Origin of the sequence: Listeria sp. LM90SB2 (genome assembly GCF_028867355.1) — a bacterium.
GTDB classification, from domain to species: domain Bacteria; phylum Bacillota; class Bacilli; order Lactobacillales; family Listeriaceae; genus Listeria; species Listeria monocytogenes_B.
The window spans coordinates 288,357-403,699 of the sequence record NZ_CP046449.1 but is presented as its reverse complement, the minus strand read 5'-3'; the positions used below and the strand labels follow the sequence as shown (position 1 = coordinate 403,699).

Below are 115,343 nucleotides of genomic sequence, written 5' to 3'. Positions count from 1 at the left end.
ACCAAATAGCGCAGCAAAAGCGCAAACCGGACTTGCAAAAGGTGCTTACATCTTAGCCGATTCCCCGCTTGATAAACTAGATATTATCTTACTCGCTTCTGGATCCGAAGTACACCTAATGACAGCTGTCAGAGATAATCTCGCTAAAAAAGGCTTCGGAGCACGCGTAGTCAGCATGCCAAGCTTTGATTTATTCGACAAACAAAGCCCTGAATATAAAGAGTCCGTTTTACCAAAAGCAGTGAAAAATCGCTTCGCCGCAGAAATGGGCGCATCATACGGCTGGCACAAATACCTCGGCGACACAGGCCAAATCCTCGCGATTGATTCGTTTGGTATGTCTGGCCCGGGAGATGAGCTAGCAAGACGATTTGGCTTTACTGTAGAGAACTTGACGGAGCTTGCGTTGAAGCAGTTGTAGGTATGGAATAAACTTTTTAACAGTAACCAATCAAGTACTCGGGCATAAAAAAGCAGGCATTCTCTATTTAGAAAGAAGAGAATGCCTGTATTTATTTGACTAGAAATCAATTTCCCACTTTACTCAGCGCCATTAAGCTTAGATAAATCAGCAAGTAGCGGTTTCCCATCTGCATCCAAAAGTGGTGACATTCCACCCGCATAACCAGACAAATGGTAAACATATTGCACACCGGTTTCTTTATCAACCCAAATTTCCATAATGTTGAGTTTTCCTTAGGTATAAATTTTTTCAAATCTTTCTTCCATTGTTTTCCGCCTCCTGTTTTAAGGTTGCACGCTTTATTCCACCCTAAATCAATTTAATTTCCGAATCAAAATATTGCTCAATAAAATGTACTTTCTCTCTAATTTCCTCTATGGTGAAATCCTCATTCGGGGCTGCGACCACCCATTTATCTTCCACGTCATCATTTCGGGTAATCACCGCAATTAAATCTCCTTGAAACGTATCAATTGGCTCAGAGATCTCTCTCGATAAAACATACACATCCTGTTCTTCCCCGTCACCACCAACGACACCTTCCACAAACCCATAATTCAGCGGATAGACATTGCCGAATTTGTCGACATAACCTATAGGGCGATCTATGGTTACTTTTAGAGTCTGTTTTTTTGTTTTAGAAAGTTGAGTTTTATGGATTAATTGTTTACGTGAAACCATATGATTTTCTCCTTTCTAAGTTTTTTATTTCAAAATTTGAATGAAGTCTCTTTTTATATGCCTTCTTTCCCCTGCTCCAAACGATTTTGCAAAACTTTATCTAGCCTACGCTCGAAAAGAAGATGCTATATAATCAGTTATATTTACATTCAATTTCTTCTGTTATTGGGATTGGTATAACTCAACTCTTCAAAGCTATCCTGTTTTAATTATAATTCAAGCTAAAGCTTCTAAAGAACGAGTCACTTCTTCTCTAATTTGCTTTTCACTGTAGTAAACATTAGGTAATTTCAAATCTTCTTCGCTATCAGAGAATCTAGCAGCCATATCAGACACATTCCCTAAAATTGTGTATTCATCCTTGGACAATTCATCATAATCTATTTCTAAATCAAAAATTTTTATAAACTGATTTATAAAGGTATTAATCTCTATTTATCCATTCCATTTAATAAAAAGTATAGTTGTTCTTTTTTTGTCATAATAATTCTCTTCCAATATTTGATATTAACAGTTTCTAATATTTATGCAATTATAGAAATTCCTTTTTGACAATTAAATCTATTGATTAAAGAAATCACCAAATTTTATGATTCGCAGTATATCTGCAACCTGTCTACTTCAAAAGAAATATAATGCCCTACTAAATGTTCATAGTCTTCCAATAAGTCATTGTAATGAAAAAACCTACATCCAATACGTTATCCTCTAATAACTCCCCCCAAAGCATGTAACTAAAATTGTTAAGGTGCTCAATTCTTTTTATTTGTTCATTTTTCTGTTCTGTAATTTCTAAAAAATCATTAGTAAATATATCTATTTCTGCTTTATATTCTTCGCCTATCTCTAATTCTTGAGGCGAGGCATTAAAAGCAACTACTTTTTGATTATTAATCAAAAGTTCTACCTTCTCTTCAACAAGAGAATCAATTTTATTTACTGCTACTAAATTATCCATAAATTCCTCCTACTTAATTGGATTGATAACAGGGATATTTTCCCCTTTATTCATCATTTTCCAAAAACGTTTTACCACTTTCAACATGATAAGTGGTAATTTCACCTAAATTATTAGTCCCAATTGTTTTCTTCTCGTTTGATCGACATTCGTTTCTGCCGTCATCTTTGTTTTTTTGATTTGTTGGAGTTGTTGTTCAAGTTGGCTGTGTGCGCTATCCAATTAACGCACCTCCAACTGATTGATTTTTTGTCCCATCAATTGGTCTTGTTTGGCATAGGCAATACCCATTTTCTTTAGCCGGCTCGCATCTTGCTTGGTCACGTGTTGAAAATCTTCCACGACATCCACCAACTCAATCAAAGCCGAGCGCAATTGATCAATTGAATTGGCTCTGGAATAAGCCATGTTCCCGTTTTTTAATGGTAAGTATCTTCCCGAACTTTTACTTGCCAATTTGGTTGCGTGTTGTTGGAAGGTTACTTCGTTGACTTTTATTTCTCTCACATTCGTGCTTCCTCTCTGTCTAATGGGATTTAGTTTCATACTCTCCCATTATAACATCGCTTGAACACGGCTTTTGTGAGCGTTTTGTGAAGCTATTCGCTAAAAAACGGCTTTACAATGGCTTTTTAAGTGAATAATTTAACATTTCGTTTTATTGCTGCTATTTATATTGATGTGCCACCAACTATCTCTGATTACTCTGATAATGCCATGTTGGCCGCTGATTATTGTATTATCGTACTAAAAACACAGGAATTATCCCTTGACCTAGCTCAGACATACATAGCATACATGCAATATCTTGCAGATACCTATAATTCAGAATTAGATGTTCTTGGATTAATACCTATAATGCTTAGAAAAGGTCGTCGGATTGACCAGAAAGTTTTGGATCAAGCAAAAGAAATGTATGGTAGTAATGTATTAAATACAATTGTTAAATATTAAGAACGTCTTAAAGTCTATGATGTTGAAGGTATAACTGTTAGTTACAATGCTAATGGTAAGGTAGATATGTGGGACACTAGAGCTCACCAAGTGTTTATTGATGTATTAGATGAATTAGACGAGCATGAAATAATGCTTCAAAATATTTGAAAAGGGGTGATGTTAAATGACTAATGATGAAAAATCATCTCTAATAATTTCTAGAAAAAGAAAATCTACATTAAATTCAAAAAAAGTAGATACTGCCGGGATAGGGGACTTCGGTAGAGATACTACACCAGTATCGTCTGTTATCAGTCAACCTAACAGCGCAAGTAAAGATAATGCGATTCCTGCTGAATATCAAAGTACTATCCCTGAAGAAACTGTCAACGTTGTCCGACAGGCAGTACCTAATGAAGTTGATTTTCGCAGAAAAGCAACTAAAACACAAAAGATGTCTTCAGACGTTATACTTAAATTAAATACTCTAAAACCATATATTAAAGATTTAGAAGAGATGGGGAGTGATGGTAATCCATCTATTAATGACATAGTAAATATGTTGTTAGATAATTATATCAATACAAAGTTATCTACACGTCAACTTCAAGGATACAAGGCAGTTTATCAAAACTTATTTGAACATCTTTAAATTATAAAAATTCTGAATTTATTATTTTATAACCTTAAAAACAGCCTAAATACTCATCTTAAAAGCACAGGAATTTTTTAACGAAAAAAATCACAGGGAGACAGAGTATACTGGTATACTCTGTCTCCCTGTGATTAGGTGATTAATATCTATCACAATTACAAATCAACTTCCGACCATAAAAGATATGAATATATTTTTATAACCTCAAAGAAGTAGACGGATATACATATAGATTTGTAGATTTCTTTTGCTTTTGAATTCTATTAAACGAACTAAAAAAATAATTTATTTACACATTTAAACCTGTGTAAATGTGTAAATAAAAATTGTTAGCCCTTATGCCCCCCAACTACTAACAGCTTGGTCTTTATCCTCATGCTTGATACCGAAGTTTAGCCTTTCGTGAGATATAACTTATACGCTTCTAAGAATCAAAAATAGCATATATACTTATATATATGCTTACACGGATAAATATATTTATATGTAGGTGAAAACGACAAGAATTATGTTATTACAACGTTTCTTGTCATTTTTTATCCTTTATGACCTCCAACTATTTCAGATTTACTTATTAAAAACGATAGGCATTCTCTTGATAAATTTATCTTGCATGCTTTCCTCTACAATAAAATTCGCGATGTTATAGCGAGATATGCTTAACTTTCCATTCTTATCTCCAAAAACGTAGTCATATCCGTTACCATTAGTTTTTAGATTAGGGTTAATGAAGCGAACTACTGTCCAATCGATGTTGGACACATAAATAATTTTCTCCATTTTTTTCATTTCTCTATATGCATTGGGATAAAGTATTTTTGCCATCACTTTTGGCAATATTGTAGTAATATGATTTTTATCTTCTTTACTAGTTAGAGTTGGTGTTCCAATTATAATCAATCGTTTTCGGTTCTGTTTATTCATTGCTGAAATTATATTTTGTAAACCATCTGCAATTGGAGTTCCCTTTAATTTACGACTCATATCCAAGCTTGGTCCTATGGCGTTAATGATAACATCAGCATTTTCAATAGCTTTATTTATTTGATCCTGTTGATGTAGCTCAGCGTATATAACATCCATCCTCATTTTCTCTATCATTTTTGAGTTTGGTCTTAGAACAGCTGTTACATTATGCCCTTTATCTATAGCGAGTTTTGTGACAAACTTACCTATGCCACCGTTTGCTCCAAAGATTGTAATATTCATTTTTCTGCCTCTCTTTCACTTTATACTATCCAACAAATGTTGTATAGTATAAGTATATGAAATTAGTATGGTGAAAACAACCAACAATATATTCGTTTTGTTGGATAGGAGTGATAAAATGAAGATGCATGATCCTCGGTATAGACGTGCAGAAGATACTATTGTTGATACTTTTTTGCATTTGCTTCGTCAAAATTCTTTTGATTCAATTTCAATTAATGAGCTTACCAAGAAAGCGAATATTAATAGAAGTACATTCTATTCTCATTACGAAGATAAAAATCATCTGTTGAAGACTGTTATCAAGACGAGCTTACATAATTATTTGGAAATTCACACGATTAATAACTTCTTGTTTGGCGAAGAGTTCATTTGGTCTATTCTAGTGCAAACTCGTGATTTTGTTGAATCGATTTCAAAGGAATGGGGCAAAGGTTTTTTATCCATAATTATGCAAATAGATATGTATATACGAGAATATCTTTATGACATTATTTATGACAAATTAATGCTAAGTTCTTACGCGAAAGAAAATCCTGAACGGAGATATCTCGCAGTTAGTTTGAGTGCTAGTATTTTTTCTGTTATTCGAGAAACACACATTAAACAGGTGAAACTAGATGATATGAAATTTAACCTGTTGCCAATGATTTATACCTTTTAAAAAAATCTCGGCTATTAAGGGCTTTTTTTGTATCGCTAATGAAGACGGGTGAGTGATAGCAGCACTTAACACGCTCTCAATGCATTCTGACGACATAGCTTCTCGCCATTTTAACCTGCTTGACTCTTGTTGCTGATCCATTTGTTCATTATGTTCGCTCAAGAAAAATACTTGCCATTTTTTATCCCTCGATCTTGATAGGTCATCAAAATCACAACCTTTCAATCGAGATTATTTCCGTATCTCGTACAATAATTCCGGATACAAGAATCGTCTTCAATGATTCATTAAATAAATAACATTTGCCCGAAACGTGATGTTCGTAACCACCACTATACGTGGTAAAAAGGAGAGAATAATCATTGTCTATAGAATCATGTATTAACTTCAAATATTGCTCCCAGCGTTCTTTAGTGACAATAGGTTGATTGACTCTCTCATAATACTTTTTCCCAATTAACATCATTTCCATGGCCAAAACCCCCAAAAATAATAAGAACATACGTTTGTATATATTATACAAACGTATGTTCTTATTTACAATGTGTCTTTTTTATCATTTTTTAGTGTTATAAGTTAATTTTTACTATTTGTTCACTAACGTTCATTCTTTTAAATCTGAATCTAGCAAAATAGAATGATAGATAAGATAGCTTAATTACTTTATAACACACACAGCTTTTTTTGCTTGTCACTAACTAGATTATTCAACTATCACTTTAAAAGGTGCATGCCCTGTTTCAACATTTTGCAGTAATGTAGGTTTCCTAAATCTCAGACTTGTATCTAATTTGAAAATCGCCGTTTCATCAATTATTCCTAAAAACGAAACATTTATCCATAAAGGTGCTTTAGGAAAAACACCTCCTAGAACATCAACTGTATCATTTATTCCCAGTTGTTTTCCTCCAATATTTTCTTCAGTTAATACCATTCTTTTCATCATTTCATCTGTACTATCTAATATTTTTCCAGATTCTTCTATGGGAACAATCACGAATCTATCTTTCAAGCTGTTTATATTTTTAGATTGTTTAATTTCATCTACTGTTTTTTGTAAATTGTTTTTAAATATTTGTTTATTCATTTGTGTAAGTTTAGACATGGTACTGAACCTCCCCAATTATTTTAATTTTGTACTTGTATGACCCAGCTTCCCTAAATCAACATATCCAGATTCAGTCAAATTCATACTATAATTTTCTAGCCAAGCATTTTTGGTATTTATTCCCGAATTCTCAAAAATTTGTTGATAATTATTTGCATGATTTGTAGTAGGAGTATAGTGTCCTGACTGATTATCAATGCGTCGAACATTTCCATTTTTATCAAGTTTTAATTTCCCTGCTGCCTGAACATCTGCACCACCTGCTAAATAAGAATGCCCTTTTCCAACTTTTAGATTACCTTCCATATCAATGATAAAATCTACCTCATGAATTCCGTCTCTTATTTTAATTTGCCCATTTTCAATTATATAATCAAATGTTTTTCCTGCCTGTTTTTCGTTTGGGTATTTATTTTTTATTAACTGGACTGGGTTTATACCACCACTTGTACGTTCTGAAATTTTTCCAACTTCTGGTTTTTTTACTTTCTTTACCATTATTGTTTTATTTCTAGCTGCTGCAATCCCAAACCCTAAACTTAATGTCATTTCTGTCAGTCCGGCATCATCCATCGCATCTTTTACGCTGGCCACATAGGCAGAAGACTTCAACACACCTCCGGAAAATCCGGATACTTTTTGACCATTTAAGTAATTCACGCCTTCTTTCCAACTGTCATTTACTTTCCGTTCTAGTTCTTCTCCGGAAAGATTGGTATAAAGAAGAGGATTTAATTCTTGGCCATGTTCTTCTAGGAAGTCTTGCAGTTCTTGGTTGGTTGCTCGTTTGCCATCTCTTTCCAGCAGCCACATCGTCACCGTTTCGCCTTGGTCATTCACATAAGTATAGGCAAACAAAGTATAATCTTCAAATGCTTTTGGAAAAGGATCTTTACCATTTTCTTTTCGGGCTGCTTGGAGCGCTTTATTCATTAGTAATAAGCTATTGTTGGCACTGGTTGGTACGGAGTAAGTACCCGTTTTCTCATTAAACGTAACCTGTTGTAACAATTCTTGCACCGCACGTCCGGTCGCTTGAATGAGTTCGTCTAACGCACTAAAAAACTGGCCATGACTTTGTTCAAAAGCTAAATATCTTTCTAGGATGTTCTCTTTTTCGATTGCCTTCAATAATTGTGTATGAACACTTCTTGATTTCACTGCATAGACTTGTTGCATATCCGGCTTCGTATTGGGCGCCGTCAATTGTCGATGCAAGTCTTCTTCTTTTCGCTGTAACTGGCTAACTTTGGCCATTGCTTCTTGTAAGATTTCTGCATCAATTCTAGCGGAAGGCGAACTATCCACTTGGCTCCCGAACTCGCGAATATATTGCGATAGTCGCTCTTCGCTTTCATCCAATGCCTCAATGATGCTCTGGCAAATACTTGTATAGGTACTCGTAAAATATCGTTTGGAGGTACTAACTGCTTCCCCTTTTAAACGATTGTCCTGGGCGTAATCCATCGCTTCTTCTTTAATTTTTCTAATCATCGCTTTGGCTTCCGCATTACTACTTCGCAAACCGTGGAGAAAGTCATTCAATTCCGCAATATCTATCCGGCTCACTTGCTCCACTCCTTTTGTAAGGTGGCTTGTTTGGTTTCTAGTGTGTGGAGCTTGTTCTTATTTTCTTGTAATTCCGTGTCTAAATCGCTTCTTTTATCCTGGAGATCACGCCTCCAAGCCTGAGATTCTTCGTGTTGCTGCTCTTCTAAAAAACGATGAAAACCACTGGCTTCTTCGCCTTGCCAGCCACTGCGTAAAAAGTCTAATAACACCAGTTTTTCTTGTGTTAATTGGTGGCTGTCCTCTTCTAACCAATCTTGTTCATTTTGTTTTCTTCTCGTTTGGTCGACATTCGTTTCTGCCGTTAGCTTTGCTTTTTTGATTTGTTGGAGTTGTTGTTCTAGTTGGCGGTGTGCGCTATCCAATTAACGCACCTCCAACTGATTGATTTTTTGTCCTATGACCTGGTCTTGCTTGGCATAGGCAATACCCATTTTCTTTAATCGGCCCGCATCTTGCTTGGTCACGTGTTGAAAATCCTCCACTACGCCTACCAAATCAATCAATGCCGACCGCAATTGATCAATTGAATTGGCTCTGGAATAAGCCATGTTACCGTTTTTCAGTGGCAAATAACTTCCCGTACTTTCACTTGCCAATTTGGTTGCGTGTTGTTGGAAGGTTACTTCGCTAACTTTTATTTCTCTCATCTGCATGCTTCCTCTCTATGTAAATCCTTCCCCCTCATTATATCACCGGTAGCACACCTCTTTTGTGAGCATTCTGTGAAACAATTCATTGAAAAACAGCTTAAAATCAGCTTTTTAAGTGAAAAAATTAACATTTCATCTTCTAACTAAGTCAATACCAAAAAGCCTCTCTTTAAAGACAGGCTTTTGGGCTATTTTCTTTTGGTTGTCAGCTACACTCTATCTAAAATACCATCTAACTTATTCAAATCAATCTGCGAATCGTCTTCATAAGCACGCACTATATCTCTTTCATTATCATTTAAGTCACTCTCTTTTTTTCTTTTTGCACTCTTATATAAAGCATTGACTAACATTTTATGTTTCAAGAGGAGTTGCTGTGTATCTAGTCTCCCTTTTAAACAAAATATGTCTTTTAATAAAAAATTAGTTTTTTGAAGGTTTTCTTTGACCGTTAATTCGATGTTATCCGTATTTTCCTTGCGTGTTGGATCATACATTCCAGCTGAAATAACGATTAATTTACTTGACAAAGTTTTATAATTTTTAGAAAACTTATCAAATCCGAGTACTTTTCCCATATAGATCGCACCAACATAAATGATTTCATCGGCTTCAACGATTGATTCAGGAATAGATTCCACAGAATACATTGGAATTTCTTTCTTCTGACTAAGCTCTGTTGCATATTTCTTACTGGTGCCGTATTGACTTGAATAAATAATCATTTTATTCATCATCTTCCTGCTCCCTTCTTTATAAGCTTCCATATTATTATAACATTCAAAAACAAATTGTTTGTGTGCATTTCATGAACGTTTTATAGTTCACATTAGAAATTAGAAGGAAGCTTTTCATCATTACTTCCTGTTAGATTTGGTTCAATAAGTAATAAAAGCCTTATTAAATATCATTATTTAATGAATTCTATAAGGCTTCTATTATTTAAAGATTATCCATTTATTGGTTCGTTTTTGGTTTTCTAAAAAGGAATATACTAGCAACGAGTAGCATATTAAAACCGATTAAAACTGCTAATGCCATATTTTCAGTATCTCCGGTGGCAGGCAACGTATTATTGTCTACTTTTAGCTTCGTATCAGCACTTGGTGGTTGGTTTGTTTTCCCTTTAACTTTAGGCTCATCTTTACTAACTTGTGTATTTTTCTTGTATTTAAAAGTAACTGTTTGCGATTTTTCGGTAAAAACACCTTTAGCAGAATCATCGCCAACTACGCTATAGCCATCAATTGCCTTGGCTTCTACACTATAACTATCATCAATATCCCCTGTAACCTTTTTAGAATCAGCCAATTTCTTACCTGACTCATCTACATACTGAACTGTTATTTCGCCTGATTTTTTGGAAGGCGTTGCTGTAGTGTATGTGAAAGTAATAGTTTGCGGTTCTTCTGTTATCTTACCACTTGCAATTGCTCGGCATGAATAACCACTCACCGTTTGCGCCTCAGCTTCAAAATCATCTCCTACTTCGCCAGTTATTTGTTTATCTTCGGCAACTGCTTTTCCATTTGCATCTTCGTATTTAATCGTTACAACACCAGGCTTGATTGCTTTATAATGAAACACAACTGTCTGCTCAACTGTTGAAAATACGCCGCTTAAAGTGGCATCACATTTGTATCCAGCTATAGATTTCGCGTCAATAGAAAATGCATCATCTAGATTACCAGTTAAGGTCTCCGCTGCACTAATTTCTGCTCCATTTTCATCTACATATTTTACATTTACTTTTTCAGCAGCAGCATCACTTACAATGACGCTTACTTCTACTGGATTGGCAGCTTGGCCATCTTCATTCGTAGCAGTCAGTGTGACCGTATAAGTTCCAACTTTATTAATATCTACTTTTTCTGCAAAATCGGTTTTAATTTCCACGTTAGCTTCATCGATTTTTGCATCACTATCATATAAAAATCTTCTTTCATCTGTTTGTTCATGTTTGTTATATTTTACTTCTGCATTCGCTGTAATTACTGGTGCACTTTCTGCTCCAATGTGAACAATTACTTCAATTGGTGTAGAGACAGCCCCATCTTCGTTTGTAGCATTTATCGTAACAGTATAATCTCCTGTTTTACTTCTATCTACTACGGAATCAAAATTACTTGTTGCTTTTGCTGTACTTGGGGCTTCCGTTCCTTCTAAATGAACATCTTTGAAGAAATCAGATTCGGTTACAGCTTCATTTTTCGCATAGCTTACTTCTGCATCAGCTTTTAACGTCGCGGCTGGTTCTTTATTTATTGTAACGGTCACTGCTACTGGTTCTGCGCTAATGCCGTCTTCATTTACAGCATTAAGCGTAACTGTGTAGCTCATGGCTGTTTTGAAGTTTGTCGCGGTCTCGAAATTAGAGGTGATTACAGTTGAGCTTTGACCATCACTACTTGTTGCATGAATATCTTCTAAGAACTTCGCTTCCGCTATGTTAGCGAACTTGTCATAGGAAATAGTTGCATCGGCTGTTATAACAGGACGTTCTCCTTGTTGAACATGTACAATTACTTCAACCGGTGTAGCCTTTACGCCGTCTTCATTCGTAGCATTTAATGTTACCGTGTAATCGCCAGCTTTATTTAAATTCACATCGGCACTGAAGTTACTTGTAATCGTTACATTTTTTTCATTAATAGTTGCATGAATATCACTTAAAAATTCTGCTTCACTTACTTCATCAAATTTCGGATAGGTTATTTCCTTATCAGCAGTGATTTCTGGCGCTGGAAGTTTTTTTACTATGACAGAAACTTCTTTTGGTGCCGATACTCCGCCATCTTCATTTGTAGCAGTAATCGTTACTGTGTACGTTCCTGGGACGTCTAGTTTAACTACTGTTTCAAAATCACTTTCCAAAACTGCGGTTGTTGGGCTCGCGTTAATACTAGCATGAACATCTTTTAGAAATTGCGTTTCATTAATCTCTGCATATTTTTCATATTGTTGTGCCGTATTTGCGCTAATCGTTGCTATTTTCTCTTTCTCCACATGGACAATAATCGCAGTTGGCGTAGACGCTACACCATCACTATTAATAGAATTCAGAGTAACAGTATAATCACCTGCTTTATCTAAATTAACTGCTGTAGCAAAGTTAGAAGTTATTATAGAGCCATCATTTGTATCTGCGTCTATATCATCTAAGAAAGCTGCTTCGGTTTTTTTAGAGAATTTGTCATAAGTGATGTCAGTTTTCGCACTTATAATCGGCGCCGGATCTTTGTCTACAGTAACAGTGACATAGACCGTTTCAGCTTTCACGCCGTCCTCATTTTCAGAATTTAGCGCAACGGTATAATCTCCGCCTTTATTCAAGTTAACTGCTGTACTAAAATTAGTTGTAATAGCTGTATTTAAATCCGTACTCGCATGAACATCTTCTAAAAATTGTTTCTCTGTAATAGTCGCATGTTTATCATAATTAATTGTTTGGTCTGCCGAAATGACAGGCGCTCCGTGAAGAACTTTGACAATTACTTTGCAACTATCCCCTTGGATTCCATCTTTTTCAGAAGTTAGAGTAACTTCATATTCACCAAAAGTGTTTAAATCCACCACTGTAGCAAAATCACTTGTAACAGGAGCCCCGTCCGATGATTTTGCATTAACATCTTTTAAAAACTGCTCCTCTGAAATAGTATCACCAATTGTATAAGTTTGCTCTGCATTTGCAGTTACTTTAACTGCAGATTTATAAGGTTGGGTGATTGTTCCTGAGAAGGTTAAACCATCTTTTAGCCTATTAAAGTTAAATTCAGTGGAACTGGAGGCTGCGGTCATGTTAGTCCAAGTTATTTCCCCATCCTTGTAAGTACCAGAGTGCGCTATAGATGATGGCGCTAGTGGTGTGCCGTCATACCAAACAACCGGATTATCTATGGTAAATGAGCTTTGATATGATAATACAGTTGGCAATGTATATGTTTGATTACTCGCAGTAACACTCGCCCCCCGATTAACCATATTAGCGGCAGGACTAATATCAATAATTTTATTTTTTGATAGAGCTAGCTTGTTTAAATTATCCAGATCACTAAGTGCTGAAATATCTTCAATCTGGTTGTTTTCAAGTGTTAATTCTTGAAGAGTCGTCAAATTAGATAAGGCAGAAATATCTTTAATTTTATTGGAATCTAAATTTAAGTAGATTAGTCTTGATAGGGTGGAAAGCCCACTTATATCACTAATATAACCATTATCTCGCAAATTTAATTCCGTTAGATTTGTTAGATCACTTAATGCACTTAAGTTCCCTTCTGTTCCAGTGTAATTAAGGTAATTGTTTTGTAATTCTAAATTTCTCAGCTTAGAAACACCGTCCATCGTTCCTAGGCTTCTTAAATAAGAATAATTGTCTGTAACTTTTAATATTTCTAACTTGGGTAAGTCGCCAATTGGAGCAAGTGATGGTATTCTGTTGAAAGATAAATCTACATAAGTTAATTCTGGTAAATTATCCATCGTACCAATATTGGTAATCAAATTATTTTGCGCATAAAACGTCTCCAAACTTGGTAAATCATGTATAACGGATGTATTTGTAATTCTATTTGAATGCACATCTAGGTTTTGCAATTTTGGTAAATTATCAAAGGTACCTATATTTGTAATTAAGTTATTACTCGCATCCACTTTTCTTAAATTCGGCATATCGTGAATCATCGAAATATCTGATACATTGTTGTTTTGAGCGTAAAATTCCTTCAGTGAAGGTAATTCAGTCATTTTACCGACTGTCCTAATGACATTATTTGATACATTAATATAATTTAAACTCGGGAAATTTGTTAGTGTACTCACATCTGATAACCTATTCGAACTAACATTCAACCATTCTAATAGTGGTAATTTTTTTAATTCCCCTATTGTTGTAAGATAATTTACACTTACATCTAAATAGCTTAATCGAGGTAAGTCGTTTATTTCACTTATACTAGTTAGTTGATTTTCCTTGAGATCTAATTTTTCTAATTTAGGAAGGTTATCAAGCGTTCCAATAGATGTAATTCCGCAGCCATCCAAGGCTAATGTTTTTAATTGTGGCATATCGGTAATTGCATTAATATTGGTTAAATCTTTATTATCTGAGAGAATTAATGTCTGTAATTTCGGTAAATTATTCAGTGTTCCTAAATCTTCAATCGCACAGCTATCTGCCGTAATATTCACCAAATTAGGCAAGTCCTTCAAGCTTGTGATTTCTTTCAGTTTACTACAACCACTTAATTGAATCATTTCGAGTTCCGAAAGCCCGCTAATATCTCCAAGCGTTTCTAAATCGGTACAGTTACTCGCATCAATCAATTGAAGCTTCGTCGCCCCTTTTAATGTCGCTAAACTTTTTAAAGAAGCATTCCCTTTAATATAGAGATTCTTTAGTTTTGGAAGTTTTGCTAATGAAGTTAAGTCGGTTAAATCATTTTCTTGCAAGTAAAATGTTTCTAGTTCTGGCAAAATAGCGCCAGCTGGATTATCTAATTCCAATGTTTTAATATTACAGCCTTGCGCACTAATTTCTTTTAACACTGGTAATGCTGCAACTTGTGAAATATCTTCTAACGCCTTATTTGCAGAGACATTAAGTTCTTGCAAATTAACTAAACCCTCCACCCCTGAAAGATTTACTAATGTTCGATTGGAAGAAAGGTTAAGTGAAACCAGGTTCACCAAATCTTTAATTGGGGCCAAGTCAGATATATTATTCTCACTTAAATTCAGGCTCGTTAAATTCTCTAAATATTGTAATCCTTCAATATTGGAAATATCCGTTGGGTCATTGCCCGTTTCCCCACTCAAATCAAGTTGGCTTATTGCTAAAAGAGCTGCACTATCCACTGATTCATTACCTGTTGCAGCCGCATTTCCTGTGATAATCACGGCTAATTTTTTAGCAAGATTGTCGTCTGGAAACAAAGAATTATATGTGCTTCCTGCTGGTACTACTGCTTTTAAATTAGTTTGTTTCAACTGACTTTTGTCTGTATTAATTTCTGTTTTAATATTAGAAGCCGGTTCTTTTGTTTTCGCTTTTTCCTCTTTTTCTGTCGTTTCTTTGCTTGCTTCTGCTTCTTTTGGCTCTTCTGCCTTTTCATTGTCTGAACCAGATTCGCTTTCTGTAGCTTCAGTAGCAGTTTCTGTTTCTGCCGTTTTCACTGTCGTATCTTCGGTGACAGTGGTTTCATCTGCACCTACTAATAGAGTATCAAAAGGCGCTAAATAACCAAGTAACAATACGCTGATAATAACTATACTAAATTTCTTTTTCAAGACTTTCCCTCTATTCTATCTTTTAATTTATTTTGAATAAAATTGACACTAATTAATTATAAGATGTTAGAAATAGTTAGATAGTTCGAGTCAGTACTAAATCGTCCGGAAAATGTGTCTATTTTTGGGTTTCACTTATTAAATCGCAGAGGAAGTTCTATTATTAGACTATCCTTCGTCTTTGAGGGAATAATAGGCAAAAAAACTATCACCCCTTTTCATAAAGTTAAAAGTTGTTTTGGGACATGTTACTCGTTTTTTCTGCTATCTTTTAGTACTCCAGTATCAAAAAAAGAGGAGACAGCTCTCTGTCTCCTCTCCTTGTGAGTTGCAACTATTTATCTCCTAGAAGCAACCAATTACACTATTTTTTAAATTTCTATGAGCTTTTATTTAGCACGCTTTTTTTGAGTAAGGCGAATGAAAAGCCCCAACATTAGTAATCCAAAGCCCACTAATAAAACAGTTGCATTATCATCGCCTGTAGCTGGTAATTTAATATTAGATCTATTTTCCAAGTTTCCACTCTCGGACTGACCTGTTGGACTTACTTTTATAGAAGAGGGTGTTGAGGGCTTATCTCCACCGGCCGCTTCTGCTTTATTTGTATCTTTACTAAACTGAGCATAAAGAATAATATTATATGCTGGCATTTTATCTGTTGTAAAATCCCATTTATTACCACCAGTTTTCGAGTCATACCAACCAATAAAAGTATAGCCTTCTTTTGTTGGGCTCAATGGTTCAGAAATTAGCTCTCCAGCTTCAAGAGATTCTGTCGTTTGTACATCATCCACATCAAATGTCACATTCGAAATCGTTGGTGCTAGTGGCTCTACGATATGCACCTTTACTTCTACAGGGATTGCTTCTACTCCATCTTCATTTGTAGATTTTAACGTTACGGTATAATCTCCTGCAGTGCTCCATATTACAGCCGTAGCGAAATCACTTTCAATTGGTGAACCATCACTCGTTTTAGCATGAATCGCTGCAAGAAATTCCGTGATGCTGACTTCCGCGTTTTTAGCGTACGTAATTTCTTTATCTGCGGTAATTACTGGCGCTGGCGACTTGGCGATGTGCACAGTTACTTCTACAGGGATTGCTTCAACTCCATCTTCATTTGTAGACCTTAGCGTTACGGTATAATCTCCTGCAGTGCCCCATGTTACAGCCGTATCTAAATCAGCTTCAATTGATGAACCATCACTCGTTTTAGCATGAATCGCTGCAAGAAATTCCGTGATGCTGACTTCCGCGTTTTTAGCGTACGTAATTTCTTTATCTGCGGTAATTACTGGCGCTGGCGACTTGGCGATGTGCACAGTTACTTCTACAGGGATTGCTTCAACTCCATCTTCATTTGTAGACCTTAGCGTTACGGTATAATCTCCTGCAGTGCCCCAATTTACAGCCGTAGCGAAATCACTTTCAATTGGTGAACCATCATTCGTTTTAGCATGAATCGCTGCAAGATATTCCGTGATGCTGACTTCCGCGTTTTTAGTGTATGTGATTTCTTTATCTGCGGTAATTACTGGCGCTGGCGACTTAGCGATATGCACTAATACAGTCACCGAAGCCGCTTTTACTCCATCCTCATTCACTGCATTTAATGTCACTTCATACGTTCCCGCTTTTGCAAAGTCCACAACACTTTCAAAATCAGAAGTTAGTGTTGCATCATCCGTTACGCTTGCAGAAATATCTTTGAAAAAGGCAGCTTCTGATACCGTTTCGTTTTTCGGGTAATTCATCTCTGCATCTGCGCTAATAACTGGTACTTTAGATGCTTTGATTGGTTGTGTCACTTTCCCCGAAAAAGTTCCTTGAATAGTTGCCTCTTGAACAGGTTCACTAAATTGATAATCAACGGCATTCACGCTTTTTATATCTTCAAAAAGCCACTTGATTTGGTTATTTTGATAGGTTCCCTTATTAGAGATGGATTTGGCAGTGGTTATTTGACCGAAATTCTTCACTTCATTATCAAGAACTAGGTCTGACACGATAACTTTTTGCTTTAGAGTGATTGTTTGATTCATCGCACTTAGCGTTGTTAATACGGGATTTTCCGTTTTCAAACTTGTTGGCAATACACTGATATGGTTATTGTCTACGGTGAGTGTCTGTAATTTAGGGAACGCATGTAGGTTCTCTATTTCAGTCACTAAATTCTCGTACGCGTCAATTTTGCTTACTGCGGATAAATTTTCAAGTCCTTCTAGTGTAGTAATTTTGTTGTAACTTATAATTACCACTGATACTTTTGGCAGGTTATTAATTACTAACTCTTCTATCGCGCAATGATCTAACTTTACCTCAGAGCTGGTTGATGGTAAATTTTCTAAAATCACCTTACTTAATCCTGGTGTACTCGAAAAAACAATATCATCTTGATAAGCGCTAGAGCCATTACCTACAGCTATCAAAATTGGAAGATTTTTTAGCGTAACTTCTGTCAACTCTGAACTACTACCTGTGTCGCACTCAAAGGTCCATAATTTTGGCTGGTCTTGAATATTTATCTTAATTAAATTATTACCACGAACATTCATTGTTCTTAATAACGGGAATTTTTCCGCTGTTACTTGATCCATTACCACATTAGTAAGTGCATTCCATCCCAGCTCTAACTTCTGTAATTTAGGGAAGGCATGCATACTTTCTATTTCAGTCACTAAATTCTCAGATACGTATAAAGTGTTTACTGCAGATAAATTTTCAAGTCCTTCTAGTGTAGTAATTTTGTTGTTACTTATATTTACCATTGATACTTTTGGAAGGTTATTAATTACTAACTCTTCTATCGCGCAACGATCTAATCGTACTGAAGAGCTTATTGATGGTAAATTTTCTAGAATCACCTTACTTAATCCTGGTGTACTAGAAAAAACAATATCATTTTGATAAGCACTAGAGCCATTACCTGCAACTATTAAAGTTGGAAGATTTTTTAGCGTAACTTCTGTCAACTCTGAACTACTACCTGTGTCGCACTCAAAGGTCCATAATTTTGGCTGGTCTTGAATATTTATCTTAATTAAATTATTACCACGAACATTCATTGTTCTTAATAACGGGAATTTTTCCGCTGTTACTTGATCCATTACCACATTAGTAAGTGCATTCCATCCCAGCTCTAACTTCTGTAATTTAGGGAAGGCATGCATACTTTCTATTTCAGTCACTAAATTCTCAGATACGTATAAAGTGTTTACTGCAGATAAATTTTCAAGTCCTTCTAGTGTAGTAATTTTGTTGTTACTTATATTTACCATTGATACTTTTGGAAGGTTATTAATTACTAACTCTTCTATCGCGCAACGATCTAATCGTACTGAAGAGCTTATTGATGGTAAATTTTCTAGAATCACCTTACTTAATCCTGGTGTACTAGAAAAAACAATATCATTTTGATAAGCACTAGAGCCATTACCTGCAACTATTAAAGTTGGAAGATTTTTTAGCGTAACTTCTGTCAACTCTGAACTACTACCTGTGTCACACTTAAAGGTCCATAATTTAGGTTGGTCTTGAACATTTATATTTTTTAAGTTATTACTACGAATATCAACAGCGCTTAACATAGGTAAATTACTATTCGCGTTTAGGTTGAAACTTGTTATTTTATTATTAGATACATTTAGATTGGACAAATTCACGAGACCATTGAGTGCAGAAATATCAGTGATTTGGTTCCCGCTTATACTTAAAGAGGTTAATTTTGAAAGTAAATCTATTCCTGTTAAATCAACTATCCCTTTAGATGTAGCAGTTAGTGAAGTGATTTTATTCAAGTCTGTTTGCGATACTTCTTGCGTGATATCCTCTGAACCAGTTGCTGCTTTTGCAATTACAGTAGCTAAAGCTGCATCAGGAAAAACAGTTTCATATGTTTCGCCTGCTTGAAGGACAGTTTTTTCTTGCTTCAGATTATTGGTAAGGGTAGGTTTCTGAGGCGTTTTTTCTTCGAGAGCTACTTTAGGCTCTAACGTGGTTTCTGTATTTACTGATTTCGATTCATTTTCTTCCGCCATGGTGATTAACGGGTATGCGAAGAGTGATTGAAAAAGGACCACTCCAATCATGATAATCTGTTTTGTTTTGCTTTTCATAATCTATCTCCTTCTCGTTGTTGTTAGCATCTTCAGTAATAATAGAATGAATGAGCAAGTTAAAAATACCTACTATTTCATTGAAAAGTATTATTTAAGTATATATCCCATAAACTCCTCCACACATAACAATTAGTCTTTTTTCATCTAATTCGTTAAAGCCCTAAAATTCGCGTAAAATTATGAGGAGATGGAGTTGCTTTATATATAATATATCAAATTCACAACGAGTTTGTACTATTATTATTACTTTTTCATATAGTATCAAGAGGGATTTTTATCTATCTTCGGTAAATTTATACTATAAACAGACAAATTCACAGAATAGTTTTTAAAATAAAAACAGCTGAAACAAAGGCGTAGTAGCCATTGTTAGGGAATTTAATATCTTAAGTATTGTTCCAATATTATAATCGACCGCAACTCGTAACATTTTCGACACAAAATAGCCGATATTTTGTATCTTCTGGTAGTTTCTATATAAAATCTCATCTTCACGTGCTAATATATATTTTGTTTGAACACTGCTGACTATACTAAACAACAGCAACTGAAGGAGCAACTAACTATGAAACTGTCCAAATTTTTTACAATAATTGCATTAAGTGCCACCGTTACAAGTAGCCTACCGATACCAATGGTAAAAGCAGAGAGCACAACCGCAAATGAAACTAAAATCGAAAATCAATTACCAAAAACAGATTTAAAAGAAACACCGAAAGAAAAAACAACGAATAACAACCTGAAAAATCAACTTGTCCAAGCAGGAACCAAAACTTATAATGATTACTTTCCAGATGATAATTTAGCTAAAGCGGTAGCAGAAAAAATGAACAAAAACGTGGATGAATCTGTAACTGTCGAGGAATTAGCTAAAATAACTAAACTAGATGCACGGAGCCAAGGCATAGAAGATAGCACTGGAATCGAATATTTGACTGGATTAGAGATACTTTATCTTGAGGATAATCAACTAAAAAGTATAGATGTCAGTAAAAATCTAAATCTAAAAGACTTGGCTTGCTCTAACAACCCGTTAGCGAATTTAGATGTTAGTAAAAATCTTGCTTTAGAAGAATTGACTTGTGAAAACAATGAATTAACACAACTAGATGTTAGCAAAAATACAGCTTTAGAGTATTTGTATTGCCCTAGAAATCAGTTAACAAAGCTAGATGTTAGTAAAAACTCCGCTTTACGTTATTTGGCTTGCGATGTCAATCAGTTAACCAGTTTAGATGTTAGTCAAAATCCAGCTTTAACAAATCTTGGTTGTACTAAAAACCAACTTACAGATTTAGATGTTAGCCAAAATCCGAATTTAAGCACTTTGGTTTGTTCTGATAACCAGTTAACCAACTTAGACGTTAGCCAAAATCAAGCTCTAGCATATTTGACTTGTGATAACAATGGGTTGAAGAATATAGATATTGATCAAAATCTAGCTTTAATAGAGTTATCTTGTGAAAACAATCAACTAACGAATTTAGATACTACCCAAAATCTAGCTTTAGAGATTTTATATTGCGATGACAATCAGCTAACGAATTTAGATGTTAGAAAAAACGTAAATTTATTAATTTTATCTTGTAATAACAATCAACTAACGAATCTAGCTGTTGGAGAGACAATATTGGATGTAAGCTGTAATAATAACCAGCTAAAAGATATTAGTTCCTTACCAGATTATCTTACTGCTGAGAATGGCGAGTACCAAGCAATGGATCAAACATTAGTAGGTCCAATCCAAACGACACAAAATAATACACTTGTATACGCTGTTCCTACAGACCTGTTAGATAAGGATGGTAACATTGTTTCCATCATAAAACCAGAAAATGGTGGGGTTTATGATGCAGCTACTAGAACTATTACGTGGGAAAATTTACCAGATAGCGGAGAAGTGAGTTACACATTTGAAAGCAATGACTATGGTGTGTTTTCTGGAAGAGTTACTGTGCCATATACAGGAAAAGAAACTGTCAGCATTTCTAGTGATGATGAGATTAGTTACAAAGAAGGCACTACAAAAACAGAGGAAGCCTTCCTCACAGATATCCATGCAAGCGTAACTCCAGCAACAGAAACCATCACTAGCAATTTTGCTGACGTAGTAGACTTACAAACACCAGGTAAATATGTTGTAAAACTAAGCGTGGCAGAATCAGATATTACGAAAGACGTCATTGTGTATGTGACAGAGGAACCAAGTAAAGATAATCCTGTCGCTCCTGTTCCACCAAAAGATCCAGATAACAAAGTAGCAGACAATGACCAAAATACGGAAAAACCCCAAGTAAAAGTAGACGAAAAGACGTTGCCAAAAACAGGTGATATTACTAGCTTAAGTTTGTCATTGGCTGGAATTATTTGCTTAAGCTTTGGTATTCTATTTTTCATCAAACGAAAGAAAAAAACAGTTTAATAATGAGTAATAGCCTTATCATAAGTGATAAGGCTATTTTTTATTCTATCAATATCTACTTTTCAGATTACTTATTGGCAAAAAAATACAGTCAAAAAGCTCCCTCAGGCTTCTTGAGTGATAGAATAAACAGAGCTCGGCTATAATTCTTCCGCTACGCATTCTCAAATTGTACGTGGACCTTTTTATGCATCAAAGACTTCGTAATAAAATCTTTCTCCTTCACCTCGACTACGAATTTCAATTTTTTATGTGTTGCCCAATATTCCCAAAAATCGATGAACATGTGCAAATCGATAATATTTTCTTCCATTCGTGCTTGCTGACTCATCGTGTATTTTATTTCATGTAGACACGGGGTAAAAGCAAGGGTTTGTTCCACTGAGCAGCCTTCGATATGTTTAGAAATAATGAATTTCCATTTTTTTAGCATTCTTAGTTTCCCTATAAAAAACGCTTCTTGTTCTTGGATGGAAAAGTGTTTTTTAATTTCTGGTGTGTCTTCACCGATAAATTCAATCGTTATCCGTTTACTAAAATCTTTTAAATGCTCTAAAAAGAGAATGGTTTCGCGGAAATGCAATTGGGATAATGTTAGTTTGATAATAAAATGTTGATTCCAAAGTTCTTTCACGATTTTTTGGACTTCTTTTTCAAACCATAACATAAATCTTGAATATTCCATCGTGCTTTCTAAACAAATTTGATATGGAAAAACTTCCCCATTTAATAAATTATTGTGTTTTTTTAAGACTTTTATTTCTTTCTTTTGCACTTGTCTACTCGTTGCATCGTAATGATTTTGTAAATGGATTTGATACTTTTTCTCTAACAAAGAATCGCCTCTTCCTTTGTGAAATTCTTTACAATAAATATCATACATCTTTTCCAAAATGGGTATTTCTAATGTCGGATATATTAGTTAAAACACCACCACAACAATCTGCGGCGGTGTTTTAATCTACGTTATGCTTATCTTAATTTTTTACTTCCGACTGCCAAAAATACGCCTAAAATTAAAACGAGTCCTATAAGTCTTAGCAGGTTTAATAGTCCGGCATCGTCATCCCCTGTTTTAGGAAGAGTTTGCTTAACTACTTTAGTCTTAACTACTTTGCTTTCAGGTGTTTTTATTGTAAGAATAGTTGGTTTCGCTGGAGTAATAGGTTTTATAATAGCATCTTTTTTATACACATAATTGACTGTTACATCACTTGTTCCAAAAGCACCTATTTGGTTCTTTGGTGCAGCTACTAGGCTATATCCTGGAATCAAGTGAGCTTTCGTTGTATAAGCGTCATGAATGTGATAAGTTTTTGCATCAACTGTTGGTAATGCTATTTCGTTGCCTTGTTGATCTTTAAAAGTAGAAGTAAGTTGATAATCATTTGCTTTATACACATAATTTACTTGAATATCACTTGCATTAAAAGTACCCGTTTCGTTCGTTGGTGTTTTTTCTAAACTGTAACCCGGAATCACGGCTGCTTTAGATGTGTAAGTGTCATGAATATGGTATTTTTGTGCGTCTACTTCTGCTGCTTTTAATTCGTTTCCTTGAGCATCTTTAAATGTCGAAGTTAGCGTGTAATCATTTGTTTGGTACACGTAATTCACAGTTACATTGCTCGCTCCAAAAGTACCTTGGTCATTCTTAGGTGTTGCCACTAATGTATAGCCCGGAATGATTGCTGCAGTTGTTTTGTATGTGTCTTGGATATGATAAGTTTTCGCGTCTACTTTAGGTGCTTGTAGTTCTTTGCCGTTTGCGTCTTTGTAGGTAGTTGTTAACGTATAATCATTTGCTTTATATACGTAATTAACTGTTTCATCACTTGCGCCAAATACACCTTTTTCATTGGCTGGTGTAGTTGTTAATGTGTAACCTGAAATGTTTAGCGCCGTTGCAGTGTATGGGTCGTTAATATTGTATGTTTTTGTATCAATGGCTAGTGGTTTTAAGTCTTTACCTTGTGTGTCTTTATATGTTGTGATTAATGCATAACCATTCGCTTTATATACATAATTAACTGTTACATTACTGGCACCAAATGTTCCTTTTTTGTTCGATGGTGTTGCCACTAATGTATAGCCCGGAATTGTTACGCCGCTAGTCGCATAGCCATCCTTAATAATAAATCCTTTTTTCACGATAGCTGGTTTTAGTTCTGTTCCTTGTACATTTTTGAAAGTGGAAGTTAAGGTATATTCATTCGCTTTGTAAACATAATTGACTGTCACATTGCTCGTATTAAATGTACCTGTTTGATTTGTTGGTGCTGCCACTAATGTGTAGCCTGGAATGGTTGCTGCGCTAGTAGAATAGTTATCTTTTGTATGGTAAGTTTTGCTGTCTACGACTGGCGCTTTTAATTCTTTGCCGTTTGCATCTTTGTAGGTCGAAGTTAATGTGTAATCATCTGCTTTGTATACATAGTTGACTGTTACATTCGCCGCGCCAAATGTACCTGATTGATTCGCTGGTGCTGCGACTAATGTATAACCTGGAATAGTAGCTCCTGTCGTAGTATAAGTGTCTCTAATGTGATATTTTTGACTGTCTATGACTGGCGTTTTTAATTCCTTACCTTGCGCATCTTTATATGTTGAAGTTAGTGTGTAGTCATTGGCTTTGTAGACATAATTCACGGTTACATCACTCGCGCCAAATGTACCTGTTTGATTCGTTGGAGCCGCGACTAATGTATAACCTGGAATAGCAATATCACTCGTCGTGTAACCATCCTGAATATGGTACGTTTTCGAATCTACTTTTGGTAAAGCTAAATCATTCCCTTGTTGATCTTTATACGTCGAAGTTAGTTTATAAGCAACTGCTTGGTACACATAGTTCACTTGGATATCCGTGCTACCAAAAGTACCTGATTGGTTCGCTGGTGTTGCGACTAATGTATAGCCAGGAATGACAGCTGCAGTTGTAGCATAGTTATCTTGAATATGATACGTTTTGCTATCTACAACGGGTGGTTTTAACTCCGTTCCTTGCGCATCTTTATATGTCGAAGTTAATTTTAAGTCTGTTAATTTATACACATAATTAACCGTGACATCGCTCGTATGGAAGGTTCCTGTTTCGTTCGCAGGTGTCGCTACTAGCGTATAACCCGGAATGGTTGCTGCACTTGTAGAATAGTTGTCTTGAATATGATATTTTTTACTATCTACAACGGGTTGTTTTAATTCTTTACCTTGCGCATCTTTGTACGTCGAAGTTAATGTATAATCTTCTGCTTTATAAACGTAATCAACCGTAATATCGCTTGTTCCAAAATTACCTTGGTTGTTTGTAGGGGTCGTCACTAATGTGTAGCCTGGGATCGTTTTGGCAGTTGTTGTATAGGGATCGTTCACGTGATAGGTTTTAGTATCGACATCATCTGGTGCGATTGTCTTCCCTTGTTGATCTTTAAATGTAGAAGTTAATTGATAGCCATTTGCTTGATATACGTAATGAACAGTGATGTTTGACGAACCAAATGTCCCAGTAGCGTTGGTTGGTGTTGCTACTAACGTATAACCTGGGAAAACTGCGGCTGTTGTTGTATACGTGTCTTGATAATGATACGTTGTCGCATCTACCACTGGTGCTTTTAGTTCTTGACCGTTCGTATCTTTGTAAGTGGAAGTGAGCGTATAATCGTCTTTTTTGTATACATAATTAACCGTGACATTCCCAGCTCCAAAAGTTCCGTTCTGATTAGCAGGTGTTGCAACTAAAGAATAGCCCGGAATGGTTGCTGCTGTTGTAGTATAGTTGTCTTGGATATGGTAATCTTTTGTATCCACAACTGGCGCTTTCAGTTCTTGACCTTGGGCATCTTTGAAAGTAGATGTTAGTTTATAATCATTTGCGCTGTATACATAGTTGACTGTAGCCGGGTTCATGGTGAATGTACCATTTTGATTGGCTGGTGTTGCAACTAAAGTATAGCCTGGGAAAGTTTTTTGTGTCGTTGTATAAGGGTCCCCGTCTTTACCATTTAAAATGACAGGTGGCGCAAGTTCTTGTCCTTTTGTATCTTCATGTTTCACTGTAATAGGTCCGCCGTTTAGCGCAGTGATGTTTACTGTAACTTGTGTTCTGGCAAATTTGTTCGATTGCGTGGAAAACTTGCTCTTGATGAAAATGGTCGCTTGACCCGGTGCTGCTGCTACGCCATTGTGGATTAGTGAACTTGAACCATCATCATAATACTCGAATTCGTGTTGCGCGAGTAAAGTTCGTCCAGATGTTAGTGCGAGTTTCGTTTTGTCTGGTGTTAATTGATTAAAATCAGTTCCAACAGGTACATCAATGGTATATCCAGGTGTTGTAGTTAGTTGGTCTTGTTTTTGATAGTTGTTATCGTAAAATTCTAATAGGTTATCCCCATTATTAAACTGGCTTATATAGTTAGCAGGAATATTGGTTACAATCTGGTTCCCTGCAGCCATTAAGTCTAAGTCTCCCCCAGTAGCATTTGTCCAGTTCGTAGTGAAAATTGCGTCTGGAACCTTCACTAAATGGTTATTTAATATCCCTAAGAATTTCAAATGACTCGCCATATTTGTTATTGTGGCAGGGATTTCTTCTATTGTTCCCCCAGAAACTTGTAATTCTTCTAACTTAGGTAGTTGGAAAGCAATCATTGGAAAGGTGCTTAAATTATTATCATTCAGAACTAAGATTTTTAACTCCTTTAAATTCCCCACTGAGTTAGATACGGAAGATAATGTTCCATTCTTAACTTCTAACGTAGTTAAATGAGTTAACATATCGATATTAGTCGGAATATCACTTGCCCCTGTTACTCGCAAGGCAGTTATAGCTTCTAAATCTGTCTGTGTAATATTCGCTCTCGTCTTACCAGTTTCTTTTTCAATCTCTTTTATAAACGGTTCATTACTATTCATGGTTTGTTCTAACCATGTAGGTGTGCTTGCAGAAACAGCCGTAAAACTAACTGTATTGATAATAACTACAAGCGCAATTAATGCAATAAATATTTTCTTTAAAATAACAATCTTCCTCCTTTTAACGCTAAATTTGCAGTGTCAGTTGGCAATTTATTCCTTTGCCAAAGCCCCTCCCTTCACTGTCAATATGGCTTTAAGCCGTACTTCAGTCTATATAATACTATGCGGAGTCTTAAAATTTTCTAATGTCGCATATATACTACTCAAAAAAAGAAAACCAAAAAGAATAGTCCTTTTTAGCTTTCATTCCATCGTTTTTATATCGTTGTTTTCCCTCGCAAATTGCCGGTACATGGTTTCATACTCTATCGCTTTATTCTCATAACCTAATGCCCGCAAAATAGCTACTGCCTGCTCGATTTCTTCGCCACCCTCGCGCTCTTCGCCTTCTCCCCACCGTACAATTCCACGATAATACATACAAAGAATTTTGAAATAAGTACCATCACAGTCCTCACTAATTTTTTCTAAGCTTTTTATCATTAGCTCCATATGCTCTATTTCATTTCTCTCTATAAAATCATCCATGATACTAGCCAGCGCCGATTGTAAAATGCTTCTTCCTCGTTCAAAATGGCGGTATCTATCCAGCGTGTTTAACAATTTATAATAGAACGGTACTCGGCTTTTCAGTGGCAAATAGTGCATCATCCGCGTAAATAAAAAGATATCCTGCAATGTCCAAAAAACCGCTTCAATCAAATAATTCTCCAAAATTTGAACCGCTTTTTTGTCCACCACTTGTTTGCCTTTTATATGATCTAACTCCAGTTTTATCGCCGCGCTTTTCACTTGATTAACTTTTCCTTTTTCTAATGATATTTTTTGGTAAAGGGATTCCCAAGCGCTTGCTTCATCCGTTTTACATGTCCGCGCGTAAGTTTCCCAAAAATCTTCCTTCTCCGGCAACTCCTCTTGATGATACATTAAGAAAAATTCCTCCATACTCACCATTAACTTAGCGACAATTTTCTCGAGTAATAGGCTTGATATTGCATGTGTCCCCTTTTCAAATTCAATTGCATAAGATTTACTAATAACCCCTGTGTACACTTCTTTTTGGGAGATTTTTTTAGACTGTCTTATTTGCCGAATCAGCTCACCATAACTTATCATCCGAAGACCTCCTCTTAGCTCAATTCTTGCCTTTATTTTACATTCCTTTCTTTTCTCTCTGTAAATAGTGCTATATATAGTACATAAAACATCTTTACCACAAACAAAAAAACACTAAAACGACTCCATTTTAGTGTTTTTTAAATAGAAATTCTTCGGATAGTTAATCTTCTACTTGGATATTTTCTTTTTCTAAAAATTGTTTTAATACCACGCTATACAAATCTGCTATTGCTTCATAATGCAGTTCTTTCCATGTTTGAATGGCTCTTTTGGCTTGGCGATAGCCCTTTTCCACTTCGCCTTCTTTCATCCAAATAGCCCCTTGATAATAATTGGCTACTATTCGATAAAAAGCACTGTTAAAACTACCACTTGTTTCAGATGCTTCTTTTAATTTTTCGAGTACTAGATTCGCATAATTGATTTTATTCTGTATGATGAGTTCATCTGTCAGATTAGCAAATAGATGGCAAAATAGCAGTCTTCCTCTATCATAGTACCTATACTTTTCATACGATTTCAACATAATTTGATAAAAGTGAATTTGTACTTCTTCCTCAAAAAATGATATGCCGTTGGAAAAAATACGAACCTCTTCTAAAGTCCACGTCTGCATTTTCCAAAGATAGTCATGAATAATTTTTTTATATTCATCAGAAATATTCGATTCATCAAACACATTCGTACGCAAATAATGATTAATCGTTTGAATTCTCGTATGAAGTATCGCTTTTCTAACTTCTGTCTGCTCCGTTCGCTCTAAAGTTATTTTATCTAGCAACGCCTGCATCCCTACAACATCATTTTTACCTGATAGCTCGACGAAATCAATCCAAAAACTATCATCCTCTGTCGAAGAAAAGTCTCTGTAAATAAAAAAGAATTCATCTAAAGGAACCATGATCCGCTTTAAAATTTCTTCAAACAAACTCAAAGTAATCTCGTGTTTTCCTTTTTCAAATCCGATTGCATAAGACCTAGATATAATTCCTGTGTATACCTCTTTTTGAGTCAAACCTTTAGATAGCCGTATTTCCCGAATCAATTCGCCATATGAACCCATATGATATCCCCCTAATTAAGTTCTTCCATTTCAAAAAGTCGGAATGCAGTATCTATGTCTATGCTTTAATTTCTCTACTCCAAACAATTTAGGAATCATTGCTCTTAAAATATATACCCTAAACACTAGTATTTTAATTCTTTTAAAAGCGAAAAGCTACTTACAATATCGTCATCTTTCTTTTGTAAGTATTAATAGCACAAAAAAAGAATGTCATTTTTCACATTCTCTTTAAAAATATGGTTATGAATTGTTTATTAGTCTTTTTTATTTCACTTCATAATTAGCACGTTTTAAAAGCTCCACTTTGTTTGTATCAGGATTATTTTCTTGATATTGCACGGCCGTTAATTCGTGAATTCCTCTTTTTAATTCTGCTTTACTTAATTGAATTTGAAAGGAAAGTTCGCCGCCACCTTGTTCCATTTGGACGATGTAGCCATCAATATAAACATAGGTCAAACTCACCGTACTTAATTCTTTCATATGAACTTCCAATTTTTCTACAGATTCCGCCTCTTCATAAACACAAGGCAGATCACCTTGACTTGAAATTCCATCCGTGGCAAGAAGTTCTATCCATCCTTTTTTCGTATCAGTTGGAGGGAAATGCTGTTTTCCCCTTTTAGCCGGCACACCGGAAACATCTCCATTCCCGCTGTCCACGCATGCTAATAATGCCACTAATACTATCAATAGTAATAATATGAGCAACCATCGACTTTTTCGCAACATAGTGACACTCCCTTTTTACAACAATACAATGGTTTTATTTTTCCAGAAAAAATGTAGAATATATACTACATAAAACCCAAATCAGTGAAACGTTTTCATAAATATGCTAAACTCTCTTTGTAAAACATTCCAATGAAAAGAAGGATGTGGAAAAATGTTCAGTGTAACTACTTTTAACATTCGTTTTGATGATACCTCTGAGCGGAAAAAGAGCTGGGAATTGCGTAAAACACTAACAAAATCATTACTTGATAAATATCAATGGGATTTCATGGGAGTGGAGGAACCCCTTCTGCCACAAATGCGCGACATGAAAGAAATGCAAAATTGGGATTATTTTGGTGTAGGACGAGATGATGGTTTTGAAAAAGGAGAATTTACTGCTGTTTTTTATAATTCTACTCGTTTCACCTTGTTGCAAGAAGGGCATTTTTGGCTTTCCGAAACGCCTGAGGTTCCTTCCATTCACTCAACAGCCATGTTTCCACGAATTTGCGTTTGGGGAAAACTAGAAGATTCAACGGATGGAAAGCAATTTTATATTTTCAATACACATTTAGATCATATCTCTGAAGAAGCTCGGCTATTCGCAAGCCAACTTTTACTACATAAAGCGAGCTTGATTCAAGAAGATTTACCGGTAATTTTACTTGGAGATTTCAATACAGAGCCTAGTACACCGACGTACAACTTAATAACTCAAAGATATCAGGATGCGCAGTTACTTTCTAAAACTCCTGTTAAAGGACCCCTTGGTAGTTTTCATGATTTTCAACCACTCCGACCTGAAAGCGAGCTAGAAAAAATTGATTACATCTTTGTGTCTAATGAGTTCCACATCTGCTCTTACGAAACTAGCACAGACGAAATAGACGGCTGTTCTGCTTCTGATCATTTTCCTGTGATGGCAGTAGTAGGATGGACATAAAAAAAGAGAAGACGATATTCGTCTTCTCTTCTACTCATAACATTTCTTTAATCATTTTATAAAGCGCAAAGCCCATTTCCGTATCATTTTTATGTACTTTTAAGGAAATTGGTGCAGAGAAAGATGTATTTTGTGTCACGACTGTATTGCCGTCAACGCCAATTTTTAAGTCAAAATCACGGTCCAAAGTTCCAGCTGTCTCAATAGAAACATATTTTAATGCTTTCTTCGGGAAAAACTTATATTCTACTTTCTTTCCAGTTATTCCTTGAGCATCCACATTAAAAATCCCTTTAGAAGTAATAATAACTTCATCTCTTACAAACTTAAAAATCTGAATAATTGTTTCATCTTCTCCTAAAAATCTCTCAATGCCATAAGAAGATTCGGTAACTACGGCAGCTTTTCCCAACAACTTGTCTAACATTTAACCCATCCTTTTTATTTACATTATTTTATTCTACAAAAAGCCTCTTTCAATCAAAAGTCTATAACATTAGAAAAAAATAACTCCCCCGCTTAATTTCTTCCCAGTGAGTAAAATTTTAATAGTTAGAGGATGAATATAATCTTATTATATTCGCTAGTTCGGCTTTAGTCTAGTGTCATTTTCGAACAACTAATTATTTAGAAAGTATTATCAAAAATAGAACAGATTTCTTTTAATTTATTAAAAAAATAAAGCTGTCTTTCTCCTATGTTCCAGGAAAAAACAGCTTTATTTTTAAAACGCCTTACTAATAACACTCAAACCAATAAATAAGAAAAGAACCGCCATAATCACTGAATTGTTTTGGATAAGCCATTTACGCGTGCTATCCAATGCGTTGTTAAGTTTGCTCCCAGCTAATAAAAAAGCAATGGTAGGAATATAAATCGAACAACAAGCGATAATGCCAAAAATAATCGTTGCCGTTGTTTCTTGCCCACCAGATAAATTCAGCGCCCCAACGCTCACTCCCGCTGTAAGTGAAAGCAACATATTTTTTGGATTCACTGCTGAAAGCACAAACGCAAACATCATCGCGCCTCCCGGTTTAATATTGCTCATTTTTTCAAACCATTTTGGTGTTGCAGCCTGCTCCCCGTTTTTAGGACGTTTTGTAAAGTCATGTGCGCCTAGAAGTATAAGTAAAGCCCCCAGCACAATAAGTACCACTTTGACCAAGGTTGACTGATCTCCGGACGAACTAACCGCTGAACTCATTAAGAATAACCCAATAAAGAAAATAGCTATATTCCCAACAATCCAACCTACCGTATAAAAAATACTGTTAATCCGAGCCTTGTTGCTAAGTAAAATCAAAATAAGTCCTACAATTGGAAATGGGCTAATCAAAATCCCCACTGCCGGTGACAAAATAGCTGAAAACGCTGATCCCACGCTGACTCCTCCTCTGTATATATCTTTACTAATGAAAAAATCATCTTCATTAGACCGTTCCTTTTACCTAGTTCCCTCTAATCCCGGCTAACAAACAATTGTCGGTATATCTTTTTCTCAGAAGAACAAAAATGCTTTTATCGGAGCGTTTGACTAAAAAAAGACTTTTTTCAAGGGATACAATGTAGTTATTAGCCAATTGTGGCGAATTAGACATAATTTCACTTCATAAACCGGAAATACAACTCATTTCACTACTATTTTTAGCATCCTGATAATAGTATGCTAAGCTCACAAGATTATTTCTATTGGAGGAAAGACCACTTAATGAATAAATATTTTAAGAACTTAGCAACTGTATTATTTACTGTCTCCCTTTTAACTACTTCTATTACTGCCTTACCTGCGATGGCATCCGCATATGAAGAAACACATTATGCCTCAACTATTTATATTAGCCCTTTAGATGCGCCCCATGTTGGTGACACGAAAATCACTGGAAAAACCACAGCATTATCATCTTTTGCCATAGCAATTTATACCCCAGAAGGCAGGCTCACTGGAACATTCTTTGGCACTACCAATGCAGCTGGTACCTACGCTGTTGATTTATCCGATTTCACTTATTATGATCCTCTTGGCTACGAAGCTAGTGGCAATGTAATTTTAGAGAAAGGGGCCATGGTTCGTTCAATGACAGAAACTAATAGCGATTTAATCAAAACAGTAACCATCAACTACAACTATATCCAAACAGCCATTAATGAGCTGTTTCTAAATAATGATCCAACAGGAACTATTTTAGCTGCAACAGATCAAAACGCTATTAACGCTGTGCAGGAACAAATTAATACTGTAACTAGTTCAGAAAAAGAAACTTTCCAAGAACAACTTAATAATGCTCAACAACAACTGGATGCGCGCATAGCACAAGAACAGGCAGCCATACAAGCTGTCAACCAACTTTTCCTAGAGGATAATCCAGCAAACTCGATTAAAGCTGAAACTACGCAAGACTTGATTGACCAAGCTCAAACGCTTGTCGATGTTCTTCCTGCTTCCGAGTTAAAAGATACGCTTCAGGCCAACATTGTAAAAGCTCAAACAGAACTAGACGAACGTTCCAAACCTGTAACACCACCAAAAAACGATCCAGAAACTGATAACCCAGAAGAGCCAGTCACACCAGTAGATCCAGCAACTCCAACACCTGACGAACCATCTACACCAACAGATCCAGCAACCCCAACACCTGACGAACCATCTACACCAACAGATCCAGCAACACCTGAAAAACCAGAAATCACCACTCCAGAAAATCCAGAATCAACGGTAGTAGAATCTGATTCTAGCGAAAATGAACCAGAAAAATCCGCCGATTCAAAAATAGTAAACAACCCGATTCAAATTACTAGTCAAGCAACAAAAACAGCAACAAAACAAGCAACAAAACAAGCAAAATCCAGCGTAACAAAAACAACTACTTTGCCAATTCCTAAAACAGGGGACACTGAAACCACATCTAGCATTTTATTCGGTACACTTATGCTCGCTTCCCTTGCCCTTTTTAGACGTAAAAAATAGTCAAAACACCGGCTCAAAATAGAGTCGGTGTTATTTGTTTTCGTTGACTATCTTCCTTATTTTTGCTATATTTTAACTATAAATCGGAATGTTACCGACGAAAGCCGGGCATAACCAAATATTTTTCTAAGTACCGTGTTTTTTTTGCATGTATTTAGAAAAGTATTTGGTTTTTTTCATAGATACTTTAAAATGTAGAAAAGGAGTTTTTAACATGCATACAAATACAGGATTTCCAGCCAACTTTTTATGGGGTGGAGCTGCTGCTGCAAACCAATTCGAAGGCGCTTACAACGTCGATGGAAAAGGACTTTCCGTTCAAGATGTTACTCCAAAAGGCGGATTTGGTCACATTACTGACGGTCCAACACCAGATAACTTAAAATTAGAAGGAATTGACTTCTATCATCGCTACAAAGATGACGTGAAACTTTTTGCCGAAATGGGCTTCAAGGTTTTCCGTACTTCCATCGCTTGGTCCCGTATCTTCCCAAATGGTGACGAAACTGAGCCAAACGAAGCAGGATTACAATTTTACGATGATTTATTCGATGAACTTCTAGCACATAATATCGAACCACTGATTACTTTATCTCACTATGAAACACCACTTCACTTATCGAAAACTTACGACGGCTGGGTAAATAGAAAAATGATCGACTTCTATGAAAACTATGTCCGCACCGTGTTTAATCGCTACAAAGGCAAAGTAAAATATTGGCTCACTTTCAATGAAATCAACTCCATTTTACACGCACCATTCATGAGCGGCGGTATTTCTACAAGCCCAGATAAATTATCTCAAAAAGACTTATATCAAGCTGTCCACCACGAACTTGTGGCGAGCGCGCTGGCTACAAAAATTGGTCACGAAATCATGCCCGAAGCCCAAATCGGCTGCATGGTCCTAGCAATGCCAACTTATCCGCTAACTTCCAACCCAGATGATATTATCGCTGTTATGGAAGCAGAGCGCAAAAACTACTTCTTCTCCGATGTTCATGTCCGCGGAACTTATCCGGGCTACATGAAACGCTATTTCAGAGAAAATAATATTGAATTAGACGTAACAGAAGAAGACCTAGAAATCCTTAAAAACACAGTAGATTTCATTTCCTTCAGCTATTACATGAGCACAACCGAAACAGCTGACGAGTCAAAACGCAAAGCTGGCGCAGGAAACATCCTAGGCGGCGTACAAAACCCTTACCTAGAAGCATCCGAATGGGGCTGGCAAATCGACCCTCAAGGCTTGCGCGTTGTCCTAAACGAATTCTGGGATAGATACCAAAAACCACTTTTCATCGTAGAAAACGGTCTTGGCGCTATCGATCAACTAGAAAAAGACGAAAACGGCAACTACACAGTAAATGATGACTACCGTATTAATTATTTGAGCGCTCATTTATCGCAAGTGAAAGAAGCGATTAAAGATGGCGTTGACTTGATGGGTTACACTTCATGGGGCTGTATTGACCTTGTAAGTGCCTCCACTGCTGAAATGAAAAAACGTTACGGCTTTATCTATGTCGATCGCAACAACGACGGCACAGGTACGCTAAACCGTTATAAGAAGAAAAGTTTTGGTTGGTACAAGAACGTTATTGCTACCAATGGTGAAGATTTATAAAAATGAGAAACCCAGGTTTGCCTTTTTTAAGAGGGGTAACCTGGGTTTTTTAATTGCTTGATAACGGAGTAGCAATCATCCGACCGAGTTATCGCTGAAATAACCGATACCCCGTCCGCACCTGCTGTGAGAACCTCAGCTGAATTTGTTTCATTAATTCCGCCAATCCCGACAATTGGTAGCTTAATTCCAGCCCGGCGAATTTCTTCCAAAATTGCCGTTCCACTCACTGACTCTGCATCCGCTTTTGAAATCGTGGGAAAAATGGGCCCAACGCCGATATAATCCACCGCTCCAAGTCGTTCTGCTTCCTCCGCTTCACTAACCGAATGAACCGAAAGTCCGATTTTCATTTTTCCAGCGCAACTCGCGATAACTTGGCGAATTTCCTCGTCGTTTTGCCCGACATGGATGCCGTCCGCGCCGATTTCGAGGGCTAGGGCGACATCATCGTTAATAATGAATGGCACTTGATATTTTGTGCATAATTGTTGGCATTCTAGCGCCATTTCTTTTCTTTCGGAAGCAGTTTGGAGTGAGCCTGCTCCTTTTTCGCGATATTGGAAACAAGTAATTCCGGCTTTCAGTGCTTCTTCTAACACACCTGGCAACGTTCCACGAACAATATCTTGCGTTCCAGCGATAAAATATACAGCTAGTTCAGCTCTCATTTCCCATCCTCCAATCGGTAGGCAAAATGGTTGGTTGGACCATGACCGTGACCAATTCCAAGCGGATATTTAATCGCACTTGTGATAAATTCTTTCGCAACCATGACACTATCCAAAAGCGAATTCCCTTTCGCAAGTTCAGCTGCAATACATGCCGAAAAAGTGCAACCAGTCCCGTGCGTATGCGGCGTATCAAAGCGCTCGCTCGTCAGCCATTTTGTCGTTTCGCCATCATAGTAAAAATCAGCCGCCTCACTCATTTCGCTATGCCCACCTTTAATAACAACCGCTTTTACACCTAAATCAAAAATTTTCTTAGCGGCTTGTTCAATTTCCGCCTTGGTTGTGATTTTTTCACCAAGAATTTCTTCCGCTTCTGGAATATTCGGCGTAATGATCGTACCAAGTGGCAAAAGCTCGTCTTTCAACACTTGGGTCGCCTCGTTTTCAAGCAAAGCAGTTCCACCTTTTGCAATCATCACAGGATCAATGACGATATTTGGGAAGTTGTGCAAACGGATATTCCGCGCCACTTCCCGGATAATTTCTGCATCTGCTAGCATTCCAGTTTTCACGGCGCTCACTTGAAAATCCTCTGCAATCGCGTCGCACTGTTCGCGGATCATTTCTACCGGGATTTTATGCACTGCTTTTACACCTAGCGTGTTTTGTGCCGTGATTGCCGTGATGACGGACATGCCAAAGGTTTTACGCTCTTGAAATGTCTTGATATCCGCTTGTATCCCCGCGCCGCCGCCAGAATCTGAACCAGCTATCGTTAATACTTGTTTGAAAATCATTTGTGTTCACCACTTTCTTGGATTTTAGCTTTGGCACGCGTTTTTTCGACCGACCAACTAGCAAGAGCATCTAAAAATTGTGGTCGAAATGAACCTGGAAGTTTTCTTTCTAATTCGATTTCCGCGTACTCAGAAGCCACCGCATAACTCGCGCATGCTTCGACACTAGCTCGAAAAGCATCATCCTGAACGGCCATAAAACTACCGCAAACTGCACTGAGCAAACAACCAGAACCAGTAATTCTTGGAAGCAGTGCGCTACCATTAGCCACTTTTGCAAAACGCGTTCCGTCTGAAATCACATCTACTTCGCCGCTAATAATAACAACCGTGCTCCATTCATTCGCCACTTTTTCAGCAATGCTCAGCACATCCGCCGAACCAACACCCGCATCCACGCCTTTCGCTTCCCAAGCTTCACCAGCAATCGCCGCAAGCTCTCCCGCATTTCCACGAATCGCCGTAAACTGGATTTCAGCCAATAATTCTTGCACCACTTTACGACGGTATGAAGTCGCACCAACACCGACCGGGTCAAGCACAACCGGCGTTCCAGCAACATTTGCCGCACGTCCAGCAATTTTCATCGCTGTAACAAGCTCCCCGTCTAGCGTCCCAATATTAATCACGAGCACATCCGCCATTTTCGCAAGTTCATCCATTTCCTCTTTCGCAGAAGCCATAATCGGTGACGCACCAATCGCAAGCAACCCGTTCGCCGAGTCATTCGCAACCACGATATTCGTAATATTATGTACCAACGGCCCTTTTTCCCACACCTTTTCCAACGTCATAAAATCAAACATAATTCACACTCCCACGCCAATTTTGTTTTTTATAAGCCATATCAAAAAATGCCCATTCCATTTCCACACTAATTTGAAAAGCCTGCTTCATGAGGGCAAGCTCCCGCGCATCCGCCATACTCGCCGCCTGTTCCACCAACCGCTTCTGCTGCAACACCACTTTTTGATAATTTTCATCCACATAACTATCCAACAACTCTTGATAAAATGGCTCCGAACTCCGCGCCCCTTCGTACATTTTCCCCATATCCGCATAAAGCGCATAACATGGCAAAAGCGCCGCAATCGTTACCCCAAAACTGCCAAAATCTGCCATCCGGTAAAGGTGAGAAGTATAATGATAAGCAGTTGGCGCTGGTTTGCGCTCGGAAAAATCACGCTCCGCTAGCCCAACCCGTGGATAAAACTGTTCGCGCATCAACAACTCTGATTGCTGAAGCCGCCTTTGTACTTCCCTCATTTCCGCAGCAAGTTCCGCCGTCCCCGCCTGTTCCACACTTTTCTCAATCACCTTCTCAAAATGTGACAAGTAATAATCATCCTGGAGCAAATAATAGTAAAACGCCTCCTTCTCAAGCGTCCCATCCGCCAAACTCTGCACAAATGGATGCTGCAACGTTTCTTGCCATAAATCCCCTACTTCTTCTTGAAAACCGTGAACAAACACTCAAACTCCTCCTTTTGAACAATAAAAAAAGCGCCCACTGTCCCTTAGCATAAGCAAAGAAACAGCAGCCGCGATAAATTTTCCGGTCACTTTCACATTCACTTCCCTACGCTTGCACTAACAAACAGGTTCAAAGGGTCAGAAAGCATTACCTTCCTATCTCAGCCAGAATCGGCCCCCCTAGTTTTTCTTATTAAGTTGCGTTCATCATAACATAGAGTTTTACCGCTGTAAATCCCCAAATGTAATAAGCTCAAACCCATTTTCAAGAAGCCAATCCCGCACCCGCGCGTCACAAATCGTCGCAAGCTCGCGGCACCGCATCAACGTATAAGAAGAATTATCCAGCACAAATTGATCCAAAAAACCGACATCAAAATGCATCTCAGCGATTTCGTTTGGCGCCAATTTTAATAATCCGAAATCATCGTTAAGGAAGTTCTCAATCGAGACACCGCCGTTTGTGTATGGGAGTGCGCCCGATTCCAATAGTTTAGTAATTGGTAAATAACCTTCCTGATCTGGCCATTTTTTATCACCGCTGTATTTTAAAGTGGTGTGAATCCCGAACTCACGCGCAATATCAAAGAAAGCTTGGTCAACCGTTTCATCACCGATTGAGTGGCAGTCAATGTGTTCTGGGTAGTGACCAGTTAGCGCTTTGAATCGTTCCATTTGAGCGATGGTTTCCGTGCGCACATCTTCGTATTGGAATTTCAGTTCAGGGTTAGCCCGGTAATATTTGGAACGATGGAATTCCCCGTTTTCGTCGACAAGTGACGGGATTTCCGCCGGGTCCGTGCATGGTTTTCCGAGTAAGAAATTTGTGTGTTGCCCGATGAATAGGTCTGGGTGGTCTTTTGCGAGAGCGATTGCGTGCTCGGCAGTTTCTAGGTTTGGCATGAGTAAAGTGGATGTTGTGATGCCGGTTTTGTAGCTTTCGATGATGCCGTGGTTTATGGCTTTGGATAGACCGAAATCGTCTGCGTCGATGATTAGTTTTGGCATGGGGAACCTCCTTATTATAATTAAAAAAACAGACTACAAATTTATTAATTTCTTAACAAAAGATTGCCTCTTATCAACTAGCATAACTATAAGCTAATCTTTCCAAATCTCTTTAACAATTAATCCATAGTTCCAATCTTTCAATATACTATTAAGAAATACCTTAATTTACTCTAATTCCCTTAATTAATTTTATCAATATCTTTTTGAAATAATAGTCTTTTAAAATTAGAGAAAACTATCTTTTCAAATCCTGGAATAACTTCCTCAAAATCCGCATAAATCTGTTTAAAATTGCTTGGATAAACAATACTTTTCTCTTTTCTCGCAAAAGGACCATCCGTTTCAAATAATAATTGGGACTTAGGAATGCTTTTAATAATATCAATACCATTTTTCGAAGTAAGCATTTTATGATTTACAGAAAAAAAATATCCTGAATCTGAAATATCTTTTAGCATGTGTTTTCCCCCAGTATACCAATGAAAGATTGCACTTTTAACATTGTTGCTTTTAAGAATTTGCAGTACTTCTACCTCAGCTTTTCTGGAGTGGATCGAATACACATTTCCTTTGTTATATTTTGGGCTAGTTATTTGTTGAAATATTTCTATTTGTTGTTCTTTAAATTGTTGATTCGATTTAGAAAAATCCAGCCCTACTTCTCCAATATATCTAGTGTACTGTAGCCCTCTTTCAAACGCATTCTTATCAAAATCATATTCCCCTACCATATCTGGATGAAATCCTACTCCTAATCTTACATATTTATAATTATCATATTCATATCGAGTTTTCAAAAATATTTCTGGCAAATAAGTAACAAAAATAACATATATCTTCAACCGTTCGTATTCTCTTGCAATCTTTATTGGCTCTGAATAAAAATCTATATGCACATGAAGATCAATGTATCCCATATTTCGCAATAAACCTTTCGTATTCAGATGCAAATTTATCAAACATTACTTTTTTATATCTCAAGTAATTATTTTCCTTATGGAATTTATGCTGGTTATTTGATATTTCACCAAAAATCTCTTCATTTTTAATTGCTTCAACATAAGCATCGAAATACCCTATATTGTTAATGTAATCCTTTAAATATTTTTCCGACGCAGAAGCTACGTTTTTATAACCCACAAAATATTTAGCGTCAAAATGCTCATTATCATATGCTGCCAAAGATATTTTCCTTAATATACATGGAATACACGCACCACATTGTCCTGTGTGGTTATACTCTTTTCCGACCCTACTTTTTCCACATGTAAAAGTATTTTTTATTTGTGATTTAAATTCCAGATTCATATTTTCAACAATTTCACCTTTCGTTTCGTATTCAAATTTATTTACTATTCGAATATCATATCCAAGAGTATCTAAAAGTTTATTGTAGAGAAAAATTGTCTTAGGATGTGTAGTTTTTGTTGTGTATCTGCCAAATTCAGGGTTTAAAGATAGTATACCATTTTCATACATTCTAATTTCTTTGACAGAATTAGAAATAGCTTTTGATATTGCTAGGGATAAATATAGTAAAGATCTAGTTGATTGAAAGTAGAAAATTTTAGGCTTTTGATATTTATTCCTGATATCAACCTCACTACCACCTGCAGAAAAAATCTTTCTATAAAAAGACTGTAAGCGCTTTTGGTATGTTCTTTCCTCGGCTTTATTAACATATCCTACATAATCACTTGAAATATTATTTAAGAAGTTGTAATAGGAGCCTGCAAAAGAATCTAATCCACCTGAAAATAGTGTGATACACTCTTTTCGAGGACTTGGGAGTTCTAATGGAAAGGCGTCAAATAGTTCTTCATTTTTCTCAAAAGACATCTCAAATAGGTCTCCTGATACCCAATTAAGTAATTCTATTAATTCCTCTCTAGATTGATTCCAACGATCCACATCATATACTTTTGCAGATACAGATATCCTCCGAGGAATTTTATTACTTTGGTTACCTGGTGTAGAAATATCTCCATCGAACACTGTTAACATAACGTTAACCATATCACATGCATTACAGCGATCAAATTTATTCTCATACCAATAATTTGTAGCCCCATCTATAAACTCTGAAAAATGTTGGATTTCACTCATTAAAAGCCACCAAAATTTTTTAACTTATCAGCGATTTTATTATTTATTACAGCTAAAGTTGTTTTACCTAATACTAAAGCTGGAATTTCTGTCTTTATATCTTCCTCAAATAGCTTATCAGCAAGAGGTTTTATAAACTCTTTTCGAATTTGTGGAATAGTTATCCCTTCCTCCAAAGTTTCCAAAGCTCCTTGCATAGTGTTTTCTAAAGATAAAAAAATGATTTCATACAATAGTTTCTCTACAAAGTAAGTTTCATTTTGTTCAGCTTTAACAGTTTCTCCTAGCGCTATTTTTAAGGCCTTCAACAAAACATCTGATATTCCAGTTACATTATCCTGTTCAACCAACTCCATTATCTCATTTATCCATTGTTCTCTTTTAATAAAATCACTTGTAATCTCTTTACACTTATCTTCATCTAGGTCATAAATCTTTGAAAGCTTCCCGCTTACAACACCTATAATACTTTGATAGACTTGTTCCGAAATTTCTTTTTCAATAAAACCAGTTTTTATTGTGCTTGTTATTTCCGGCAAGTGTAGTTTAGCTTCTTCAATATTCTTTCCTTTAAGAATATTTTCAATAGACTTATCAATTCTAGCTCTATTAGTTCCCATAAAATCACTCCGTTCTTATAAGTTCATAATTTTATTCTTAGCATCGAGATATTAAATATTCAAAAACGACCTTAATTTTTGATCACAAATTTCACATAAAAAAATATCACTATTTTATTTGAATCGGATCTTATCTTTCCAGAAAGTTTTTATTGGATGATCTTTATACTCTTTCATTTTTACTAATTCAAAATTCAATGCTGACACTTTTTTTATCAGGTTTTCATTTTCAATTTTACATATTTTCAATAATTCCTTATTAGCTTCAACTTCCATCTTATTCTTACTCAATTTCTCTATTACAGTATGTTTATTTTTTATTTCTAAATCCAGATTATAATTTTCACTTATTAGCTCCTTATTTTTCTTCTCCAGTTCTAATTTTTGTTTTTCTAGTTTTCTGAAGTGCAGTTCCATTCTTTTTTTTTCATTATGATAGTTTTTAAATTCCAAGTACTTCTCTCCCCACACTGAAGTTTCATCGATTTTTGCATCAGAAATAAATCTTCCGTATAAATGAAATTTTATATCTGAGTAACGATTAATTACCTTTTGAACATTCTTTAAGTATTCCTTATCGCTTTGGATATCCTCATTTAATAACAACTTTTTAGATATCTTACATTCTATAGTTGGAATACCCTTCCTGTTTAGCGCTTCAATCTTCTTTTGCTCTGTTTTATGGCTTACCCAGATTTCTATAGCTAATATTCCCTCCCACTTATAAAAATAATAGAATGGATATGTACTTTTCAATACTATAAGAATATCAACTAAATAATACTGACCTTCATCATTAATATAATATTCCAGTTTAGCCTCTTCTACTTCAAGTATAATTACTTCACCATCTAATGTTTCTATACAAAAAATTTTCAAAGTAGATATAGCCTCTTGGTATGCCTTATGTGTAACAGTCATTTCCTTTCCTACTCCATCATGAGACGAATTTGGATAATATGCAAAATGAGGACTTCTTCCATTTTTGCTTCCACTTTTCGGTGCAATCTTTTGCTTTATTTTACTTGTTCCATCATAAAAAATTAACTTCTCTTTATTCTTTAAACTATACCTATTTCTATAAACTAATGCTTCGTATATATTAAATCTTCTGGTTCCTATATATCCAAAAAATTTCCTTACCATATACATCTCACCACTTCTTAGTGTTTGTTTTAAATTATTTGCCATTCAAACTCTGCTTATCAAGAAAACAAGAAGCATAACAAACGTTCGCCTCTTCCTATCTTTTTAAATAAACTTACTCTTCTAAAATCCATTAATTATGATACCTTCCACTTTTTTATGAAATATCAAATCTAATGCTAGAATTTATATAAATTTATTACACTTTCCAAATATTAACAGCAAGTTCAGCTAACTCAACTTGCCTTTCTTTAATTACATCTATATTCCATTCATCATAATCTAACAACTTCCTTGTCAACTGAACTTCCGAATATTCATAAATATCTTTCTTATCATTAAATATTTTATTGGTCGATTTTTTATTATATTCGCTTCCCAATAGAGTAAGATTTCCAATCTTCCACAAATATTCTTCATGTTCTTCTTTAATGATATCCCATCCATCTGCTTTTATAGGCATTATGTGTTCAAGGTGGATTTTATTATTATCGTTTAAAACAGCAATTTCTTTAGAGTAACTGTCATTAATTTTTTTTAATATGTATCTTAATCTAAGTTTATTTGTAGTTTTAAAGCTAGAAAAGTTATTCAAAAAAACATCATCTGCTATAATATTAGTTCTAATCAGATTAATAATTTCTGTAACACTCTCAACCTCTTCTTGATAAATTTTAAAAGCTATTTTTGAAAATTCTGTTTCATATTTATTTGCTACCAATCCGGATATAACAAAATTTCTTACAACCAGAACTTCAATAGCAGAAAGAACCTCATAAATCTCATTAGGGCCATAATCTTTCTTTACCATAGCTAGAATAATTGGATAAAATGATTTTGCTCCTAATCGCTTTAAATCATTTAAAACTTGCTGAGAATCCGTCTCAAAAAAATTATCTTCTGCAGGATTTTTCATTCCTCCATAAACTTCTGATAATCTAACTAGATCATCTATAAAAATAATTGCTTCAAATTGAGTTGTTATCTTTTTTCTAATTTCTTTATATAAATCCTTTTCTCTAATAAATACATTTTGAGAATTCCAAAAATGTCGAATATACTTCGTGGTATCAACCGTCCCTATAAATTCCAACATTTGTTTCCAATTTTTTTTAACTTCTCCAACCTTTTTATTGGCAATTTTAAATAAGTGATTTTTTAATAAATCAGCAGTCTCCAAATCTTTTCCCCTTGCATTTAATGTTTCAAAAATAATAAATGCCTCATTAAAATCATCTGTTTCTACAAACATAACTGAGCATTTTTCTGTAAAAGTACTGAAAAATGTTTTTAAAAGACCATATTTATCCTCAAGAAAATCAGAAGAATTTATTTCTTCTTCTAATTTTTTATAAAAGTAGTTATAAGCAAAATTTATTCTTTTTTGAGATTTAGTTGCTTTTTGAAGACCTAGTTGTTCGGAAGAAACCGATTGTATTCTATTTGAAAAATAGCTTTTATCATTTTCACCAAGTATTAATTTCCTCTCATCCCTAGTTTGTGTATACCTACCGATAAATTTCGTAGTAATGTCCTGCGCATCAAATTGTGCATCATCCCAGCCTGCATTATACATCTCTGTGAACAACTCTCTCATCGCAGCTAAAAAGATGACTGCTGTACTCGTTCTTTGCTGACCATCGATTATTAGTTTCGCTTTTTCTTTTTTATCTACATGTATTACAATTTGTCCAAAAAAATGACTTTCAGTTTCACCATTTATGATTTGACTTAAGTCCATCCATAAGTCTTCTAACTCTGTTTCTTCCCATGAATATTCTCTTTGATAATTAGGTATTTTATAAATATTCTCCATTATGTATGAACCTAGACTTCTAAAATTACTATTAATAATGCTCATATTTTCATCCCCATAAATTCTTTATTTAAAATTCATCTTCCTACTTCTATTATAGTTGAAATAACGCTTCCAAATGTGAATATTTAATTACATTTATTCATTAAAAACAGGGGTAAAAAGATATAAAAATATACTTTTTATTAATTTAAGTGAAATAATACACAAATGAACCAAAAAACTACTTTTGATACTTAAAAAACAATACACATTTGTATAGGTGGGTTATATGACTAGATCTTTTTAAATTTTTATTATGCTAGTTTTCAAAATCCTTAATAGCATATTATTAATAAATGCATCTTTTTCGATTTCTCACACAAAAACTAAGAAATTTCTATCAATATCTTCAATATTTTTATTTTACGTGATATATCCTTCAAATATAACCTTCACCGCTATATTAATCCATTCTGATACTTTCTTTACAAATAACAAGAACCTCTTTTTGCTCTTCCAATTCTTCTTCCCGGATATGCTTCATCCAACTTTGAACAGCTTTTGCAGTTCTGGATTCAAATGCATCCGCTAATTTATCTTGAATAAATTTTAATTCATCTCCAATTTTTTCATTTCCTTTTTGAATCATAGCTATTTCTTCTCTAGCTTGCTGAGTTAGTATTCCTACTGATTTTTTTGCATCTAGCTTTAAGATTTTCAATCGAACTTGTTTTTTCAAAGTACTTTCTGCTACAAGTAAATTCGAACGTTCTTTGGCAGTTAAATTTTTTTCTTGAGTTCTCGCTCAATAATTTGAAGTGATAGCTCAAATCATAAGATGTATCCCCAATTGCACGTGCGTATTCGCGTTGATAAGTATTGCTATACATATAATCTCACTTCCTTTTAATTGTTATTAGAAATCCATTCTCCTAAACTTGTATTTGTTTCTCGAAAAGACTGCGCTGCATCAACAAGCTCTATTTGAAAATTTTTCAATAGTCTACGTGTCTGATGATTCATTTCATAATATTTTTCAAACTCATTCGGATTATAAAAACAATAAACTCCATTTTTATATTTTGTACATAGTTCTGTTAAAACATCATCTATATCCCAGGTAGTCAATTCACTATAAACTCCACCAATTCTTATTTCTTCCTCTAATTGATTTTGTATTTTCTTGGAACCTATTTGTAGTTTTTCTTCAAGGTTCTCTAAGTCATCATTATTCGTTTGTAGTGACTGAATAATATTATCAATGTCTTGAGCATGTTTAATAATAGAATCTACATCTACTTTTAACTTCATCGTTCCATCGCTAGAAAAACAGCCTTCAAATGTTTCATTGTAGTGCCCTGGAATAGCTCCAAAAACTCCTTTGACTCCAACTTTGACGTTATTTCGTTCCGCTATATATTGGGAACCTACAATAGGTGAACTAAATTGATCAAAAGTTCTAATCATGTCATCATCATGAGTGAAATCAATAATTGAATTATTATAAAAGCCATCACGAACTTTCTTTTGCTTATCTTCAGGTAATAATTGATAAATATTAGGAGCTGCGTATGTAGTCGCATTAAAATCGTATAAAATTGAATTATAATGCGATAGCGCTCCGCCTAAACTATGTCCAGTAGAAGTAGGATTTTTAGGATTAAATTCTTTTAATACCTCTTCTGTCCATTCTTTAGAGACTTGGAAAGGATTTTTTGATTTTCTATCTAAGCTAGTTCTAGAATTTTTCCCTGCAAATACATTAATAATATCACTGCCAAAATCTTTTGACTCTTTTGTTCCGCGATAGACAAAAATCATGTTATTATGGTTATAATAGATTTTACCATCTTTTCCTTTTTCTTCTGGAATAACTGCAAAAGCTTGTGTGTTAGTAGCTCTATCATTTAATTTTGACACTACTTTCCAATTACTTTTTGTTCTATAACTTAGTTCAATGTTAATTTTTTTACTATTTAATGTGCCATCTTGATAAACAGCCTCGGAAAGCTTGAAATATTCTTCATCAGTGAAAGCTTTTTTAGTAGTCAACTCAATCATCCTTTCATCTCTGGAGGTCTTTTATGTCAAAACGAACTAAAATTATTATACTAGTTATTGTGCTAATTATCACAATGTTATCCATTCTAGGAGGTTACTTTTATATGCAACATCAAGAGCAAGAAAAAAAAGACCTAGCTTTCTTTAATGACCAAAAAGAAAAAATAACGATATATCTTAAATATAATATTCCAGACTTTAATACAGTTACTTTCACCAATGAAGAATTTAATCCTATTGGTATAAGTATTGATGGATACATAAATAATGATAAAAATCTGAGTTTTACTGCGGGGAAAGACGTCAAACTTTTTAGTTGCTCTGATGAACTTGATAAAATGTTTAAAGACCCTAGAAAAGGTTACGATGAAATTATAGAAAAAGAAGAGACGTCCTTAGAAATGCCAAAAGAAAAAACTAAGACAATTAATGAAATTCTATCCGATTTAAAATCTTATGAAGACCAAATAATCAGTCGAAATAAAATATAATTCATACTAAAAAAGACAAGCTACTATAGAAAATAGCTTGTCTTTTTATATCCAAATTTATAGTCTAAGTTCCTTTTCCAAACATTCAAAAACTAGTTCTAAATTTTTTGCCGGTATCTCTGCAAACGCATCCCCAACCGAAACCTCAAACGCACAAACATCCGCCGATTTCTCCTGCAAATACCCCGAAATTCCAACTCCAGTTTCATCCTGAATCTTCGTCAAAATCGCCCCAATCTCATCAGCCGACTTCTCAAAATAAACATGAAACATATTAGAAACCGGCACTTCCGGCACAGTCTTCACGCCCGAACACGAATTAAATCGCTCAGCCAATCCTTTCGCCGCTTCAAAATATTCCGCCATTTTCCCAATCCGTTTTTCAAAATAGTAATCCGCGGACAAAATATACGGATACAGACTAATCAAATCTCCGCCATACCGTCGTTTCCAGATTTTCGCCTCTTGCACAAAATCATCATTCCCAGCCAGAATCGCCCCAGCAATCCCGCCAATTCCTTTGTAAAACGACACATACACACTATCAAACAGCGCACAAATTTCTTCCGCAGACTTCTGATAAAACGGCGTGATTTCCCATAACCGTGCCCCGTCAAGATGCAACGAAATACCCTGTTCATGGCAATACTCCGAAATCTCCTCAAGCTCTTCAAAAGAAGGCAGCTGTCCACCAATTTCTCGTTGAGGAAGTTCGATAAGCACACTAGAAACTGGCTCGCGAAGGCTTTTAATATCGTCAATTGTCAAAAGCCGATTCGCCGTACCAAGTAATATTGGCGTGATTTGCTGCAATTCTTTTAGCCCATCTTGCTCGTGAATCTCCAAATGCGAAAGCGGATGATATGCCACGCGCCGATTCTCTTTCCGGTCAGCCCAAATCCTTAACGCTATTTGCTGAGCCATCGTCCCACTTGGGAAAAACACCGCAGATTGTTTCCCGAGAATTTTCGCGATTTTTGTTTCAAAGTTTGCAATAACTGCGCCATTTCCGTAAATATCGCTTTCTAGGTTATCATCAATATTTTGAAGTGCTTCTGTCAGAACACCTACATTGCGCGGACCGTTCCCGCCTAGTTTATAAGGTGTTTTTTGGTAGCTGGTTTTTAGTGTTGTTGTCATTTTGGTTCACTCCTTTTACGATATAATTGATTGGTTTTATTTCTAGGGTCTCATCGAATAAATTATCAATAATCTTCAGTTTTGGCGCTGTATTATAATCATATACCCGATAAATTTTATAAAGCTCACCTTTTATTCTCGCAACATTTAATTCATTATCTGATAAATAAAATGGAGCATCTCTATTTCCTGTCGTTGTTTTAACTTCGATATAAATCTCAATCACTTCATTTGATGCATCTGGATTTATGTCATAGGAAATAATATCATATCCATGCCCATCACCACTTTCAGAAACATGAGTGATTTTATCTGCATAAGATTTTGTAATAGTATTCTTCATTAACCTTTCTCTTTCATAATTAATTACCAAATACTCTCCTTGCAATCCTTTTTCCGTATTTCTAATAGCTTCTTTCGCATAATCTCTTTTAGTGATGTAAGGTGCTTTTTCTTCCTTAACTACCGAATTTCTTGAATGCGTTTCTTCTTTACCTAAAACTAATTTACGCTTTTTTTCTATTTCAAAGATTTTCTCTGATTTTGCTTTTTCGCTTAATTCATTGAAAGTTCCATTATTAATTATGAAATCAATTGTAGCTTCTATACCTTTTTTGTCATCCAACATTAAATGACCTTTTAATTCTTTAAATACAGTGAGCATTTGCAGCAAATCTTGTGATAATAAATCATTATCAGTTTCTTCCAAATCTTTAATATCATAATATTTACTATAAATATTACAAGATTCATAACCTTTCACAAGATTAGTATAACGAGATTCCTCCCGGCCGAGGTTAATTGGGGCAATTGTAAAACCATTTTCAGATTTTAACGTGGATAAATTTTCCTGCCAAAAACGAGCAATTTTCCCTAAAGTCAATTTAGTATTTTTATAATTTTTATTTACATATGTGTATCCTTGATTTAAAGATAAATATACACCTTGGTAATCATTTGTAAACAAATAAACTATATTAACTCCCTCTTGTACACTTGTGCTAATTTCTTTATCATGCACAGCAATCCAAGGTACATTTGCCCAGCCTCCTGTGCCAATGGATGCAGATATATTATAGTCATTTCCTAACAAGAAGGTTTCAAAGACTGTTTTCGCACCTTTCTTAAAATTTTTCGCTACTTCATTCCCAGCCATTGGATGATTAGTTATCTGTTCCCCGTAGTTTTCTTGCATGTATTTTAATAATCTCACTAAGTTCATCACAAACATCCTTTTTACAATATGTATTTTCATCTTCTCACACATATTATACCTAAGAATGTAAGATTATTGTGAATTTAACTATAAAAGCATCTTTTTAACAAAAAAACTACCCTCCTGAGGAATCCTCAAAAGAATAGTCTTCACAAATAAATCTTTAAACATAGGTGGTTACAACGGACTTCCGATTCCCGCTTAATATAGTTTAATTTTTCTTATATGTTTCCTGAATCAAACTGTTCTCTTTGTCATCCACTTTTTTCAAAACTAATTTCTCACTTTCAAGCTCCATAGAAAGTACATAATCTCTTTTTTCTTTAGTATCCACACGGTATTCATTTCCTTTTTGCTCACTTTTCGTTATCTCAATACCATCCTGTGCTTCAAGCATTTTAAGGACTTTTTGCACGTTCTCTTTTTCACTTTCTGTTTCATAACCATACACTTTTTTACTAACTACCGGACCATCATATTGGTATTTATCGCCATCTTTTTGTTTTAATTTATAAGAATTCGTTATGGCAACTTCATCATCAATATACAATTCTGTTACATTACCATCTGCATCCATGTCCAGATCCACACTCATCTTACTTGCCATACCCGTATCTTTTAAATTCGTCCCGTCACTCGCACCTACACTAACCGATTCCAACTTCCACTTCCCAGTAAATTTGCTATCAACAACCTCTTTACCACATCCTACTAACAAAAGACAAATCCCTAAAAATATAATACTTACTAACTTTTTGCTCATCTTGTTGCTCTCCTTTTTTTAAATTTTTTCTTATTAAGATTCTTCAATATGATTTGTACAATTATTCTATAGCTACTGAGTATTTTCAAAATAAACATCATAATAAAAAATCAGCGTCTAAGAACAATACTAATTTATAACAATGCCTATATATTGAGCATTACATAAATCTTTACTTCTAATTTAACTCTCTGTCATTCAAGAAACTTTACTCTAAAATATCTGATTAATATAAGTAAAAAACTAAAAAATATTCCTATCCCCCAAATTATTGCACTTAGTTCACCCCAACCTTTGAGATTGATATTAGCATCGATTAAATTGAACAAACCTACAATAAACATCATGATTATTGGGATTGTTAATAAAGACACTTGTATTGCTTCTAACCAATCCTTAATATTTTTATTTTTGTAGTCGTTGAGAATATAAATTATTAGCCCAAAAACAAATCTATATAAAATAATAATAATAAAGACAAAAGGGGCTATATCAATTAACAATGGAAAAATAATACCTTCCATTATCTTAAAAAAGGGCCCTTTCGACACTTCTTTCTCAATTATATAATAGAAGCTTATAGCCATAAAGCTAACTATTACTATATTCGAGATAAATAGTTTCAAAGTAAAATTATTCTTACGTAAAAACCAATTTACCTCATAAAAAATGAAGTCTATAGTCTCCGGCATTTTTGTAACTTGAACAAGTTCTGCTTTTAAAGCCTTCAAAAATTGCTTTTGCCTTTTTCTAGCAACCTTTTTCTTTTTAGCATACTCTTTTAAAATATAATAGGGTATTTCATAACTTATTATAGAATAAGTTAAAAAATCTGTTAACGTAAATAATAACAGGGCTATTGCTATCATCCAAGAAAGTACCGATAATGTTATTTCATTAATGGTCATTGTTTTTTGCACTGTGTAATACGTATTAAAAGACAGTACTACATTTGTTCCTATCATTACTATTAGGTTAATACTTTTTTTCCTAAATTTCCTTGTTTTTTCTCGTTGTGGAAAATGAACATAAAAAGCATATAAAGTTGTTATTAGTAAAACTAAAGTTGTCCCTTCTATTATTGCTGGATTAGTAATAGACAAACTAAAAAAAGCTTTTTTTGTTAACCAATGTACAAAAAATCCCCATATAAATGTTAGTACTACATTGATAAGCAAGTTTGCCAAATTTTCTTTCTCAAATTTTTGCCATCTATAGTTTAAATGTAGAAAGTAACAGCTCAATATTTTCAACAAATTATAAGTTTCCTTTCTCCTAATTACAAAGAAAATACTACAAAAGGAACACATAAAGAGTAATAAATAATAAATAAACTTAATGTTTATTCCAAATAGCATATAGAAGAAAACAAATATTATCATTAAAAAAATGCTACAAACTACTAATGCTGCTATATTTTTAATCAAACCTTTTCCTCGTTTACCTAGTTGAAGAAAATCTATGGCATTTTCAAAATAAATTAAAGGCCCTACAAAAATATTAATAAAAGAAATTACCCTATTTGATATTTTCATGTTGTTCTCCTATATTATGAATTTAAAAATATAATGAATACTGCTTTACTTATGTTTAATAAGTTTATTTCTCCTAGACCAGAAACAAAATAATTAGCTGATACCAAAGATATCATTATCTATATACACTCTCAAAAGGTTCATTCCATCTTTCGCATCAGCCTCCCCTTCACCCAAAATCACGTATTCACTATTTCCTGTTTAGCAGCTCGCATTATTTCCAACCTATTTTGCACAACAAGCAATGAAGGATTCTTCTCCAAATCTCTGCATCTCCAATAACATATAATCGATACTTAGCTCTTGTAACAGCAACATTCACAATATTTTCATTCACCCAATTTACTGCTCCAGACGCACTAGCATCGCAACCTAATAAAAAGACTACCTCTCCTGATTCTTTACCTTGAAATTTATGGACAGTTCCACAATGAGTATCAAGCCACGCATCCAATAATGATTTGCCATAACGTTTTAGCGTAGAAGATTTTTTAGCTTCTTGTACAAATCCTCTTATTACTGATGTGAAAGGAGAAATAATGTAAATATCAGCTTTACCTTTCTGTTTTTCAAATGCTCGTTCAACAACTGTTACAGCTTTTCTTGCTTGGTCAGGAACATGATGATTTTTATTGCCAATTTCACTACCATCAACAGAAATCCAAACTGACTTTTGAAAGACTAAACTTTTTTCAACTGATTCTTTAGGGGCAGCGGTTTGATAAAGCATCGTGTTATCATAAGACAATTCATTCGAGATAGCAAACATTGGATTTAAACATCGCCGATGAATAACTAACGGGCAACCCACCCACTGTTTTTCACTTCGATCATTTGAAGAAAGAAAACTCCCAATATAATTTAAACTGTCGGCAAAACTTTGAACGGAAATCATCTTTCCCTTATACCATGAAAACTCTTCTCTAGCGAATAGCTCCATTAAAAGACTCACATCATCTGTCACCACTGGCTCTACTTGCTTAGGATCACCAACAACAATAGCTTTCTTAAACCGCCAAAGTGCGCCAACTGCCATTTGAGGAGTAGCCTGTCCAGCCTCATCAATAATTAATTGACCTAAACTTTCCGGCTGCTCTATATCAACCAAAAATTTACTAACAGAAGCAAATGTAGTTGAAATAACCGGTGTCACAAGAAAAATTGTATTTAGTAGTGCTTTAAAACAATGCCTCCTGTCATTATCTGTAAAACGACAAAACTCATTATCTCTATTCTTCTTAAATTTCCACAAGTAACCCAAATTAACTAGATTCGACTTCACTTTTTTTGAAGTTAAAATAAAATACTTATTCACCTGTAAAGCTAAATAGAATAATTTCTCTCTTTCTCGGTCATATTCTTTTGTCACCCATGGATTTGCGAGTTGCGCTTCTAATTGAGTTTCCGTATTTTTATCATGTAGTTTAGCAAAAAATGCTTCTCCAAGAGCTATCGTCCCACTTTGCTCTAAAACTTTTATTTCTTTTTGACTCTCTAATTCTACATTCTTTGCATCTTCTCTAAGTTCTCTCAATCTTACCCTATTTTTTTGAATTTCCTTTTCATATATAAAGATTTCCTGATGTGCTTTTTTGAATTTATTTTCCAACTTATCTTTATACATTTTTTGTTCGAAAAGTATGTTTTTTTGTTTAGAAATTACTTCTTGTTGTTTTTGCTCAACCAAAATCGCAAACTTTTCATCCTTTTGTAAAGATAACAGTCCACTCTTTAGTTCTTCTAGACTTAGTAAACGTTGTGTTTTAAAAAAACGCTTTAATACTATCTCATGAATCTTTCTCTGGTCTTCTAATTCCATTATTTCTTTCGCTATTTCTGTAATTTGTTCTCTTATAATACTAGTTTTCTTTTTTAAAAGAAGAAGCTTATTCTCTTCTACCTCAAGCTGAAAATAAGTTTGTTTTATTGTTGGAGAATATTGATTCAATTCATTCTCATGTCTCATCTTCTCTTTATTAAAGTAATCAATTTGGTTCAAAAACTTTTTACTTTCAGTATAAATATGTTGAATTTTACGATCAATTGCTTCTAATTTAAACCTCTTTTTTTCATTGATTCTTGTACTTTCATGTAAAAATCGTTGAAAATTAACAACGTTTTGATATTGGTTTTTAAATTCCTTCTTACATTTTTCAAACTCTTTATAGTTCACTTCTTCAACCTTAGTTATACTCTGAATTATAGGCTCAATTACCTGATAATAATAATTTGATAAATTTGCTCGTTTTCCTAAAGGAGCAGATATCAATCCCCACTCATCCAGTAATTCTTTGTTTCCGATGTTGTCATAATTATGTTTTAATAGATGAGCAAGTACGGTAAAATAGACATCGTTTCTTTCTACAAGCCTTTTTTTCATTTTGTTCATATCATCACATGTTTTAACATAGAAAGAAAGTTTTGTTTGCTGTTTTCGTTGATCAAATAATTGTTTAATTTCTGCAGTTTCTTGAGAATTAATTCCACCCATTAGACCATCATAACCTGGTAATTCCCTGGTAATATTTTCAACTGCAGCATTGTTAGATGATGCAACTAACATACTAAAATCATTAATACTGCTATCTTTAAAATCATAAAAACGTCTATTATAATTATCGTAGCCCCTGTCTTTCTTTCCACCATCATTAAAGGCCTTTGTATCAAATGCATCGTCAGCGTATTTATATTCTGCTAAAAGGGCCGCTCTTTCTACTACATTATGTGCAATCAATTCCTTAAGTAAAGTTGTCTTACCTGTTCCTGGAGGGCCATTTACGGAAAAGACTTTTTCTTCATTCTGTAAATACGCATTAATTGCTACTTGTTGCATTAACACTGGCGAATACTTAGAAGGCCATTTTCCTTTTGGTCCATTCAAAGGGTCTAGAATTTCTTTTAATAAATCATCATTTTGTCTAATATCTTTACGTTGCTTTTCAAGCTTGGTTTGATTGCTTTCCTCATGAAGTGAGGTAACATAATTAACGAAGTCATAATTACCTTCTTCTGTGTTTAAATTATTTAATACTAACTCAAAATCATTTTGAAAAAAGCTCGTCATTAATTCACTATAATCTTCCAAAATATCATTATGTTTATCATATTCCGCTTGATCTTTAAAGCGAGTATAGATCATTTTATTATAGTAGTTTTCATAATTTTCGCTTGAAGTAGAAACATACTTCTTTATAAATACATTTACAATATAATAAAATATTTCTTTTAACTTGTCGGCAGTGACCTCATTATCATCTTCATCCTCAGGAAAAAATTTTGCTTCAATGATAGCCATCGTTCTATAGTATTCTTCTAACCTCAGCTTTGTTTTAAGTTTATCAGGATAGTGACAACAAATCGTCATTCCCCACAACAGTGGCGATAAACGCAGTGACTCTTTAATGTACAGTCCCTCTGAATTAACTTTTAATGCAAACATAGCAATATTTTCCGCATTATTTTCAACAGTTTCTTTACCTTTGAATTCTTGATAAAGTGTATCAATAATAATTTTCCTTTGCATCCGACCAACTACAATATGAAAATCACTACTAGTAATTGGTAATTGTTCATTAAGTTTTTCATTATCTTTAATCTTCTCTTTAATGGTTTGTTGATCTGTTACTTCCTCAAAAATAGTTAGTTTGTTTTGATTTAGCTCTTCCATTTTTGATAACTGTACTTTTCTATCTTCCATGTTTTGTATTGGAAACGCTTTTTGGTTCAAAAATTCTATTAATCGCCAAAATTCAATAATTTCCATGGCTTTTAGTTGTTTTGTTTTCATAACTGCCCCCGCCTTATGCTATGTCTTCATCTCACGAAAATTTCTTTTTATATATTATTCAACTCAAAATAATCATTATCAATCCGGAATATCGTATACTGATTTTCAGCTTCCACTCCAACTTTGTACTTCAACATCAATTCTGTTAATTGAATCCCGTCAATTAACACAATACCCTGATTAACAGCAAATTCTTTTGCTCCACTTGTATAACTAGAGGTCGTAATAAAAACTCCTCTATCAGCTCGCACACTTGCTAATGCACCATAAAATGATTGTATATCCGATCGATTTATTCTATTATCTTCTTTGTATCTTTTAGCTTGGAGATATACTGTACTCGTGCCAAGTGGGTCCTGATTAATAATACCATCAATCCCCCCGTCATTGGATCGACTAGTTACTTTGGCACTTCCACCTTCTCCGCTATATCCCATTCTGCTAAGTAAATCAACAACAAGTTGCTCGAAAAAATATGGATCACTATTTCGAATTTTATCTAATAATTCAATAGAAACTTCATTATTCATATTATCAATAATGCTGCCAACTTCTTTTTTAGGATTTTCTTTTTCAATATCTTCACTAACACTTGTCGAAATTCCTTTGCGCTGGTTTCGGATAGCTAATTCTTTGATGTAATTAATATAATCTGGCTCTTCTTCTAACATTTTTTTTGTGAGTTTATCTCCGTTTATTTTTAATAATTGTTTGCCAGATGTGGTTATTTGGTATATCCCTCTTTTGGGACGACATAATGCCCCTGCTTTATATAGTTCGCTTAACGCAAAACTAAAGCGATTAGCAAGGATAAAATCATTTGTTTCTGGATAAGTGACCAATTTAATATCTTCTGGAATATTTAAATGTTTATATACTCTATTTCTAATAGTATGAATTGTTGCCTCTTCATCATTTTTTAGCACTTCTAAAATATATGGAATGATGGAGTCAAATGTAGGTAGCCCGTTTGCTGATTGTTTTAATTTTGTCCAGTCTTTATTCATATGAGGTCCCGCTTTCTCTATTTTTGTTGTTAGTTATTGTAACCACATTTCAAATCAATTATACCTCTGCCTAGTCTCCGCAATCCATTCAGGCATTTTTTCCCGTAGCTTCATCTTATGCTCTAATTGGTTTCCCGCAGCCTTATTTTCTGCAATTTCATATTCAACGCTACCTATTACATCCTCAAAATAAGGGATAACATCTGGTTGCATTTCAGAATAAGCACTAACAGATTTAGCTAATATATCATCTTGATCTACAATACCCCATTCTTTAGCAAAAGCTTGGATAACCACCTGCTCTTGTTCTTTTTTCCAAGCTTCGAAAGCATCATCAAAAGTGATATTACTAGTTATTTTACCTGGCACTAGCTCTTGTTCGACAAAATCTTTTAATAGCATTGCCTGAATGTGTTCCCCTCTATTACTAAGCTCCTGAATATCTTCATAAATAAGGCGTAATGTTTCTTTATCAGCAAACTGCATTGCTCCACTTGAATCAACTTTCGAATCGATTAAACTTAAAATATGCGCTGCGTCAATTCTTTGGTTACGAGATAATTTCGTTTTTCCAGGAAGCGGAGTACTAATAGATTCTTCATATACGATTTGCTCTTCATTCAGTAAGTTATTATAAGCACCAACATAGAGTAACCATGTATGTTCATCCATACCAAATGTCTCTTCATTCCAAGCATACTCATAATATTGCTCTACAGTTCTCCACTGAACTGCAGCATCCTTAAACGCTTTGATAAACTCTATTCGCTCCAAATCATCATTCTCAAGGCTTGCCCAAGCAGTTGGATCTGGTAATGTGAGAACCATTTCATCAATTTTTATCCTCAACTTTTTAACAGCTGTATCATATAAATCCACAATGGCTAAACTACTTTTCCCGCCACTTCCGTATAATTTCAAAGCATTATTTACATCGTCCTCTGTCATTCTAGGGTATTGGAAATTGACAATACTTCCAAACTCTTTTCTTTTATCAAGAACTCTATTAGTACGTGAATAAGCTTGGATTAAACCTTGAAGTTTTAAATATCGATCCACATACAATGTATTAAGATACCTAGAGTCGTAACCAGTTAACAACTGATCTGCGACAATGATTAAATCAATATTTTTCTCGTTTCGACCACTACCGCCGCGAGTTGCTCGTTCTACAATATCTTCAAAATAAGCCGTTTCCCCATATTTTTTATCACCTGCTACAAACTCAATACCTGTAAAAGCAGCATAATCGCTAAACATTCCCTTAATAATTTCTGGAGCTACATTCTCAGGATCATTTTCATTACCAAAACTGAAGGTCATCGCTATATTTAGTTTTTGCCCGCTTGATTGTAGTTGCTTTTTGAATTCATTATAATAGTCAATCACTCGTTTTTTATATGCAACTGTGAGTATTGCATTAAATGTCTTCTCTTGTGATTGCATATCCCAATTAGCAAGTATTTCTTCAACAACCCTTGGGATATGCGTATCATCGTTATAAACTAGCAGACCTTTATTTGCTGCTATTCTTTCTACTTCTAATTCTGAGTATCTATATACTAATTTAGTAGTTTCTTTGACACCTAATTCTGGTTTTTCTAAGAGTAATTGCTCAACAAGTTTATCTCGTAGCGCATCATAATTTTCAAACTCACCCGTATTAATATAATCGACGTTGAATCCTAATACATTTCCATCAGCAATCGCTTCATCAATCGTATATTTATGTAATTCTCTTCCAAATAATTTTTCCGTCGTGTTAATTACTTCACTTTTATGATTAACTTTTCCTCTAACTTCATTTTCATCAAAAAGTGGTGTCCCTGTAAAGCCATAAAACAAGCCTTTTTTCTTAAAGTGTTTTTTTATATCCCCCATCATCTGCCCCATTGTTGTCCGATGAGCTTCATCGATAATAAATACAATTTTCTTATCAGCTAAACTAGAATCATGTGTCTCTTCTAATTCCTTTATTAAACTATTTAATTTAAATGTTGTAGTCACGATGATACCAGCTTTAGAGGACTTAAGTTCTTTTTTCAAATGATAGGTGTGTTTCGTATCATCTACTGAAACAGACTCAAAAGCTGCATAAGCTTTAAAATTTGCGCTTGTCCTACTATCTAGCTCGCGTCTATCAACTAAAAAGACAACTTTATCAAAACCAGCGCGAGTGGACAGAAATAGCGCTGTTTTAAAACTAGTAATCGTTTTTCCAGAACCCGTGGTATGCCAAACAAACCCGCCATGTGGGATTTTATCTTCTTGATCCCAACCAAATGCCGCGCCCTCAACTGCTTGAAGCGCATACACTTGGTACGGCCGCATAAGCATGTGTCGTTTATTTTCTTCTTCTTTTGCTTCATCAATAATCAAATAATCCCCGACCATTTGATGTGCCATAGGAATCATAAGAAAATTAGCAACAATTTGCTTCCAGTTATTCATCGGTTTATTATTTTTATCTGACCAATGAAAAACAAAACTCTGATTAAAATCTTTTATTGATTTTGGAGTAGCAAAATAGCGCGTTTCAATCTCCGTTGTCATTACCATCATCTGAGAAAACGCCATAAAATTATTTGTATATTCGCCGTTACGATAATAACGTTTAAATTGTTCAAATGCTTCATCTAAGGGCTTATCGGCACGTTTTTGTTCTACATTAATTAAAGGCAAGCCATTAATGAGTAAGACAATATCAAATCTACTTGTCTTACCTTTTTCATCTGTCATCGGCGCTTCTACTTCACGCGCAATTTTATAACTAGATTCTCCACCACGAACCTCTGCTTTTTTGAAGATAGTTAGGGTTATTTGTTTCCTTGTAACTTTCGGATTATCATCTCGATAAATTCCATCAATTTTTCCTTTACCATCTTCAATCGCTAAGAGTTTTGCCGCCTCGTAACTATTATTTATCTTCCTTACTTTTGTCATTACTTGGCTAAATTCACCGTCTGTTAGAGGAATTCCTTCTAGCTGGTCTGCGTTAAGTCGGTTGAGTTCTTCTCGCCAGTGGTTAATTAAATCATTCACGGTTACTTTTTGTTTGTTTCCATCTAAAAAATCTGGTGCATCCCATTGATAATTTTGAAGTTCTTTCACAAAATTATCTTGAAAAGCTTTTTCGGACGCTTTTTTTGTTGTGTTCCCCATGATTCATCCCCCGTTCTAAATGAACATTTCGTTTAAGTATGCTTTTTTGATGTTTTGTAGTTTTTGTAGTTTGCGTTGGTGAAGAGTGATGGTTTTGTCAAGTTGTTTGAAGAAGACCCCTATTTTCATTTGTTCTTGTTTCTCAGGGGCCGAAACTATAGCTTCTTTAATTTCGTTAGAGTTAATAGATTCAAATGTTGATCCAGTACTGTATTTAAACCAATAATTCTCCGCTTTCATTTTTGATAGCAGTTGAAAAATAAATTCATTACCTTCAAGCGCTGAAACACCACGGCCTAAAACCACATCATAATTAGTTTTACCTACATCTCCAACTGGTGCTCGTACACTGAGAATAATATCACCCTTTTTTGCAGTTTTGGTTATCTGCTTTGTCCAAACTCGCGGAACCACATGTCCGTTTTGCATATCTGCGTTTCCCTGAACTAATACATAATCTCTTGGATTATCAGTATAGTTTACACCTTCTGGTGATTGTCCCATGGTTATCTTTGCAAGTTCACATAATTTACGCTGTTCCCAATCATCAGTAAATCCTGCAAATCGGCGTTTTGGTTTGGTTTCTCCTTCTGCTGCAAACATTTCTGAGAGATAGGCAGTTTTTAAAGCTTTTATTTTTTCTAGCTTACGTTGATGAAGAGCGATAGTGTCATCTAGTTGTTTGAGGAAGGTACCAATTTTCATTTGTTCTTGTTTCTCGGGAACAGAAGCTATAGCTGCTTTAATTTCATTAGATTTAATAGATTCAAATGTTGATCCAGCACTGTATTTACCCCAATAATTCTCTAGTTTCATTTTAGAAAGCAGTTGAAAAACAAATTCATTACCTTCAACTCCCGAAACACCACGACCTAAAACCACATTATACTTAGTTTTTCCTACCTCCCCAACAGGTGCTCGTACACTAAGAATAATATCACCTTTTTTTGCTGTTTTGGTTATCTGCTTTGTCCAAACTCGTGGAACTACTTGTCCGTTTTTCATATCTGCGTTGCCCTGAACTAAAATATTATATTTTGGATTATCAGTATAATTTATACCATCTGGTGATTGTCCCATAGTTATCTTTGCGATTTCACCTAACTTACGCTGTTCCCAAGCGACAGCATTATTGAATTCCATAAATCTTCTTTTAGGAACTCTCTTGTTAATATGTGACACCTATCTCACCACCAGTTCACTCATCAATTTTTCTAATTCATTTTCTAACTTTTTACTCTCTTCATCTATATCATCAAGTGTTTCGGCATAGCGTTCATGCAACTGTTTTATAATATCTAGTTCCTTCTTAAGCGGTAATTCAATAAGCTTCACTAAATCATCCACCATTGTGCCAAACCATTTCTCGAATACTAACTCATCAATTTCTTCATCAGTTAAAACAAGAATCCGCTCATAAACAGCTTCTTTGAGTTCATTCTCTTTAGCTTTAATTTCTTTACCTAGCGAAGACTTTTCAGCTATTAATCCATCTGCTTTTTTCAACAACTCATAAGAAGAGCTTTCTTTTGTTACTCTCTTTAGTTCTGCTTTCACTGTCTTACTTTCAAATGAATCTTGTGGTTCACCTTCTGCATTTTTCTTTATTGATTCAAATAGTACGATATTCTCTTCACTATCTTCAATTTTAGCCACTTCTACTAGTTCACTAAGTTCCGCTTCCACGGCAGTCAGACGAGCTTTTTTATCCTCAATTATTTGAAGTTCTTCACTATAGAAACGTTTTGCAATTAATTCATTAGGAACAATCGCGCCAACCCATCCATCTTGTTCTTCGCGCTTCTTATTTCCGCTACCTTTAGTCACCATATTTGGTTCACGTGTCCGACCAATTGTATAGAAACCACCACCTGCTATTAGCTCAGCATCATGTGTTAAACTATTTTTCCAGACTTCCGCAATAACTTGATAGCCATCATACACATCTATTCCGTCGAAAGAGGAAAGTAATTCTTTAATATTAACGAGCATTTCTTCCATCAATGGATTTACATCTACAATATTATTAATTTCATGTAATTTCTTCCAATATAGTTCAATAAAAGCTTCAGATTTTTCTCGGATAATATCTGATTTAGTAGTAATATTTTTATCAGTTAGTACTTCATTCGTTAGTTCATCAATAGTTTTTTCCAATTGAACATATCCGTCACGAATCGGCTTAAGCGCACTATCCAACACATTTTTTACCGTTGTCTGTAATGTTTTTAGTTCGTCGATGTTTGCTTGCGGAATGCCGCCATAAAGATGAGCATCTACATCATGAGGAATTTCTTTATCAATTGACTCCACATATCTGGGAATATTCATATTATAATCGTTTTCCACAATTTCTTCTCTACTAGCTAAATGACTATACCCAGCCTTTTCAGCTCGTTCCACATAAGTATCTACAATTCTCGCAATATCTTTTTCTTGTAGTTCATTTTGTTTGCCTACTTTAATAAAATTCCGCGAAGCATCAATAACAAGAACTGGCTCACTAATTGCTCGATTCTTTTTCAAAATCAAAACACATACTGGAATTCCTGTATTTGTAAATAAATTCCCGGGTAGCCCAATAATTGTATCAATATAGTTTTTGGTCAATAGTCGTTTACGAATTTCGCCTTCAGTTCCGCCGCGGAATAACACCCCATGAGGCAACACAATTGCCATCGTTCCAGTTTGACCTAAATGATATAAACCATGCAAAAGAAAAGCAAAGTCTCCCTTTGAATCTGGTGGTAATACACCTGCTATTTCAAAACGAGGATCACTTACTTTTAAATTAGATTTATTCCAGTTTGCTAATGAATAGGGCGGATTCATTACAACTGCATCAAATAACACTCCCTCAGCCGGACGACTTGGATCTTCAGGCCAGTCTTCTGATAACGTGTCACCATTTTTAACGCTCATTTTCTCAGGGCGTACATCATGAAGTAATAGATTCATTCGCGTTAAGTTATATGTAGCAGTGTTTTTTTCTTGTCCATAATAGTTTAAATCTCTTTGGACATCTTCTTTTAAATGTTTTTTCACCGTTAGTAATAATGAGCCAGAGCCAACTGTTGGATCATAAATAGAAGTAATATTGGAAGTTTTAGCTGCAATTTGTGCCATAACTTCACTTACCTGTCTAGGCGTATAGAATTCCCCAGCTTTTTTTCCAGATTCCATAGCAAATTGACCAATCAAATACTCATAAGCATCCCCGAGAACATCACTTTTTTGCAAAGCAACCATGTTTAAATCTTGGAACAACTCAATTAAAGCTTTTATATTCTTACTACGTTCATTTAAATTGCTACCTAATGCAGTATCTGTTAAGTCAATGGTAGAACTGGAAAATAAACCTTGGAAATCATCAGAATCACCTGATACAGCAATTGTTCGCTCAAAATTATTCAAGCTATCAATTACTTTTTGGACCTCAAACTCACCGATAGCAATATCTTTTAACCATGTTTGATATAGATGTTCTGGTAGCACAAAATAGCCTAAAACACTTTGAATCATTTTATCTAAATTTTCGCCATGATACGCTCTATCTTTGGCATATTCTTCTACTAGTTCCGCTTCAGATAACTGTCCTTTATCCGCCATTGATTTATATTTTTCTAATGTCTTATCACTTAGAAATTTGTAAAACATTAGTCCTAGCATGTAATCTTTATAACGACTCGCATCCATGGAACCACGGAGTTCATTTGCTCCATCCCACAGCCTACGTTTAATTTCTTCTGATGTAATCATTATTTATCCCCCACTACCTTAATATCTAGTTTATATAAAATATTTTTCTGTTTTTTATTTTCAATTTACATAATTATATTTTACCATCTTTATACCTTTAAGAGCCACTTTATTTATATAATGCTCCTAAACCAATTTCCACTTCCAAAGTGGCAAATAATAATTTCACCTCCCCCATTTTTCCAGCTATAGTAAAGACAAATCAAAAGGAGGTCTTTACGTGACAGATAGCAACGAACTAACAACAGAACTTGATTCCATGGCGATTATCTTACACGCCGGGAATGCGAAAAGTTGTGCTTTTGAGGCACTGAAAGAAGTAAAACAGCAAAACATCGACGCTTTCACGCAGAAAATTACTGAAGCGAAAGATGAGATTAAACTGGCGCACCGAGCGCACGCGGAACTTTTACGAAAACTATCTTCAGAGAATCGAATGAGAGAGGTGGATTTACTGCTTGTTCATGCGGAAGGTCACTTGTCTTCTACGGATATTGCCGTAGAAATGATTCGGGAACTGGGAGAAATTTATCAATGGAAATGGAGTTTGTCTAATGAATAATAACTTTTTATGGGGAGGTGCAACGGCCTCTTATCAATGTGAAGGTGCTTGGAATGTGGATGGCAAGGCGGAATCGATGTGGGACTACTACTTGCACGAAGCAGGTCTTGAGAATGGCGATGTGGCGAGCGATCACTACCACCGCTACGAGGAAGACATTCGGATGATGAAAGAAGGCGGACAAAATTCCTATCGTTTTTCCTTATCTTGGCCGCGAATTATTAAAAATAGGCAAGGTGACATCAACTTAAAAGGGATCGAATTTTACCAAAACTTGCTAGATACGTGTAAAAAATATGATATTGAGCCGTTTGTGACACTTTATCATTGGGATTTACCACAATATTGGGAAGAAACTGGTGGCTGGTTGGATCACGACGTTTGTGCTGCATTCGAGCATTATGCCAAGGTTTGTTATGACCACTTTGGCGATAAAATAACGAATTGGACCACTTTTAATGAGCCAAAATGGTTTGTTGCTAATGGATATAAAATCGGCAACTATCCGCCCGGTTATCAAGATACGCAAAAAACGATGATTGCGGCTTATAATGTGATGTACGCGAGTGCTTTAGGCGTGAAGGCTTTTAAAGAAGGTGGCTACCCAGGGCAAATTGGTATTGTTCACAGCTACACGCCGGTGAACGGTGTCGATGAAAGTATCGAAACGAAAATCGCGATGCGCTACGCTGATAACTATTGCAACAACTGGATTCTCGACACAGCCGCACTTGGCGAATTCCCGGTCGACCTCATTGCCGAACTAGCAAAATCGCACGACATCAGCTTTATGAAAACAGACGAACTACAAACAATTAAACAAAACACTGTCGACTTCATCGGCTTAAATTACTATTCGCGCACGCTCGTTAAACCATACACTGGCGGCGAAACCCAACTACAATTCAACCACAGCGGTAAAAAAGGCGAAAGTAAAGTTCTCATCAAAAACTGGTTCGAACAAGTGAAAGATCCCGCCAACGAAACAACCGAATGGGACACAGAAATTTATCCAAAAGGCTTACAAGATGGCTTAATCGAGGCTTACGAACGCTATCAATTACCACTTTATGTGACAGAAAACGGCATTGGTGTTCGCGAAGATGTTTCAGTGGCAAAAGTAGATGATGCCTACCGAATCGCCTTTATGAACGACCATATTAACGCCATTTTCAACGCAATCGATGCTGGTTGTGACGTTCGCGGCTACTACGCTTGGTCCCCGTTCGACCTTTACTCTTGGAAAAATGGTGTCGAAAAGCGTTACGGACTTGTAGCAGTTGATTTCGAAAACAACCAAATCAGAAAACCAAAAGCTTCCTACTACTGGTTCAAAGAAATGATTGAAAGTCAGGGAAAACTCATCAAACGAAGAGAATTTTAAAAAAAGGAGCAGGAAAATGAAAAATATCATGTTAGTTTGTAATGCCGGTATGTCTACAGGAATGCTTGCGAAAAAAATAGAAGCCGCTTCTGGCAACACATTAAACGTCACTGCTTATAGCGAATCCGAGTATACCGATTATTTGGACGGTGTCGACCTTGTGCTTATCGGCCCTCAAATCCGTTTCCTTATGCCACAAATAAAACAGGCCGTCAGCGTCCCAGTCCATGCCATTTCACCCGTAAAATACGGCATCATGGACGGCAAAGGGGTTTACGAAGACATCCAGAAATTAATAGGAGGATAAAAACATGCGATTTAATACCATTAGCGAAAAAATGGATCAATATATTTCCCCGCTGGCTAACAAACTTAGCCAGCAACGCCATTTGAAAGCAACCAGAGATGCCTTTATGTCCATGCTGCCAATTACATTGTTTGGTTCAATTCCGATTATTTTGAAAGCGGCTCCAGTCACAGATGATACGAAAAATGGTTTCCTGCTTGCTTGGGCTAACTTTGCTGAAAAATATGATTTAATCCTAAATTGGATTAGCGGAATCACACTTGGCGCCATGTCGTTATATATTTGCGTCGGTATCACGTATTATTTATGCAAACACTACCACGAAGATTTCTTACGTCCACTCATGTTTTCTATCGCCGGTTTCTTTATGCTCGTACTTAACCCAATCAAAATGGGTTGGGACGGCAAAGAAGTCGACATTAGTTTCCTTGATGGACGCGGAATATTACTCTCGATTTTCGTCGCCATCGTTACCGTAGAAGGTTATCACTGGATGCGCAAGAAAAATGTCGGTCGAATAACCATGCCCGATAGCGTTCCAGCCTCACTATCCGAGACATTCGCAGCCTTAGTTCCTGGTATTATTTTAATGACCTTTTTCTCGATTATCTTTATCATTTTCAACCTGCTAGACACAACTGCCATCCAATTCTTATATGAAAAAATGGCGCCGAGCTTCAAAGCAGCCGATAGCTTACCATTCACGATTCTAAGTATTTTCCTAGTTCACTTATTCTGGTTCTTCGGTGTCCACGATGCCGCACTTGCCGGAATTCTAGGCCCAATTCGTGACGGAAACCTTTCAATCAACGCCGCTGAAAAAATGGCTGGTCAAGATTTGACGAATATTTTCACGACACCATTCTGGACATATTTCGTTATCATCGGTGGTTCTGGTTCCGTTCTCGCACTTGCCTTTTTAATGATGCGATCCAAGTCCAAACAACTAAGCACCGTCGGGAAAGTCGGCTTCTTACCTTCCATATTCGGAATTTCTGAGCCGCTAATTTTCGGAACACCACTAATGCTGAATCCGATCTTCTTCTTCCCGTTCATTTTCACATCCGTATTCAATGGTGTCATCACGTATCTTTGTATGTATTTCGGGATTGTCGGAAAAACGTTCGCCGTCTTCTCCTGGCAAATGCCCGCACCAATTGGAGCATTTCTATCCACCATGGACTGGCGAGCCATCGTTCTCGTATTCATCCTGATTTTCTTAAACGGCCTAATGTACTACCCATTCCTAAAAGTGTATGAGAAAAATCTTGTCGCTTTAGAAAAAGAAGCCGAAGAAGAAAACATCGCTGCTAATTAATAGCCACTTAAATAGAGATTGGGACAAAAAAACTCGTCTCTTTCTCTATTTGGTGTTGTATAATAACAATAGGTTAAGGGAGAATTAGGGGGGATATAATGACTATTTCAGAAAGGCAACGTTCATTGTTAGAAAAGCTTAACGACAGCCAAAAGACAGTAACAGCAAAAGCACTTTCAGAAATGTTAGGCGTTTCTTCCAAAACTGTGCGAAATGACATTGTGCAAATTAACCAGTCATTTAGTTCCACAATCATCGCATCAAAAGCTGGAAAAGGCTACTTTCTAACGCCAAACGAGCAGCTTTCACAAATAAATCTAACCAAAAATAGCGAAAATCTACATTTTGAATTATTACGCCATATTATCGAACAAGATCATACCAATTTCTATGATTTAGCGGATCAATTTTTCATTAGCGAATCGACGTTAGCTCGTATTATTAAAGAACTCAACGCGGTTATCGCTGAAAAAGATGAGTCGCTTTGTATTATTCGAAAAAACAACGAACTACTAACCGAGGGCGGCGAAGAAGAAAAACGGCGCATCTTCAATCTATTCCTCAATCAAGAAATCGAAAACCATCAATTAAGCCTAGATAAATACGCCGATTACTTTGATTACTGCAATCTAAAGCAACTTTCCGAGCTTATTATTGCCTACCACAAAAAGAACGATTTTTTTATGAATGATTTCTCAACGATTTCGTTCATCTTGCATATCGCCGTTTTAATTGAGCGCATTAGTATGGGCAGCTATATAGAGCGAACCGCTTTACTCGAGCAAGATAAAACTAGCCTTGAAATGGCGGAGCACCTAACCGAAACGTTAGAAGAAGAACTGCACATCGATATTCCAACCCAAGAACTAAGCTATATCGCCCGGCTTTATTCCGGCAAACTAACGACAACTTCAACCATTGACGCACAAGTTTTTGGCAGCGTTGTCACTCGGCTCCTTGAAGCAGTGGACCAAAATTTCCATATTGACTTTTCAGCTGACGAAAAAATAGCCACCTATCTAGTGGCTCACATTTCAGCCCTTTATAAAAGAGCCAATCACAAACAATATTTAACCAACCCACTCACTGAAGAATTAAAAAACAAGTTCCCATTTATTTATAATGTCAGTGTTTATGCCTCTGCCTTTATTCAAAAAGAGCTTGCGATCACTTTCCCAGATGACGAAATCGCTTATATCGCGCTACATTTTTTATCCGCTTCGGAAACGATTAATCACGGTAAAAAAAGAAAAATCCTCTTGGTTTCACCGTACGGCGCAGGTAGCCAACGTTTAATTCATAATCAACTTAAGAAAATTGCCGATTTTTCGATTGACTTGCTCGTTTCTCAATCTATTTTTGATATAAAGCAGTTCACCTTAGACAAAGAAATCCATTTAATTATCACCGCCGAACCATTAAACCTAACAACTGACATCCCAGTCTATCATTACGATTTACTTTTAACAGAAACAGATTTGCAGAAAATCAAGCACATTTTAGAAACTAAGCCCAAAGCCGATTCGATTTCCAGAAAATTTTTCAAAAAAGAGCTGTTCTTCCCAAAACAAAACTTCAAATCAAAAGAAGAAGTAATTACGTTTCTTTGCGAACAGTTAACTGCATTCGACTACTGCGACTCCGACTATGTTTCAAAAGTGTTTGAGCGCGAACAATTATCTAGCACCTGTTACGGCAACTACTACGCCATCCCGCACGCCATCCAGCGAAGCGCGAAGAAAAATGCCGTCGCCGTATGCGCACTTGATAAACCAATCGACTGGGGAGGAAATCGCGTCAAACTCGTCCTATTACTCACTATGAAAGAAGAACGCGACAACTCTTTTGAAGAATTATTCGGCCAACTCGTAACCATCTTAAACGAACGCAGCTTCGTCAAAAAACTAGCAAAACAAGAAGACTTCCAGCAATTTATCGAACTTTGCGAACAAAAAACCCTAGATTCCTGAAAATCTAGGGTTTTCTAATCCGATCAATTCCAAAAACAACAATCGGTAAGTAATTAAAAAAGAAACTAATCCGCTGACAAAAACCAATTTTATCTAAAACCGGCAAGTCATTCACAGCAGGAATCCGCGCAAGCCCATAAACACCAGCCGACAGCAAACTAACAATGAGTAAAACTAGATAGATATTGCTGCGGGTTTTATCGCCAGTTTTCCGGTAAAGAATGACCAGAAACAACGGAAAAATCAAAAATCCCGCATAACCGAGCCCCGAGCCAATATTATGCACCCAAGTCGAAAACGTCCAACTCGCCTGCTCCGTATCAATACTAAACAACCCGGTAAAAATACAATCGCCAATCCCATACAAACCAATCGCAGAAGCAAGCAAAATCGCCAAAGTCCGCGAAGTTTTAACAACGCTCTGATAAATCGCCGGCAAAGCGAGCACAAAAAACACCCCAGACACCACCGACCAAACCAAAAACGCTCCCCGCACCGGACTAGCCACATCCCCAAACACACTCATAACCCGCGTCATTTGATTTAATTCTGGGTAAAAAATTCCAAGTATGTAAGGCGTTAGAAAATCACTCAAAACGCCGAGTAATAAAAAGTAAAAGCCGTATTTTTTTAGAAATTTCATTTGGATCCTCCTTTTATGAAATTTATTTTGGATATATTAGTGTAATTTTAACTCCATATTAATTATACAAATCTATCCCCATCTAATCTAGTTTAAGCTTTCTATGACAAAATAATAGCCCCAATCAAATAAAAAGCCGGAAAAAATACTCTTCCAGCCTCTCATAAATTTAATACTATTATTTTTTATACGCCCTACAACGAAAATTAATTAATCCAATGTAAACCCTTGTTTTTTCAAAAAGCCAGCTATTTCTGGTCTTCGTATTTCTTCAAAAAACGCTACATTCTTGTCTCCCCATGAAGTTTGATGCTGATTTTTTTCACGTAAAGCATAATAATCTTTGGTCAATTCCTCATACGCTTTTAAATCCGTAAATTGTTCATGTGGATATTGATTTTCTCCTACTTGATTTTCTAGTAATAGCCGTGGTTTTACTTGATTTTTATATTCTGGAACGCCTACAGTTAATCCGAAAACAGGTATCGTAAATGGTGGTAAGTTTAGCAATTCAGCTACTTTTTCAATATCATTTCTTATTCCACCGATATAACAGATTCCTAAATCAAGAGATTCAGCAGCAATAACCATATTTTGAGCTGCAATTGTAGCATCTATCACCGAGACGAGTAATGATTCCATATTTCTCAACCCATCTAAAGTTCTATTATTCTCCAGTAAAAGTTTTGATTGTCGGTATAAATCCCCTACAAACACATAAAAGGTCCCCGTTTGATTTACATAAGAAGCACTATTTGTAATTTCAGCTAGTTCCTTTCTTAGTTTTTCATCTGTGATTTCTAAAATAGAAAAAGATTGCACAAAATGCGAACTAGATGCACTTCTCGCAGCTGTTAATAAATGTTGTTTGATTTCATCTGATAATCTTTCATTTTTAAATTCTCTTACTGAAACATGTTTAACCAATTGTTGAATGGTTGTATTCATAACATAACCCCCAAATTGAATTTATATTGTAAATAAAGTATAATCTATCTGCGCTATCATTTGAAATGCGAAAATCATATGCCGGTATCATTATTTTTGATACCAAAAGGAGAAAATTATGGATATTGAAAACATGAAAGCATTTAATAAAGTAGCTGAACTAAAGAGTATTTCTGCAGCAGCGAATGAACTGCATCATTTACAGTCTAATATGTCCAATAAAATAAAAAATATCGAAAAACAGTTCCAAACTCAACTTTTCTTCCGGCACTCGAATGGTGTGGAACTAACTAAAGAGGGCGAAAAAATCTATCAACAATTCAAAAAAATGATTTTATTATGGGAGGAAACGATTGATATTATCAATAATGAAGAAGAAACTATCTCAATCGGTATTACGCAATCTTCTTTGCCTATGGAATTTAACACAATCATTAAAGAGTTCTATCAACAGTTTCCAAATAAAAAATTATCTATCGTTAGCGGAAGTACAAGTGAATTAATACCAAAAATAGCTAACAGAGAACTAACCATCGCATATGTCGCTGAACTCGAAAAAGAAAATTTATTTCAAGATAGCCAAATCATCTCACAAACGCTCTCATGGGATAAACTAGTTTTCGCAGGCAACACAGCTGGAAAATCAGTCCAAAAAATATTAGCGGAAGAACGATTATACGTCTTCAGCAAACAATGTTATTCATACCGCGCCCTGGCTGCTCTCATTAACGATATTAATATCCCAAATGTTTCCATATCAGAGATCAATATTCCCGAAACACTTGTTGAAATCTGCAATAATGAACTTGGTATTGGAATTATCCCCGAAAGCATCGCACTAAACTATCATTTTCTAAACTATGAAACATTACCCACAGAATACGCATCACTTCGAAAAACATTAATTTATCATGCAGATCATACAATTTCAAATGGTGAAAAATGGCTTATCGAAAAAAGTAAACCAGCATTCAAAAGTTAAGTTGTTGATTACAACCCTTTCAACCAGCTAGCTATTTATGATAAGGCTCCCCCCGAACAATTCGAAACGCCCGGTAAACCTGCTCCACCAGCACCAATCTCATCAACTGGTGTGGCAGCGTTAACCTCCCAAACGAAATCCGCTCATTACTCCGCTTCAACACCGCCTCACTAAGTCCCAGCGATCCACCAATCACAAACGTCACCTTACTCTTACCATAAGTCGCCAGCTTATCCAAATCCGCCGCAAATTCTTCACTCGACTTCATTTTCCCATCAATCGCCAGCGCAATCACATGGGCATCGTCCGGAATCTTTGCTAAAATCCGCGCACCCTCTTTATCTTTTACTTGCTTCATTTCGGCATCACTCAGCACTTCCGGAGCTTTCTCATCCGGAACTTCCACGATCGTCACTTTCGCATAGGCGCTAAGTCGTTTTAAATATTCGGCGATTCCTTGCACTAAATATTTTTCTTTTAATTTCCCGACCGTTACAATTTGAATATTCATTTATGCCACCCTTATCTTTTTTAATACTTTTATCATACATCAAAAATCCCTCATTGCACTAGTCAAAATAAAATAAGAGCAGCTTTCCATAAAAAGTTATTCCACAGGTTATCCCGCCCTTATACACAAGTTATCCCCAAAAATTATCCACATATCCACAAGCCCCTTCTCTATTTTGTGTCCGAACGTATATTCTCCACAATATATATGATAGCCAAATTTCACTATCCACAGCTTATCCACAGGTAAAATCGTCGCCTAACTATTCAAAACTCAAACTCCACCAAACAGCGGAACCCCTTCTCCTACAATCAATCTCGCGAATCAAATCTCTATGTAAAGTTATTTTCCTTGTCACATATCCAGCTTATAAAAAGTAAAAATGTGGATAAATGGCTTTCTATCCACATTTTTCTTTTTTGACCTATATTTTCGCAAAAAATGTGTTTTTTTCAAAAATAAATCTGTGTTTATTGATTAAATTATCAAAATTGTTCTTTTCCACAAGATATTCACTGCTTACACACAGGTTATCCACAGAAGTTATCCACATATCCACAAACCAGTTCTATATTTAGTAGGAGAATTCTTGTTCTCTACCATATCTATATCCGAAAAAAATCGCTATCCACAAGTTTTCCACAGAAAAAAAGCCACCCTCTTTTTCAAGAGAATGGCTTTTTGTTATCATGTGGTTGTTTTTGCTGCTTCTAATTTAATATCTGTGGATTTTTCTTTACCGTCACGATAGTATTTCACTTTGACTTTATCGCCAATTTTCACGTCGTTACCGTATAGAATTTTGCGTAATGTCATGGAGTTTGTTACTTTTTGGCCGTTTAGTTCAACAATAACATCGTATTGTTTCAAGCCTGCTTTGTCTGCTGCAGAACCGGATACTACTTGTTGTACCATTGCGCCGTAATCTACGCTATCAGGTAATTTCAAGATATTTTTTTGTTGTGTTTCTGGAATTGTATCAACATCACGTAAGGATACGCCTAGAGATGGACGTTCTACTTCGCCTTTTGTTTCTAGTTGTTCGATGATTGGTTCTACTGTGTTACTTGGAATTGCAAAGCTAATACCTTCTACATTTTCCATCGAAATTTTCATTGAGTTAATACCAATTACTTGGCCTTCAATATTAATTAAAGCTCCACCACTGTTACCAGGGTTAATTGCTGCATCTGTTTGGATAACATCTGCTTCCCAGTCTTCTGTTCCGTCGCCATTTGTATCAACTGGTACTGCACGGTTTAGACCAGAAATAATACCTTGTGTTACAGAACCGGAAAATTCTGTTCCTAGCGGGCTACCAATTGCAATTGCTGGTTCACCAAGTTTTAATGAATCTGAATCGCCGAATGCAGCGACTGTAGTAACATTTTTATCATCAATTTCAAGAACAGCTAAATCGTTCCATTCGTCTGTCCCTAGTAATTTTGCTTCGGATTTTTTACCGTTTGTAAAAGTTACTTCTAATTTATTTGCATCAGCAACAACGTGATTATTTGTTACGATGTAGGCTTTTCCATTTGCCTTTTTATAAATAACACCAGATCCTGAGGAAGCTTCTTGTTCAGAAGTCGTTGTTCCATCAAGGGATGAAGATGATTGGTAATTTAGAACACTCACTACCGCATCTTGTACTTTGTCTACTGCTTTTGTTACATCTGATGTTGTATCTACTGAAACTTTTTCTACTTTGGTAGCTTTATTATTTGAGTTTGAAGTTGTATCTGCATTGTCACCATTATCCCAAGCGACAAAGAAAATAATAAGTCCTCCGATAATAACACCAATAAGTGCTGTTAAAAAGTAACCGATAAAGTGTTTGCCGCGTTTCGGTGGTTCACCATTCCCGTTACCACTTCCGCCATTATTCACTCTATTAGGTGGAACTGCCCCGCCACCAGTTGTACCAGCGCGTCTTGGCCCTGGAGCCGGTCTAGCAGGTTCTGGTTCTTTATTACTTGCTTCTTCAAAAAATGCATTTGTAGAACTCGCCTCGGCTGCATCTTCTGTCGCTCCGGCAAATTTCTCCCCTTCTGGGGTCACGCCTTCTACAATAGGAGTTTCTTGGACTGGTTGCGCGCTCTCCGGTGTATGTAAAGTATCCTCGACCTCTCTTTTTGGCGTGCTTTCATTCTCGCTGTTTTCATTTAAATTCTTTTCTTTCTCGTCCATGTCTTCCTTCCTCTCTGCAAATTTCGCATTTATATACTTCCATAATAAACCCCAAATATGAAAAAACGATGAAAAAGCTTTAAAAAAACGGTGAAACTTAAATAGTAAAGATAGATGTAGCATTATCAGGGTCTGTGTCAAAAATTTCTAGTTTACCCCCAACATCAATACCTTCTGCCATAAGTGTTTGTGTTACGCTCATTCTCGCAAGTTCTTTCATATTGTTGTCTTTACTAAGGTGTCCCAAATAAATTCGTTTTGTTTGATCGGTAATGACTTCGCTCATTGCTATTGCAGCGTCCTCATTGCTCACGTGTCCCTCGTCACCAAGAATTCTGCGTTTTACATTCCACGGATAGCGTCCCATTCGAAGCATTTCTACATCATGATTACTTTCAAAAAGATAAGCATCAGCCCCCGCAATATGACCTTTCATTCGGTCGCTTACATAACCAGTGTCCGTTATCATTACAAATTTTTTATTCCCTTTATGAAATATGTAAAACATCGGCTCAATTGCATCATGAGAGACTCCAAAGGATTCCACTTGCATGCTACCAAAGGTTTTTACTGTTTCCATATCAAATTGGAATTTTTGATCTGAAGACACTTCGCCAATCATATTATCCATTGCTTTCCACGTTTTCGCGTTAGCATAAATAGGGAGTTTGTATTTCCGAGCAAGCACACCAAGACCTTTAATATGATCTGAATGTTCATGAGTAATTAGAATCGCGTCTAAATCGTTCATATCACGACCAACTTGCGCGAATAATCCTTCCATTTTCTTTCCACTCAAACCACAATCGATCAGAATTTTTTGGTCTCCTGTTTCGACAAGTGTGGCATTCCCTGAGCTTCCACTGGCTAATATACTAAATCGGATTTGATCCGTATCTTTTTCCGTTAAAATTTTATTTGCGAACATTTTTTATCCCCCTAAAGGCTTATATATCTTTCATTGTAACGCTAATTCGGCAAAATTGCATGCCCTATCGTTTGAAAAAGCCAACCTAATTTTTCATGATAATTAGGTTGACTCATTTTTTATTTGGTTTTCTGACGGCTCGATAATTCTGTACCTGGCTCGGTGGTTGATTTGTTGTCTGATTGATTAATTACTTGTTCGTCTTTGGCATTTACGAGGACATAATTAGTTTCACCAGAATGTTTTACTTCAAAACACCAAACGGGGAAGTATACATTTCCAGAGGGTAGCTGTACTGTCGTGTAATAGCCAAATGTTGCAGAAACCACGTCGCTGTCTTGCTTCAATTCTCCGTGCTGATAAACCGCTTCTAATGCATCTGTTGCGGACATTAAATTGGTTTTATCTTTTAAATCATCTTGCTTGGACATCCAAGTTTGCTCGTATGAGATCACTCGGTCATCTTGATCTAAATAAAAAGTAATTTGGCCCGCTTCATCAAATAAAACCATATTATTATTAATTAATTGATTAAAAGTGAGGGTCCGAGCATCTTTGTCATAATTCCAAAATTGATAGGATTCCCCGCGATAAACATCTGATTCCATAAATTTTTGAAATTCTGGGTTACTACCTTTTTTGCCAGCTTTTACGGGAGTTTGTAAGACAGAATAGATTTGTTTATTGTTATCTTTAAGCGTAATGGCTTGCCCTGTAAGATCGCTCACATCTTTTGTTGTAAAAGCTGCTCGCTCTGTAGTGAAAATAGAGCCGCTAGTAGGTTTGGTCGATAAATCAGGATGAGAGATATTATCTGCTTTTAATCGTTCTTCTAGCGTTTCATTTCCGAGTGTATCTGGGTCATCTGATAACTGCTTGTTGAAAAATATTACCGCTAAAAAAACATTAAGAATGAGGAGAGTCACAATAAAAATCATTTGTGTTTTACGCCAATCCATTTTTATTCACCCGCCTTTTCTGCGTCTGGTTGGAAGATGAACCATTTGTCATGATACTTATACAACCACGTCGGCTCTAATGTTACAAGACGATTCATGCCCGAAGATTCGCTTCTAGTCATATGATAGCCAGGAACAATATCTTCAATTTCTTCTGCTTTGACGTTAGGATTTTGGGCAAGAGCACTATAGACAGAATAAGAGGATGGTAACGTAACTTCTTTTTTCTCTCCGGGAACATCTGTATCTAAGCGGAAAAATGGTCTCATGTATTTATAAACAGCTTCAAGTCCTTCTGTTACAGAAATATCCGCCATGCCATTCTCATTGTATACTTGTAAATTATCGATGAATAAACTGAAATTAGTCGTCGCACTTTCCGCGGCATAACCTGTGAAATAGTAAGCGCCGTCGCCAGTCCAACCAGCATGGTCGTTCACAAAGTTAAAACTATCTTGAATAAGTCCAGCTCGTTTGACACTACTGAGATCTTCTGGATTAGTACGTTCTTGTGATGGATTTACATACTCCAACACTTTATTATCTGTATCCATTTCAATGACACTTGAACCATCTGTGTATGTGTTTCCTTCACTTTTAACAGTACCAGAATCTTGGAATAGTGCGGACGTGAATAAATTAATTTCAAGCGAATCGATGATATATTTTTTGCGATTTAGTTTCGTTTTTTCAGAGCTTAGAAAAAGATTGCGTTTGTTTGAAATTAGCTTATCATTTTGAGTCAGCTTGCTTTCGTTCTTTTTAACAATTTTTTCGATTTTATCAATGTCTTTATTTTGCAAAGAACTTTGGTAAATATTTTCTTGATCGTCATTTGTGAAATAAACCGAATGTAGCCCAGTATCCGTTTTGTTAATATCAAAAACAATTCGATTAAAGAACGCTGACTCAAGCCCTTCCCCTTCTACTTGAAAAATTTGAGCAAAGATAGAGAACGGAATATTATTGGGGAAAATAATCTCGATAGTTCCGTTTTTATGGATTAATTTCTCATAGTCTTCACTACTTTTTTTACTAGCTAATACTACTTCCGAGAAACTAAAGGCTTTACCTTGTGCCATTAGTTCGTTTAATAAATCAGCATCTAAACTTTGGTAATTATTTTCATTTGCATTTACAGCCAGCTTGTATGGTTTGAATACTTGCGATGTTGTCATTGTCTTGTCAATGGTTGTTTTTTCCACTTCTTTTACGTTAATTGCTTCGTAATCAGGTTGTCCCTTCCAAATAAAGTAGCTTAGGACAATACTGAGTACGACTAAAATGGTTAGTATAAATGAGCGAAATCCTGTTTTTTTCATCATTCCCAATCATCCTCCGGTAAGTCACTGTATGGCAGGGTAAATTTAATTATGGTTCCTTTGGTTTTATTACGTTCGGCCCAAATTCGACCACCATGTGCTTCGATAACTTCTCGAGCAATAGCGAGTCCTAACCCTGTTCCTCCCATTTCTCGCGAGCGTGCTTTGTCTACACGGAAGAATCGGTCGAACACATTTGCTAAATCCTCGTCTGGTACGCCTAAACCTTCATCGGCAATGCTTACTTCAATTTCATCTTCAAATTTTTTCAGATAGAAGGAAATGCGGCCACCATCCGGTGAATATTTATTGGCGTTAGAAATAATATTATCAAGCACTTGCATTACTTTATCTTCATCAATTTCGATGATGACTGGCTCTCTTGGAATATGGCGTTTGAACATGATTGTTTCTTTTTTCATCATTTCAAAACGGTCAATAATATGGTTAAAGAAATCCGTAAAGTTCACGAAGCTTTTTTCGAGTTGTTCTCTGCCGCCATCCATTCTGGAAAGTTTGAGGAGATCGTTAACGAGACGAATCATTCGTTCGGTCTCATTTTGCGTTACTTCAAGGAAACGTGGAGCGATTTCTTTATCTTCCCACGCGCCGTCGCTTAATGCTTCTAAATAGCTATGCATACTGGTAAGTGGGGTTCTTAGTTCATGTGATACATTGGATACGAAATCGCGACGTTCTTGGTCGACTTTTTCTTGATCGGTAATATCGTGAAGTACCGCGATAACCCCATTATTAAAGCCTGTTTCCCTTTGAATGACCGAGAAATTGGCACGAAGCACGTACGGTTTGTCGAGAGTACTACGGTCCATTGTTAGTGACCCATCTACTTCCATTAAATCTTCAAATTGGTACGTGTCTCCGATGTCTAAAACATCAATAATCGAGCGCCCATTCGCACTTTCATGTTTCACGCGAAGCATTTTTTCTGCTGGCGTATTAATGAGAATTACTTTCCCGCGGCGGTCTGTTGCAATTACGCCATCAGTCATATATGCGAGTACAGAGGATAACTTGCGCCGCTCCCCTTCAGTCATTGCTTGGGCTTCTTGGACTCGTTTTGTTAGTGTATTAAAAGAATCAGCCAGTTCACCAATTTCATCGACACCGTATACTTTAACTTTGCGGCTATAGTTGCCGCGAGCCATCGCATAAGCTTGACGTTTCATTTCGATAATTGGTTTAGTAATGGTTCTTGATAATAGAATTCCAAGGACGGCTGTAATAATCATCGCAATCAAAGTCCCTGTGATGAAAATGTTTGTAATATCATCAACTTGTTTATAGACACTTTCGATATCGGCGACAAGATAAATAGCCCCTATCACTTGGCCTTTATTTTTGATGGAGGATACGTTCACCCAAACGCGGTTATTTTTATTCGATTCGTCTTTATAGATTTTGTCCTCAGAAGTCGTTCCAAGTGATAATGTTCGTTTTACAAGTGGATCGTTGCTTTTTTGTCCAACAATTCCTTGGTTATTTAAATTAGATGTGCCGAGAATTTTCCCCTTGTCATCTACAATTCTTACTTCGATTAAATTGCTACTTGCGCGAGAATAATCGACTAAGAGTTCTCTAATATCATTTTGTAACTTGACGGAGTTGTCGCTATTTTTAATAATTTCTTCTCTAGCGTTATAATCTAAAAGCGTAATACTATTCGTAATAGAATCTTGAAAATTTTTCTCCAGTTGCCCTTCCAGCTCACGTACAAAATACGCGCCGATTACTTGCATTGCAACGATAATTAGTAGCAAATACATAATAACTAACTTAAATTGTACGGACTGAAAAAATCTCATTTTATGCATAAGTCTTTCTACTCCTATTCGGGGTAATATATTTAAATTAGTATACCATATGTTATGGTGTAGACGTATTGTTTTTCCTGTTAATTGGGTCGATTTATTTATAAAAATAGTACCTAAGTAAGCGAAAATACCCAAAAAAAGTGGTCACCGAATTTTTTTCACTTCGGCGACCACTTCTTGTTATTTATTCTTGTTCTGGATTGCGTAAATAATAGCCAACTCCACGTCTAGTTACTAACCATGCTGGGTGACTTGGGTTATCTTCAATTTTCTCACGTAAACGACGAACGGTAACATCCACCGTACGAACATCGCCGAAGTAGTCATAGCCCCAAACGGTTTGAAGTAAATGTTCACGTGTCATGACTTGTCCCATATGTTTTGCTAAATAATGTAGTAATTCGAATTCACGATGTGTTAGTTCGATTGTTTCTCCACGTTTAGAAGCCACATATGCATCCGGATGAATAATCAAAGAACCAATTTCTAGTTCGCTGTTTTCTTCTTCCTCGGCTGCATTTGAGCTGACTTGGCTGTGACGGCGCAAATTGGCTTTCACTCGAGCAATTAACTCGCGATTACTAAATGGTTTCGTTACGTAGTCATCTGCACCAAGTTCTAGTCCGATAACTTTGTCAATCTCTGAATCTTTCGCTGTTACCATAATTATTGGCATATCATATTTTTTACGTACTTCACGACATACCTCAATACCATCACGACCTGGAAGCATAATATCCAGTAAAATTAAATCTGGCTGAACTTCTTCTACAAGTTCTAACGCTTCATCGCCATCATAGGCGCAATATACATCAAAGCCTTCTTTATTTAGATTAAACTTAACTATATCCGCAATCGGTTTTTCGTCATCTACTACAAGAATTTTCTTTTCTGCCATTTTTTTACAGTCCTCTCATTCCTGGATTTCGCCGGCTTTAACCGGGACAGATACTTTTTATTTAATGCATAAAAATCTCACTAAACATTTTAAATTCTGGCCTGCCTTCATAAAACAACATGCTAAGAATAGACTTACTAACCAATTATAACACATCCCATTAATTATCTGAATTATTACAAGCGATTTTCTCTTAAAATTGGATAAATTGGCTACTGCTGTGTAACTTTATCGAACAAATGCAATTTGGAAACTCGCGTTACTGCTTCTTCCAAGCGCTCTTCATCCATTAAAAGACCTACGCGGACGTAACCTTCACCAAACTCCCCAAAGCCACTACCATCCGCAACGGCAACACTGACCTCTTCTAGCAGATAATCAGCAAATTCGCTACTTGTAAAATTTTCCGGGACTGGCATCCAAGCAAAGAACGAACCCGCCGGCGCAACTGCCTCCCAACCAATTTTCTTACAAGCAGAAATAAAGGCATCCCTGCGACTTTCATAACGAGCGGTTAATTCACCCACACAAGTCTGATCTCCTGTTAAAGCTTCGATTGCAGCATCTTGAATCCCTGGAAAAAGACTTACATACATATGATCTTGAATAAGATTAATAGCTTCAATAACTTCGCTGTTCCCAACTGCAAAACCAACGCGCCAGCCAGCCATATTATATGTTTTCGAAAGTGTATAAAGTTCAATTCCAACTTCTTTTGCACCGTTTGTTTCTAAAAAACTAATTGGTTTTTTACCGTCAAAGCCAATACCTCCATATGCGAAATCGTGCGCAACAACGATATTATGATTCTTGGCAAAAGCGACTGTTTCTTCAAAGAAATCTGCCGTAGCCACAGCGCCAGTTGGATTATTAGGATAATTTAAATACATTAATTCAGCTTTTTCAGCTATGTCTTCTGGAATTTTAGTGAAATCTGGTAAAAAATTATTTGCGGCAATAAGCGGCATTTTTTCAAATTGAACTTCACCTAACACTACTCCTGACAAATAATCAGGATAGCCCGGATCAGGTAAAAGCATCGTATCACCTGGATCCATCAAACACATCGGCAGCTCCACTAAACCTGTTTTTGTCCCAAACAAAATAGCTACTTCCGTGTTTGGATCAATTGTTACATTATATTCACGCGCGTAAAAATCCGCAGCGGCTTGTTTTAGTTCGTGTTTTCCTCGAAATAAAGAATATTTGTGGTTAAGTGGTTTTTCTGAAGCTGTTTTCATTGCTTCCACAATATGTTTGGGTGTTGGCTGGTCTGGGTTTCCTTGTCCTAAATTAATGACATCATGCCCTTCTGCCACCTTTTTTCCAACTTTTTCAACAAGGCTAGAGAAAAACTGATCTGGTAAATTTTGCAAGCGTTTGGAAATTTTCATTTTACACCCGTCCTTTTCAAGTTTCATTGATTAAAATAGTAAAGTTTTCTGAAGTATTTGTCCAGTATGATTTTTTTAAAACTTAAAAAAGCATTGACAAATTAAGGTAATGTGCGTATATTTTTAACTAACAGGTTTTTCTAAAATATTTTCTCTTATCGAGAGCGGCAGAGGGACTGGCCCGATGAAGCCCGGCAACCTAACTTTATTTAAGCGTAAAGTGAAGGTGCTAATTCCAGCAAAATGGTGTATTCCATTTTGGTAGATAAGAGGAGCTGGATATGTTCGACTTTCCACTTCTCTATTCTAAATAGAGAAGTTTTTTATTGTTTTCATGAATAAATCTGGATAATCACACAACATACTAGGGAGGAAAAAAGATGAGAAAATTAACAAAAGGGTTAGGAATTTTACTTGCATCAAGTCTTGTTTTAGGATTAGCAGCATGTGGAGGAGGCAGTGACGACAAAGCCTTAAGCACAGAAAAAATTACAATTGGAACAACAGCAGGACCTCACCAACAAATCGCTGAAGAAGTTCAAAAATTAGCGAAAAAAGACGGTCTTGAAATCAAAATCAAAACATTTGATGATTATAACACGCCAAATACAGCTTTAAATGATGGTGATTTGGATGCGAATAACTACCAAACAATTCCATTTTTAGAGCAACAAAAGAAAGATAAAGGCTACAAATTAGACGTTGCTTTTAAAACAGTAGCATTCCCAATGGGCATTTACTCCAACGATATTAAAGACTTGAAAAATCTTAAAAAAGGCGACAAAATTGCCGTTCCAAATGATCCAAGTAACGAATACCGTGGTTTAAAACTGTTTGAAGATGCTGGCGTTATTAAATTAAAAGATGGTGTGGAAGAAAAAGCAACGAAAAAAGACATTGCTGAAAACCCGCTTGACCTTGAAATCGTTGAACTTGAAGCTTCTCAAATACCTGCACAATTAGATGAAGTTGCAGCCGCAGCTATCAATACTAACTTTGCAATGGGCGCTGGACTTTCTATTAATAAAGATGCCATTTACCACGAACCTACAAAAGACAATCCATATCCAAACGTTTTCGTTGTTCGTAGTGCCAACAAAGACGATGAAGTCGTAAAAACATTAGAAAAATATTACCATTCAGATGAAGTAAAAGCATTTATTGAAAAAGAATTTAATGGGTCTGTAGTACCTGCATTCTAGGGAGTTGTTTTATTTTGATCGAATTACATCAAGTTTCAAAATCATTTAACGTAAATGGAAAAACCGTAGAAGCCGTCAAAAATGTTTCTATTACAGTAGAAAAAGGAGAAATTTTCGGTGTCGTTGGTTACAGTGGCGCCGGGAAAAGTACCCTTGTTCGTTGCATCAACCTGCTTGAACGTCCAGATGCCGGCCAAGTTGTGATTGATGGGAAGAACTTATCTACCCTATCAAGCAAAGAACTTCGTGTCGCTCGCCGGAAAATCGGCATGATTTTCCAAGGATATAACCTACTAAAAACCGCAACTGTCTATGATAACATTGCCAAACCATTAAAATTAGAAGGCGTTTCAAAAGACGAAATCGAGACGCGCGTAAATAAATACTTGTCAATTGTTGGCTTAGAGGATAAACGAAACAACTATCCAAGCCAACTTTCTGGCGGTCAAAAACAGCGTGTGGCGATTGCTCGTGCTCTTGCGCATGAGCCAGAAATTCTCTTAAGCGATGAAGCAACAAGCGCCTTGGACCCTGAAACAACAGAAGCAATTTTGCAACTGTTACTTAAAATTAATGCGGAACTCGGCATTACGATTTTCTTAATTACACATGAACTTGATGTCATTCAACGTATTTGTGACCGGGTTGCTGTAATGGAAAATGGTCATTTAGTGGAACAAGGTACGGTTCTTGATATTTTCACGAAAGCAAAACACGCGACAACCAAGCGCTTTGTGGGATCGGAAGCTAGTTTCGATATCCCGCAAGATTTGCTTGAAAAATATGTTGCGACTGGGAAATTGGTTTCTCTTCATTTTATTGGAGACGAAGCGGATGAACCTGCGCTCGCTCTTGTATCACGTAAATTCGACGTTCTTCCAAGCATTTTAGCTGGGGGAATTGATCATTTGAAAAACGGAACACTTGGAAAACTGCTCGTTCATTTAAAAGGGGACGAAGTTGAATACAGTAAAGCTATTTCTTATTTGAAAGAATCTGGAGTCGTTGTTGAGGAGGTCGAGTTACTATGAGTTTGTTTTTTGAAGAATGGGGCCCGATACTTTGGCAAGGATTTCTAGAAACGCTTACGATGACTGGGATTACACTCGTGATTTCACTTGCGATTGGTTTACCACTTGGCGTATTTTTAACATTAACGCGTAAAGGTGGTCAATCAGAAAACCTGGTTGCCTACAGTATTCTAAACTGGGTTATTAATATTTTACGTTCATTACCGTTTATTATTTTGTTATTCTTAATGATTCCCGTAACACGGTTTGTTGTTGGGACTACTATTGGGATTCAAGGGGTTATTATGCCACTTGTGGTATTTACGGCACCTTATATTGCCCGTTTAATGGAGTCCGCCCTTTTGGAAGTGGACCGTGGAGTTGTGGAAGCCTATCAAGCTATGGGAATTTCTACACCAAAAATCATTTGGAGTGTCGTTATTCGCGAAGCTCGGTCTGGTATCGTTCTTGGCTTAACTATCGCTACAATCGGTCTAATCGGCGCGACTGCAATGGCTGGACTTGTTGGTGCTGGCGGACTCGGAACAATTGCTTACCAATATGGTTTCCAACGTTTCGAACCAACTGTCATGTATACAACCATTATTATTTTAATTATCATGGTACAAGCACTACAATCATTCGGTAATTTCTTATCTAGACGTCTTAAAAAAGATTAATTCACTACTTAGAGCTTGGTGCGAAGTGTTCCAATATGGACTCGTCACCAAGCTTGTGTTATTTTTAAAAGAAAAAGGGAGCGAAGAACATGTGGAAGTTGGCATTATGTCAAACTGATGTAGTTTTTAAATATCCTGATGCAAACTATGCACGGATTGAAAAAGCTATAGTTGAAGCTGCAAAAAATGGGGCAGATATCGCAGTTTTACCAGAAATGTGGAATACAGGTTATGCTTTAAATGAATTAGCTGGGGTTGCTGATTTAAATGGGGAGAGAACGAAAGAATTTTTAGCAACACTTTCTGAAAAACACCAAATTGCTATTATCGGTGGCTCGGTCTCTATTTCGGAAGGAACCAAATTTTCTAATACAATGTATGCTTTCGACAAATATGGTGGACTACTTTCTTCATATAAGAAGGTTCACTTATTTCAGCTTATGAATGAGCATCTCTATTTAGAGGCTGGGAATGATAAAAATCTATTTCGACTGGACGGTGTTTCTTGCGCTGGTTTCATTTGCTATGATATTAGATTTCCAGAATGGATTCGCAAACACACTTCAGAAGGATCGGAAGTCATTTTTGTTTCAGCTCAGTGGCCAGCCGAACGTGTTACTCAGTGGGAGCAACTACTTATTGCACGCGCTATTGAAAATCAAGCTTTTGTCGTTGCAGTCAATCGAGTTGGCGATGATCCTAATAATCATTTCAATGGGCACTCACTTGTGATTGATCCACTTGGAAATATTGTCGCTCATGGCGGTGAAGACGAAGGAAATATTTATGCTGAGATTGACTTAAAACTTGTTGCTGAAACGCGAGGCATCATTCCAGTTTTCACAGATAGACGACCTGAGCTTTACTAAATAGCTAAAAGATGCAAAATAATATTTTTTGCATCTTTTTCTCATTAAATGTTCATATTATCGGCAAAAAAGTGGCAATTTGGTATAATTAATATAGATTAATTTTTTGTTAATTTTGATATTATGTATTATAGTTAACAAAAAAAGTAAAGGGGCTGCTAATAATGGATGCATTATTTAATTATAAAGAGTTTGTTCGGCTTTCTCATGAAGGCAATATTAAATATGAAAAATTAAAAGTTCCAAAACATACAGATTTAGTAAATACTGCCTCGCAAAGAAATAACCATGTCTATTTAATTGTAGAAGGCTTCGTGTCTATTTCTATGAATCCGCAATCTAGTAGTATTTATACAGTCTTAGGTAAAGGCTCTTTTGTAAATTACTATAGTTTGTTCCAAGGAAATGTAGATGACTTTCTGTTTACAACCATTTCCCCGTGCACTATTTACAAATATTCTTTTAAAGATTTAGAGTACTTTCTTTCGATGTTTCCAGAGAATTTTGGTTTTCAATTTTTCATTATGCGAGACTTGGCGCGACATGCATTCTTCAAAAGCCTTTTCGCCGAGACTAGTTCTTCTGATAAATTAGAGCTTTCTTTTTCTAATATGGGCAAATTACACGGAACGCTTTATGAAAAAGATAGTGTTATTTTACCGAAAGAAATGCGAACTAGTACTATCGCTGCTTATAGCAATCTATCGAAAAGCAGTTTTTACAAACAATTAACCCTTTTAAAAGAACAAGGTAAGATTTGGAAAAATGGAAGAGAATGGGTTGTTAGAAATAAGGAATTGTACGATTATGTGAAAGCTAGACAATTTGTTGATTAAAAAACGCCACCTGAGTTATGGGTGGCGTTTTTTATTTGGATTAGTACTATCATCATTCTTACATTGTTGATTCTATGCCCGCACATATATTCAATAAGCATCCAAAGCAAAAAGAATAAGCCCTCCATCAAAGAGGGCCTATTTCACAACTCATACAAAACCACTTCACCAGTAGCAAATGATTTCTGCACATCAATAATTCTTTGGTTGCTGGAACCGCGGAATGCTAGGTTGGGGTCGAATAGTTTTTGTTCGAAGCGGCCGTCTACCAGAACATCTATTAAGGATAGAAGTTCTAGTTTGTCGGCGGTTTCTTGCATCATTTCGTCCCAGGTGTAGCCGGTCCATGACCAGATATCTTTTGTTTCGCCGTATGTCGCGCGGATTCGTTTCACGACAGATAGGCATGTGGCGGTGTTTAGAAATGGTTCTCCGCCAAGTAAAGTGAGGCCTTGGACGCTTTCATGTCCGATGTCTTTTAGGATATCGTCTTCTAATTCTTTCGTGTAAGGTTTGCCGTATTTAAATGATTGCGCAGCCTTGTTGTAACAGCCTTCGCAGTGGAAAGGACATCCAGATACATATAGACTGCACCGGACGCCCTCTCCGTCGACAAAGTTGAATGCCTTATAGTCGGCGATATACCCTCTGGATAATTCATTCGACTTCCATTCACACGGTTTTGGATTATTCACCTAAGTTCTCCATATGTTTCACGCGATTGCTAATTTCTACGTGACGTCCATGAACCATTGGACGTTTCATTGGGTTGCCTAAATAGCCACAAGTACGTTTTACAACATCTGCTTTTTCGGGGTCGGTGTTGCCACAGCTTGGGCATTTGAAGCCTTCTTCTGTAGGAACAAATTCACCTTCAAAATTACATTCGTAACATTTATCGATTGGTGTATTTGTACCAAGGTAAGCTACACGATCATAGGAGTAATCCCATACAGCCTCAAGTGCTTTCGTATTGTGAACCATTTTTGGATATTCACAATAATGAATGAATCCGCCAGAGCAAAATTCTGGATAATCTTTTTCAAAATCAATTTTTTCAAATGGGGTAATTTTTTTACGAACATCATAGTGGAAAGAGTTTTGGTAGTAGTCTTTATCTGTGATGTCTTTAATTACACCATATTTTTCTTTGTCTAAACGGTTAAAACGGTCAGTTAAGCTTTCACTTGGAGTCGAATATACGCTAAACCAGTAGCCATATTCATCTTTCCAGTTGTCCGCATAACCTTTTAGTTCTTTCAAGATATCAAGCGTGAAGTTTTTTGCTTCTTTGTCGCCTTCCCATTCACCGCCGTAAAATACAGTCGCTGCTTCATAAAGACCGATATAGCCGATAGAGATAGTAGAACGTTCTTTATTGAAAAGTTGATCAACATTTTCGCCATCTTGTAGTCGTTTGCCAAATGCTCCGTATTTATATAAAATTGGTGCATTTTCTGGACGTGCTTGACGTACGCGGTTTAAACGGAAAAGTAGCGCATCTTTGACTGTTTTCATGCGTTCGTGGAAAATTTCCCAGAAACGTTCTTTGTCCCCACCACTTTGGATAGCGATACGTGGAATGTTAAGTGTTACAACACCAAGATTGTTTCTTCCCGCGTTCACGTGTTCGCCGTTTTCGTTTTCCCAAGCTGGCAAGAACGAACGACAGCCCATTGGTACTTTGAAATCGCCTGTTAAGCGAACGAGTGAATCGTAGTTGAGTACATCTGGATACATCCGTTTCGAGGAACACTCTAGCGCCAATTGTTTAATGTCATAATTAGGATCTTCTGCATTTAAATTAGTTCCACGGCGAATTGAAAATACTAATTTCGGGAAAATAGCCGTGTGTTTATCTTTACCAACCCCACCAATACGCACTTTTAGGATGGCTTTTTGAATTTCACGGGCAAACCAATCTTCACCAAGACCGAAGCCTAGTGTTACGAAAGGTGTTTGGCCGTTACTTGTATATAATGTGTTGATTTCGTATTCTAAGCTTTGCATCGCATCGTAAATATCTTTGCGTGTTTTCTCCGCTGCATAACCTTCTTGTTTTTCTGGAACGACCCATTCCATCGCATCTTTTTTATGTTTTTCAAAGTTCAAACGCGCGTAAACGGATAAAACTTCATCAATACGGTCAACCGAACAGCCGCCGTACTGTGAACTTGCTACGTTTGCGATTATTTGAGCAATTTGTGCGGTAGCAGTTTGGATAGATTTCGGGCTTTCTACGTTGGCATTACCAATCGTAAATCCTTTTGACAGCATTCCTTCGATGTCGATTAAACAACAGTTGGTCATCGCATGGTATGGGCTGTAATCTAAATCGTGAAAATGAATTTCCCCTTTTAAATGAGCGTTGGATACGTGTTTTGGTAGCATGTATTTTAATGCGTAACTTTTTGCTACGGCTCCTGCTGTCAAATCGCGTTGCGTATTAAAGACAGTCGCGTCTTTGTTGGCATTTTCGTTTACTACTGTTTTGTCTTTTTGTAGTAGCTTTTCTACGCTTTTGTGCATATCTGTGATGTTTTCACGCTCATGGTCGCGATCATGGCGGTATTCTATGTAAGCCCTCGCTACATCAGGATACGTCGATTTCATTAAAGTATTTTCGACGCAATGCTGGATTTCATCGATGGTCATATCTGCCTTGTTAGGTAATTCACTTACAACCTCAAGCAAAATCTCTTCTAAGAAAGTCTCGTCCTCTAAATTAATTGCTTTCATAGATGCTTCAACGGCATTACGAATTTTAATTAAATCAAAGTTTGCTTTACGGCCGTCCCTTTTTATTACCATTTGTTCATTAAGTTGTTCCACGTACATGATAATCCCCCACTAACTATATATTGTGTCTGCTTTAATAATATAACACAAGATGAAGTTTTATTGTAATGATATCTGAGGAATTTCCGGAATTGGGACTAAAGAATTAAGCGCTGTGAAAAATCTTTCACATAAAAGGTCTTTTGTCCCTTTACTTCTTTTTATTTTTTTGCTACTTATGCAAGTTGCCCAACAGATGAATTTTTTCTTTGTGCAAATTGCCATAGTTTTTGTAAAGCGTTTTCATATACAATGAACACAAGTTAAAAAATAGAAAGAGGCGAAGAAAGTTGGCACAATTATCACTAGAACATATTTATAAAATTTATGATAACAAAGTAACTGCGGTATCTGACTTTAATTTAGAAATCGATGACAAAGAATTCATCGTTTTTGTAGGTCCATCTGGTTGTGGTAAATCTACAACTTTACGTATGATTGCTGGACTAGAAGAAATTTCAAAAGGCGAACTATCTATTGATGGTAAAGTAATGAACAATGTTGCGCCAAAAGACCGTGACATCGCAATGGTATTCCAAAACTACGCATTATATCCGCATATGACTGTATATGATAATATGGCATTCGGTTTAAAACTTCGTAAAATGCCAAAAGACGAAATTAAAAAACGTGTTGAGCATGCAGCAAATATTCTTGGCTTAACTGAATACTTAAAACGTAAACCAAGTGCACTTTCCGGTGGTCAACGTCAACGTGTTGCTCTAGGTCGTGCAATCGTTCGTGACGCAAAAGTCTTCCTAATGGATGAACCACTTTCCAACTTGGATGCGAAATTACGTGTGCAAATGCGTGCGGAAATCACAAAACTTCACCAACAATTAGATACTACAATGATTTACGTTACCCATGACCAAACAGAAGCGATGACAATGGCAACTCGTATCGTTATCATGAAAGACGGTGTTATCCAACAAGTTGGTTCACCAAAACAAGTTTACGATCACCCAGTAAATATGTTCGTAGCCGGCTTTATTGGAAGCCCAGCAATGAACTTCTTCAAAGGGCGTTTAGAAGGTTCTAACTTTATCGGTGATGATTTCACTATTGAAGTCCCAGAAGGCAAATTAAAACTTCTTAAAGATAGAGGGTTTGACGGTAAAGATATCGTTTTCGGTATTCGTCCAGAAGATATTCATGATGAGCCAATCGTTATTGAAGCTAATCCTGGTTATACGTTCAAAGCAACGACTATTGTTGCCGAGCTTACTGGTGCTGAATTTATGCTTCATAGCCGTGTTGGTACACATGAATTCGTAGCACGTGTTGATGCTCGCTCGGAACACCAACCAAACGAAGTACTTACTTTAGCATTCGAAATGTCTAAATCTCACTTCTTCGACCCAGAAACAGAAGATAACTTAACTGATTAATATTCGTAGAAAAACCCGCCAAGCTCGGCGGGTTTTCTTATTTTTCAAAAGGAAATTTAATTCCCCACTGCGTTCTAACATCGCTCATAATCGTGATAACATCATTTGTTAACTGATAAGTCGTGTTTTCTCCTGTCGCGATGCTCTCTTCCATAGCTATAATTTCATATTCTAAAGCTTTACTTGTTTCACCAACCTCAATTTCTTCCACTTTTCCAGTTGCCGTGTGTGTAACAGTTGCTCGGCTGGCACGCGGGTATTCATCTACAGTGATAAATCCTTCTTCACAAGCAATGACACCTCGTTTTGGCATTTTAGCACGGAAAGATAGCGATACAACCGCTAGTTCCTCTTCTTTATTTTTCAGTAAAATTCCGGACTGTTCGTCCACACCTGTTTCGAATTTCTTCATCGTCGTTAATACTTCATCTGGCGTTTCACTTAAAAAATACCGAGCAAAACTAAGGGCATACGTACCAATATCAAGTAATGCTCCACCCGCCAAATCCATATTATAAAAACGGTTTTTCGGATCTTTTTCTTTGGCACTTCCAAAAGCAACTTGAATAATTTTCAATTTACCAATTGCTCCAGATTCCACAATTTCTCGTAACTTTTTATAAAGCGGCATATGGAATATGGTCATTGCTTCTTTAACGATTAAGCCTTTCTCTTTGGCTAGCACATTGATTTCATTAAGTTCTTCGCTACTTACAGTTATCGCTTTTTCAGCTAAAACGTGTTTGCCGTTATGTAAACTTTTCATGATAAATTCATAGTGGTTAGAGTGTGGTGTAGCGATATAAACTACATCTATCGCCGGATCAGCAAGCATTTTGTCAAAGTCATCGTATACATTTTCTATTCCGTATTGACTTGCGAATGCTTGCCCCTTCTCTAAACTCCGTGCTCCTACCGCATAAATTTCACGGTTCATTCCTCGCATACCTTCTGCAAATTCGTGTGCAATTGAACCTGGTCCAAGAATTGCCCAGTTTAAATTTCCCATCATGGAACTCCTCCAAAAAATTATTTTAGAACTCGATAAAAACTATTGTATCATAATAACTATTCCGATTCGCACATGGTATACTTAAGTTATTAACTAAAAAGGATGATTTTATTTGACTAAAAAGTATTTGATTTGTTCCGATATCGATGGCACATTACTGCGCCAAGATCAAACTGTCTCTAAAAAAACGCGTGATTTAATCCAAACCTTAGAAAAAGATGGCCATATTTTTTCTATTTCTACAGGACGGATGTATCGCTCTGCCCGTGAAGTTGGCTTCCAAGTGAGTAATTCCGGTCATGTTATTGCCTCAAACGGATCCTACGCGGCTATTCGCGATGAACAACTGCTTAAAACCACTTTAGAAGAGAAGGCAATTCGCTCCACTTACGATATTATGAGCGACTTCGATCTACCACTTTTTTTCTTCTCTACCAATACACTTTTCTATACAAAAGAACCACCTGCTTTCTTCCAAAATCTTGCTGATAAAAGTCGCTTAGATACAGGACACAATAGTTTTTCGCTCGTTTCTATTAATGAAAAAGGTGTTTTTGATGAAAACATGCATCAATTTTTAAATGCTATTGTCGTTGCGGAAGATGATGCCTCAAAACTAACCGAAGTTCGCGCTGCTCTAAATGAAGCGAATGGTATTAGAGTCCTTTCTTCACACCATAATAATTTAGAAATACTTCCTGCTAATTCTGACAAAAAAACAGCCGTTGAAGCGCTTGGAAAGCATTACAATATTCCACGCGAAAGAATTATTACTTTTGGTGATGGCGAAAATGATATTGGCATGCTACAATATGCTGGAACCGGTGTTGCGATGGCAAATGCAAGCGATAATGTCAAAGCAGCAGCAGATCATCTTACTGACACGAATGAAGCAGATGGGGTTTACAAATTTCTAAAAGAATTCATTTCATAAGAGAAGAGGAAAAGGGATGAAAAAAGGGATTTTAAACGTATTATTAGTTTTTGCTTTAATTGCGGGGCTTTCCGTACCAAGTTCTATGCAAGTTGAAGCTGCTGCACCAACTATAAAAGTGCATTTTATTGATGTTGGTCAAGGAGATGCCATTTATATCAAAGCACCTAGTGGAGAAGATATTTTAATTGATGCAGGTAACAAAGGTAAAGGGAAAACGGTTGTAAATTATTTAAAAAAATTAAAAGTAAAAGATATTGAGATAATGATTGCTTCTCATTCAGATGCGGATAACATTGGTGGATTACCAGAAGTCATGAATAATATCAAGGTAAAAAGCCTTTATGCACCAAAATCCACAAACACAACAGCCGCTTACAAAAATTTTGTGAACACGGCGAAAAAGAAAAAACTAACCATTAAAACCGCAAAAGCAGGCGTAAAACTCCCTGTCAAAGGAGTAAATGCGCAGTTTGTTGGTCCTGTTAAAACTTACGGAAAAACAGATCGAAACAACTGGAGTGCTGTTCTCCACGTCGCATATAAGAAAAACACCTTCCTTTTCACAGGAGATGCGCAAACAAAAGCAGAAAACGATATGATTAAGGCAAAGAAAACCTTACGAGCTGACGTGTTAAAAGTAAGTACACAAGGTTCCAAAGCTGCAACAAGCAAAGCGTTTGTCAATGTCGTTAAACCAAAATACGCCATTATTAGCGTTGGGAAAAATGGATATGGCCACCCCACTTCACAAACCGTTAACACATTGACAAAAGCAAAAGCGAAAGTTTATCGAACAGATCGTAATAAAACCGTCGTTGTAACAGGCAACGGCTCCAGTTATTCTATCGGAAAATAATTTATGCTTATACGAAAAGCCAATAATAAAGATACGACTTTATTATTGGCTTTTTCCAACTATGCGTATTGGTTAACCTTTCTGAGTTAGAAATAACTCAAATATGACAAAAATATTGCGGTTACATTGGCTAAAAAAGGGTATTTTCATAAAAAAGAGGTTTTTTAGAAGTCTATTTTTAGTACTTGTGCAAACTTTTACGATGATACAATGTATTTGTATTAGTACAACTGAATCTGAAGGAGACGAAGTAAAAAATGGCCTATCCATTTAATCACAAAGAGTTTGTTGCAATGATGGAACAATACAATTTAAAATCTAACAGCATCACAATACCTGAACATACCATTCTAAATGATCTAGTTACTGAAAATCGGGATTGTGTGTATTTACTTAAATCTGGTATATTGGCCGGATATATTGATTTCGACAATGATAAAATTTATTCTATTTTCACATCTAATTTTTTCATGGGATATTATACGATTTTCGATAATGCATCCCTTGTTTTAACGTATCAAACACTAACTGAGTGCGAATTGATTATCTACAAGAAGAAAGATATCGAATACTCGCTCTCTCTCTTCCCTGAAAACTTTAGCTTCCAATACACAATTATGAGAACTATCGCCAAACATGGTTACTACAAATCACTTTTACAATATCGCGATAAAAAAGATCAATTGGCTTTTGTATTTGAAATGCTTGTCAAAATCCTCGATATCCCAGTGGAAGACGGCGTCGCAGTACTACCAAAATCTATTAGTACGACAGTCATTAAAAACTACTGTACCCTGTCGAAAGCCTTCTTCTATTCTCAACTTAAAGAATTAAAAGAAGCCGGGATTATTTCAAAAGTAAAACTGCAATGGCGTATTAACATGGAAGCTCTTTCAGAAAAAAACAATAGCATAAACTAAGAAAAAGGATGCAGTTTTATGAGCTGCATCCTTTTTTTATTTAATCGCTAAAGTGAAAATACTAACTTCTTGTTCTTTTCCGCCATAATTAGCTTGTTTGGTTTCTTCTTTCGTGTAGCCAAGGTATTCAAAGAATCCACGCCCTTTTTCATTCTCAGCTAAAACTCCTAAGGCTAATGAATCTGCCCCGCCGTCATTCGCCCACTCTTTGATCGTTTGATGAAGTACTTTTCCAAGGCCGTTATGACGAGCATCTGGCGTTAAAAGAAGTAATCCGATAAACCAGCGCCCTTTTCGCGGATAGTCAGAAACAATATCTACTAAGCCGATTGGTTTTTCATTTTCATCCAATACAGCTAGTACAAACTTATCGAATCTTGTTTTCCCGTTTGGAATTTCTGTGATAATTTTTAATGCATCACTTTTCGATGCAGGCTTATCTTGTTCCATTAAATAATAATCTTCGGATGCCGCGCAAACAGCTTCTGCAAGTTCTACATCTTTTTCATTTAAAAATTTCACATGATAATTACGTTTCATTATTTCACTCTTTTCTTTATCAAGTTTCCAAGTCAATCATGCCATAAATTCCCTGTTGTTTCAATAGATAGCCAGAAATCCATCTGAATTTATGCTATACTAGAATGAGTTTATGATGGAAAAGGAGCTAGTATATTGTATAAATTAATCGCGATTGATATTGATGGAACACTACTGACAGATGATCATAAGGTTACGGACGAAGTAAAAGAAGCCATTCGCCAAGCAAAACTAAAAGGCGTAAAAGTGGTTCTTTGTACTGGACGTCCGCTTGTTGGTGTAGAAAATTATCTGACTGACCTTGAATTACGTGAGGAAGGCGATTACGTTATTAGTTTTAACGGCGCATTCGTTCAAGATACGTTTACAAAAGAAGTTATTTCTCACTTAACGCTTGGCATTGACGATTTAAAAGAAATTTATCAAGTGAGTTTAGATAGCAATTTGCACATGCATTTCTTTGATGACAAAGCGCTTTATACGCCGAACCGTGAAATCGGCAAATACACGATTGTCGAAGCTTATCTTACTGGTAGCCAACTGATTTATAAAGAAATCGAAAACGTGCCAGAAGATTTTATTATGTCGAAAGCAATGTTTATTGAAGAAGCCCCTGAGTTAGAAGTTGGTATTGCGAAAATCCCAGAATCATTCCGCGAAAAATATCATCTAGTTCGTAGCACGCCTTTCTACTTGGAAATTCTAAATCGTGACGCTAGTAAAGGTAACGCGGTCAAAGAACTTTCCGAAAAACTTGGCATTAAGCAAAGCGAAGTTATCTGCATTGGCGACCAAGAAAATGACGTTACAATGCTTGAATTTGCTGGTCTTGGTATTGCGATGGGCAATGCTCCAGAAAGAATTAAGCAATTAGCTGACTATACGACTGCATCGAACAATGATAGTGGTGTAGCAAAAGCAATTCAAAAATTTGTGCTGGATAAATAAAACAAAAACGCAGATTCGAATAGGAATCTGCGTTTTTTAACTATCTTTTTAAAAGAATATACTTTAAAATATATTAGTAGAGTTTTTTAATAAAAATCGCTTTAATGGAGGTTATATTAATGGAACATCAAAAACGTTCACCATTCCCGAAAGATTTCTTATGGGGTTCTGCATCGGCAGCTTATCAAATCGAAGGCGCATGGGACGCAGACGGCAAAGGTAAATCAGTTTGGGACGAATATGTCCGCATTCCTGGAACTACTTTCAAAGGTACAAATGGCGATGTAGCTGTCGACCATTATCACCGTTATAAAGAAGACGTAAAACTAATGGCAGACGCTGGCCTAAAAGCTTACCGTTTCTCTATCGCTTGGACTCGTATTTTTCCAAATGGTAAAGGCGAAGTGAATGAAGCTGGATTGAAATTTTATGATAACTTGATTGATGAGTTGCTTAAATATGACATTGAACCGCTTGTAACGCTTTATCACTGGGATATCCCACAAGCATTATTTGATGAATACGGTGGCTGGGAATCTCGCCAAGTTATTGAAGATTTCACAAATTATTCCACAACGCTATTCAAACGTTACGGCGACCGCGTGAAATATTGGGTTTCCTTGAATGAGCAAAATATCTTTGTTGGTATGGGTTATGGTCAAGCGCTTCACCCGCCAAAAGTTAGCGATCCAAAAAGAATGTACGCAGTAAACCACATTGCGAACTTAGCTAATGCGAGTGTTATCAAAGCTTTCCACGAAATCGTTCCTGATGGAAAAATTGGACCAAGTTTTGCTTACACACCACATTATCCAATCGACACAGATCCTAAAAACGTTCAAGCTGCCGACGATGCAGAAGAATTAAACAGTTATTTCTGGATGGATATGTATGCTTTTGGGCGCTATCCGAAAGCGGTTTGGAAATATTTAGAAGAAAACGATATTGCGCCAGTTATTGAAGACGGCGATATGGAACTTCTTTCTTCTGCAAAACCAGATTTCATGGGCGTAAACTATTACCAATCCGCAACTGTTGCTTACAACCCGCTTGATGGCGTTGGTCAAAACAACGAAATGAACTTCACTGGTAAAAAAGGTAGCACGAAAGAAACTGGTGTCCCTGGCGTTTACAAAAAAGTCGTTAATCCTTTTGTGAAAACAACGAACTGGGACTGGACAATCGATCCAAAAGGCTTACAAATTGCGCTTCGTCGTATTAACAGCCGCTATGCTTTACCAATTTTAATTACAGAAAACGGTTTAGGTGAATTTGATAAATTAGTGGACGGAGAAGTAAACGATGACTACCGTATTGACTATCTAAGCGCGCACGCAACTGCTATTCGCGATGCAATCAGTGATGGTGTTGATATGTTAGGCTATTGTACTTGGAGCTTCACAGACCTTCTAAGCTGGTTAAACGGCTATCAAAAACGTTACGGTTTTGTTTATGTTGACCGCGATGTGGAAGATGATGCGCCAATGACACGTATTCCGAAGAAAAGTTATTATTGGTATAAACAAGTGATTGAAACTAATGGAGCAGATTTATAAATGATGGCTGACCTTCAAGATCGGCTAGCTAGAATCCAAGCAAAAATCACTGCGTTAAAAGAAAAAGATCCCGATTTGAATTTATTTGGTTCAGAAAGCCACGCCTATAAACTTAATCAACCATTGTCTAATCAAACGCTTACCGAGTTTGAGAATGAGCATCAAATTACCTTACCTCAAGATTATCGCGCTTTTCTAGAGCAAATTGGTAATGGTGGAATGGGTCCTTATTATGGCTTAGAAACACTTGCGGACGGGCTTTGCGCCTCGCTTGATTACAAGGATGAAAAGTACGGGGTGCAAACATTAAGTGAGCCTTTTCCACATACAGATGATTGGACCGCTCCTGGTTATAAAGAAGGAATGTCCGATGAAGATTATGATGCTTGGCAAGAACTGTGCTTCCAAGATAAAGAAGTATTTGGACTTCTGCGTATCGCTAATTTTGGTTGTGGCGTTTCGATTAACCTTGTTGTAAACGGTCCTTCTTATGGAGAAATTTGGGTGGATGACAGAAATAATGATAATGGCGTCTATCCTGATTTTTACTTTGGGAATGAAGAACGTTTAGGCTTTCTTGAATGGTATGAGTTATGGTTAGATAAATCTATAGAGGAAATTGAATAAAGAAAAAACCGCTAAAAAGAAGCATACTCTTTTTAGCGGTTTTTTTATGCAATGTTCATATGTGATGGCTTTTTATTTTTAAATAATTTGCATGCTATACTCCATTTATATTATAGAAAAGGAGTAGGATGACATGAAAAAATTTATTCTAGCAAGCCTTGCATGTACGACTTTGATTAGTTTTAGTCCTTTGGTAGGACAAGTCGAAGTAAGCGCTGCTACAACAAACATTGCCACTGCCCCAGAAAAAAATTTACAAGAAGCTCCTCCAGCCACGGTTGATCAAATTTTCCCAGATGATGCTCTAGCTTTTAAAGTCGCACAGGAACTAGGTGTTTCCGAGGATACAGTCGTTACACAAGAACAACTAGATACTATCGAAACAATGGTATATGTGGATTTCGGTGTGGAAGATTTAACAGGCATGGAATATTTACACAACTTAAAATTTGTAGATTTAAGCCAAAATAAAATTAGCAAATTAGAGAATCTCGCTAATTTAACAGAATTAGAAACGGTATCACTTAACTACAATCAAATTACAGATATTACTCCACTAATGAACTCACCTAAATTATATAACTTAGAATTAGGCGTTAACCAAATCTCTACTTTACCATCCTTCGAAAATTTAACTAATTTAAGGATATTAAATCTAAGTAGCAATCAACTAAAAGATATTTCGGCCCTAAAAGATACTCCTCAATTAACTAATTTATCTATTTCAGCAAATAATATATCAGACATCAGTGTCCTTTCAGAATGCGATAATCTCCAAGTTTTTTATGCCGAAAGCAATCAACTGACTTCTATTGAGCCATTAAGAAATAAAACAAAACTAGAATACTTCGATGCTAATTTTAATCAAATTAAAGATGTTACACCTCTCAGTACCATTCCAACAATTAGGTCAATAAAAATTGAAGAAAATCAGATTAGTGATTTCAGCTCATTGGCAGGTCACCGCTTAGAATTGTTTGATGCTACTGGACAAAATATATACCTTCCAGATGTTGCGCTCGGCGATTCCACTAATATTGTAATGAAAGATAATCTCGGAGTAACATTACATGATTGGGTTTGGTACACCCCAGGAACTTACCAAAATGATACACTTACTTGGGAAAATGCAGGCGATAATTCCGCTTACTTTTTAAATAATCAATATCCAACTTACCCTTCTGTCACAGTGACTGTCTATCAAACAGTCACTCCTTAAATAATAATAGCCTAGTTCTTTTATAGAACTAGGCTTTTTTACTTTCTTCTTCTCGTTTCAAAAGCGAATTTGCCATCATTTGGAAACAAAGAATTAAAATCATAAATACCACTAATGGAGGTAAAATTATCCAGAATTGGTGGTTGGCGAACACGAATTTAGCGTTTGCGATTAAACCAGATAATTCAGGGATAACTGGGTTTAGCATGCCGTCATCGGCGCCCATGATTGCCCCTCCGATGAAAATTCCAAAGATAGCTAAATGGACGAACATCTGTAGCGTTTGAATGAGCTGCTCAATCCAAATCAAAATTAATTTGGACCAGATTTGTGGATTGATATGCTTGGTTAATATCCAGCGAGCATTTCCGCCAAAAACGAGCGCGCTCAGGACGAACTCTTTTTTTAACACTTGGGAAATTTCACTGCTGATTCGGTTGGTTGTAATTGGTAAAACGATGACAACCATGATTAAAATTTGGAAGGTTATGCGTGTAAATAGGCTTGTTTCGAAAACGCCAGAATAGCTGATGAATTCGTTGACCATGATAATAAAGACGAGTAATGACAGTGGTAGATAATGCATTCCGTCCGCTATCGATTGAACAAAATTGCGGGTTCGTGGCTTGCTGAAAAATGCGAGCGGTACTGCCAAAATGTAACCAATCACGACACGTAGCGTTGCGATGATGACAGCTATAAGTAGCGTATACTTGATGCCGACGAGTAATTGGTCGAGAATGGAGTTGCCGGCTTGGTCGGTGCCTAGCCATACTTGCGCATTTGGTTTGAAGGGCGCCATATCGGTCACTCGTCCGGTCGCATCACTGATAAATTTAAGCGAGTTGATTTTGTCTCCCATAAGCCCGTAAATAAGGCTCGCGATTAGTAAGATGCTAAGTGTTGCCAGCGGAATGCTGAAGGATGGGCGTTTTAGGAGCTGCCCGGTCGTTACTACAAAGTTGCGCCATTTGCTTTTAAGGTTTACTTTTTCCGTAAAGGTTTTCTGGAAACTATTCCAGTGCAGCGGTATTCGGGTCACGTTTGCGCTCTCGGTATTTTTCCCACGGCTAATCCATAGGTCTATTAGTGCGTAAAAGAAGTAAAATGGGGTGAACACGAGTGCTAATACTAGGAAAATATTTAATGGGCTAAATCCTGCTAGTAAATAGTAGAGCACGCCTTCGATACCGAATAAAAATTCTACAATGAGGTAGGCGCTTAAAATAAACCAAACGATGGTTTTGGATTGGTAAAATAGGCTTTGCATCATATTGGGTGTGGCATGGCGAAGTAGTATCGCTCTATCGGTTAAGCCTTTCCCGCGAGCCAGTTGGATGTAGTCAGCTTGCCATTCATTTTCCATAAGGAGCATCATCATTTTGTAAAAGAGCACGGTTGGTATGATGGATAAGCAGACGATTGGTGCTGCATAAATTTGCTCGCCGTTTAAGCTGTAAAAATTCAAGGTGAACACGCCTGTTTGCTGATATATGTAGACGACGGCCATTTGAATAAGGAAAATAAAGGAAAAATCTGGAAAAGCTTGAAGTATTGATAAGAATCCGCTTAAGCCTTGGCGCAACCATTTTGGCCCGCGAAATGTTGCAATCACTAGTAAATAAGCAATAATCGCTGAAATTAGCAAGCTCGCTACGATAATTTTCATGGAGTAGAAATATGGTCCGGTAATAAAATCTGCCAACGAGACATGAAAAACTTCTGCGCTTCCTTGGTAACTAATTTCCCATTTGGTTGGGTGGAAAATCGCTGTAAAAATTGACTTAAGAGCCTCCCAGTACGTGCTTGATGACCATGAAGTCACTTTGCTAAATATCGCGGGAACACAACTGATTAAAATAATTCCTAAAATTCCTAATAAATAATGTAGAAAAATTTTGACAATTCTTTTCATATGTATGTTTTCTCCCTTTTTCTAGCTTTCTCTTATGTATAAATCTAGGACACACCTCCAATGAGATATGTCCAAGATTCTACTTATTTTAAGTCTAAATGACCGATTTCATTGATTTTTTTAAGAGAAAATTCGCCGTTTTGGTATTCTACGATGCTAATACTTGTGTTCAAGATTCTTGGCGCTTCTTTGCGGTGATCTTCAACCGTTCCGCCTTGCAGCAAGTATAATAATAACGTGAGCGACATGCCGTGAGAAACGACGAGAATGTTGCCGCTTAGATTTTCTGCAATGATTTTTTCGACGCCTTCTAACAGTCGTTCTGCAAGTTCATAATAAGTCTCGCCGCCGTTCACTTCTGCTTTGTAGGTTTCTGGGCTATGGAGAATTTTTGCGCGTTCTTCAGGGTGTTGTTCGTCAATTTCAGTTACTCTAATGCCTTCCCACGTTCCAAATCCCATTTCTTTTAGTTCTTCCAGAGGTTGAATTTCGATTTCGCGGTCGCCAAGAATGTAAGCCGCGGTATCTTGCGTGCGTTTACTTGTACTTGTATAAACCGCATCAATTGGTGTATCTTTCAACACTTCGCCAACTGCTTTTGCCCCGTCAATACCTTCTGCAACTAGCGGCGAATCGCCCCATCCCTGCATTTGTCCAGTCATATTCCATTCCGTCTTACCATGTCTTACAAAATAAATTGTACGTAAACCTTCTGCCAAAATTCTGCCTCCTAATTACACATTCTTCTAAAATTGTATCATGAATAGGCATATTTTCAAGGTTTTCTTATTTATTTATCTGTATCAAGTGGTTTTAAATGAGCCAAAATATCTTCGCGGCGATTTTCTAAATGTGGTGGTAAATCAACGTAAGTTCCATGTTCTTTCGTGAAATCGGTTTGGAAACCTGGTTCATCGGTTGCAAGTTCGATTAAAATGCCATTGCTTTCGCGGAAATAAAGAGAGTGGAAATAAAAACGGTCCACATATCCTGAATTTTTGTAGCCAAGGTCTTGAATCATTTCTGTCCAGCCAATCAAGTCGCCATCTGTCGGTACACGAAACGCCACGTGATGAATCCCGCCAGCACCTAAATTTCCTTGTTCTAAATCAGGTCGCGACTCCACATGCACTTCTCCGCCAAGCCCAACGTCGCCAGTTTTGAATACTGTAACTAATTTATCGTCATCTTCATAGGCACCGATCCGCTCGAAGCCTAATATTTTTGTCAAAAGACGATCTGTTTTTTCTTTTTTGAAAACAGAGAAGCGCACTGGGCCAAGTCCGCGAATGGCATATTCTGCTGGAACCGGGCTATCTTCCCAAGGGCTCACCTCGGTTACTTGTGTGCTTGTTTCATCGGAAATCAAATTGACCGGTAAGCCATCTGTGTCTTTTAAACGAATAATTTTGCGCCCGAATTGGTCGATTGGTTTACTGTGAAAAATGCGATGCTCATCGAGTCTTTTATCCCAGTAATGCAAGGCTTCATCGCTTGGAACACGTAAGCTGAGGCTAGAAATCGCATTGCGTGATGGGTGGTTTTTGGCCATATTTGGAACTTCAAAGAAAGTTAGCGCTGTCCCCGGCGAACCGATTTCGTCTCCGTAATATAAGTGGTACGTATAAGGGTCATCTTGGTTAACCGATTTTTTCACTAGTCGTAGTCCCATTATTTTTGTATAAAAGTCAAAGTTAGCTCGTGCGTTCGCTGTAAAAATAGATACGTGATGAATTCCCGTTAATTTCATAAATAATCACTCTCCTAATTTTTTTAATAGCTTAAGTAGTTCTTTTTGTTCGTCTCTTGTTAATTTATCAAATTGAGCTTGCTGAAAAGCTTCTTGTTTTGGCACGTTTTCGCGGTAACACGCTTGGCCTTTTTCTGTGAGGGTAATATGTTTTTCGCGCCCTGTCTTTGTTCGCGTGATATAACCTAATTGTTCTAATTTCGCGAGGAGTTGGGTAACATTTCCCTTCGTTACAACTAATTTTTCGGCAAGTTGTTGCTGTGTAATCTCTTTGTCTAAGCCAATCTGGGCAATGCAATCAAACTGCGCTGTCGAAATTCCTACCGCTCGCAAATTCTGATTGGTCAGCTTCATATTCCGATTGTAAAATCGACTAAATCGAAACCAAAGCAAAACCCCTAGCCTTTCTTCTTTTTTTACCATGCTCGTCCCCTCCTCTTGATATTATTAGTTTAGTACTAAACTGTATTAAAAGCAAGAAAAAAGCCTAGCACCTGTTTACAAACAAATACTAGACTTTTATTTAATTGCGTATTTTATAGCGGAAAATAAGTAAAGTTAAAGTTCCATCACGATAAAAACTCGGTGGCAATTCGTTTGTAAACATCTACCATCTCCAAATAATTCTCTATAGAAACATTTTCGTTTACTTGGTGAGGGGTTTCGTTTCCTGGTCCAAAAATAATCACTGGGAACTCTTTCTTAGCTTTGGTAAATTCTGCTGCATCGGTTGTTCCGGAAATACCGAGTAATGGGATTTCTTCTTTGACAATGTCGCTTGCTACGCTCTTAGCAATGTGGACTAAATCCGAATTTTTATCACTAAATACTGGTTGTTTGTCATAATCAAATATTAATTCTAGATTCATATTTTCCTGTTTATTTAACTTATTGATAATCTTCACTAGCACTTGTTTCACTGTTTCGTTATCCATTTCTGGAATCGAGCGAATATTCCCTTGTAGTTGCGCTTTTTCAGGGATACTATTGACTTGATTTCCACCATCAATTACGGTGACATTATGAATAAAATCGCCTAATATTTCGTTAGTAGCATCAATTGATTTCACGAATTTTTCTACTTCATTATAAAATAGCAACAAGTTGTCAATCGCATTAACACCAAATTCCGGCATCGAACTATGCGCATTTTTACCAGTGGATTTAACGGTATAATTAATGGAACCTTTATGCGCATAAACAATCCGGTGTCCACTCGGTTCGCCGATAATCAAGCCATCTAAATCATCTGCGTAACCTTTTTGCGTTAGTTGTTCGGCTCCAAGTTCACCGACTTCTTCACCAACCGTTGCTAATAATCTAATTTTGCCATTTAGTTTTTGTTTTTCTTCATGAAGCTCAATCATTGCAATAATCATCGCCGCTAGACCTGACTTCATATCCGTCGCGCCACGTCCGTATATTTTCCCTTCATGCTCTGTTGCTTCAAAAGGTGGGAACTTCCACTTCGAGACATCACCCGCATCAACGACATCCATATGCCCTGAAAACGCCAAAACTTTCTCGTCACTGGAACCAATTTCGCTAACTAGGCTGGCTCTGTCTACGTCGTATTTTACCTTTTCGGACTCAATACCGTGTTCAGCTAACAACTTTTGCAAATAGTTCGCAACTTGTTCTTCATGCCCATTAGTCGAATCAATATTCACAATGTCTTTTAAGATTTGAATTTTTCTTTGTCGTTCCATGTTTACGCCCTCTTTCTTTGAATTCCACTCTATGTTTTCCCGTTCCATAAAAAGGCAAACTCATCCTCCTAATCTCCAATCAAAAAATGGCTTAGCTCCTGCATAATTCACAGAAGCCAAGCCATTAATCGAATTATTTTGTTTGACGTTTTTTGCGGAATAAAACTAAGCCCATACCGATAAGAACTGCTCCTACAAAAATGGGAAGCACATTCCATTCGTCCCCAGTAATTGGTAACTTGATGTTAACTTTATCATCACTTGAACTGTTCGGATTATTTGTTCCATCGTTATTTTCTGTTGGTTTTACAGTGATGGAATTGCTAGCGTCGGGTTCTACAGTGATGGAATTATCATCGTTTGGTTCCACATTAATTGAACTACTAGCATTTGGTTCTTCGTTCTCAGTGAACTTAGCATATAAAGTTATATCACTAGCAGGCATTTTATCTACCGCAAAGTCCCATTTATTCCCATTCGTTTCTGCGTCATACCAGCCATCGAATGTATATCCTTCCTTGGTTGGAACTGTTGGTTCTTCAATTAATTCATTCACAACTACTGTCAAACTTGTTTGCTCTCCGTCCACATCAAAAACGGCAGTGTAAGCCTCTGTTAATGGTTGGGTGACTGTTCCACTGAAAGGAACTGTTGCATTTTTGAAAACGACTGATTGGTTAAATGTGTAACTAACACTATTAATGTAGCTGTTTAAATCCCACGTTAAATCAGGACTAGTATATGTTCCATTGTCACTAATAGTATCAGGTGCAATAAGCTCACCAGAAAGGCCTTTTATCACATTTGGAACAATGATTTTATTTTGATAATATACGGGTTGGTTGGTAATTATTTGATCCGTCAACTCAATAATAGATAAGTTGGGAATATTCGCAAGGGGACTCACATCGCTAATTTGATTCTCTCTCAAGTAAACTTCTGTAAGACTAGATAAACTTGCAAGTGGCGAGATATCGCTTACTTTACAATTTTCAGCGTTTAATATGGTTAGTTTAGATAAATTAGCAATTGGGGTTAAATCGCTCACTTGGGTATATCCGAGTGATAATGTTTGCAAGTTAGATAAAGCTGCTAGTGGACTTATATCCGTTATTTGATTGATATCCAAATTTAATTCCTGCAAATTGGTAAGACCTGCAAGGGAAGTCACATCGGTAATATCTGTATAAATAAGATGCAACATTTTTAGACTTTTTAATCCCGCAAGCGCACTTACATCTTTTAATGGATTTCCGGATAATCCAAGCTCTGTTATTTTCGTTAAATTTGCGAGCGGACTTACATCGGTTATTTGGTTATCTGTTAGTTCTAGTTCTGATAAATTAGTTAAGTACTGCATTCCTTCTATCGTTGTTATTCCCGCAGATTTTGCTGATAATTGGGTTATACTATCTAAATCAGTTTGCGTAACTTCATCTGTTACATCCGCTTTTTCGAGAAGTGTTTTCACATTATCAGCAACCACTGGATCAGTAAAAATTTCATTGATAGGGGTTGGTTGTTCAATTACCGCTGCTTGTACTTCTTTTGAGCTCATCCCAACCCAAAAAGTAATTGCCAATACTGCTGCTAAAGTCACTACGATTCTTAATATTACTTTGTTTCTTTTCATTAAACTATCTCCTTTGTATGATCGTTCTGCTTTTAGAAATTTGTATGTTCTCGTAGTTGAGTTACTATATTATAGCGTAGTAGGTTTTCATTCAATCACTAAAATTAGACTTGTTACCGTTTTAGTTGTGACGTTTAGATGAATTTCTTTGCTAATAAAAAAACAGCCGAAATCTATAGAAAAACTATAGACCTCAGCTGTTTTTTTGTTGTTATTTTACTTTGATTGTTTTGCGGAGAATAAGCGTTGCTGTTCCTAACAAGAAAACTCCTACAAAAATTGGAAGCATGGTATTTTCGTCCCCAGCTGTCGGAAGCGTGGTATTTCCACCTGAATTGCTTGGGGTACTTGTCCCATTGCCATTTCCTGTTGGGGTAACCGTTGTTGGGTCATTGGAATCTGGGGTGGCATTTTTAGTAAACTGGGCGTATAGCGTTATATTTCCAGCTGGCATTTTGTCTGTCGCAAAATCCCATTTAGTTCCACCTGTTTTAGCATCATACCAACCTATGAACGTATAGCCATCCTTCGTTGGCGCTGCTGGTTCTTCTAGCAAGCTTTGATAAGTGACTTTTTGCGTCGTTAATTTCCCATCGATATCGAATGTGGCTGTATAGCTATTAATCGTGAACTGCGCGTATAATGTGATGTCTTCTGCTGGCATTTTGTCTGTCGCAAAATCCCATTTATTCCCGCCAGTTTTCGCATCATACCAGCCTGTGAAAGTGTATCCTTCTTTCGTTGGAGCTGTTGGTTCTTGAAGCAATTTCGTTTCTTCCACTACTTCATTTGTTTTCACTCCATCTACGTCAAATGTCGCTGTATAAGCATTGTGAAGTGGTTGGGTCACTGTTCCGCTAAAAGAACCCTGTGCTAATTGTTTATTAAATGTGTAACTTACTTGGTTAGTATAATTAGCCAAGTTCCACTTAATATTCGGGCTTGCATAAACACCATTATCGCTAATTGTATCTGGTGAGATTAATGCTCCCATTTCATCCTTAATGTTATTAGGGACCACAAGCTCTTGTTGGTACAATACTGGTTCACTCGTTATTTTTTGATTGTCTAAAGTAATACCAAAAAAATTAGGTGAATTAAAAAGTGGTTGTAAAGAACTAATATCACTGATTTGATTTTCAGCTAAAAATACATAGCTTAAATTAGCCAAATTCGCAATTGGGGTTACATCACTGATTTGATTTTTATCTAGTCGCATAATTTCCATAGCCCCTAAGCTTGAAATAGGACTCAAATCACTTATTTGGTTATTGTCTGCAGTTAAATGACTTAACTTTGCTAAGCCAGCAATTGGGCTTAAATCACTGATATCATTATAATCTATTCCAAGACCAATTAAGTTTTTCAAACCTGAAACTGGGCTTATATCCGTTATTTGATTGTTGCTTAGTTCTATGGTTTCTAGATTGATTAAATTACTAACTCCATTTAACTGTTTTATTTGATTTCCAGCTAATCTTAATTGGTGCAGACTTGTCACATTTGCTAGTGCACTTATATCGCTTAATTGATTGTCATTTGCTTCTAATATCCTTAATTTAGATAGTCCTGCAAGTGAATTTAAATCCGTTATTTTATTATTATTTAAAATTAATGTATCTATATTATTTAAATACTGCGCCCCCTCTAAAGAAGCTATATTGCTACTTTCTGCCGTTACTTCACTTATAGAATCTAGCTCTGCTTGTGAAACGTCAGATGTAGTACTAGGTTTATTTAAAGTTGCTTTTATTGCGTTTGCTAAATTCTCATCTGTAAAAATTTCATTAATTGGCGTCGGTTGATCAATTACTGCCGCCTGTACTTCCTCTTTTGAGCTAGTCCCTACCCAAAAGCTAATTGCCATTACTACAGCCAGAGTTACCAAGATACGTAATGCTGTTTTTTTTCTTTTCATTAACTTATCTCCTTTATAATATTATTCTATTTCTTAGGACTGTGTATGTATTCATAGCTGAATTATTTCATTATAACTTAATCAAATTTCGTTTAATCACTAGAATTAGACTCATTATTGATTAGTTGTGACATTTAGATGAATTCCCCTATTAACAAAAAACAGCTGAAGTCTATAAAGAAACTATAAACCGCAGCTGTTTTTGTTGTTATTTCACTTTGATTGTTTTGCGGAGAATTAGCGTTGCTGTCCCTAACAAGAAAACTCCGATAAAAATTGGAAGCATAGTATTTTCGTCCCCAGCTGTTGGAAGTGTGGTATTACCGCCTGAATCACTTGGATTACTTGTACCATCACCATTTCCTGTTGGGGTATTAGGAGTTGGATCATTTGGATTTGGGCTATCATTTTTAGTGAATTGGGCATATAGTGTAATATTTCCCGCCGGCATTTTACCAGTAGCAAAATCCCATTTAGTTCCACCCGTTTTAGCATCGTACCAACCTTTGAACGTATAACCTGCTTTCGTTGGCGCTGCTGGTTCTTCTAACAGACTTTGATAAGTGACTTTTTGCGTCGTTATTTTTCCATCATTGTCAAATGTGGCAGTATAGCTATTAATCGTGAACTGCGCATACAATGTGATATTTTCTGCTGGCATTTTGTCCGTGCTGAAATCCCATTTATTCCCGCCAGTTTTGGCATCATACCAGCCTGTGAATGTGTAACCTTCTTTCGTTGGTGCTGTTGGTTCTTTAATTAATTCATTCGCGCCGACTGTCACACTTGTTTGTTTTCCATCCACATCAAAAACCGCAGTGTAAGCTTCTGTTAATGGTTGGGTAACTGTTCCACTGAAAGGAACCGTTGTATTTTTGAAAGCGACTGATTGGTTAAACGTGTAGCTAACATTATTAATAAAACTAGTTAAATTCCATGTTAAATTTGGACTAGCGTATGTTCCATTGTCGCTAATAGTAGCAGGTGCAATAGGCGCGCCAGAAGAACCTTTTACTACATTAGGAACGACAAGATTATTTTGATAATACACGGGTTGGTTGGTAATTGTTTGATTTGTTAAAGTGACTATAAATAAGTTCGATAAATTAGCAAGTGGGCTGACATCACTAATTTGATTATCTTTCAAATGAACTTCTATAAGGTTAGGTAAACTCGCAAGTGGCGAAATATCACTTATTTTATTATCATCAGCTCTTAAAGTCGTTAGTTTAGATAAATTAGCAAGTGGGGTTAAATCATTTACTTGGTTATTTCCGATTGATAAGTATTGTAAATTAGTTAGTCCTGCGAGCGGACTTATATTGGTTATTTGATTGAGGTCCAAATATAATACCTGCAAATTGGAAAGACCTGCAAGTGGAGTCACATCTGTAATTTGTGTAGAAGTTAAATCTAGCGTTTTAATGCTTTGTAACCCAGCAATCGCGCTCACATTTTTTAACGGATTTCCAGATAATTCAAGCTCTGTTATTTTCGTTAAATTTTTAAGAGGAGTTAAATCAGTTATTTGGTTATCTTTAAGTTCTAACCCTATCAAATTATTTAAGTATTGTATTCCTTCTATCGTTGTTACTCCAGTATTAAATGCTGATAAAGTAGCTATTCCATCTAAATCTGCTTGCGTAACAGCGTCTGTTACATTAGATTTTCCAGTCGCTGTTTTAACTGCATTCGCAAGAGCCGGATCAGGGAAAATAACATTAATTGGGGTTGGCTGCGCAATGCTTTCCGCGCGAACCTCCGCACCTTGACTTGTCGTTACATATAGACTAATACCGAGAATAGCAGCTACCATTAAAACTAGTTTAAATACAGAATTCCATCGTTTTTTCATAGTCTCTCTCCTTTTATTTAAATTAAAACCATTAATTGTTCTAAATAAATCGTTAATATTAGATACCCTTTTTTAGATTTACTTAACAAAAAAAGGGATTACTTTTTTGCCTTCTTATAATTTGACTGAGTATATAATCCGGTGTCGAATACACCTCAGCGCTGCATTATTTTGGATGGTTTAGCGTAAAACATTACTAGCCTTTGGTGAATAATTATAACAGAAGATTCCTACCACTTTTTCCCGCATTAGACCCTTCTGTGCGAAAGATGTGACGATTAATTGAATATTTTTGTTCAGTGCCGTGTGGATTGTTTTTTTGTTGGAAGCAACAGTTTATTCTGATTCGATAAAAAAAGACAAGCAACAAATTACGTTACTTATCTTACTAACGTATAAAAAAACTTAATTTTTTTTGAAAACAGCTCTTTTTTGTATCTCCTTAAACATAAGATAGCCATCGGTTTGTAAGTAAGGAATTGGTAATAAGGAATTTATAGCAATAAATAGGCTAAAAATCTTTATAAATATAAAATCAAACCCTATCCATATTCCCATTGTCAAATTAATAACGGCAGGCATCAATAGAATGAGTGCTTGCTTTCCTAATCCCCAATTTGAATCTTCTTCATAAGATACAGAACAGTTAATGACAATGGGTGAAATAGCGACTTTTCTTACATTAAGGAAGAAAAAGTTACCTATTACTACCTTACCTATCTTTCCCTTAAAAAGTAGGACAAAGAAAATGTGGGCTAATTCATGCAAAACTAAGACTATAACCCAACTTTTATAAATTTCTAAAATCATTCTTCTTATCCCGGTAACTCATTAATAGTAATGTGAGCATAAACATGATAGCTGAACCCCCCAGTGTCGGAAGAATCATTAGCATACCTATATTATCCCCAATAATAACTCGACTTACTAACAAGCACGCAGGCATACTCAACAAAAAATCTAATATCATTATTACATAAATAAACCGTTTATTCTTTCTCGGTGTAAAATTCAAATTAGACATATCGTTTAAAAAGCCATTAATTAAACTAAATGATTTTCTTCCAAAAATAAAAATCAACACAGATACTATAAGAGAAAAAATTACTGATATAAGAAGTATTTTTGCTAAATTTTGTTTATAAAAAGCTACTTGCGAAATACTATCCACATAATTTGAGGCATATTGGTAGCTTGGTCCATGAACTTTTAAATAGTTTAAGAGTTCATGTTGGTTTTTACTAGCTAGTTTAATGGAAATAATAGAAAAATTAGGGTTATCATAATTTTCTTTCTCAAGCTTTAACAATATATTATTTAATTTCTCAGAAGTCTTATCCTCAACCTCAACAGTTCCTTTACTCACTTGTTTCGAATAAGAGATCGCTGCTACTGGAGAGTTAACGATACCGACTATTTCATACAACTCATTTTCAAATTCTAATTTATTACCTATAGCTGATTCTTCACTAATATCATCATGGAAAAATTTTTTCCGTTGAGCAAAAGATAACGCGATTTCTTTAGCATCGTCTTTTGGAAAACGTCCTTTGGTTAAGTGCATTTTAGTAACAGGAAAAGCATTTACATAGTTAGGCGAGTCTGTAATTATTTCCGGAAGAGCCAAAACTTCAAACTTGGAATTATCCAAAACAAATTCATTTATATAGCTTTCATCTACAACATAAATTTGTTTGATATAGTCTTTGTCTTGTAATTCAATCAACTCATTTGTAGTGAGATGATTAGGTTCCTGAAATTCATCTTCAATTTCACTTTCCGTCATTTCAATATTAAAATATCTAGAATAATTCTCCGCAATATCCATCAACTCAAAGTTATAATCACTAGTTAAATTCTCTTCTATTGGAACTGATCGTAAAATAATAGTGGAGGTAATATTGGTTAATAAGATCGTTAGTACTATAATAAACGCAAACATCAAGAAGTTAAATTTTGAACTAAGTAAATATTTTAAAATTCTTCCATTTGAAACAACTCTTTTACTATTAACTTGAATCTCGTTCTGCTCTATTTCAACATTAGACGATACTTCTATCCTATCTTTATCTACAAAAATAGTTTTATCAAAAAAATGCTCCAATCGAGTATCATGACTAACTAAGTAAATAATTTTCGTTTTTGCTAATTCACTTAAAATATTAGCAAGTATCTCCGAGGACTTGTTATCTAGATTATTTGTAGGTTCATCTAGAATAATTATAGAAGAGTCCAAAGCTAATGTTCTCACTAATTCTACTTTGACAAATTCTCCGCCGCTTAATAATTGGATATCTTTTTCTAAGTAGTAGTTATCTACAGAAAACAACTCGCAATACTTTTGAATTAAGTTCGGATTAGTTTTTGGGAAGTGTAAATATTTCTCTACACTAGTTTTATATTTCCAATTTTTTTGCGCAAAGTAAGCTACATCTTTTACTTTATTTGTGTTATTTTTTAATTCATTTTCAATAAAGGTTGTTTTTCCGCTTCCGTTACTACCTGTAATTGTGTAAATACCTGGTTTAGTGATAGAAAAAATGCTAAATTTATTTATTTTATTCATATAATCGCCTTTCTAATGTTGTTTTTAATTATTAATGGTATGACGATGTAGGCAAAAAAGAAAAATATCATTACTACACCTATTATGGCGGTAATAAGTACCGAATGAACAATACTCCACATAATTAAAAGAAAAATAACAGTACTAATAACCGAAAAGATTTTAAAGTTTGTAATAAGATACGTTTTTTTCTGAATTGAAGTAGCTCTTTTTCATTATAGCCATAATAAGTCAATGTACTATAACTATTTTTATAACTAACCTCATACATAATTAGTAAAATTAATAATACTAAGAGTAGTAAGCATATAAGAAGTGCTACTTTTTTTATCAGCATAACTGCATTACTGTATTGATTAACCTCAGCATTTAATAACTCTGGTTCATATCCTTTAATAAATATTTTTTTAGCATATAGTTTATTTTCTGCTAAGAAATCATAAAATGATTCTTGAGCTTTTAATTGCACGTATGCTTCTGTAATTAAAACATCTTGTTGATTTACTTTTTTCAAAATTTGCGCATACACGCTAGGATTAAATTCTATTTCTACCTGATTTGATTGCAAAGTATTACTATAATGAAGTTCAAATCCTAGCTGCTTAATTTTAGCTTTTTTAATTTCTGTTAAAGTTAAACTTTTAGGCACGTGGAAAGATGGACTATCACTATTTTTATAGTAATTTTCGTCATTACTAATGAATTCTGTCTCTGCGTTCAACTTTAAATCTCCACGTAAAGCTTCCATCATTACAGCTTTAATATTGATAAATTCTTCTGTTTTTGGATCATATAATTCTAAATATATTAACTCTTGATAAGTATCTTTTTTCAAATTAATCGCTTCTTCATAATACTCGTCTTCATTAATGCGTGTTTCTTCTGTGAAGAACTTAGCTTTATTAAATTTAGTTGCTGATTGTATAAGCATCGTATTAATTGCTTCATTATTGTCATAAGAAGAAGCATTAGTGCTGTATATTGTAGCAAGTTGATATGTACCTTTTTCGTTAGAAGGACTTGTTTCTTCAGCATTTGTTTTCAGTAAAATCACTAAAAAAATAGCGAAAATCATCATACAAATTAAATAGAAGATATATAAGAAATAGGTCCTTCTAGGTTTAATTTTGATAATGCGCGCTTTTGAACTTTCTTTATTAAAGCTGAAACTATCTGCTTCATAACTTTGATTCTTCTTTATTTCTATTTTTTTATCATATTCAGTAAAACGATCATCATGCGTAATTAATAGTATTATTTTAGATTTTGCCGCTTGATAAATAATTTGTTTTGCCTTCTCAAATACATCAATATCTAAGTCATTTGATGGCTCATCTAATATCAATACTTCTTGATTTGACAAAATAGCTCTTAGAAGGTTAACTAATCTTTTTTCTCCCCCACTAAGAAATTTACTTTTTTTAGTTATTAAATAGTCTAATTGATGTTCTTCCAGAAAATTAATAACCGTTTTTTCTGCGATTTCGTTCATACTAATATTGGTTAAAACCGTCTCATACTCCAATATTTGATTATCATCTTGCTTCATCATGCAACTAATACTTCTGTTAGCTTGAAGTATTTTCTTAGCTAATGTTGTTTCCCCTACTCCATTTGCCCCAATAATTATATATAATCCGTTTTTAGTTATATTCACATTGATATATCCTTTTATTTTCTAGATGAATGAAGAGCCTTGTTGTTATTGTTAAATTACGAATAAATCTACAATAAGTTGTGATTTTACATTTTTATTATTTTTCTTTTCTAATTTATATGAAAATTTATCTTTTCCGCCTGCATAGTGACCATAAAATTCCCCGTAGTATGTATTATTTCTTGATGTATATCCATCTTTATACATTAATACATACCTATCATTATTTTTTTTGCTGTATATACTATACTTTGTCTTAACAGTTCCAGAAGTTTGGTTCACACCATACTTCACACTGCCCTTTGTCCAATGCTTCTTTGTTTCTATTGCACAAACAGTTTGATTTTTTTGAAATCCAGTTTTCCACTGGGAACTAGAATCCACTCCTCGAACATTATATCTATTCTGGGTGATGTTTACTGATAAACTGATCACAGAAACTAATAAGCCTGCTATAGCAATAACTATTGCCCATGTGACACGTGTTTTTTTCATGTTGTTTCCTCCCTCTAGTTCGCTCTCCATTCATCCAAAAAATTGTATCACAATGATTTGTGAAAAAAACACAAAAGAGAAATTAGACCTAATTATTTTAGAATTTTCTATCTAATTATTAATATTTTTTAATTTAATTCATGCTAAAAGATAAATACTTCGCTTTTACATTCATAAAAAACAGCCCCGCCAAAGCGGGACTGCTAACTTTCTATTAAACTAAATCTTCACCATTTGTCTCAATTACTTTTTTATACCAGAAGAATGAATCTTTGCGGGAGCGTTCTAATGTTCCTTTGCCCCAGTCATCTTGGTCTACGTAGATGAAGCCGTAACGTTTGGACATTTCGCTTGTGGAGGCACTTACTAGGTCGATAGGTCCCCAGCTTGTGTAACCAATTAAATCTACGCCGTCTGCAATTGCTTCTTTCATTTGTTCGATGTGTTTGCGCAAGTAATCAATTCGGTAATCGTCATGGATTTTGCCGTCTTCTTCCACTGTATCATAAGCACCTAAGCCATTTTCCACGATGAAAAGTGGTAATTCGTAGCGGCTATAAAGA

The 115,343-nt window shown here is 36.0% G+C and carries 92 protein-coding genes, 4 pseudogenes and 2 riboswitches (2 of these 98 cut by a window edge); of the genes and pseudogenes, 28 read left to right on the top strand and 68 right to left on the bottom strand.

Annotation, left to right across the window (positions count from 1 at the left end; translation table 11 throughout):
- Nucleotides 1-421, top strand: partial view of a transketolase gene (gene tkt / locus GL301_RS01890; protein ID WP_003734815.1) — the 3' end only. Its footprint begins 1,577 nt before the window's first position; 421 of the gene's 1,998 nt are visible here — the last part of the coding sequence; the start codon falls outside the window, past its left edge; its stop codon occupies nucleotides 419-421.
- 119 nt (nucleotides 422-540) lie between these two features.
- Here the strand turns inward: tkt and GL301_RS01885 are convergent, their stop codons facing one another.
- From GL301_RS01885 to GL301_RS01865, 5 genes and pseudogenes are all read right to left on the bottom strand, one after another.
- Nucleotides 541-681, bottom strand: coding sequence for a DUF6440 family protein (locus GL301_RS01885; RefSeq protein WP_260491433.1), 141 nt, complete (start codon nucleotides 679-681; stop codon nucleotides 541-543).
- A 91-nt stretch (nucleotides 682-772) separates the two neighbouring features.
- Nucleotides 773-1,144 (bottom strand): inorganic diphosphatase, encoded by a 372-nt coding sequence (locus GL301_RS01880; protein ID WP_003728153.1) that lies wholly within the window; start codon nucleotides 1,142-1,144, stop codon nucleotides 773-775.
- Between the two features lie 587 nt (nucleotides 1,145-1,731).
- A pseudogene (locus tag GL301_RS01875) lies at nucleotides 1,732-2,102 on the bottom strand (hypothetical protein).
- A 123-nt stretch (nucleotides 2,103-2,225) separates the two neighbouring features.
- A pseudogene (locus GL301_RS01870) lies at nucleotides 2,226-2,324 on the bottom strand (ribonuclease P); the annotation flags it as partial.
- Nucleotides 2,325-2,609, bottom strand: coding sequence for a DUF3130 domain-containing protein (locus GL301_RS01865; protein WP_021496509.1), 285 nt, complete (start codon nucleotides 2,607-2,609; stop codon nucleotides 2,325-2,327).
- Between the two features lie 162 nt (nucleotides 2,610-2,771).
- Here GL301_RS01865 and GL301_RS01860 point away from each other — a divergent pair.
- Together GL301_RS01860 and GL301_RS01855 are read left to right on the top strand one after the other, a co-directional pair.
- Nucleotides 2,772-3,206: pseudogene (locus tag GL301_RS01860) on the top strand (ParA family protein); the annotation flags it as partial.
- A 16-nt stretch (nucleotides 3,207-3,222) separates the two neighbouring features.
- Nucleotides 3,223-3,690 (top strand): hypothetical protein, encoded by a 468-nt coding sequence (locus GL301_RS01855; RefSeq protein ID WP_003728158.1) that lies wholly within the window; start codon nucleotides 3,223-3,225, stop codon nucleotides 3,688-3,690.
- Between the two features lie 570 nt (nucleotides 3,691-4,260).
- Here GL301_RS01855 and GL301_RS01850 read toward each other — a convergent pair.
- A complete protein-coding gene (locus GL301_RS01850) occupies nucleotides 4,261-4,902 on the bottom strand; it encodes an NAD(P)H-binding protein (protein ID WP_003728159.1) in 642 nt (213 codons plus the stop codon).
- Nucleotides 4,903-5,020: 118 nt separating this feature from the next.
- On the opposite strand from GL301_RS01850, the gene GL301_RS01845 reads away from it, so the two are divergent.
- On the top strand, nucleotides 5,021-5,566 hold the full coding sequence (locus GL301_RS01845) for a TetR/AcrR family transcriptional regulator (RefSeq protein WP_003734819.1): 546 nt from the start codon (nucleotides 5,021-5,023) through the stop codon (nucleotides 5,564-5,566).
- A 703-nt stretch (nucleotides 5,567-6,269) separates the two neighbouring features.
- Here GL301_RS01845 and GL301_RS01840 read toward each other — a convergent pair.
- The 7 genes from GL301_RS01840 to GL301_RS01810 form a co-directional block, all read right to left on the bottom strand.
- Nucleotides 6,270-6,671, bottom strand: a complete 402-nt coding sequence (locus tag GL301_RS01840; protein ID WP_003728163.1) for a hypothetical protein — start codon at nucleotides 6,669-6,671, stop codon at nucleotides 6,270-6,272.
- An 18-nt stretch (nucleotides 6,672-6,689) separates the two neighbouring features.
- Nucleotides 6,690-8,243 (bottom strand): LXG domain-containing protein, encoded by a 1,554-nt coding sequence (locus tag GL301_RS01835; RefSeq protein WP_077955233.1) that lies wholly within the window; start codon nucleotides 8,241-8,243, stop codon nucleotides 6,690-6,692.
- A complete protein-coding gene (locus GL301_RS01830; protein ID WP_021496253.1) occupies nucleotides 8,240-8,608 on the bottom strand; it encodes a hypothetical protein in 369 nt (122 codons plus the stop codon). Before GL301_RS01830 ends, GL301_RS01835 begins: the two co-directional genes overlap by 4 nt.
- Nucleotides 8,609-8,893: a DUF3130 domain-containing protein gene (locus GL301_RS01825; RefSeq protein WP_070014811.1), complete on the bottom strand. Its 285-nt coding sequence runs from the start codon at nucleotides 8,891-8,893 to the stop codon at nucleotides 8,609-8,611.
- 212 nt (nucleotides 8,894-9,105) lie between these two features.
- Nucleotides 9,106-9,630 (bottom strand): flavodoxin domain-containing protein, encoded by a 525-nt coding sequence (locus GL301_RS01820; RefSeq protein ID WP_061106786.1) that lies wholly within the window; start codon nucleotides 9,628-9,630, stop codon nucleotides 9,106-9,108.
- 223 nt (nucleotides 9,631-9,853) lie between these two features.
- Entirely contained in the window at nucleotides 9,854-15,181 is a 5,328-nt protein-coding gene (gene inlI, locus GL301_RS01815) for a class 1 internalin InlI (RefSeq protein WP_031647977.1), read from the bottom strand.
- A 389-nt stretch (nucleotides 15,182-15,570) separates the two neighbouring features.
- On the bottom strand, nucleotides 15,571-19,302 hold the full coding sequence (locus tag GL301_RS01810; protein WP_137097619.1) for a LapB repeat-containing protein: 3,732 nt from the start codon (nucleotides 19,300-19,302) through the stop codon (nucleotides 15,571-15,573).
- Nucleotides 19,303-19,870: 568 nt separating this feature from the next.
- Between GL301_RS01810 and GL301_RS01805 the strand changes: the two genes are divergently transcribed.
- Nucleotides 19,871-21,727 (top strand): LapB repeat-containing protein, encoded by a 1,857-nt coding sequence (locus tag GL301_RS01805; protein ID WP_003728022.1) that lies wholly within the window; start codon nucleotides 19,871-19,873, stop codon nucleotides 21,725-21,727.
- Nucleotides 21,728-21,881: 154 nt separating this feature from the next.
- Here the strand turns inward: GL301_RS01805 and GL301_RS01800 are convergent, their stop codons facing one another.
- The 5 genes from GL301_RS01800 to GL301_RS01780 form a co-directional block, all read right to left on the bottom strand.
- Nucleotides 21,882-22,562: a hypothetical protein gene (locus tag GL301_RS01800; RefSeq protein ID WP_009918199.1), complete on the bottom strand. Its 681-nt coding sequence runs from the start codon at nucleotides 22,560-22,562 to the stop codon at nucleotides 21,882-21,884.
- A 137-nt stretch (nucleotides 22,563-22,699) separates the two neighbouring features.
- Nucleotides 22,700-26,746, bottom strand: coding sequence for a MucBP domain-containing protein (locus GL301_RS01795; protein ID WP_074388213.1), 4,047 nt, complete (start codon nucleotides 26,744-26,746; stop codon nucleotides 22,700-22,702).
- 201 nt (nucleotides 26,747-26,947) lie between these two features.
- Complete coding sequence (locus GL301_RS01790; RefSeq protein WP_003731046.1) at nucleotides 26,948-27,820, bottom strand: Rgg/GadR/MutR family transcriptional regulator; 873 nt, start codon at nucleotides 27,818-27,820, stop codon at nucleotides 26,948-26,950.
- A gap of 163 nt (nucleotides 27,821-27,983) precedes the next feature.
- Nucleotides 27,984-28,886 (bottom strand): XRE/MutR family transcriptional regulator, encoded by a 903-nt coding sequence (locus tag GL301_RS01785; RefSeq protein WP_003724257.1) that lies wholly within the window; start codon nucleotides 28,884-28,886, stop codon nucleotides 27,984-27,986.
- A gap of 267 nt (nucleotides 28,887-29,153) precedes the next feature.
- The gene (locus GL301_RS01780; protein WP_072219623.1) at nucleotides 29,154-29,618 is read right to left on the bottom strand and encodes a superoxide dismutase; all 465 of its coding nucleotides are present in this window, start codon (nucleotides 29,616-29,618) and stop codon (nucleotides 29,154-29,156) included.
- A gap of 157 nt (nucleotides 29,619-29,775) precedes the next feature.
- On the opposite strand from GL301_RS01780, the gene GL301_RS01775 reads away from it, so the two are divergent.
- On the top strand, nucleotides 29,776-30,549 hold the full coding sequence (locus GL301_RS01775) for an endonuclease/exonuclease/phosphatase family protein (protein WP_070298237.1): 774 nt from the start codon (nucleotides 29,776-29,778) through the stop codon (nucleotides 30,547-30,549).
- 34 nt (nucleotides 30,550-30,583) lie between these two features.
- On the opposite strand, the gene GL301_RS01770 is transcribed toward GL301_RS01775, so the two are convergent.
- Nucleotides 30,584-30,976 carry a PH domain-containing protein gene (locus GL301_RS01770; RefSeq protein ID WP_003724254.1) on the bottom strand — a complete coding sequence of 131 codons (393 nt, stop codon included), beginning with the start codon at nucleotides 30,974-30,976 and terminating at the stop codon, nucleotides 30,584-30,586.
- A gap of 297 nt (nucleotides 30,977-31,273) precedes the next feature.
- Nucleotides 31,274-31,933, bottom strand: coding sequence for a GAP family protein (locus GL301_RS01765; protein WP_003728031.1), 660 nt, complete (start codon nucleotides 31,931-31,933; stop codon nucleotides 31,274-31,276).
- A gap of 327 nt (nucleotides 31,934-32,260) precedes the next feature.
- Between GL301_RS01765 and vip the strand changes: the two genes are divergently transcribed.
- Complete coding sequence (vip, locus tag GL301_RS01760) at nucleotides 32,261-33,517, top strand: cell invasion LPXTG protein Vip (RefSeq protein ID WP_014929162.1); 1,257 nt, start codon at nucleotides 32,261-32,263, stop codon at nucleotides 33,515-33,517.
- Between the two features lie 214 nt (nucleotides 33,518-33,731).
- Nucleotides 33,732-35,147 (top strand): glycoside hydrolase family 1 protein, encoded by a 1,416-nt coding sequence (locus tag GL301_RS01755; RefSeq protein WP_003724251.1) that lies wholly within the window; start codon nucleotides 33,732-33,734, stop codon nucleotides 35,145-35,147.
- Nucleotides 35,148-35,173: 26 nt separating this feature from the next.
- On the opposite strand, the gene thiE is transcribed toward GL301_RS01755, so the two are convergent.
- The 12 genes from thiE to GL301_RS01695 all read right to left on the bottom strand — a co-directional run bounded on the left by thiE (nucleotide 35,174) and on the right by GL301_RS01695 (nucleotide 46,824).
- Nucleotides 35,174-35,818: a thiamine phosphate synthase gene (gene thiE, locus GL301_RS01750; RefSeq protein ID WP_010958718.1), complete on the bottom strand. Its 645-nt coding sequence runs from the start codon at nucleotides 35,816-35,818 to the stop codon at nucleotides 35,174-35,176.
- Nucleotides 35,815-36,618, bottom strand: coding sequence for a bifunctional hydroxymethylpyrimidine kinase/phosphomethylpyrimidine kinase (gene thiD, locus GL301_RS01745; protein WP_003724249.1), 804 nt, complete (start codon nucleotides 36,616-36,618; stop codon nucleotides 35,815-35,817). Before thiD ends, thiE begins: the two co-directional genes overlap by 4 nt.
- Nucleotides 36,615-37,424 (bottom strand): hydroxyethylthiazole kinase, encoded by an 810-nt coding sequence (gene thiM, locus GL301_RS01740; protein WP_003724248.1) that lies wholly within the window; start codon nucleotides 37,422-37,424, stop codon nucleotides 36,615-36,617. Before thiM ends, thiD begins: the two co-directional genes overlap by 4 nt.
- Complete coding sequence (gene tenA, locus GL301_RS01735; RefSeq protein ID WP_003734561.1) at nucleotides 37,417-38,091, bottom strand: thiaminase II; 675 nt, start codon at nucleotides 38,089-38,091, stop codon at nucleotides 37,417-37,419. The genes thiM and tenA overlap by 8 nt, the downstream gene beginning before the upstream one ends.
- An 86-nt stretch (nucleotides 38,092-38,177) precedes the next feature.
- Nucleotides 38,178-38,283: riboswitch (TPP riboswitch) on the bottom strand.
- A gap of 30 nt (nucleotides 38,284-38,313) precedes the next feature.
- Nucleotides 38,314-39,099 (bottom strand): ChbG/HpnK family deacetylase, encoded by a 786-nt coding sequence (locus GL301_RS01730; protein ID WP_010958716.1) that lies wholly within the window; start codon nucleotides 39,097-39,099, stop codon nucleotides 38,314-38,316.
- Between the two features lie 182 nt (nucleotides 39,100-39,281).
- Entirely contained in the window at nucleotides 39,282-40,028 is a 747-nt protein-coding gene (locus GL301_RS01725; RefSeq protein ID WP_010989414.1) for a TatD family hydrolase, read from the bottom strand.
- Complete coding sequence (locus GL301_RS01720) at nucleotides 40,006-41,208, bottom strand: adenine nucleotide alpha hydrolase family protein (RefSeq protein WP_274758829.1); 1,203 nt, start codon at nucleotides 41,206-41,208, stop codon at nucleotides 40,006-40,008. Before GL301_RS01720 ends, GL301_RS01725 begins: the two co-directional genes overlap by 23 nt.
- Complete coding sequence (locus GL301_RS01715) at nucleotides 41,208-41,828, bottom strand: hypothetical protein (protein WP_003724242.1); 621 nt, start codon at nucleotides 41,826-41,828, stop codon at nucleotides 41,208-41,210. The genes GL301_RS01720 and GL301_RS01715 overlap by 1 nt, the downstream gene beginning before the upstream one ends.
- Nucleotides 41,829-41,942: 114 nt before the next feature.
- Nucleotides 41,943-43,019 carry a hypothetical protein gene (locus GL301_RS01710; RefSeq protein ID WP_009929357.1) on the bottom strand — a complete coding sequence of 359 codons (1,077 nt, stop codon included), beginning with the start codon at nucleotides 43,017-43,019 and terminating at the stop codon, nucleotides 41,943-41,945.
- 154 nt (nucleotides 43,020-43,173) lie between these two features.
- A complete protein-coding gene (locus tag GL301_RS01705; RefSeq protein ID WP_010989412.1) occupies nucleotides 43,174-44,835 on the bottom strand; it encodes a DUF262 domain-containing protein in 1,662 nt (553 codons plus the stop codon).
- A 400-nt stretch (nucleotides 44,836-45,235) separates the two neighbouring features.
- Nucleotides 45,236-45,511 carry a hypothetical protein gene (locus tag GL301_RS01700; RefSeq protein ID WP_003724239.1) on the bottom strand — a complete coding sequence of 92 codons (276 nt, stop codon included), beginning with the start codon at nucleotides 45,509-45,511 and terminating at the stop codon, nucleotides 45,236-45,238.
- 167 nt (nucleotides 45,512-45,678) lie between these two features.
- Entirely contained in the window at nucleotides 45,679-46,824 is a 1,146-nt protein-coding gene (locus GL301_RS01695; RefSeq protein ID WP_003740394.1) for a hypothetical protein, read from the bottom strand.
- 113 nt (nucleotides 46,825-46,937) lie between these two features.
- On the opposite strand from GL301_RS01695, the gene GL301_RS01690 reads away from it, so the two are divergent.
- Entirely contained in the window at nucleotides 46,938-47,324 is a 387-nt protein-coding gene (locus tag GL301_RS01690; RefSeq protein WP_026747109.1) for a DUF1433 domain-containing protein, read from the top strand.
- A 57-nt stretch (nucleotides 47,325-47,381) separates the two neighbouring features.
- Here the strand turns inward: GL301_RS01690 and GL301_RS01685 are convergent, their stop codons facing one another.
- The 9 genes from GL301_RS01685 to GL301_RS01645 form a co-directional block, all read right to left on the bottom strand.
- The gene (locus tag GL301_RS01685; RefSeq protein WP_048666727.1) at nucleotides 47,382-48,464 is read right to left on the bottom strand and encodes a threonine aldolase family protein; all 1,083 of its coding nucleotides are present in this window, start codon (nucleotides 48,462-48,464) and stop codon (nucleotides 47,382-47,384) included.
- Nucleotides 48,421-49,686, bottom strand: coding sequence for an MrcB family domain-containing protein (locus GL301_RS01680; protein WP_048666726.1), 1,266 nt, complete (start codon nucleotides 49,684-49,686; stop codon nucleotides 48,421-48,423). The genes GL301_RS01685 and GL301_RS01680 overlap by 44 nt, the downstream gene beginning before the upstream one ends.
- Nucleotides 49,687-49,891: 205 nt before the next feature.
- Nucleotides 49,892-50,443: a hypothetical protein gene (locus tag GL301_RS01675; protein WP_048666725.1), complete on the bottom strand. Its 552-nt coding sequence runs from the start codon at nucleotides 50,441-50,443 to the stop codon at nucleotides 49,892-49,894.
- Nucleotides 50,444-50,637: 194 nt separating this feature from the next.
- Nucleotides 50,638-51,978 carry a hypothetical protein gene (locus tag GL301_RS01670; protein WP_048666724.1) on the bottom strand — a complete coding sequence of 447 codons (1,341 nt, stop codon included), beginning with the start codon at nucleotides 51,976-51,978 and terminating at the stop codon, nucleotides 50,638-50,640.
- Nucleotides 51,979-52,192: 214 nt separating this feature from the next.
- Nucleotides 52,193-55,765: a DEAD/DEAH box helicase gene (locus GL301_RS01665; RefSeq protein WP_274758828.1), complete on the bottom strand. Its 3,573-nt coding sequence runs from the start codon at nucleotides 55,763-55,765 to the stop codon at nucleotides 52,193-52,195.
- A gap of 47 nt (nucleotides 55,766-55,812) precedes the next feature.
- The gene (locus tag GL301_RS01660) at nucleotides 55,813-56,772 is read right to left on the bottom strand and encodes a restriction endonuclease (RefSeq protein WP_061106778.1); all 960 of its coding nucleotides are present in this window, start codon (nucleotides 56,770-56,772) and stop codon (nucleotides 55,813-55,815) included.
- A 54-nt stretch (nucleotides 56,773-56,826) separates the two neighbouring features.
- Nucleotides 56,827-59,934, bottom strand: a complete 3,108-nt coding sequence (locus GL301_RS01655) for a type I restriction endonuclease subunit R (RefSeq protein ID WP_070008184.1) — start codon at nucleotides 59,932-59,934, stop codon at nucleotides 56,827-56,829.
- A 15-nt stretch (nucleotides 59,935-59,949) separates the two neighbouring features.
- The gene (locus tag GL301_RS01650) at nucleotides 59,950-61,116 is read right to left on the bottom strand and encodes a restriction endonuclease subunit S (RefSeq protein WP_220659884.1); all 1,167 of its coding nucleotides are present in this window, start codon (nucleotides 61,114-61,116) and stop codon (nucleotides 59,950-59,952) included.
- Nucleotides 61,117-63,693, bottom strand: coding sequence for a type I restriction-modification system subunit M (locus tag GL301_RS01645; RefSeq protein ID WP_070008183.1), 2,577 nt, complete (start codon nucleotides 63,691-63,693; stop codon nucleotides 61,117-61,119).
- Between the two features lie 220 nt (nucleotides 63,694-63,913).
- Between GL301_RS01645 and GL301_RS01640 the strand changes: the two genes are divergently transcribed.
- The 5 genes from GL301_RS01640 (at nucleotide 63,914) to GL301_RS01620 (ending at nucleotide 69,234) form a co-directional block, all read left to right on the top strand.
- Nucleotides 63,914-64,255 carry a PTS sugar transporter subunit IIA gene (locus GL301_RS01640; RefSeq protein ID WP_077396822.1) on the top strand — a complete coding sequence of 114 codons (342 nt, stop codon included), beginning with the start codon at nucleotides 63,914-63,916 and terminating at the stop codon, nucleotides 64,253-64,255.
- On the top strand, nucleotides 64,248-65,639 hold the full coding sequence (locus GL301_RS01635) for a glycoside hydrolase family 1 protein (RefSeq protein ID WP_021496526.1): 1,392 nt from the start codon (nucleotides 64,248-64,250) through the stop codon (nucleotides 65,637-65,639). The genes GL301_RS01640 and GL301_RS01635 overlap by 8 nt, the downstream gene beginning before the upstream one ends.
- A gap of 16 nt (nucleotides 65,640-65,655) precedes the next feature.
- Complete coding sequence (locus GL301_RS01630) at nucleotides 65,656-65,946, top strand: PTS sugar transporter subunit IIB (RefSeq protein ID WP_003722919.1); 291 nt, start codon at nucleotides 65,656-65,658, stop codon at nucleotides 65,944-65,946.
- Nucleotides 65,947-65,950: 4 nt separating this feature from the next.
- Nucleotides 65,951-67,264, top strand: a complete 1,314-nt coding sequence (locus GL301_RS01625) for a PTS sugar transporter subunit IIC (RefSeq protein WP_003724230.1) — start codon at nucleotides 65,951-65,953, stop codon at nucleotides 67,262-67,264.
- Nucleotides 67,265-67,362: 98 nt separating this feature from the next.
- Complete coding sequence (locus GL301_RS01620; RefSeq protein WP_070298236.1) at nucleotides 67,363-69,234, top strand: BglG family transcription antiterminator; 1,872 nt, start codon at nucleotides 67,363-67,365, stop codon at nucleotides 69,232-69,234.
- A gap of 4 nt (nucleotides 69,235-69,238) precedes the next feature.
- On the opposite strand, the gene GL301_RS01615 is transcribed toward GL301_RS01620, so the two are convergent.
- Nucleotides 69,239-69,877, bottom strand: a complete 639-nt coding sequence (locus GL301_RS01615) for a DUF998 domain-containing protein (protein WP_003724228.1) — start codon at nucleotides 69,875-69,877, stop codon at nucleotides 69,239-69,241.
- Nucleotides 69,878-70,087: 210 nt separating this feature from the next.
- Nucleotides 70,088-70,825, bottom strand: a complete 738-nt coding sequence (locus GL301_RS01610) for an NADPH-dependent oxidoreductase (protein ID WP_003724227.1) — start codon at nucleotides 70,823-70,825, stop codon at nucleotides 70,088-70,090.
- Nucleotides 70,826-70,943: 118 nt separating this feature from the next.
- Between GL301_RS01610 and GL301_RS01605 the strand changes: the two genes are divergently transcribed.
- A complete protein-coding gene (locus GL301_RS01605) occupies nucleotides 70,944-71,807 on the top strand; it encodes a LysR family transcriptional regulator (RefSeq protein ID WP_009928378.1) in 864 nt (287 codons plus the stop codon).
- A gap of 31 nt (nucleotides 71,808-71,838) precedes the next feature.
- On the opposite strand, the gene rlmH is transcribed toward GL301_RS01605, so the two are convergent.
- The 8 genes from rlmH to GL301_RS01565 form a co-directional block, all read right to left on the bottom strand.
- Nucleotides 71,839-72,318 (bottom strand): 23S rRNA (pseudouridine(1915)-N(3))-methyltransferase RlmH, encoded by a 480-nt coding sequence (rlmH, locus tag GL301_RS01600; protein ID WP_003722913.1) that lies wholly within the window; start codon nucleotides 72,316-72,318, stop codon nucleotides 71,839-71,841.
- A 687-nt stretch (nucleotides 72,319-73,005) separates the two neighbouring features.
- A complete protein-coding gene (htrA, locus tag GL301_RS01595; RefSeq protein WP_003724224.1) occupies nucleotides 73,006-74,508 on the bottom strand; it encodes a serine protease HtrA in 1,503 nt (500 codons plus the stop codon).
- A gap of 97 nt (nucleotides 74,509-74,605) precedes the next feature.
- Complete coding sequence (locus GL301_RS01590; RefSeq protein ID WP_003722911.1) at nucleotides 74,606-75,436, bottom strand: MBL fold metallo-hydrolase; 831 nt, start codon at nucleotides 75,434-75,436, stop codon at nucleotides 74,606-74,608.
- 119 nt (nucleotides 75,437-75,555) lie between these two features.
- Complete coding sequence (locus tag GL301_RS01585; protein WP_003724223.1) at nucleotides 75,556-76,395, bottom strand: two-component system regulatory protein YycI; 840 nt, start codon at nucleotides 76,393-76,395, stop codon at nucleotides 75,556-75,558.
- Between the two features lie 2 nt (nucleotides 76,396-76,397).
- Nucleotides 76,398-77,720 (bottom strand): YycH family regulatory protein, encoded by a 1,323-nt coding sequence (locus GL301_RS01580; protein WP_003722909.1) that lies wholly within the window; start codon nucleotides 77,718-77,720, stop codon nucleotides 76,398-76,400.
- Nucleotides 77,717-79,549, bottom strand: coding sequence for a cell wall metabolism sensor histidine kinase WalK (gene walK, locus GL301_RS01575; RefSeq protein WP_003724222.1), 1,833 nt, complete (start codon nucleotides 79,547-79,549; stop codon nucleotides 77,717-77,719). The genes GL301_RS01580 and walK overlap by 4 nt, the downstream gene beginning before the upstream one ends.
- Before the next feature lie 184 nt (nucleotides 79,550-79,733).
- Nucleotides 79,734-80,447, bottom strand: coding sequence for a response regulator YycF (gene yycF / locus GL301_RS01570; RefSeq protein ID WP_003724221.1), 714 nt, complete (start codon nucleotides 80,445-80,447; stop codon nucleotides 79,734-79,736).
- 212 nt (nucleotides 80,448-80,659) lie between these two features.
- Nucleotides 80,660-81,841 carry a pyridoxal phosphate-dependent aminotransferase gene (locus GL301_RS01565; protein ID WP_003731064.1) on the bottom strand — a complete coding sequence of 394 codons (1,182 nt, stop codon included), beginning with the start codon at nucleotides 81,839-81,841 and terminating at the stop codon, nucleotides 80,660-80,662.
- A 152-nt stretch (nucleotides 81,842-81,993) separates the two neighbouring features.
- Nucleotides 81,994-82,113, top strand: a riboswitch (SAM riboswitch).
- Between the two features lie 108 nt (nucleotides 82,114-82,221).
- On the opposite strand from GL301_RS01565, the gene GL301_RS01560 reads away from it, so the two are divergent.
- From GL301_RS01560 to GL301_RS01540, 5 genes are all read left to right on the top strand, one after another.
- A complete protein-coding gene (locus GL301_RS01560; protein WP_003728052.1) occupies nucleotides 82,222-83,043 on the top strand; it encodes a MetQ/NlpA family ABC transporter substrate-binding protein in 822 nt (273 codons plus the stop codon).
- A 14-nt stretch (nucleotides 83,044-83,057) separates the two neighbouring features.
- Nucleotides 83,058-84,074, top strand: coding sequence for a methionine ABC transporter ATP-binding protein (locus GL301_RS01555; RefSeq protein WP_012681049.1), 1,017 nt, complete (start codon nucleotides 83,058-83,060; stop codon nucleotides 84,072-84,074).
- A complete protein-coding gene (locus GL301_RS01550) occupies nucleotides 84,071-84,733 on the top strand; it encodes a methionine ABC transporter permease (protein WP_003722903.1) in 663 nt (220 codons plus the stop codon). Before GL301_RS01555 ends, GL301_RS01550 begins: the two co-directional genes overlap by 4 nt.
- 89 nt (nucleotides 84,734-84,822) lie before the next feature.
- Complete coding sequence (locus GL301_RS01545) at nucleotides 84,823-85,602, top strand: carbon-nitrogen family hydrolase (protein ID WP_003724217.1); 780 nt, start codon at nucleotides 84,823-84,825, stop codon at nucleotides 85,600-85,602.
- A gap of 164 nt (nucleotides 85,603-85,766) precedes the next feature.
- Nucleotides 85,767-86,438, top strand: a complete 672-nt coding sequence (locus GL301_RS01540) for a Crp/Fnr family transcriptional regulator (RefSeq protein ID WP_003734545.1) — start codon at nucleotides 85,767-85,769, stop codon at nucleotides 86,436-86,438.
- 143 nt (nucleotides 86,439-86,581) lie between these two features.
- Here the strand turns inward: GL301_RS01540 and nrdG are convergent, their stop codons facing one another.
- Nucleotides 86,582-87,133: an anaerobic ribonucleoside-triphosphate reductase activating protein gene (gene nrdG, locus GL301_RS01535; RefSeq protein ID WP_003734544.1), complete on the bottom strand. Its 552-nt coding sequence runs from the start codon at nucleotides 87,131-87,133 to the stop codon at nucleotides 86,582-86,584.
- A complete protein-coding gene (nrdD, locus tag GL301_RS01530) occupies nucleotides 87,126-89,276 on the bottom strand; it encodes an anaerobic ribonucleoside-triphosphate reductase (protein ID WP_003724215.1) in 2,151 nt (716 codons plus the stop codon). Before nrdD ends, nrdG begins: the two co-directional genes overlap by 8 nt.
- 290 nt (nucleotides 89,277-89,566) lie before the next feature.
- Between nrdD and GL301_RS01525 the strand changes: the two genes are divergently transcribed.
- Nucleotides 89,567-90,667, top strand: a complete 1,101-nt coding sequence (locus GL301_RS01525; protein ID WP_003724214.1) for an ABC transporter ATP-binding protein — start codon at nucleotides 89,567-89,569, stop codon at nucleotides 90,665-90,667.
- 37 nt (nucleotides 90,668-90,704) lie between these two features.
- Here GL301_RS01525 and GL301_RS01520 read toward each other — a convergent pair whose 3' ends face one another.
- Nucleotides 90,705-91,676, bottom strand: coding sequence for a Gfo/Idh/MocA family protein (locus tag GL301_RS01520; protein ID WP_003724213.1), 972 nt, complete (start codon nucleotides 91,674-91,676; stop codon nucleotides 90,705-90,707).
- Between the two features lie 115 nt (nucleotides 91,677-91,791).
- On the opposite strand from GL301_RS01520, the gene GL301_RS01515 reads away from it, so the two are divergent.
- The 3 genes from GL301_RS01515 to GL301_RS01505 all read left to right on the top strand — a co-directional run bounded on the left by GL301_RS01515 (nucleotide 91,792) and on the right by GL301_RS01505 (nucleotide 94,392).
- Nucleotides 91,792-92,613: a Cof-type HAD-IIB family hydrolase gene (locus GL301_RS01515; protein ID WP_003731066.1), complete on the top strand. Its 822-nt coding sequence runs from the start codon at nucleotides 91,792-91,794 to the stop codon at nucleotides 92,611-92,613.
- Between the two features lie 16 nt (nucleotides 92,614-92,629).
- Nucleotides 92,630-93,472 (top strand): ComEC/Rec2 family competence protein, encoded by an 843-nt coding sequence (locus GL301_RS01510; protein WP_003724211.1) that lies wholly within the window; start codon nucleotides 92,630-92,632, stop codon nucleotides 93,470-93,472.
- Nucleotides 93,473-93,729: 257 nt separating this feature from the next.
- Nucleotides 93,730-94,392 (top strand): cyclic nucleotide-binding domain-containing protein, encoded by a 663-nt coding sequence (locus GL301_RS01505; protein WP_003724210.1) that lies wholly within the window; start codon nucleotides 93,730-93,732, stop codon nucleotides 94,390-94,392.
- Between the two features lie 36 nt (nucleotides 94,393-94,428).
- Here the strand turns inward: GL301_RS01505 and GL301_RS01500 are convergent, their stop codons facing one another.
- Nucleotides 94,429-94,932: a GNAT family N-acetyltransferase gene (locus GL301_RS01500; RefSeq protein ID WP_003724209.1), complete on the bottom strand. Its 504-nt coding sequence runs from the start codon at nucleotides 94,930-94,932 to the stop codon at nucleotides 94,429-94,431.
- 135 nt (nucleotides 94,933-95,067) lie between these two features.
- On the opposite strand from GL301_RS01500, the gene yidA reads away from it, so the two are divergent.
- The 4 genes from yidA (at nucleotide 95,068) to GL301_RS01480 (ending at nucleotide 99,282) form a co-directional block, all read left to right on the top strand.
- Nucleotides 95,068-95,880 carry a sugar-phosphatase gene (yidA, locus tag GL301_RS01495; RefSeq protein ID WP_003724208.1) on the top strand — a complete coding sequence of 271 codons (813 nt, stop codon included), beginning with the start codon at nucleotides 95,068-95,070 and terminating at the stop codon, nucleotides 95,878-95,880.
- 119 nt (nucleotides 95,881-95,999) lie between these two features.
- Nucleotides 96,000-97,436 carry a glycoside hydrolase family 1 protein gene (locus GL301_RS01490; RefSeq protein WP_010958704.1) on the top strand — a complete coding sequence of 479 codons (1,437 nt, stop codon included), beginning with the start codon at nucleotides 96,000-96,002 and terminating at the stop codon, nucleotides 97,434-97,436.
- 3 nt (nucleotides 97,437-97,439) lie between these two features.
- A complete protein-coding gene (locus GL301_RS01485; RefSeq protein ID WP_074384933.1) occupies nucleotides 97,440-98,063 on the top strand; it encodes an SMI1/KNR4 family protein in 624 nt (207 codons plus the stop codon).
- Between the two features lie 133 nt (nucleotides 98,064-98,196).
- Complete coding sequence (locus tag GL301_RS01480) at nucleotides 98,197-99,282, top strand: leucine-rich repeat domain-containing protein (RefSeq protein WP_010958703.1); 1,086 nt, start codon at nucleotides 98,197-98,199, stop codon at nucleotides 99,280-99,282.
- A gap of 28 nt (nucleotides 99,283-99,310) precedes the next feature.
- Here the strand turns inward: GL301_RS01480 and GL301_RS01475 are convergent, their stop codons facing one another.
- From GL301_RS01475 to GL301_RS01415, 13 genes and pseudogenes are all read right to left on the bottom strand, one after another.
- On the bottom strand, nucleotides 99,311-101,197 hold the full coding sequence (locus tag GL301_RS01475) for an ABC transporter permease subunit (protein WP_003731070.1): 1,887 nt from the start codon (nucleotides 101,195-101,197) through the stop codon (nucleotides 99,311-99,313).
- Between the two features lie 83 nt (nucleotides 101,198-101,280).
- Nucleotides 101,281-101,916 carry a histidine phosphatase family protein gene (locus tag GL301_RS01470; RefSeq protein WP_003724204.1) on the bottom strand — a complete coding sequence of 212 codons (636 nt, stop codon included), beginning with the start codon at nucleotides 101,914-101,916 and terminating at the stop codon, nucleotides 101,281-101,283.
- A 71-nt stretch (nucleotides 101,917-101,987) separates the two neighbouring features.
- A complete protein-coding gene (locus GL301_RS01465) occupies nucleotides 101,988-102,947 on the bottom strand; it encodes a ring-cleaving dioxygenase (protein ID WP_003724203.1) in 960 nt (319 codons plus the stop codon).
- A 6-nt stretch (nucleotides 102,948-102,953) separates the two neighbouring features.
- Nucleotides 102,954-103,370, bottom strand: coding sequence for a MarR family winged helix-turn-helix transcriptional regulator (locus tag GL301_RS01460; protein ID WP_003724202.1), 417 nt, complete (start codon nucleotides 103,368-103,370; stop codon nucleotides 102,954-102,956).
- 146 nt (nucleotides 103,371-103,516) lie between these two features.
- Nucleotides 103,517-104,656 (bottom strand): ArgE/DapE family deacylase, encoded by a 1,140-nt coding sequence (locus GL301_RS01455; RefSeq protein WP_003728060.1) that lies wholly within the window; start codon nucleotides 104,654-104,656, stop codon nucleotides 103,517-103,519.
- A gap of 133 nt (nucleotides 104,657-104,789) precedes the next feature.
- Nucleotides 104,790-106,289, bottom strand: a complete 1,500-nt coding sequence (locus GL301_RS01450) for a leucine-rich repeat domain-containing protein (RefSeq protein ID WP_003728061.1) — start codon at nucleotides 106,287-106,289, stop codon at nucleotides 104,790-104,792.
- 211 nt (nucleotides 106,290-106,500) lie between these two features.
- The gene (locus tag GL301_RS01445) at nucleotides 106,501-108,207 is read right to left on the bottom strand and encodes an InlB B-repeat-containing protein (protein WP_003734539.1); all 1,707 of its coding nucleotides are present in this window, start codon (nucleotides 108,205-108,207) and stop codon (nucleotides 106,501-106,503) included.
- Nucleotides 108,208-108,415: 208 nt separating this feature from the next.
- A complete protein-coding gene (gene inlH, locus GL301_RS01440; protein ID WP_003728063.1) occupies nucleotides 108,416-110,062 on the bottom strand; it encodes an InlH/InlC2 family class 1 internalin in 1,647 nt (548 codons plus the stop codon).
- Nucleotides 110,063-110,467: 405 nt separating this feature from the next.
- On the bottom strand, nucleotides 110,468-110,872 hold the full coding sequence (locus GL301_RS01435; protein WP_003728064.1) for a hypothetical protein: 405 nt from the start codon (nucleotides 110,870-110,872) through the stop codon (nucleotides 110,468-110,470).
- On the bottom strand, nucleotides 110,853-112,628 hold the full coding sequence (locus GL301_RS01430) for an ATP-binding cassette domain-containing protein (protein ID WP_010958702.1): 1,776 nt from the start codon (nucleotides 112,626-112,628) through the stop codon (nucleotides 110,853-110,855). The genes GL301_RS01435 and GL301_RS01430 overlap by 20 nt, the downstream gene beginning before the upstream one ends.
- A pseudogene (locus tag GL301_RS01425) lies at nucleotides 112,625-114,285 on the bottom strand (ATP-binding cassette domain-containing protein). Before GL301_RS01425 ends, GL301_RS01430 begins: the two are co-directional and overlap by 4 nt.
- 51 nt (nucleotides 114,286-114,336) lie before the next feature.
- The gene (locus GL301_RS01420; protein ID WP_003728067.1) at nucleotides 114,337-114,780 is read right to left on the bottom strand and encodes a hypothetical protein; all 444 of its coding nucleotides are present in this window, start codon (nucleotides 114,778-114,780) and stop codon (nucleotides 114,337-114,339) included.
- A 214-nt stretch (nucleotides 114,781-114,994) separates the two neighbouring features.
- A protein-coding gene (locus GL301_RS01415; protein ID WP_003728068.1) for a glycoside hydrolase family 1 protein crosses the window boundary here: on the bottom strand, nucleotides 114,995-115,343 show its 3' portion. 1,112 nt of this gene lie beyond the right edge of the window; the window shows 349 of its 1,461 coding nt (coding positions 1,113-1,461); its start codon lies off the right edge, out of view; its stop codon occupies nucleotides 114,995-114,997.

Coding starts and splice junctions, on each gene's coding strand:
- GL301_RS01885 (WP_260491433.1), bottom strand. CDS start 681: ATGGAAATTTGGGTTGATAAAGAAACCGGTGTGCAATATGTTTACCAT.
- GL301_RS01880 (WP_003728153.1), bottom strand. CDS start 1,144: ATGGTTTCACGTAAACAATTAATCCATAAAACTCAACTTTCTAAAACA.
- GL301_RS01855 (WP_003728158.1), top strand. CDS start 3,223: ATGACTAATGATGAAAAATCATCTCTAATAATTTCTAGAAAAAGAAAA.
- GL301_RS01850 (WP_003728159.1), bottom strand. CDS start 4,902: ATGAATATTACAATCTTTGGAGCAAACGGTGGCATAGGTAAGTTTGTC.
- GL301_RS01845 (WP_003734819.1), top strand. CDS start 5,021: ATGAAGATGCATGATCCTCGGTATAGACGTGCAGAAGATACTATTGTT.
- GL301_RS01840 (WP_003728163.1), bottom strand. CDS start 6,671: ATGTCTAAACTTACACAAATGAATAAACAAATATTTAAAAACAATTTA.
- GL301_RS01825 (WP_070014811.1), bottom strand. CDS start 8,893: ATGAGAGAAATAAAAGTTAGCGAAGTAACCTTCCAACAACACGCAACC.
- GL301_RS01820 (WP_061106786.1), bottom strand. CDS start 9,630: ATGAATAAAATGATTATTTATTCAAGTCAATACGGCACCAGTAAGAAA.
- GL301_RS01810 (WP_137097619.1), bottom strand. CDS start 19,302: ATGAAAAGCAAAACAAAACAGATTATCATGATTGGAGTGGTCCTTTTT.
- GL301_RS01805 (WP_003728022.1), top strand. CDS start 19,871: ATGAAACTGTCCAAATTTTTTACAATAATTGCATTAAGTGCCACCGTT.
- GL301_RS01790 (WP_003731046.1), bottom strand. CDS start 27,820: ATGATAAGTTATGGTGAGCTGATTCGGCAAATAAGACAGTCTAAAAAA.
- GL301_RS01785 (WP_003724257.1), bottom strand. CDS start 28,886: ATGGGTTCATATGGCGAATTGATTCGGGAAATACGGCTATCTAAAGGT.
- GL301_RS01775 (WP_070298237.1), top strand. CDS start 29,776: ATGTTCAGTGTAACTACTTTTAACATTCGTTTTGATGATACCTCTGAG.
- GL301_RS01770 (WP_003724254.1), bottom strand. CDS start 30,976: ATGTTAGACAAGTTGTTGGGAAAAGCTGCCGTAGTTACCGAATCTTCT.
- vip (WP_014929162.1), top strand. CDS start 32,261: ATGAATAAATATTTTAAGAACTTAGCAACTGTATTATTTACTGTCTCC.
- GL301_RS01755 (WP_003724251.1), top strand. CDS start 33,732: ATGCATACAAATACAGGATTTCCAGCCAACTTTTTATGGGGTGGAGCT.
- thiE (WP_010958718.1), bottom strand. CDS start 35,818: ATGAGAGCTGAACTAGCTGTATATTTTATCGCTGGAACGCAAGATATT.
- thiD (WP_003724249.1), bottom strand. CDS start 36,618: ATGATTTTCAAACAAGTATTAACGATAGCTGGTTCAGATTCTGGCGGC.
- thiM (WP_003724248.1), bottom strand. CDS start 37,424: ATGTTTGATTTTATGACGTTGGAAAAGGTGTGGGAAAAAGGGCCGTTG.
- GL301_RS01730 (WP_010958716.1), bottom strand. CDS start 39,099: ATGCCAAAACTAATCATCGACGCAGACGATTTCGGTCTATCCAAAGCC.
- GL301_RS01720 (WP_274758829.1), bottom strand. CDS start 41,208: ATGAGTGAAATCCAACATTTTTCAGAGTTTATAGATGGGGCTACAAAT.
- GL301_RS01715 (WP_003724242.1), bottom strand. CDS start 41,828: ATGGGAACTAATAGAGCTAGAATTGATAAGTCTATTGAAAATATTCTT.
- GL301_RS01710 (WP_009929357.1), bottom strand. CDS start 43,019: ATGGCAAATAATTTAAAACAAACACTAAGAAGTGGTGAGATGTATATG.
- GL301_RS01705 (WP_010989412.1), bottom strand. CDS start 44,835: ATGAGCATTATTAATAGTAATTTTAGAAGTCTAGGTTCATACATAATG.
- GL301_RS01690 (WP_026747109.1), top strand. CDS start 46,938: ATGCAACATCAAGAGCAAGAAAAAAAAGACCTAGCTTTCTTTAATGAC.
- GL301_RS01685 (WP_048666727.1), bottom strand. CDS start 48,464: ATGACAACAACACTAAAAACCAGCTACCAAAAAACACCTTATAAACTA.
- GL301_RS01680 (WP_048666726.1), bottom strand. CDS start 49,686: ATGAACTTAGTGAGATTATTAAAATACATGCAAGAAAACTACGGGGAA.
- GL301_RS01675 (WP_048666725.1), bottom strand. CDS start 50,443: ATGAGCAAAAAGTTAGTAAGTATTATATTTTTAGGGATTTGTCTTTTG.
- GL301_RS01670 (WP_048666724.1), bottom strand. CDS start 51,978: ATGAAAATATCAAATAGGGTAATTTCTTTTATTAATATTTTTGTAGGG.
- GL301_RS01665 (WP_274758828.1), bottom strand. CDS start 55,765: ATGAAAACAAAACAACTAAAAGCCATGGAAATTATTGAATTTTGGCGA.
- GL301_RS01660 (WP_061106778.1), bottom strand. CDS start 56,772: ATGAATAAAGACTGGACAAAATTAAAACAATCAGCAAACGGGCTACCT.
- GL301_RS01655 (WP_070008184.1), bottom strand. CDS start 59,934: ATGGGGAACACAACAAAAAAAGCGTCCGAAAAAGCTTTTCAAGATAAT.
- GL301_RS01645 (WP_070008183.1), bottom strand. CDS start 63,693: ATGATTACATCAGAAGAAATTAAACGTAGGCTGTGGGATGGAGCAAAT.
- GL301_RS01635 (WP_021496526.1), top strand. CDS start 64,248: ATGAATAATAACTTTTTATGGGGAGGTGCAACGGCCTCTTATCAATGT.
- GL301_RS01630 (WP_003722919.1), top strand. CDS start 65,656: ATGAAAAATATCATGTTAGTTTGTAATGCCGGTATGTCTACAGGAATG.
- GL301_RS01625 (WP_003724230.1), top strand. CDS start 65,951: ATGCGATTTAATACCATTAGCGAAAAAATGGATCAATATATTTCCCCG.
- GL301_RS01620 (WP_070298236.1), top strand. CDS start 67,363: ATGACTATTTCAGAAAGGCAACGTTCATTGTTAGAAAAGCTTAACGAC.
- GL301_RS01615 (WP_003724228.1), bottom strand. CDS start 69,877: ATGAAATTTCTAAAAAAATACGGCTTTTACTTTTTATTACTCGGCGTT.
- GL301_RS01610 (WP_003724227.1), bottom strand. CDS start 70,825: ATGAATACAACCATTCAACAATTGGTTAAACATGTTTCAGTAAGAGAA.
- GL301_RS01605 (WP_009928378.1), top strand. CDS start 70,944: ATGGATATTGAAAACATGAAAGCATTTAATAAAGTAGCTGAACTAAAG.
- rlmH (WP_003722913.1), bottom strand. CDS start 72,318: ATGAATATTCAAATTGTAACGGTCGGGAAATTAAAAGAAAAATATTTA.
- htrA (WP_003724224.1), bottom strand. CDS start 74,508: ATGGACGAGAAAGAAAAGAATTTAAATGAAAACAGCGAGAATGAAAGC.
- GL301_RS01590 (WP_003722911.1), bottom strand. CDS start 75,436: ATGTTCGCAAATAAAATTTTAACGGAAAAAGATACGGATCAAATCCGA.
- GL301_RS01585 (WP_003724223.1), bottom strand. CDS start 76,395: ATGGATTGGCGTAAAACACAAATGATTTTTATTGTGACTCTCCTCATT.
- GL301_RS01580 (WP_003722909.1), bottom strand. CDS start 77,720: ATGATGAAAAAAACAGGATTTCGCTCATTTATACTAACCATTTTAGTC.
- walK (WP_003724222.1), bottom strand. CDS start 79,549: ATGCATAAAATGAGATTTTTTCAGTCCGTACAATTTAAGTTAGTTATT.
- yycF (WP_003724221.1), bottom strand. CDS start 80,447: ATGGCAGAAAAGAAAATTCTTGTAGTAGATGACGAAAAACCGATTGCG.
- GL301_RS01565 (WP_003731064.1), bottom strand. CDS start 81,841: ATGAAAATTTCCAAACGCTTGCAAAATTTACCAGATCAGTTTTTCTCT.
- GL301_RS01560 (WP_003728052.1), top strand. CDS start 82,222: ATGAGAAAATTAACAAAAGGGTTAGGAATTTTACTTGCATCAAGTCTT.
- GL301_RS01550 (WP_003722903.1), top strand. CDS start 84,071: ATGAGTTTGTTTTTTGAAGAATGGGGCCCGATACTTTGGCAAGGATTT.
- GL301_RS01545 (WP_003724217.1), top strand. CDS start 84,823: ATGTGGAAGTTGGCATTATGTCAAACTGATGTAGTTTTTAAATATCCT.
- GL301_RS01540 (WP_003734545.1), top strand. CDS start 85,767: ATGGATGCATTATTTAATTATAAAGAGTTTGTTCGGCTTTCTCATGAA.
- nrdD (WP_003724215.1), bottom strand. CDS start 89,276: ATGTACGTGGAACAACTTAATGAACAAATGGTAATAAAAAGGGACGGC.
- GL301_RS01520 (WP_003724213.1), bottom strand. CDS start 91,676: ATGGGAAATTTAAACTGGGCAATTCTTGGACCAGGTTCAATTGCACAC.
- GL301_RS01510 (WP_003724211.1), top strand. CDS start 92,630: ATGAAAAAAGGGATTTTAAACGTATTATTAGTTTTTGCTTTAATTGCG.
- GL301_RS01505 (WP_003724210.1), top strand. CDS start 93,730: ATGGCCTATCCATTTAATCACAAAGAGTTTGTTGCAATGATGGAACAA.
- GL301_RS01500 (WP_003724209.1), bottom strand. CDS start 94,932: ATGAAACGTAATTATCATGTGAAATTTTTAAATGAAAAAGATGTAGAA.
- GL301_RS01490 (WP_010958704.1), top strand. CDS start 96,000: ATGGAACATCAAAAACGTTCACCATTCCCGAAAGATTTCTTATGGGGT.
- GL301_RS01485 (WP_074384933.1), top strand. CDS start 97,440: ATGGCTGACCTTCAAGATCGGCTAGCTAGAATCCAAGCAAAAATCACT.
- GL301_RS01480 (WP_010958703.1), top strand. CDS start 98,197: ATGAAAAAATTTATTCTAGCAAGCCTTGCATGTACGACTTTGATTAGT.
- GL301_RS01475 (WP_003731070.1), bottom strand. CDS start 101,197: ATGAAAAGAATTGTCAAAATTTTTCTACATTATTTATTAGGAATTTTA.
- GL301_RS01465 (WP_003724203.1), bottom strand. CDS start 102,947: ATGAAATTAACGGGAATTCATCACGTATCTATTTTTACAGCGAACGCA.
- GL301_RS01460 (WP_003724202.1), bottom strand. CDS start 103,370: ATGGTAAAAAAAGAAGAAAGGCTAGGGGTTTTGCTTTGGTTTCGATTT.
- GL301_RS01455 (WP_003728060.1), bottom strand. CDS start 104,656: ATGGAACGACAAAGAAAAATTCAAATCTTAAAAGACATTGTGAATATT.
- GL301_RS01450 (WP_003728061.1), bottom strand. CDS start 106,289: ATGAAAAGAAACAAAGTAATATTAAGAATCGTAGTGACTTTAGCAGCA.
- GL301_RS01445 (WP_003734539.1), bottom strand. CDS start 108,207: ATGAAAAGAAAAAAAACAGCATTACGTATCTTGGTAACTCTGGCTGTA.
- inlH (WP_003728063.1), bottom strand. CDS start 110,062: ATGAAAAAACGATGGAATTCTGTATTTAAACTAGTTTTAATGGTAGCT.
- GL301_RS01435 (WP_003728064.1), bottom strand. CDS start 110,872: ATGATTTTAGAAATTTATAAAAGTTGGGTTATAGTCTTAGTTTTGCAT.
- GL301_RS01430 (WP_010958702.1), bottom strand. CDS start 112,628: ATGAATAAAATAAATAAATTTAGCATTTTTTCTATCACTAAACCAGGT.
- GL301_RS01420 (WP_003728067.1), bottom strand. CDS start 114,780: ATGAAAAAAACACGTGTCACATGGGCAATAGTTATTGCTATAGCAGGC.